The organism is Kribbella ginsengisoli (assembly GCF_039537185.1).
GTDB lineage: Bacteria > Actinomycetota > Actinomycetes > Propionibacteriales > Kribbellaceae > Kribbella > Kribbella koreensis.
Genome location: NZ_BAABAA010000010.1, coordinates 55,550 through 168,304, shown reverse-complemented (window position 1 = coordinate 168,304; position 112,755 = coordinate 55,550). Strand labels below are relative to the sequence as shown.

The window sequence follows — 112,755 nt, the reverse complement described above, 5'->3', positions numbered from 1 at the left end:
CGACAGCTCGTAGCCGGTTTCGAGGCTGTAGGTGAGGCCTAGGTTTTTGAGTTTGCGGACGTCTAGTTTGAAGGACGCGGTGTCTCGGCCCAGGTCCGTGGCGAGGTCGCCGGCTCGGACGGTGGGCTTTTCCTGGATCTTTTGGAGTACTGCGGTGGTCCAGGCGCCGTGGCGGCTCAGGGAGTCGAGCTGGGCCAGGCGGGTGCGGATGTCGTCCAGGTCTTCGGGGGTCAGGTCCGCGGTGGCGGCCAGTTCTTCGCGGGGGTCCGGGCCTTCGACCAGGTGGAACTTGATGAGGAAGGTGGGCCAGTCCTCGTTGCCGCGGAGGCGGCGGCGGACGTCTCGGGCGTTTTGCCGGTCGGCGGCGAAGATGTCGTCGTCGTAGTCGGAGATCAGGTCGGGGTTGACCTGGCGGACGGAGTCGATCTCGATCCGGCCGGCGTTGGTGCGGTAGATCCGGCCCTCGACCACGCGGGGCTCGGCCCAGCGGCGGTAGGCGGCGGTGATCTTGCCGGCTTCCACGCCGTCACGGTCTGATCCTGCGAACAACATGTCAGGCCTCCAGTGCTTTCGCCACGATCGGGGCGAGCTCGCGCAGCGCCTTGCCACGATGGCTGATCGCGTCCTTCTCCTCGATCGACAGCTCGGCCGTCGTCCGGTCGTACCCCTCGGCGGCGAACAGCACGTCGTAGCCGAAGCCGCCGGTGCCGCGCAGCTCGCGGATGACCGAGCCGGGCATCTCGCCGCGGACGACCACGTCCTCGGCGCCTTCCCGCACGAACGCGACGGCCGCCACGAAGGAGGCACCTCGCCGCTCGTCCGGTACGTCTTCCAGCTGGCCGAGCAGCAGGATGTTGTTGGCGTGGTTATCCTTGGCCGGGCCCGACCAGCGCGCGGACAGTACGCCGGGCATGCCGTTCAGCGCGTCGACGCAGATGCCGCTGTCGTCCGCGATCGACGGCAACCCGGTCGCGGCCAGCGCGGCGCGGGCCTTCAGCAGCGCGTTGCCCTCGAAGGTCGGCTCGGTCTCGGCCGGCTCCTCGTACGCCGGTACGTCGCCGAGCCCGAGCACCTCGATGCCGGGGACGATCGGCGCGAGGATGCGCTGGAGCTCGGCGAGCTTCTTCTTGTTGTTCGAGGCGAGGAGCACCTTGGTCACGCCAGCGCCTCCAACTGCAGCTTGGTGAGCTCGGCGCAGCCCGTCGTACCGAGGTCGAGCAGGCTGTTCAGCTCGTCGCGGTCGAAGGGCGCGCCCTCGGCCGTGCCCTGCACCTCGATGAACTTGCCGTCGCCGGTGAGCACCAGGTTCATGTCGGTCTCGGCCCGGACGTCTTCTTCGTAGCAGAGGTCGAGCATCGGGGCGCCGTCGATGATGCCGACCGAGACGGCGGAGACCGAGCCGGTCAGCGGCTCGCCCTTGAGCGCCTTGCGGTCGCGCAGGAAGGAGACGGCGTCGGCCAGGGCGACATAGGCGCCGGTGATGGCGGCCGTACGGGTACCTCCGTCGGCCTGCAGGACGTCGCAGTCGAGCAGGATGGTGTTCTCGCCGAGGGCCTTGTAGTCGATCACGGCGCGCAGCGAGCGGCCGATCAGCCGGGAGATCTCGTGGGTGCGGCCGCCGATCCGGCCCTTCACGGACTCGCGGTCGGAGCGCGTGTTCGTCGAGCGCGGGAGCATCGCGTACTCCGCGCTCACCCAACCGAGGCCGGACCCCTTGCGCCAGCGCGGCACGCCTTCGGTCACGCTGGCCGCGCAGAGCACGCGGGTCCGGCCGAACTCCACCAGCACCGACCCCTCGGCATGGTCGAGCCACTTCCGCGTCAGGGTCACCGGCCGGAGCTGATCAGGAGTACGTCCATCGATACGAGCCATGGACGAAACCCTATGCCCGAACCTGCTGCACCTCCGCATCGAGAGAAGAAGCAGCCGTCGCCGCGCTGCGCGCGGCGACGGCGGAGTGAGAGAAGGCAGCCGCCGAGGCGGGTTCCGGGAAGGCGGGGGTGGTGCTGGGAGGGAACACGGGGGTGGTGCCGGGCGGGAAGGCGGGAGGCATGGGGGTGCGAGGGGGTGGGCGTAGTTGGGTGAGGGCCATGCGGGCGGCCCAGGGGGTGAGGTCGCCGGCTCGGCGGCCTAGCCAGGGGACGCCTTCGCGGAGGAGCCAGAGGGTGTCTGCCCACTTGGAGGGGGTGTCGCCGGCGCAGTCCAGGGCGGGAGGTACTGCGATCGGCAGGCCCTGGCGGTGGAGTTCGTCGGCGAAGGCCCGGGCCAGCCGGCGGTGGCCGCGTTCACCCGGGTGGAGACGGTCGACGCTCCAGAAGTCGCGCCGGTACACCTCGGGGTAGTCGGCCATGTCGATCCGGATCCCACCGAAGCGCAGGTACAACTCGTCGTACACGGAGTTGACCTGCTCGATCCGGTTCCACAGTGGCCGACGCAACCATGCCGGTAGGCCGAACACCTGGCCGTGGTCGTGGAAACGCACGGTCAGCAGCGTCGCGCCGCGCCCGGTCAGCTGCTCCGCGCAGTACTGCAGACACTCGCGGATCTGGCCGACGTCGAAGGTCGACCGCATGGTGTCGTTCACGCCGACGATCAGGGAGGCGAGGTCGATCGGGCCCGAGCCCGTCGACGGGAGTTGGTCGGTCGCGACCTTCGGCGCGGTGGCGCCGCTGGTCGCGAAGTTGGAGAACGTCACACGGTGGGAGCTGCCCAGGGAGTCGGCGAGCAGCGAGGCCCAGCCCCGCCACCCCTCCCCAGGGCGAGCACCGGCACCGGCCAGGTCGGTCGTGCTGCCGTTCATCGGGTCCCCGACACCAACGGTGGTCGAGTCGCCGAGTGCCACATAGTGGAGGGTCACATTCCGTCATGGTGACGGGGCTGTCCGATGTCTGCGCAGACCTGAGATGACCGCTTGGTTGACACCTCGGAATCTCACGGGTGTTGAAGATCGGAACTGTTCAGACATAGGGTTTAGCAATCATCTATGTGCAGGAGTCGCTCGCATGAGTACAGAAGACCTCCGGTTCGGCGTGGTGGGGCTCGGCGCCCGGAGCCGCCTGGCCAAGCATGCCCATTCCCCGGGTGAGGGTTCCCGGATCGTCGCCGTCTGCGATCCCGTCGAGGCGCAGCAGCAGGCCGCGCTCGCGGAGTACCCGGACGCCCAGGCGTACGCCGACCACACCGACCTGCTCGACCTGAAGCTGGACGGCGTGTTCCTGACCACGCCCGACGACCTGCACGAGGACCCGGCGATCGACTTCCTCCGGGCCGGCGTCGCCGTCTTCGTCGAGAAGCCGCTGGCCATCACCACCTCTGGCTGCGACCGGGTGCTGCAAGCGGCGTACGAGACCGGCACCCGGCTGTACGTCGGGCACAACATGCGCCACATGCCCGTCGTCCTGACGATGCGCGAGCTGATCCAGCAGGGCGCGATCGGTGAGGTCAAGGCGATCTGGTGCCGGCACTTCGTCGGCCACGGCGGCGACTTCTACTTCAAGGACTGGCACGCGGACCGCAGGCGCAGTACCAGCCTGCTGCTGCAGAAGGGTGCCCACGACATCGACGTGATGCACTGGCTGGCCGGCGGGTACACCGTCCGGGCCAACGCGCTCGGCGGCCTCACCTTGTACGGCGGGATCGCGGACCGCCAGGACCGTTCCGGGCAACGGTTCTCGGAGTTCGTCTCCGAGGACAACTGGCCGCCGCTGTCGCAGACCGGGATGGCGCCGGTGATGGACGTCGAGGACCTGTCGATGGCGAATCTCCAACTGGACAACGGCGTACTGATGTCCTACGAGCAGTGCCACTACACGCCGGACTACTGGCGCAACTACACCGTGATCGGCACGGCGGGCCGGCTGGAGAACTTCGGCGACGGCCCCGGCGACGTCGTCAAGGTGTGGAACAGCAGGCGTTCCGGCTATCGCGCCGACGCCGACATCGTGGTCGAGATCCCCGATGCGGAAGGCGGTCACGCGGGTGCCGATCCGCGCCTGGTGGCGGAGTTCGTCCGCTTCGTCCGCGAGGGCGGGGCGACGCTGACCTCCCCCGTCGCCGCCCGCGCGGCGGTCGCAGCCGGCTATGCGGCCACCACTTCCCTGCGTACGAACGGCACCCCGATCGACGTCCCGCCGCTGGACCAGGCCCTGATCGAGTACTTCGACCGCGGCCAGACCCGCTAGCTGTCCAGAAACTCCTGCAGTACTTGACGAAGCTCAGCCGGCCGCTCGCGCCACAGCGAGTGGCCGGCCCCTTCGATCAAGCGGAACTCATGGTTCGGGATGTGCTTCGCAAGCGCCTGTACTGCGCTCGCCGGCCGCGGGTCACCCGTGCCGTGAACCAGCCAGACCGGCATCGTCAGCCCGGCCACGCGAGCGGCCAGCTCATCGTCAGGCCAGGAGTTCACCTCGCCGGCGAGTGCCCGATTGGCCGCCCAGTTGATCGGATACGGCACCGCCGCATCTTCCAGCGCCCACTGCCAGGCGCGCTCGCGATCGGCGTGATCGGTGAACCAGGACAACGCCCGGAACTCCGTCTCCTCCGCCGGTGTCCGGCCCGGCCGGAAGGACTCCAGGCGCTCCAGTTGCTCAGCCGTCATCCGCTGGTCGCGCACTTCGAAGTACGGCGTGTGCCAGTCCCCGATGCCGACACCGCTGAAGTGGCCGACCTTGGCCACGTGCTGCGGGTAGGCCGCCGCGTACGTCAGCGCGAGCTTCGCGCCGAACGAGTGGCCGAGGACAACGATCCGCTCGTGTCCCCAGTGCTCACGCAATTCCTCGATGTCGTCCTGAAGCCGTTGCATGGTTTGGTTTTCGGACGGATCCGAGCCACCGCACCCACGCTGGTCGAAACGGTGAACGACGGTCAGGTCGTCGAGCATCGCGGCCACCGGCTCGAGGTAGTCCCACAGGCCGGGGCCGCCATGCAGCAGCACGACGGGCGGTGAGGCAGTCGTCGTGCCGGTGGTCCAGGTGCGCAGACGGGTGCCGTCAGACAGGGTGACGAACTCCATCAGATGTCGAAAATGGCGTTCGGGGTGGCGACCAGGACTTCTCCCGGGTAGGTGCGGCGGGCCCCTATCCCCTGGGTTTCGCGGTCGAACCAGGGCGGGACGTGGGTGATGACGAGGCGTTTGACCCCGGCTTTCTTGGCGTGTTCGCCCGCGTCGGCAGGCGTGAGGTGCAGGTCGGGCGGGTTGTTCGGATCGTCGTCGCGCAGCGCGGCCTCGCTCAGCAGCAGGTCGGCGCCACGGGCCAGCTCGATCAGCGCCTCGTTCGGGCCGGTGTCGCCGGTGTAGACCAGGGACTTGTTGCCGTGCTCAACGCGGATCGCGTACGCCGGTACCGGGTGCACCATCGCTGTGGTGCGGACCGTGAAGGGGCCGATCTGCTGGATCTCCTGCCAGGTATGGAACTCCAGCTCCTCTTCCATCCCCGGATCGAGGGGCAGGTCGTAGGCAAGCGCCATCCGCTCGGACGCGCCGGGCGGGCCGTAGACGGGGATCCTGGGCAGCGGCGAGGACGGCGAGTACTTCGCCGCGACGTACAGGCCGCACAGATCCATGCAATGGTCGGGATGGAGGTGGGACAAGGCGATCGCGCCGATCTCCGGCACGGACAGGTGGCGTTGCAGCGCGCCGAGCGCGCCGCTGCCGAGATCGAGAATGAGGTTGAATCCGTCGGCGGTGACCAGATAGCTCGAAGCAGGCGAGTCCGGCCCGGGGACGGACCCGGAGCAGCCGAGCACAATGAGCTTCATATCTTGAACATTACCGGCGGGTTGCCGACTTCGCAGAGCGACCAGAGCGTCGCCGAGGGCAACCAAATCGCGCGGGCATCGTCAGCGGACCCAGGCGAACTGGTCCACGCCGGAGATCACCGGGCCGAGGAAGCGCGAGCCGATCGCGGCGAACTCGTCCGGGCTGCCGGTGGTGACGAACCGGTGCCGGGGCGCGGGCAGGTCGTCGGCACGCAGCAGTCCTTGCTTGGTCAGTACGCCGTAGACGTCCTTGGCGCACTCCTCCGCACTGCTGACGAGGGACACGTTGTCACCCATCACGTACGAGATGACGCCGGTCAGCAACGGGTAGTGGGTGCAGCCGAGGATGAGCGTGTCGACGCCGGCCTCGACCAGCGGGTCGAGGTATTCGTGGGCGGCCGCGAGCAGCTCCGGCCCGGAGGTGACCCCGGCCTCGACGAACTCGACGAAGCTCGGGCAGGCCTGCGTCATCAGCTGCACCTGCGGCGCGGCCGCGAAAGCGTCCTCGTACGCAAGGGAAGTTGCCGTTGCCTGCGTGCAGATCACGCCCACCCGCTGGCTTCTCGTTGCCGCGACGGCGCGTCTCGCCGCGGGGAGGATCACCTCGACGACCGGTACGTCGTACCGCTCGCGGGCGTCCCTGAGCATCGCGGCGCTGGCCGAGTTGCAGGCGATCACGAGCATCTTCACGCCGGCCTCGACCAGGTGGTCCAGGCATTCCAGCGCGTACTCGCGGACCTCGGCGATCGGCTTCGGGCCGTACGGCTGACGTGCGGTGTCACCCAGGTACAGGATCGGTTCGTGCGGCAACTGATCGAGCACCGACCTGGTCACCGTGAGCCCGCCGAAGCCTGAGTCGAAGATGCCGATCGGTGCGTCTGCCACGTTCCGAACCTTAGCTCGCGCGGGCCGGAATGCCGTTACCGGGCAGAGCTGAAGTAAGCCTTACCTAGCTTCGCAGGACGACACGCCGGAGTTATCCACATCTTTACTCTCAGGAATTGCAAACTGACGTGACCCAGGCCACTCTTAGCGGATGTGTTTCCAACCGCCCCCAGCGATGCCATGAACCTGGTGGTCCAGATCGCGGTGGCTTACACCACCACCGGTGCACCGAATCCGCACCCCAGCAACGCCGCGGTGGCAGGCTCTGCCGCCGGTCCGGCTGTGGAGACGAGCACGTCCAGCACCAGCGCCAGCGCCGACGTGGCGTCGGCGATCGGCCCGACGGGCTTCCTGCTGCTGATCGCGCTCGCCGCCTTCGCCCTGTACCTCGTCTCGCTGTCCCTGCACCCGAACGCGAAATGCAATCGCTGCAAGGGCGCAGGCCGGCACAAGGGGTACTTCTTCAGCTACGCCCAACGTCCCTGCAGCAGCTGCAAGGGTCGCGGCGTCCATCCCCGACTAGGCCGCAAGGTGCTTTTCAAGTCGTCGACGTAGGAACCGGCGCACACCGCCCGCCCGCGGTGAGCCGCTCCGGCCACTAGGCCCAGAGCTGGCCTTCGAGCCGGTCCTCGGCCTCGTCGATGGTGCCTTCGTAGGCGCCGGTCGACAGGTACTTCCAGCCGCCGTCGGCGACGACGAAGGCGATGTCGGCCTTCTCGCCTGCCTGGACGCATTTCGCGGCCTGGCCGAGCGCGGCATGCAGGATGGCGCCGGTGGAGATGCCGGCGAAGATGCCCTCGTTGTCGAGCAGTTCGCGGACCCGGCGGACGGCGTCGCGCGGGCCGACCGAGAAGCGGGCGTCGATCAGCGACGCGTCGTACAGCTCGGGGACGAAGCCCTCGTCGAGGTTTCGCAGGCCGTAGACCAGTTCGCCGTACCGGGGCTCGGCGGCGACGATCCGTACTTCGGGCTTGTGCTCACGGAAGAACCGCCCGGCGCCCATCAGCGTGCCGGTCGTACCGAGCCCGGCGACGAAATGCGTCACCGACGGAAGGTCGGCCAGGATCTCGCGCGCGGTGCCGTCGTAGTGCGCGGCCGCGTTCGACGGGTTGCCGTACTGATAGAGCATCACCCAGTCCGGGTGCTCCTCGGCCACCTGCTTGGCCACGCGGACCGCCTCGTTCGACCCGCCCGCGGCCGGCGAGGAGATGATCTCGACGCCCCACATCCGCAGGATCTGCCGGCGCTCCTCGGAGGTGTTCTCCGGCATCACGCAGACCATCCGGTACCCGCGCAGCTTGGCCGCCATCGCCAGCGAGATGCCGGTGTTGCCCGAGGTCGGCTCGAGGATCGTGTTGCCCGGCCGGAGCCGGCCGTCCTTCTCCGCGTCGAGCAGCATCCGCAGCGCCGCCCGGTCCTTGATCGAGCCGGTCGGGTTGTGGTCCTCCAGCTTGGCCCACAACCGGACGTCACCCGAGGGCGACAGCTTCGGCAGGCCGACCAGCGGCGTACCGCCGACCGAGTCGAGCAGGCTGTCGAAACGCACGATCAGCCGCCGGCGACCGCGGGCAGCACGACGACGACGTCGCCGTCCTTGACACCGGTGGACAGGCCGCCGGTGAAGCGCACGTCCTCGTCGTTCACGTAGACGTTGACGAACCGGCGCAGCTCCTCCGGCTCACCCTCCACGATCCGCTCCTTCAGGCCCGGGTGGGTGCCGTTCACGTTGTCGATGAACTCGGCCAGCGTGCTGCCGTCCCCGTTCACCGCCTTCTCGCCCCCGGTGTAGGTGCGCAGAATGGTCGGGACGCGAAGCTCGATCGCCATCTCAGTTGTCTCCTTGGTTGCTGTAGGCCGCGACGACCTTGACTTCTTCTTCGGTCACCGCGCCGTCGATGATCCGGTACGACCGGAACTCCACCGGCCCGTCGTACGAGGCCTCGTCCGCACCGTCGCGGGTGGAGACGAGCACGTAGTGCGCACCCGGCTCCTGGGCCAGGTTGATGTCCGTCCGGGACGGGTACGCCTCGGTGGCCGTGTGCGAGTGGTAGATCACGACCGGTTCCTCGTCGCGCTCGTCCATCTCCTTGTACAACCGGAACAGATCGCCGGAGTCGAACTCGTAGAACGTCGGCGACATGGCCGCGTTCAGCATCGGGATGAACCGGGCCGGCCGGTCGCTGCCGATCGGTCCGGCGACCACGCCGCACGCCTCGTCCGGGTGGTCGCGACGGGCATGCGCCACGATCTCGTCGTACGTGACCTGGTCGATGGTGAGCACCCCTCCACGATACGGAGCCCACCGACAGCCCCCTGACAACCCGGTTCTCCGTCCACATACTGGATGGTTCGGAGCGTAGTCACCTGCGAATAACGAGCGAGCATGACGGAAGCGGGGAGGATCTTCGCCGGACTCGGGTAGGAAATTGGTCCCGATCAGGGCCAATTTCCTACCCAACCTCCGGCCGGCTGAGGCGGAGCAGCAGGGTGGGTGCTACCAGCGGTCGTGGATCTGGGGGCGGATGAGTTCGTCGTAGACGGTTTGGACGACTTTGAGCTCGCCGGTGCTGAGCGGGGTGAGGGTGGCGGCGCCGATGTTGCCGGCCACCTGCTGGGGGTTGCGGGCGCCGGGGATGACGACCGAGACGCCGGGCTGGTCGAGGATCCAGCGGAGGGCGAACTGGGCCATGGTGGCACCCTCGGGGACGAGCGGGATGAGCCGCTTGACGGCCTCGAGGCCGGTGGCGAAGTCGACTCCGGAGAAGGTCTCGCCGACGTCGAACGCCTCGCCCTTGCGGTTGTAGTTGCGGTGGTCGTCGGCGCCGAAGGTGGTGTTCTCGTCGTACTTCCCCGAGAGCAGCCCGCTGGCGAGCGGCACCCGGGCGATGATCCCGACGCCGGCCCGCTCGGCGGCCGGCAACACCTCGTCGAGCGGCTTGAGCCGGAACGCGTTGAGGATGATCTGCACGGACGCGACATTCGGCCGGGCGATCGCGGTCAGCGCCTCTTCACACGTCTCCACACTCACCCCGTACGCCGAGATCCGCCCCTCCTGGACGAGGGTGTCGAGCGCGTCGAACACCGCGTCGGTCGAGTAGACGGCGGTCGGCGGACAGTGCAGTTGCACCAGGTCGATCGTGTCGACGCCCAGGTTCTCCCGCGACCGGTCGTTCCACGCCCGGAAGGCGTCCAGGTTGTAGTTCTCAGGCTTCTGCTCGACGCGGCGACCCATCTTGCTGGCGACGGTGAGCTCCGGGTGCTCCTTCAGCACCTGCCCCACCAGCCGCTCGCTGCGCCCGTCGCCATACACGTCCGCGGTGTCGATGAAGGTCACTCCACCCTCGACAGCCGCGTTGAGCACGTCGAGCGCGTCGCCCTCCTTCACATCACCCCAGTCGGCCCCCAACTGCCAGGCCCCCAGCCCAACCACACCAACCTGACGACCAGTACGCCCCAAAGTCCGCTTCTCCATAAACCCACCCTATGCGCCGCCGGGCTGCGCAGGCGGTGGGCGGCGGGATCCGCGCAGGTGATGGGGTCAGGCCTTCGTCAGGACGACCGTGAGTTCGTCGCCTTCGGTGATGGCGAGGGTGTCGGCGAGGGTTTCTGACATCAGCGTGTGGCGGTGCTCTTCGATGGCCTCGCGGGTCGGGGGGTCGGCTGTCAGGGTCAGGGTGATGTGGTCGGTGATGTTCAGGCCGGCGTCTCGGCGGGCCTGCTGGATGGTGCGGATGAGGTCTCGGGCCACGCCTTCACGGTGGAGTTCCGGGGTGACTTCCAGGTCGAGGAGGACGAAGCCGCCGTCGGTGAGCAGGCCTGCTGCCTGGTGGGTGGACTCGGCGCCGTCGGCCAGGACGGTTTCGAGGCTGTACTCGGCGGGCTCCAGGGTGATGCCTCCGGCAACTACTTCGCCTGACGGGGCGACCGACCAGTCGCCGGACTTCGACGCCTTGATGACGGCTTGGACGTCGCGGCCGAGGCGGGGGCCGGCGGCGCGGGCGTTGACGGTCAGCTTTTGGGAGACGGGGGCGTCGACCTCGTCCAGCTCGGCCAGGACGACCTGCTGGACGTTGACCTCGGCGCGGAGGATCGGCACCAGGTCCTCGAGGGACTTGGCGTCGGGAGTGGCGACGGTGAGGGTACGGAGGGGTTGGCGGCCCCGGATGCCTTCGGACTTGCGGAGGGCGGAGGCGGCTGAGCAGATCTCGCGGACTCGGTCCATCCGGGTGACGAGGTCGGGGTCGGAGGGGAGGTCGGACGCCAGCGGCCAGTCGGTGAGGTGGACGGAGCGGTCGCCGGTCAGGCCTCGCCAGATTTCTTCGGCGGTTAGTGGGAGGAGAGGGGCTACCACCCGGGTGACTACTTCCAGGGCCGTGTAGAGGGTGTTGAGGGCGTCTTGGAAGGTTGCCCCCTTGTCGTCCCAGAAGCGTTCTCGGGAGCGGCGGATGTACCAGTTGGTGAGGACTTCGAGGTAGCTGACCACCGACTCGCAGGCTGAGGCGATGTCGTAGCGGTCGAGTTGGTCGGTCACGTCGGCTACGAAGACGCGGAGGCGGGCCAGGAGGTACCGGTCGAGTTCGACCTGCGACGACACCGACCAGGTAGCGGTTGCCGAGGCCGCGTTGGCGTACAGACCGAAGAAGTACCAGGCGTTCCAGAGCGGGATCATCACCTGGCGGACGCCGTCGCGGATACCGGCCTCGGTGACGACCAGGTTGCCGCCGCGCAGGATCGGCGAGGACATGAGGAACCAGCGCATCGCGTCCGCGCCGTCGCGATCGAACACCTCCCGCACGTCGGGATAGTTCCGCAGCGACTTGCTCATCTTCTGCCCGTCGCTGCCCAGCACGATCCCGTGCGACAGGCACGACGAGAACGCCGGCCGATCGAAGAGCGCCGTCGCGAGGATGTGCATGGTGTAGAACCAGCCCCGCGTCTGCCCGATGTACTCGACGATGAAGTCGCCCGGGAAGTGGTGCTCGAACCAGTCCGTGTTCTCGAACGGGTAGTGCACCTGCGCGAAGCTCATCGATCCCGAGTCGAACCACACATCCAGGACGTCGGCCACCCGCCGCATGGTCGAGCGGCCGGTCGGGTCGTCCGGATTCGGCCGCGTGAGCTCGTCGACGTACGGGCGGTGCAGGTCCGGTACGGCGACGCCGAAGTCCCGCTCCAGCTCCTCGACCGACCCGTAGACATCGATCCGCGGATACGACGGATCGTCCGAGCGCCACACCGGGATCGGCGAACCCCAGAACCGGTTCCGGCTGATCGACCAGTCGCGCGCGTTCGACAGCCACTTGCCGAACTGCCCGTGCTTGACGTGCTCAGGCACCCAGGTGATCTGCTCGTTCAGCTCGACCATCCGGTCCCGGATCCGGGTCACCTCGACGAACCAGCTCGAGACCGCCTTGTAGATCAGCGGATTGCGGCACCGCCAGCAATGCGGATAGCTGTGCACATAGCTGTCCTCGCGAACCAGCGCGCCGGCCGCCTGCAGATCGCGGATGATCGGCCGGTTCGCATCGAAGACGTGCTGACCCACGTACGGCGGCACCACGGTGGTGAAATGCGCCCCGTCGTCGACGGTCAGCAGCGTCGGGATCCCCACCACATCACAGGCGAGCTGGTCCTCCTCGCCGTACGCCGGCGCCATGTGCACCACGCCGGTGCCGTTCTCCGTCGTCACGTGGTCGGCCGCGATCACCTGGAACGCGTTCCCGGTCCCCCAGCGAGAAACATCGGTGAAGAAGCCGAACAGCGGCGTGTACCGCAGCCCGATCAACTCCGACCCCTTCAACCGCCGCAGCACGTCACCGGACAGGCCGGCGACCCCGCCGTGCTCTTCCGCGTACGCCGGCAAACGCGCCTCAGCCAGGATCGTCGGCCGGCCCGAAGCGTCCTCGACCACCACGTAGTCGATGTCCGGAGCAACCGCCATCGCCAGGTTGCTCGGCAACGTCCACGGCGTCGTCGTCCAGGCCAGCAACCGCTCACCCGTCTCCAGCACCACCGCGACCGTCACCGACGGGTCCTGCCGCGGCTGGTAGACGTCGTCGTCCATCCGCAGCTCATGATTCGACAGCGGCGTTTCGTCGTTCCAGCAGTACGGCAGGACGCGGAGCCCCTCGTACACCAGGCCCTTGTCATACAGCGTCTTGAAGGCCCAGATCACCGACTCCATGTAGTCGCGATTGAGCGTCTTGTAATCGTTCCCGAAGTCCACCCAGCGCGCCTGCCGGGTGACATAGGCCTGCCAGTCATCGGTGTACTTCAGCACCGACGCCCGGCACGCCTCGTTGAACTTCTCGATCCCCAGCTCGAGGATCTCGGCCTTCGTCTTCAGCCCGAGCACCCGCTGAGCCTCCAACTCGGCCGGCAGCCCGTGCGTGTCCCACCCGAACCGCCGCTCGACCCGATGCCCGCGCATCGTCTGGTACCGCGGCACGACATCCTTCACGTACCCGGTCAGCAGATGCCCGTAATGCGGCAACCCGTTCGCAAACGGCGGCCCGTCGTAGAAAACGAACTCGTTCTCCCCGTCGATCCCGGCCGCGCGTTGCTCCACCGACGCAAGGAACGTCCCGTCCGTCTCCCAGTACTCGAGCACGTCACGCTCGAGCTGCGGAAACTCCGGGCTCGCGGTCAGTCGGGTCTTGCCGGCCTTGGGGTAGCTCATCGCCCGATCGTATGCGGGCCGGCCCGCACCGCGCTCGGCCTTTACCCAACGCTGTGGACAACCCTCAGCGGATGTTGTGCAGCAGCGCCGACTGGAGGTAGCCGAGCCAGTCGTAGAGGTCGTAGGTGAGGCGGCGGGGGTCGTCGTCGGGGAGTTTCTCCCAGACGCCGTAGTCGTCCTCTTCCTTGATGTCGAGGCGGGTGCCGATGGCGAGGCGGAGGTCGTTCAGGGCGCGGAGCCAGGCGAGTTGGGTGTCGCCCTCGAGGGTGATGCCGTCCTCGGGGGAGTTCTCCAGAGCGGTCAGCACCTGCTTGGCGTCGGAGACCTTGCTGTCGCGCAGGCCACGCTCGGTGAACCGGCGGAACTCGGCCGACGCCTGGTCGTCGGACTTGTACGCGTCCGGCAGCAGCCGTTGCAGTACGACGTCCTCCGGCGGCGAGGTCGGCCCGTCGTTGTCGAGCAGCGCGGCCAGCGGGTCGCTCGACTCGGCGGCGCGCGGCGGCATCCCGTCGTACAGGAGCTCGACCAGGTTGCGGAGCAGGTTCGCCAGGATGTCCGCCTCGTGGTCGGCGAAACTGACGATCACGGTCTTCTTGCGCTTGCGGAATCTCGTCACGACTTCTCACAGGTGGCCCACAGGCCGTACTGGTGCATGGCCTCGACGTCGCGTTCCATCGCCTCGCGGTTGCCGTTCGACACCACCGACTTGCCCTCTTCGTGGACCTGCATCATCAGCTTCTCCGCCTTGGCCTTGGAGTAGCCGAAATGGGTCTGAAAGACGAACGTGACGTAGTCCATCAGGTTGACCGGATCGTTCCAGACGATGGTCACCCACGGTGGACTCAACTCGATCGCCTCGTCGATCTCGGGGCTCGCGAGTTCACTCGGTGCGGTGGTCACTAGGCCATTCTCTCCATCATCGGTTCTCGCCGCGCAATAGGCTGCTCTTGTGAACGCTACGACAGCGCTGCTGACGGACCACTACGAGCTGACCATGCTGCAGGCCAGCCTGGCCGACGGCACGGCGCACCGCCGCTCGGTTTTCGAGCTGTTCGCCCGCCGCCTGCCCGACGGACGCCGGTACGGCGTGGTAGCGGGCGTGAACCGGCTCCTGGACGCGCTGGAGCGGTTCCGCTTCGACGAGCAGACGATCGCCTTCCTGGCCGACCGCGGCATCGTCGACCAGGCTACCCGGGACTGGCTGGCCGGCTACCGGTTCACCGGCGACATCTCCGGGTACGCCGACGGCGAAATCTTCTTCCCGGGCTCGCCGGTCCTGGTGGTGGAGTCGAGTTTCGCCGAGGCCGTGCTGCTGGAAACCGTCTTCCTGTCGATCCTGAACCACGACTCGGCGGTCGCCTCGGCCGCCTCCCGGATGACCTGGTGGGCCGGCGGCCGGCCCTGCATCGAGATGGGCTCGCGGCGGACCCACGAGGAGGCGGCGGTCGCCTCCGCGCTCGCGGCGTACATCGCGGGCTTCGCCACCACCTCGAATCTGGAGGCAGCCCGCCGCTTCGGCATCCCGAGCGCCGGGACCGCGGCCCACTCGTTCACCCTGCTGCACGACACCGAGCGGGAGGCGTTCGTCTCCCAGGTGGATGCCCTCGGCAAGGGAACGACGCTGCTCATCGACACCTACGACCTGACCGAAGCGGTCAAGACCGCGATCGAGGTGACCGGCACCGAGCTGGGCGCCGTACGGCTGGACTCCGGTGACCTGCCGTCGCTGGCAGGGCAGGTGCGGGAGCAGCTCGACGCGCTCGGCGCCACCAAGACCCGGGTGATCGTCACGAGCGACCTGGACGAGTACCAGATCGCCGCCCTCGCCCCAGCCGCTGTCGACGGGTACGGCGTCGGTACGTCGCTGGTGACCGGCAGCGGCTACCCGACCTGCGGGTTCGTCTACAAGTTGGTCGCCCGCGAGGACGCGGACGGCGCTATGAAGCCGGTGGCGAAGAAGAGCCCCGACAAGATCTCGATCGGCGGCCGCAAGTACGCCCTGCGCCGGAGAAGTGCTGCCGGGGTGGCCGAGGTCGAGCTGATCGGCGTCGGCGAGCCGCCGGTGGACGACGGCGACGACCGCGAGCTGCTCAAGCCGCTGGTCGAGGCGGGCAAGATCGTCGGCCGCACCACGCCGGCCGAGTCGCAGGCGCACCACCTCAAGGTCCGCGACGAGCTCCCCCGCAGCGCCAGCCAGCTCAGCCGCGGCGAGCCCGCCATCCCGACGGAGTACATCGGCGACCTCAAGGCCCGCAACCCGTTCGCTCCCCGGAGCAACATATGAGTACTACGGAAGCCAAGCCCCCACGCTGGGACCCGGAGGCGCCGGCCAGTGGCGGGGACATCCTGATCGCCCTGCGCTTCGCCGACCGCGCCGCCCGGAAGGCGATCGGCGAGGAACTGGCCGGCACTGGCGTCCATACCGGTCAGGAGATCGTGCTGGCCAAGCTGCTCCACCACGGCTCGCTACAGGTGGCTCAACTCGCCAAGGTCCTCGATGTCGAGGTCCCCACCGCCACCCGCACCACCCAGCGCATGGAGGCAGCCGGCCTGGTCCGCCGCCTCAAGAGCGACACGGACGCCCGCAAGGTGAGCATCGAGCTCACCGAGCACGGCACCGAGGTGGCCCACACCGTCGCCCGGCTCCACACCCAGGCAGGCGACCGGGCCCTCCAAGGCATCTCCCCCGAGGACCGCCGCCTCCTCCGCAACCTCCTCTGGACCATCGCCGGCAACATCGAGGACCTCCCGGGCTGAGCCCACCAATGGTGGGCTGGAACACCCAACGGGGACCTTGAACAGGTAATAACTTGTTCAAGGTCGCCGATGGGTGTTCAAGGTCGCCGCAACCGGCCTCAGCGACCGGCTCCCAGAGACTCGGCGTCGCCGGAGAGTTTTTGGGCGAGCCAGACCGGGACGATCGAGATGATGATCATCGCGGCGGCGATCACGTTGACGATCGGCGCCTGATTCGGCCGGAACAGGTTGTTGAAGATCCAGATCGGCAACGTCTGCTGCTGGGCGCCGGCCGTGAAGGTCGTCACGATGATCTCGTCGAAGGACAGCGCGAAGGCAAGCAACGCCCCCGCCAGCAAAGCGGATCGCAGCAACGGGAAGGTGACCAGCCGGAAGGTCGTGAACGCCGAGGCCCCGAGATCCGCCGAGGCCTGCTCCAGCTGTACGCCGGTACGCCGAAGCCGCGCGATCACGTTGTTGAACACGGTCACGATGCAGAACGTCGCATGCGCCACCACGATCGTCGCGAAGCCGAGCTGCCAGCCGAAGATCGTCCGGAACGCATTGTTCAAAGCGATCCCCGTGACGATCCCCGGCAACGCGATCGGCAGGATCACCAGCAACGACACCGCATCCCGCCCATAGAAACTGAACCGCTGCAGGGCAAACGCGATCATCGTGCCGAGCACCAGCGCGATCACGGTCGCGGCCAGACCGACCCGCACACTCACCCAGAGCGCATCCAGCGCACCCTGACTCTCCGCCGCCCGCTTCCACCATTCCAGCGTCAGATCCCGCGGCGGCCACGCAAAGGTCTTGTTCGCGTTGAACGAGTTGACCACCACGAGCATCAACGGCACATAGATGACGGCCAGGATCAGCGCGGTCAAGACCCGCAGCAGGAGCCGAGTAGGCCGGGAGAAGGTCATAGCGACTCCATCGCGCCAGTACGCCGTACAGCCGCCAGATACACCAACATGACCACCACCGGCACCGTCGCCACCGCCGCCGCGAAGGGCAGGTTGTTAGCTGCACCCACATTGTCGTAGACCACATTGCCCAGCAACTGATTCGTCCCACCGACGATCCGCACCGCGATGTAGTCCCCCAGCGTCAGCGAGAACGTGAAGATCGACCCCGCCACCACCGCCGGCACGATCACCGGCAACACGATCCGCCGCAGCGTCGTCGCCGTCTTGCCACCGAGATCAGCCGATGCCTCCAGCAACGAGTTCGGCAGCCGCTCCAACCCCGCGAAGATCGGCAGAATCATGTACGGCAGCCACAGATAAGCCAGCGTCACGATCGTCGCCGTCAACCCGTACCCAGGCGACGACAACCCGACGAGCCCGGCCAGCGACGACACCAGCCCGCCTTCGGAGAACATCCCGCGCCACGCATACGCCTTCACCAGATAGCTGGCCCACAACGGCATCAGCACCGCGACGAGCAGCACCCGCCGCAGTCCCGGCCGTGCCACCTTCGACATGTAGAGCGCGATCGGGAACGCCACCACCGCGTCGATCACGGTCACCAGCACGGCGACCGCGATCGTCCGCAGCGCGATCGTCCGGTACACCTCGACCGTGAACAACGTCCGGAAACTGTCCAGCGACCAGTCCCGCTCGACCAGCCCGGTGAAACTGTTCTGCGACCACAACGCGGTGACGAACAAGGCGGCGAGCGCGCCGAGGTAGGCGACGCCGAGCCACAACATCGGCGGCCCGAGCAACAACCCCAACCGCACCCGCGGGTGGCGGTACAGCACGTTGCCGCGCCGTACCGCCCCACGGGAAGACGCTGCGGTCAGCCCTTGATCTGAGTCCACGCCTGCGTCCACTTGCCGTAGTCGGTGCACTTGACGTCGGTGCGGCCGTCCAGGCACTGCTCGATCGGCGTGGTCCAGTACCAGATCTTCTCCGAGTACGCCGCGTCGCCGGCATGGAACGTCGCGCAGTGCTTCTTGTCCGCGGTCAGATCGCACGCCTTCCCGTTCGACGGCGACTCACCGAAGTACTCGGCGACCGCCGCGTTCGCCTCCGGGCTGATGATGTGATCCATCCACAGGTACCCGCAGTTCTTGTTCTTCGACGTCGCGCTGAGCATCCACGTGTCCGACCACCCGGTGACACCTTCCGAAGGCACCGCCACCTGAACCGGTACCTTCTCCCCGGTCGCCACGTTCGCGATCACCTGCCAGGTGGTACCGATCACCGAGTTGCCACTCGTGAACGCCTGCACCTCCTTCAGGTAGTCCGACCAGTACTCCGAGACCAGCGTCTTCTGCTGCTTGAGCAGATCGACGACCGCCTGCAGCTGCGTGTCGTCCAGCGCGTACGGGTTCTTGATCCCCAGATCCGGCTTCTTCGCCATCAGGTACATCGCGGCGTCGGCGATGTAGATCGGCGAGTCGTACGCCGTCACCTTGCCCTTGTACGGCGAATCGGCCTCGAACACCGCACTCCAGCTGGTCGGCGGCGTCGTCACCTTGTCGGTCCGCCACATCAGCAGGTTCGCGCCGTACCCGTGCGGGATGCCGTACATCTGCCCCTTGACCGAGTTCCACGGCCGGTCCTTCAGGAACGGGTAGACGTCCTTGTAGTTCGGCACCAGATCGGTGTTGACCGGCTCGACCTGACCACCGGCGATCAGCCGCAGCGACGCGTCGCCGGACGCCGACACCACGTCGTACTGGCCGGTCTTCATCAGGCTGACGGCCTCGTCGGAGGTGCCGAACGTCTTGACGGTCACCTGGCAGCCGGTCTTCTTCTCGAACGAGCTGACCCAGTCGACCTTGGGATCGTTCGAGCCGTCCTCCGCGTAGCCGGGCCAGGCGAGCACGCTCAGCTTGCCCTCGCCGGCGCCGAGCTTGTCCAGCTTCGGCAGGTTCGGCGCGGTGAAGCCGGCGTCGCTCTTGGTACCGCCGCCGGAGCTGTCGTCCGACGTACCGCAGGAGGCTGCCACCAACGTGAGGGCGCTGAGCCCCACGAGCAGAGTGAGTTTCTTCATCGAGGCTCCCGGATAGATGTCATCTCACGCACCGCCGATGACGACGGTGTGTTCACGGCGCCAGCTGAGCCGGACGGCAACTCCTCGGCGGCCCAGGCTGTCCCCGGCGGAATCCTGCGTGTTCTGCTCCAGAACGAGCAGCGTTCCGCCCGCGTCGAGGTCGACGACCGACTGCGTCGCCGACCCCAGATAGACGACCTCACGAACCACCCCGGTCGCCGTACAGTCGCCGGCCCCGGCTGAGGCTGAGGCAGGCGACATCCTGATCTTCTCGGGCCGGACGGTATAGGTGCCGACGGCACCGATCACCTCGGCCGCCACCGCACCCTCCAGCAGGTTCGACGTACCGACGAACCCGGCGACGAAGGCCGTCGCGGGGTGTTCGTAGAGCTCGGCCGGTGTGGCGAGCTGTTCGATCCGGCCACCGTTGAAGACGGCGATCCGGTCGCTCATCGTGAGCGCTTCCTCCTGGTCGTGCGTCACGAAGACGAAGGTGATGCCGACGTCGCGCTGCATCGCCTTCAGCTCGATCTGCATCTCCCGGCGCAGCTTCAGGTCGAGCGCGCCGAGCGGCTCGTCCAGCAGCAGCACCTTCGGCCGGTTGACCAGCGCCCGCGCGAGCGCGACTCGTTGCCGCTGGCCACCGGACAGTTGATGCGGACGCCGCTGCGCGAATCCCTGCAGCCGGACGGTTTCCAGCGCCTCGATCGCCCGCTTCCGGCGCTCGCGACGCTCGACCCGCTTCACCCGCAGCCCGTACTCGACGTTCTGCAGCACGCTCATGTGCGGGAACAGCGCATAGTCCTGGAAGACCGTGTTCACATCCCGCGCGTACGGCGGGAGCGCGGTGACGTCGACGCCGCCGAGCAGCACCTGCCCCGACGTCGGCGTCTCGAAGCCGGCCACCATCCGCAGGACCGTCGTCTTGCCGGAGCCGGACGGCCCGAGCATCGAGAAGAACTCCCCCTCGGCCAGCTCCAGGTCGATCCCGTCGACGGCGGTGATGTCGCCGAAGGTCTTGGTCAGGCCGCGCAGGCTGATGGCGGTCCTCGTCTCGGTCAGCGTCATCTCAGATCGCCGACATCACGTGCTTGACCCGGGTGTAGTCCTCCAGGCCGTACATCGACAGGTCCTTGCCATGGCCCGAATGCTTGAACCCACCGTGCGGCATCTCGGCCACCAACGGGATGTGCGTGTTGATCCACACGCAGCCGAAGTCGAGCGCGGCCGACATCCTGAGCGCCCGGCTGTGATCGGTCGTGAAGACGCTCGACGCCAGCCCGTACTGGACCCCGTTGGCCATCCGCAGCGCCTCGGCCTCGTCAGCGAAGGTCTGCACGGTGATCACCGGCCCGAACACCTCGTCCTGGATCATCTCGTCGTCCTGCCGCAACCCGGTGACGATCGTCGCGTCGTGGAAGAACCCGTCGGCCAGCACGCCGGCCGACCGCTCTCCACCCAGTACCACCGACGCGTGGGTGGGCATCCGGGCCAGGAATCCGCGGACCCGTTCGAGCTGCATCGCGTTGTTCAGCGGGCCGAACAGCGCATCCTCGTCATCGGCCAGCCCCGGTTTGGCGTTGTCGCGAGCCCAGCCGATCAGGGCGTCGAGGAAGGCGTCGTACTTGCTCTCCTGCACGAGCACCCGGCAGGCCGCCGTACAGTCCTGGCCGGCGTTGAAGTAGCCGCCGACCCCGATCGCCTCGGCCGCCGCCGCGAAGTCCGCGTCGTCGAAGACGATCGCCGGTGCTTTGCCGCCCAGCTCCAGGTGGGTGCGCTTGAGGTCGAGCGCTGCCGTGCTGGCGACCTGCGTGCCGGCCCGGGTCGAGCCGGTGATGCTGACGAGCTGGGGAGCCGGATGCTCGACCAACGCCTGACCGGTGTCACGGTCGCCGCAGACGACGTTGAGGACACCGGGTGGCAAGACCTCCGCGGCCAGCTCGGCGAGCATCACGGTCGTCACCGGGGTCGTCTCGGCCGGTTTGAGGACGACGGTGTTGCCGGCGGCAAGGGCCGGGGCGAACTTCCAGATCGCCATCATCATCGGGTAGTTCCAGGGCGTGATCTGCCCGACGACGCCGATCGGCTCTCGGCGTACATAGGAGGTATGACCGGCCAGGTACTCGCCGGCCGACTTGCCCTCCAGCATGCGGGCGGCACCGGCGAAGAAGCGCAGCTGGTCGATCAGTACCGCGAGCTCCTCGGTGCGGGTCAGCTCGAGTGGCTTGCCGGTGTTCTGGGACTCGGCGGTGACGAGGTCGTTGCCGCGGGCCTCGATCAGGTCGGCGAGCTTCAGCAGGCCGCGCTGCCGGTCCGACGGCGTCGCCGCGGCCCATCCGGGCGCAGCATCGGCGGCCACGCGGTAGGCCAGGTCGATGTCCTCGGCCCCGGACAGCGGCGCCGTCCCGAACACCTTGCCCGTGGCGGGATCGACCAGCTCACTGGTGGCGCCTGAGAGCGCGTCGTGGGGTGTCCCGTTGATCAGATTCCGAACGATTCGCATGAACGCTCCTCCGACTCAGGGCGCTAAACATATGAAATCAGATGTTAAAGTTCAAGCGATCGGCTTGAATACTCCGGAAACGTGTCGGAGATGTGTGCCAAGTTCCGACTCAGGACGCTAGGAGGTGGGGGCGTGGCGCTGCGGTTCTACGGGAGTGGGGCGGCGGCGGTGTTCGCGCCGTTGGAGTCGCTGAGCCGGTCCGAGCTGGTCGCCCGGCGGCTGACCGACGCGATCGCGCTCGGTCTGCTGCCCGATGCCGAGCAACTGCCCGGCGAGGCCGACCTGGCCGGCATCTTCGGCGTCTCCACCACCACCATCCGCGAAGCCCTGTCCTCCCTCAGACTGCGCGGCCTGATCGACACCCGGCGCGGCCGGGGCGGCGGCAGCTTCGTCCGGGCCCAGGGCAAGATCTCCACCGAGATCGTCCGCGACCGGCTGGACGAGCTGAGCCTCGCCGACCTGCGCGACCTCGGCGACCACTACTCAGCCATCGCCGGTACCGCCGCCCGCCTCGCCGCCGAGCGCGCGACCCCCGAGGACGTCGACCGGCTGACCGGGGTCTGCGACGCGCTGGAGCATGCCGAGGGCGCGGGCGCCAGACGCCGGGCCGACGCACAGTTCCACATCGAGGTCGCTGCGACGGCGCAATCGACCCGGCTCTACCGGGCGGAGGTCAGCCTGCAGGCCGAGGTCGGAACGTTGCTCTGGCTCGCTTTCGGCGACGACGAGAGCCACCGGCTGACCGTCCAGAGCTGCCGCGAAGTGGTCGCCGCGATCGACCGTGGTGACAGCGAGGCCGCCCGGGCCGCGGCCGAAGAGCGGGTGGCGGACTCGACGGCACGGCTGATCGACCTCAGACTGACACTGGACGACTGATCGCGATGGAGGACCGGCCATGAGCGAACAACTGACGCATCCCGGTGCGCTCGCCGAGGATCCGGGTGTCGCGGCGATCCAGCAGCTGGTCGAGACGGTCGCGGGCGAGGCTTTCGGGCTGGCGACGCGGATCGCGGACGAGGTGACAGCGATCTTCGGCCGGCAGGCGGCGGTACTGCGTACCGATCTGGCCGGAGTCGGTGCATTGGTACTGCCGAGCCTGGCCGACCCGGAAGGGCGGATCCAGGGCGCTGGGTATGTCGCGGCGGTGGACGCGCTGGCCGATTCGCGCTGGTGGCTCGAGTGGTTCATGCTGCGCAACGGCTCCCCCGAGCGGCTGGTCGTCGACACCGACCCGCGCGGCGAGAACTTCTACGACTACGAGTCCCTGCCCTGGTACGACGTCCCGCGCACCACCGGCCGACGCCACATCACCGGCCCCTACGTCGACTACCTCTGCACCGACGACTACACCCTCACCTTCACCGTGCCGGTGTTCGTCGACGGCCGGTTCACCGGTGTGGCGGGCGCAGACCTCAAGGTCTTCGCGTTCGAGAAGGCCGTCCTGCCCCGGCTGCGCGCCAGCCATCACACGATGGCGATCGTCAACGCCCAGGGCCGGGTCGTCCTCTCCAACAGCGCCCGCCACGTCAGCGGCACTCTCCTGCGCGGTCCCGGCACCACCTCCTACCCGATCGGCGACCTGCCCCTGGCGCTGGTCGACCTACCGGTCAGGAAAAGCTGACCGAGTAGCTGTTGGTGGTGAAATTCAGCCCACCGCTGGACGAGGTGATCTCGAAGCCGAATTGCACCTCGTTCATCGTCGCGTCGCCGATCCAGCCGCGGTTCCTGATCCAGTTCATCACCGCTTTGATGTCGACACTGCCGGAATTGGTGTTGCCGGACCGCAGGAACGAGAAGACCTGGTTGGACCCGTTGCTGCCTTTGTAGACGTCCCAGCTGTGGCCGCCGACGCTGACACTGGTCTGGTAGCTGCCGATCGGGCCCACCGCGCCCTGCTTGTTCATCCAGAGCATGATCTCGTAGGCGTTCCCGCCGGCCCAGATGTCGTACGCCGAGGTGTAGGCCCCGCTGCCCGGCCGGCTGACGTTGAAGCTGCTGGTCAGGCTGCCGAGCGCGCTGATCTTCTTGCCGACGTTGCGGGCCGAGTGCGGGTAGGCCTTGACCCCGCCGGTGTTCGGGTGATCGGCCCAGACGCCCCAGTTGGAGTAGGAGTTCGCCCAGATGCTCTGGGCGCCGGCGCCGCCGCCCCAGACGTCGTTGCGCACCGTGTAGCCGCCGTTCGACCAGCTGCCGAACTTGTCGCTCGACGACCACGCGGCCGCGTTCGCCGGCAGCGCCGACAGTGCGGTGACCGCGAGCAGCGTCACCAGCGCCACTACCGCCGACCTCATCGATCTACTCATCCTCATCCCTTTCCGAAAGGCAGGGGAACTGATTTCATGATCGCCGGTCGTCGAATTCGAATCGAATTCGACGAATGCACCGAATTACAATTGCAGCGGCGAATGCCAGAACTATCCCAGCGGTTATGGCACAGGTCAACGGTCATTTCGCCCTTGACAAAGCGGGCCCGCCACTCGACCCTGTACCTGAGAAATCGAAGCGCTTCGACCTTGAAGCCCGGACCCCGGAGGCAGCCATCGTCACGATCGCCGACGTCGCGCGGCACGCAGGCGTCGCGGCCAGCACGGTGTCGTACGTCCTCAGCGGCAAGCGGTCGATCTCCAGCGAGACCCGCGACCGGGTCCAGGACAGCGTCCGCGCGCTGGGCTACCGGCCGAACGCCAGTGCCCGCGCACTCGCCTCGAACCGGTCGAATGTACTCGCCCTGGTGATTCCGCTCCGGGCCGGCATGCACGTGCCGGTGCTGATGCAGTTCGCCACCGCCGTCGTCACCACCGCCCGGCGGTACGACCACGACGTCCTGCTGCTGACCGCCGACGAGGGCCGTTCGGGGCTCGAGCGGGTCTCGCAGAGCGCGCTCGTCGATGCCCTGGTGGTGATGGACGTGGAGTTGCACGACGAACGCGTCCCGCTGCTGCGGGAGCTGCCGATGCCGTCCGTGCTGATCGGGATCCCGGCCGACACCGACGGCCTCAGCTGTATCGACCTCGATTTCTTCGCCGCCGCCGAGCAGTGCGTGGACCACCTGACCGATCTCGGTCATCGCAGCATCGCCTTGCTGGGCACGCCTTCGGCCGTCTACGAGCGGCAGACCGGCTTCGCCGCACGGACCCTGGCCGGCTTCCAGGCCGCGACCGCGCGACGGGGAGTCGTCGGGATCGAGACGCCCTGCGAGCCCGCCTTCGACGCCGTGCTCGACACGGTCGAGGACCTGCTCCACGAGCACCCCGGGATCACCGGCCTGGTCGTCCAGAACGAGCCGATCATCGGGCCGCTGCTCGACGTACTGCGCCTGCTCGGCCGCCGGGTGCCCGAGGACATGTCGCTGATGGCGATCTGCGCCGACGACGTGGCCGAGCGGCATGTGCCCAACCTGTCCTCCGTCACGCTGCCCGCCGACGACATCGGCCAGCGCGCGGTCGAGATGCTGATCGCCAAGCTCGAAGGCGGCCAGACCGAGGCGGTGACGCTGGTGCCCGCGCAGCTCGTCGCCCGCGCGAGCACCAGCGCCGCTCCCGGTGTTCATGCCCGCACTACTGCCTGACCTCCGGCAATGAGCCTCAACGGGCTCAGGACCTGGGTGCCGGACAGCAGGTCGTAGCCCTCGACCGGCAGCTCGACCACCACTTCCGAGTGGTTGATCAGAATCGTCCAGGTGCTCTCGCCTGCCCGCCGGCGGACCAGCTCCACTCCTGCGGGCAGCTCTGGTCGTTCGATCCCCGCGTCCTGAACCACCTGCTCCACAAGGGATTCGTAGGCCTCGTCCTCGAGCTGGGTCGACACATACCAGGCCACGCCCTCGCCGTACTCGTTCCTGGTGATCGCCGGCGAACCGTCGAGCACGCCACCGGAGTACCGGTCGACTGCCTCGGCGCCGGCCAGGTCGACCTGCTCGCTCCACACCCGCCCCCGGCCACCCGAACGGAGGCGAACCTCTTCGACCGGGTGGAACTCCTCGACGCTGATACCGAGAACCTCGCTGAACGCACCGGGATAGCCACCGAGCCGGACCTGCGCGTCCTCGTTCACGATGCCGCTGAAATAGGTGACGAGCAGCCGCCCACCGCGCTCGACGTAGCGGGCGATCGACGCAGCAGCCTGATCCGAGACGAGATAAAGACTGGGTACGACCACCAACCGGTACGCCGAGAGGTCGGCGTCCGGGGCGACCACGTCGACGCCGATCCCGGCAGCCCAGAACTGCCGATGCGCGGCTTGCACGGCCGCCAGGTAGTCCAGCTCGGACGACGGCAGGTGAGTCGACTGCATGGCCCACCACGCCTCGGCGTCCCACAGGATCGCGACCTCGGCCTCCACCGCGCTGCCCTCGAGCTCGGCGAGTCGCGGCAACGAAGCGCCGAACCCGGCGACCTCGGCGAACCTGCGTGATTCGGCGCCCGCGTGCGGCACCATCGCGGAATGGAACATCTCCGCCCCGCCTCGCGAAGCGCGCCACTGGAAGAACAATGCGCCACGCGACCCACGGGCGAGATGGGACAGCGAGTGCCGCGCCATCCGGCCCGGCTCCTTCGTGTGCAGCCGGCGGCCGACGTTCAGGCTGCCGGCCGCCTGCTCCATCAACAACCATGAGCGCCCGCCGGCCCACCCGCGGGCGAGGTCCGCCCCGAACGCGGTCTGCTCCTCGGCGCCGAGCCCGGCGCTGCCGGGATAGTGGTCGATCGCGACCAGATCTACCTCGGGCGCCCAGCGCGCGTGGTTGACCGGCACCCAGCCGCCGAAGACGAAGTTGGTGGTGATCGGGGTCTCCGGCGAAAGGGACCGCAAGATCGCCTTCTGCTCCTCGAAGGCGCTGAGCAGCTCGTCCGACCAGAACCGCTTGAAGTCCAGCGCCTGGGTCGGGTTCACCAGGTACTGCGTGGCGCGCGGCGGCTGAATCTGATCCCAGTGGGAGTACCCCTGACTCCAGAAGGCCGTGGTCCAAGCGGCGTTCAGCCGGTCCAGGTCGCCGTACCGCTCCTGCAGCCACAACCGGAACGCGGCCGCCGCATGGTCGCAGTAGCAGGTGGTCCCGTACTCGTTGTGCACATGCCACATCGCCAGCGCCGGGTGCTCGGAATACCGCTCCGCCAGCACCCGGGCGATCCCGGCCGCCGCCTTCCGGTACGCCGGCGCACACGCGCAGTATGTGTCCCTGCTCCCGTGGGTCAGCCGGGTGCCATCGGCCTTCACCGGTAGGGCGTCGGGATGACGCAGGCTGAACCACGGAGGAGGTGAGGCCGTCGGGGTCGCCAGGTCGACCTGGATCCCGCCGTCGTGCAGAAGGTCCAGCACCTGGTCGAGCCAGCCGAACTCGTACCGCCCCGGCTCGGGTTCGAGGCTGGACCAAGCGAAGACGCCGACCGTCACCAGGTTGACCCCGGCGCGCTGCATCAGGGCGACGTCTTCCTTCCAAACCTCCGGTGACCACTGCTCGGGGTTGTAGTCCCCGCCGAAGTAGAACGCTGTCATACCGGTTCTCCGTAAGGGATACCGAGGCCGTTGGTGGACAGATAGACCCGCCCGAACACTCTCGGGTCGCCGGTGATCGCGTCGTTGGTGGACGCGTACTGGTGCCGGTCGTCGTTCACCCGCACCCAGCTGCGCCCGCTGTCGTCGGACCGGAAGATGCCCTGAACACCGTCTACCTTGCCGGAGGTGAAGACGGCCATCTCCGTCCTGCCCCGCGCCGCCTTCCCGAATCCCACCGTCAGGGCCTCCTGGATCGTGGTCAGCCGTTGATAGCTGAGCCCTTGGTCCACCGAGCGATACAGCCCACTCGCGCCCGCCGCCAGCCAGCAGTGCCCGCTCCGGTCCAGCACGGTCTCGAGCTTGCCACCCCCGACCGGCAAACCCGTTGCCGTCGGCAAGAAGGTCGCACCGCCGTCGAGACTCCGGTACGCCGTACCTGTGGCGCTGTCGAAGGCGTAGAACAACCCCGGGCTCACCCGGTCGGCGGCCATCGCCACCTGGTTGGGCAATCCGGTCACCGCGGTCCAGGTTGCGCCCCGGTCGCGCGAGTAGTGCGGCGGCACGTCGCCGGGCACCCAGACGATCGTGCGGGCGTCCGTACCGACGACGATCTTGCCGGGCTGGGTCGAACCGCTGGGCTCCCCCGCGAACGGCTGCCAACTGATCCCGGCATCAGTCGAATACGCGCCGCGTTGCAGGCTGCCGCCGTACGCGACCCTGACGACGAATCCCTCCGCCTTCGCCGCGTAGTCGACACTCGGCGAGGAACCGCTGACCGGATTGGAGGCCTGTCCGTCAGGTGGTACCACGTCGAGCCGGTCGTGCCGGTAGACACCGATGTCGCCCAGTGCGCTGATCAACGGCGGCCCCCAGGGCGGGCTGATCAGGTCGAGTACGGCGGTCTCCTCCAGCCCCTGCGCCCGGACCGACCAGTGCGTGCTGCGACCGGCCTCCGCGTTCGTCACGTCGTCGGTGCCGAAGATGGTGGCGCCGGTGACGTACATGACCTTGCCGGAGTCGAACGGGTCGATCGAGATGTCCCCGATCATCCAGCCCAGCTTGGGTGTCCCGTGGAAGTTCAGGAACGGCGCACCGGAGGTGTCCAGGACGATCTTGGCGCCGATCGAGTGCCAGGTCGCTCCCCCGTCGACCGACCGGAAGATGTCGTCGACCGGGCCCCACCGGCTCATCGTGGACACCATCACGGTGCCGGGCCTTCGCGGATCGATCGCCAGGCCGGCATAGCCGAAGCCCGCTTCACCACCGGTGTTGGGCCGCAGCGGCGTGATGTCGGTCCAGACACCCGTAGCCGTGTCGACCTTGTGGACCCCGCCGTCGTACATCTCGTACGGCCCGGGCAGGTCGCCATAGGTCAGGTAGAGGTTTCCGTCCGGCGCCAGCTCACCGTGATGGGGCAGCAACCCGGTCGGTTGCCCCGGTACCGGCGACCAGCTCGCGCCACCGTCCGTACTGCGCCACAAGGGATTCGCCCGATCGGTCGAGCCTACGTAGATGGTCCGCGTCGGACGGCCGCGCCGGGACGTCCGCGGATCGAAGAGGACGAACCCGAGTCCGATCCCCGCCGTACCGGTCGTCGGGAAGCTTTCGACCCGGGCCCACGTCTCACCACGATCGGTACTGCGCCACAAGCCCTGGTTACGCGTACCGAAGTACAGGACCCGGCCATCGCGAGGGTCGACCGCCAACCGCTCCCCCATCGAGCGGCCGGGCTCGTTGCCGCCCAGCTTGAACGGCAGATCGGTACGCCGGAAGGTGCGGCCCTGGTCCGTCGAGCGAAGGATGGCCCCGTTGATCGGCGACCACTCGTTGGTATAGGTGCCGACGGCAAGGTAGAGCCGCGACGGGTCCTGCGGGTCGAGGGCGAGGCTCTCGACGCCGGTGAGGCTCCAGTCCTCCAGCCCGACCCACTCGAGCAGCTGAACCCAGCGGCGGGTCCGCTGGTCCAGCCGGGCGGCGCCGCCGATGTCGGTCCTGGCGTAGACCAGTCCGCGCCGGCCGGGGTGGTGGATGATGCCGGTGACGAAACCACCCCCGACGATCTCGACGTTCCGCCAGCGGTACCGCCCGGACGATCCCTGTACTGCCGCAGCCGACTGTGGCAACGCGGCGACGGCCACGGCCGCACCGGCGCCCAGCCCAAGGAAGTGCCTGCGCTGAAGCGTCATCTCACTCCTTCTCCTGAACCATGTCAGCCCTTGACCGCGCCGATGATGACGCCCTTGGTGAAGTGCTTCTGGATGAACGGGTAGATCACCAGCACCGGCACGATCGCGATCACGACGATCGCCATCTTGATCGCCAGGCTCGGCGCCGGCGAAAGGCCCAGCCCCGTCGACGAGGTGACCCCGCCGGCTCCGGTCGGCAGCACCTGCGCCTGCACGATGTAGGTCCGCAGCACCATCTGCAGCGGCCACTTGTTGTTGTCGTTGAGGTAGAGCATCGCGTTGAAGAAGGCGTTCCAGTAGCCGACCGCGTAGAACAGCCCGACCACCGCGACCACCGCGCGCGACAGCGGCAGCACGATCCGGGTCAGCACCGCGAACTCACCGGCGCCGTCGATCCGGGCGCTGTCGATCAGCTCGCCGGGGATACCCATGAAGAAGGACCGCATGACGATCAGGTTGAACGCCGACACCGCCGTCGGCAGGATCAGTGAGCCGTAGCTGTCGATCAGCCCCAGCGAGTTGACGACCAGGTAGCTGGGGATGATCCCCGGCCCGAACAGGAAGGTCAGCAAGACGACGAACAGCAACGGCCGGTGCAGCAGCGATCCGGGACGCGACAGCCCGTACGCCGCGAGCACCGTGATCGCCAGGCTGAAGAACGTACCGATCGCTGTGATCCCGGTACTGATCAGCAGCGCCCGGGTGACCACGCCCCCGGACAGCAGTTGTACGTACGCGGCGATCGTGAGCTCCCGCGGCACCACGACCAGGCCACCGGCCCGCGTGACCGCTTCGGTGGTGGACAGGCTCGTCACCACGACGACGTACAGGGGGAAGGCGACCACCAGGACCACGATCCCCAGGACGACCGGCTTGCTCAGCCGTCCGAAGAAGGTCGGCTCCTCCTCCCAGACCGGGCGGCCGGTCTCCTCGTCCGGGCGGCGCCGGGAGAGGCGGCGCGGCAGGGCGACAGGTTGAGTGGTCATGATCGGGAATACACCCCCTGCTCGCCCACCAGGTGAGCGAATCGGTTGGCCAGCAGGACCAGGACGAGTCCGACCAGTCCCTTGAAGAGGCCCGCCGCGGCGCCGTAGCCGAAGTCGCCGACGAGCAGGCCCTGGTAGTACACGTAGGTGTCGAGCACCTCGGCGGCACCTCCACCGACCGCGCTGCGTTGCAGGATGAACTGCTCGAAGCCGACCGTCAGCGCGTCGCCGAGCCGGAGGATGAGCAGCAGCACGATCACCGGGCGCAGCCCCGGCAACGTGATGTGCCAGAGCCTGCGCCAGCGGTTGGCGCCGTCGGCGGCGGCCGCTTCGTACAGCGCGGGGTTGATCGTGCTCAGCGCGGCGAGGAACACGATCATTCCCCAGCCCGCGTCCTTCCAGATGGACTGTGCGGTCACCAGGACGATGAAGCTGTCCGGCTTCGTCATCAGGTCGACGGCGTTGTAACCGTGCGACCGCAGGGTCTGCGCGAGCAGTCCGGCGCCACCGATCATCTGCTGGAACAGCGAGACCACCAGCACCCAGGAGAAGAAGTGCGGCAGGTAGACGATGCCCTGGACGATGGTGCGCAGCCGAACCGACAGCACGCTGTTGAGCAGCAGCGCCAAGAAGATCGGGATCGGGAAGTAGAACACCAGCTGGAAGGCCGTGATCGACAGCGTGTTCACCAGCGCCGACCAGAACGCGGGCTCGGAGAACATCCGGCTGAAGTTGGCGAAGCCGACGAACTCGCTGCCCCGGATCCCGGCGTACGGCGAGTAGTCCTGGAAGGCGATCACGTTGCCCAGCGTCGGGAAGTAGTGGAAGACGCCGAGCAGCACGATCACCGGCGCGACCATCAGCAGCAGCGGCCAGTCCCGGCGTAACCGGTGCCGCCAGCTCGCTCCGCCGGCCTTTCCCGCCTTGCTCATGCGGCGGGCCGCCAGGCGCGGCGGACTACCGACCGTTGTCACTGAGCACCTTGGCGTAGAAGTCGCGGCCCTCGTTGCCACCGTTGGTCTGCCACTCCTTGACCGCGACCTTGAGCTCGCTGACCGGGCGGCGGCCGCGGTAGATGTCCTGCAGCTTGTCGTCGAACGGCTGGTTCAGCGCCGCCATCTTGGTCGGCTGCTCGACCCGGATGCCCTCGAACAGGTTCTTCTCGCGATGCTTGGCCGCGTTGTTCTCCCAGGCGCTGAGCGCCTCGACGTAGCCGGGGTACTCGCTCTGGGTGATCGCGTTCGGCCGGCCGCCGAGGAAGATGTACGTGCTGGCCACCTCCTTCTGGCCCAGCGCGGTCAGCTTGGGCGCCCCGGAGCTCTGCCGGGTGTAGTGCTTGCCCTCGACCCCGTAGTTGTAGAGCTGGTTCTCCTCGGTGCCGAACGGCGCGGCCGTGTAGTTCAGGACCCCGAGCAACTCGGCGATCCGGTCCTTGCCCAGCCCCTTCTTCACGAAGGTGAAGATGCCGGCCGGATCGCCGCTCCAGACGATCGGCGTCCCGCCGTCGTGGGCGAACGGCGCCACCGCCTGCATGTCGAACTTCGGGTTGATCGCCGACTGCCGCTGCAGCGACTCGTTCCAGGCGCCGAGGCCGTCCTGGCGGATGACCAGCTGACCGCCCTCGAACAACGGCTTCTGGTCGGTCGCCGCGTTGCCGACGACCGTCGGGTGCACGTAGCCCGACTGGAAGACCTTGCGGACGAAGGCGACCGCCTCCTCGAACTCCGGTGTCTCCACCTTGTTCACCAGCTTGCCGGTCGAGTCCTTGCGCCAGCCGCCCGGTACCCCGAAGGCGCGCTGGACCTCGTCGGTGATCGAGCCGAACGCCCACCGGTTGGCCTTCGCGTCGGTCAGCTGCTTGCCCAGGGCGAGCAGATCGTCGGCGGTCTTCGGCGGCGCGGCGCCGACCTGGTCGAAGATGTCCTTGCGGTAGAACAGCGCCCACGGGAAGCCGTCGGACGGGAACGGGACCGCCTTCAGCTGGGAGTTCCAGACGCCGTACGCCCAGGCCCTGGTCGGCAGGTTCGCGAGCATCGGGTACGCCGCGGCCTTGTCACCAGCAAGGTAGGGCGTCAGATCCTCGAACAGCTTGTCCACGGCCTGCCCGAACCGGGTCAGGCCGGAGATGTTCCAGCCGGGCACGCAGAGCAGTTCCGGGACGTTGCCGGAGGCCAGCAGCGGGCCGAGCTTGTCGCCGTAGTCGTTGCCGCTCAGGATGTTGAACCGGACCGGCGCCCCGATCCGCTCGTTGTTCGCGTCGAAGTACGAGTTGTTGCCGAGCCCGGGCGGCAACGGCGCCCACAGCGGAGTCATCGCCGACACCTCCTTGCCGCTCTTCACCGCCTTGTCCGGCACCGCGCGCACCAGTTCGGTCGGGTACTTCGTGAACCCGGGCGAGGCGCCGTTCTCGCCGGGCAGGTCGGGCTTGACCGAGTCGTAGGCGACGTACTTCGGCAGTAACCCGCCGAGCTTGTCCTCGGTCTCGGCCCGGCCGCCGGCCGAACCACCCGATCCACCGGACGAGCAGCCGGTCAACGTCACTCCACCGGCCGCGACCGCGGTGCCGGCGCCGAGCAGGGACAGGAAAGTACGGCGGTTGGTCGAGCCGCTGCCGGATCCGATCACGATGAATTCTCCTTGCGACTGGGAACGGGCGGCCGTCCCGGAGTAGAATTAGTTGGGCTAGTAGCCAAACAAATTAGCTCACGACGGATACCGCCACAAGGTGTAGAACTGAGCCAGGGCGGTGCCGCCCCAGCCGAGCCGAACAGGACAGACCTTGACGAATCAGACCGCGGACCACACCGACGTCCGGGCCGCCAACCTGGCTGTGGCGCTCGGATTCCTGCGCGCCAACTCCCCCTGCTCGCGGGCGGCGATCGCGGCCGGGACCGGCCTGAACAAGGCGACCGTGACCAGCATCGTCGGCGACCTGATCGAACGCCGGCTGGTCCGGGAGACGCAGCAGACCCAGAACCACGTCGGCCGGCCGGCCACCCTGCTCGTCCTCGACGGCTCGGCCTACGCGGCGATCGGGATGGAGATCAGCGCCCGCGGCCTGACGGCGATCGCGTACGACTCGGCCGGCGGGCAGTTGCTTCGCTGGCACCGGACCGGCCCGGGAGCCGACGCGGGTCCGGCCAAGGCCGTCGCCGCACTGGCCACCCTGGCCCGGCGGGCGATCGCTGCCGTGCACGCGTCCGGACGCGACGTCCTCGGCGTCACGGTCGGAGTACCCGGCCTGGTCAACCGGGACGGCGTCGTCGTCCTGGCGGCCGGCCTGGGCTGGCGTGATCTCGAGCTGCGCAAAGACCTGGTCGCGACACTCGGCCGGCCTGCCTTCCCCGTGCTGGTCGAGAACGACGCCAACCTCGGCGCCCTGGCCGAGCACCGCTACGGGCCGTACGCGGGCAGCGCCAACCTCATCCTGCTGTCCGGTGAGACCGGGGTGGGCGCGGGAGTGATCTGCGACGGGCGACCACTGCGCGGCAACCTCGGCTACGTCGGCGAGATCGGGCACCTGCGGATCCGGGCCGACGGACCACTGTGCGGTTGCGGCCGGCACGGCTGCCTGGAGGCCGTCGCCGGCATCCCGGCGATCCTGGCCCGGCTCGACGCGAGCGAGGCGCCCGACACCGACCCACAGGCGCGGACAGACGAGCTGGTCAGGCGCGCCGAGGCCGGCGAGACCGCCACCATCGACGTGCTGACCGAGGTGGGCACGCTGCTCGGCCAGAGCGTCTGCGGGCTGGCGAACATCCTCAACCCGGAGTTCGTCATCCTCGGTGGCTCGTACGCCGCCCTCGGCCGCTGGCTGGTACCGGCCGTGGAGAAGGAACTGATCGACGGCACCCTGGCGCCCGAGGCCGGCGGCTGCCAGGTCGTCGCCTCGACCTTCGGCCACGACGCGACGGCGATCGGCGCGGTCGCCCGCTCGCTCGACCAGCTCGACTCGGGCCGGCTACCGGTCGTCCGTCCCGGCTGAGATCTTGACCGTCCGCGTGGAGGGTGCAACCCTCTGTGTCAATCCATCGAAGCGCTTCGATGTCCAGTCGGAGCCGGCCAGGCGTCCGACGCATTGTCGAAGCGCTTCGACACCACTCCCGTCGGCAGACGGCCGAACGCATCCCGGAGCCCGATCCCGATGAGCAATCCGCCGCCACGCTCACCCCTTCCGCCGTTCCGCGATCCGGCCCGGAAGCTGCCGGAGCGGATCGGCGATCTGCTCGGCCGGCTGAGTCCGGCCGAGAAGCTCGGCCTGCTCCACCAGCATCAGGCGGCCGTCCCGCGGCTGGGCCTCGACTCCTTCCGGACCGGCACGGAGGCGCTGCACGGCGTGGCCTGGCTCGGTCCGGCGACGGTCTTCCCGCAGGCCGTCGGTCTGGCCGCCAGCTGGAATCCCGAGCTGGTCCGCGCCGTCGGCTCCGCGGTCGGCGACGAGGTCCGTAGCTTCCACCACGAGGATCCGGCCGGCGTCGGCCTGAACGTCTGGGCGCCCGTGGTGAATCCGTTGCGCGACCCGCGCTGGGGGCGCAACGAGGAGGGCTACTCGGAGGATCCGTGGCTCACCGGCGTACTGGCCGTCGCCTACGGGCGGGGCCTGACCGGTGACGCCGAGGGGACCCTCAAGACCGCGCCGACGCTCAAGCATTTCCTTGCCTACAACAATGAGACGGACCGCTGTACGACCTCCAGCAACCTGCCGCCACGGGTGCTGCACGACTACGAGCTACCGGCCTTCCGGGCGCCGATCGCGGCCGGCGCGGCGGTCGCGATGATGCCGTCGTACAACCTGGTGAACGGCCGTCCGGCCCATCTGAGCCCACTGATCAACGAGCTGGTCCGCACCTGGACCGAGGACGACCTCCTGATCGTCAGCGATGCGGGCGCCCCGGCGAACCTGGTCGAGTTGCAGCAGTACTTCGGTGACAAGCCGACGGCGTACGCCGCGATGCTCCGGGCGGGCGTCGACAGCATCACGCAGGACGACAACGACGCCGGCCCGTCGACCCGGCACCTGACCGACGCACTGGCCCAGGGCAAGCTGAGCGAAGCGGACGTCGACCTGGCGGTCCGGCACGCGCTGGCGATCCGGTTCCGGCTGGGCGAGTTCGATCCGGTCGAGCTGAATCCGTACGGCGCTCCCGCGGCGGACGTCGTCGGCTGCCCGGCACATCGTCAGTTGGCCCAGGACGCGGCCAGGCAGTCGATCGTGCTGCTCAAACACGAATGCCAGGTCCTGCCGCTGAGCACCACGACCACGAAGCGGGTCGCTGTCGTCGGACCGCTGGCGGACACCCTGTTCGAGGACTGGTACTCGGGCACGCTCCCCTACCGGATCACAGCTCGGGCCGGACTGATCGAACGGCTCGGCTCCGAGGCGGTCGACTACTGCGAAGGCGTCGACCGGATCGAACTGCGAACCGACGCCGGCTGCCTCGGCGCCGGCCAGGACAAGTCGGTCGGGATCGGCGATACCGGCGCGTTCGACCTCTTCGACTGGGGCGGTGGGGCCTGGACGCTGCGATCGGTCGAGACCGGCTCCTACGTCACGGTGACCGGCACCGGCTCGCTCGTCGCCGATCACCCCGGGCCCAGCACGTGGGAGGTCAAGGAGACGTTCGACCTGATCGCGACCAGCGAGACCACCTCCGTACTCCGGCATCGCCACAGCGGCCGCTTCGTCGAGCTGACGGACGGCGCGGCGACGGCGACCGCCGAAGAGGTGGCCTCGGCGACCGTGTTCGAGCTCGTCACCCTGATCGACGGCGCCGCCCGGGCCGCTGAGCTGGCGGCCGCCGCGGACGTCGCGATAGTTGTCGTGGGCAACCACCCGCTGGTGAACGGGCGGGAGACCGAGGACCGGGCCGAGCTGGACCTGCCGGCCGCCCAGGACCGGCTGGTCCGTGCCGTGCACGCGGCCAACCCGCGAACGGTGCTGGTGATGTCGAGCAGCTACCCGTTCTCGGTCGAGTGGGCAGATCAGCACCTGCCCGCGCTGCTCTGGTCGGCCCACGGCGGGCAGGAGTACGGCCGGGCGCTCGCGGACGTGCTGTTCGGCGATTCGGACCCGGCCGGCCGGCTACCGCAGACGTGGTACCGATCGGCGGCCGACCTGCCGGATCTCCTCGACTACGACATCGTCGCCACCGACTCGACGTACCTGTACTTCCGCGGCCGCCCGCTCTATCCGTTCGGGCACGGCCTGAGCTACACGACCTTCACGTACTCCGGTTTGCGCTTGAGCTCGGCCTCCGTACCGGCCGACGGTGAACTGCTGGTGAGCCTCACCGTCACGAACTCCGGCACTCGCTCCGGCCGCGAGGTCGTCCAGCTCTACACCCACCAGCAGCGGTCCCGGGCCAAGCAGCCGCTGCGTCAGCTCCGGGATTTCCAGCAGGTCGCGCTGGCCGCCGGTGAGAGTGTCGAGGTGCAGTTCCGGCTCCAAGCCACCGACCTCGGCTTCTGGGACGTCACCCGGAACCGGCGGTGTGTGGAGACGGCCCGGCACAGCGTGCTGATCGGGAGATCCGCCACGGACACCCGGCTCACCGCTTCCTTCGACGTCGCCGGAGAGTCGATCCCAGCGCGGGCGATCTTCACCGCGCCGCTCGCGGCGACGGCCTTCGACGACTACTGCTCGATGACGATGACCGACACCACCCCGGAGTACGGCGATGCCGTGCGTTCGCTGGATGCCGGTGCCTGGCTCGCCTTCGAGGACGTGGATCTGGACGACGGCGCGACCCGCTGCATCGCCCAGGTCGCCGCTGAGCTCGACGGCGGGACGATCGAGCTGCGGCTCGACGATCCACTGCACGGTCTGCTGCTCGGCACCGTGCAGGTTCCGCCGACCGGCGATCGCCACACCTGGGTAGACAGCGGCACCCCGCTCGCTGCCGCGAGCGGGGTGCACACTCTCTATGCGGTCTTCTCCAGCGCCGCCATCGCGCTCGAGAGCCTCACCTTCGAACGGTGACGGTGAACCGCTCGCAAGTCCCCTCGACGACCCGGGCGGTCGCCTCGCCATCGGCAAGAGTCAGCTCGATGACCGCGGCCGTCTCCCCGTTCGGCCCGGGGAGACGGACGCGAGCCGATTGCCCCTCGGTGGGGGTGTACCACCGCAGCTCGACCCCGTCGGCCCAGTCGTAGTCCGGGCGGTCGTCGACGGCGCCGATCGCGATCACGGCGCCTTCACGGACCAGTACCGGCAAGCTGTCGAAGCCGTGAGTCTGGGTGACCCAGCGGCTGCCGGCCAACTGCTCGCCGGTCAGCAGGTGGGTCCAGGTGCCTTCGGGCAGGTAGAACCGGACCTCGCCGTCCTTGCTCATCACCGGCGCGACCAGCAGGTCGGGCCCGAGCATGTACTGACGCTCGAGATAGGCGACGCCGGGATCCGCCGGGAACTCCAGCACCATCGGCCGCATCATCGGCGTACCGTCGGTGTGGGCCTCCTCGGCGACCCTGGCGAGGTAGGGCATCAGCGACATCTTCAGCTTGGTGAAACGACGCAGTACGTCGACCGCCTCCTCGTCGAACGCCCACGGCACCCGGTACGAACCCGAGCCGTGCAGTCTCGAGTGCGACGACAACAGCCCGAACGGCACCCAGCGCTTGAAGACGGCCGCGTCCGGCGTTCCCTCGAAGCCGCCGATGTCGTGGCTCCAGTAGCCGAAGCCGGACGACGCCAGCGACAGGCCGCCCCGCAGCGACTCCGCCATCGCCTCGAAGGTCGACTCGCAGTCGCCACCCCAGTGCACCGGGAACTGCTGTCCGCCGACGGTCGCCGACCGCGCGAACAGTACGGCGTCGCCTTCCCCGCGGTTGTCCTCCAGCAGCCCGAAGACTGCCTTGTTGTAGAGGTACGGGTAGTAGTTGTGCATCCGCTCCGGATCGGAGCCGTCGTGCCAGACGACGTCCTCGACCGGGATGCGCTCGCCGAAGTCGGTCTTGAAGCAGTCGACGCCGAGGTCGATCAGCACCTGCAGCTTGGCCCGGAACCACGCGGTCGCGGCCGGGTTGGTGAAGTCGACGATCGCCATCCCGGCCTGCCACAGGTCCCACTGCCAGACCGAGCCGTCGGGTCGCTTGAGCAGGTAGCCGAGCCGCCGCCCTTCCTCGAACAACACCGACCGCTGCGCGATGTACGGGTTGATCCACAGGCTGATCTTCAGGCCGCGTTCCTTCAGCCGGGCCAGCATGCCCGCCGGATCCGGGAAGGCCACCGGGTCCCAGACGAAGTCGCACCAGTGGAACTGGCGCATCCAGAAGCAGTCGAAGTGGAAGACGCTGAGCGGCAGGTCGCGCGAGGCCATCCCGGCGACGAAGCTGCTCGTCGTCTCCTCGGTGTAGTCGGTGGTGAACGAGGTCGACAGCCACAGCCCCATCGACCAGGCGGGCACCCGGGCGGGACGCCCGGTGAGGGCCGTGTAGCGGCGCAGCACGTCCTTGGGCTCCGGCCCGCCGATGACGTAGTAGCTCAGTTCCTGCCCTTCGACGCTGAACTGGTTCTGCGCCACCACCTCCGAACCGACCTCGAAGGACACCTTCGCCGGGGTGTCCACCAGTACGCCGTACCCGGCGCTGGTCAGGTAGAACGGGACGTTCTTGTACGCCTGCTCGCTCGACGTCCCGCCGTCGGCGTTCCAGATGTCGACGACCTGGCCGTTCTTCACCAGCGGGCCGAACCGCTCGCCGAGGCCGTAGACGGTCTCGCCCACCCCGAGCGCGAGTTGCTCGTGCAGGAAGTGCCGGCCGGCCGAGTCGGTGATCAGGCCGATGCTGCGCGCCGAGGAGCCGGTCAGCACCTTGCCGTCGCGCTCGAAGCGCAGATCCCAGGGCCCGTCCAGCCGGAGTACCGCGGTGAGGTCGCCGCTGGTCAGCCGGGCCACCTCGTCGTCCACCTCGATCTTGACCGGATGCCCGTCCTCGGCCGTCAGCCCGAAGGCCGGCCGCGGTGGTACTCCCCCGCTGTGATGCTGGATCCGGACGCCGATCACACCGGCCGCGGGCGAGCTGACGGTGACGGTGAAGAGGGGCTGGTTCAGCGTGTCCCCGCGGCCGACGATCAGCTTCGCGGGCGCATAGGCGACCAGTGACCGCTCGGTGGTCTCGACGCTCTCGACCGCGGCCGGGCGCAGCCGGGTCAGGCCGGGGCGAAGCTGCCAGTAGCCGTCTGTGAATTTCATCCACTGCCTCTCTACTTGACCGCGCCGACGGTCACGCCGCGGGTCAGGGTGCGCTGGAAGATCAGGAAGAACACGACCGTCGGGAGCAGGCTGATCAGCGCCCCGGCGTTCGTGGTGGTGGCGTCCATCAGCCGGTCGCCCTGCAACGAGGCGAGAGCGAGCGGGACGGTCTGGGTGCTGTTGTCGATCAGCATCACCAGCGGGATGAAGAACTCGTTCCAGGTCCAGATGAAGAAGAAGATCAGCAGTACCGACAGGGTCGGCCGGACGGTCGGTACGACCACTCGCCACAAGGTCGTCCAGCGGCCGGCACCGTCCAGCGCGGCGGCCTCCAGCAGCGCTTTCGGGAAAGTACCGAGCACGGATGCGAGCAGGTACGTCCCGAAGGCGCTCTGGATCACGGTGAAGATGATGATCACGCTGAGCCGGCTGTTGTAGAGGCCAAGGGTCTTCGCCATCGAGTACAGCGGATAGACCAGCGCCTCCTGCGGGATCATGTTCGCCAGCAGGAAGAGCGCGACGATCCACATCCGGCCGCGGACCCGGCCGACGCCCAGCGCGTAGGCGTTCAGCAGCGACAGGACGACGCCGAGCACCGCGACCGAGCCGGAGATGATGATCGAGTTGAGCAGCTTGCCCTCGAAGTGCACCTGCTGCCAGTAGGTCTTCAACCCGTCCAGCTGGAACGACTCCGGCCAGGCCAGCGGCCCGTTGCCCGAGTAGTCGGCGGGCGACTTGAAGGCGTTCATCACCATCACCGCGAACGGCACGAGCACCAGCGCGGCGGTGAGCACGACCAGCGCGAGCACCACCCAGCGCGCCGCGCCTTGCTTGTACCGGTCGGGATCTTTGCGAGACACCCGGGAGCGTGCCAGGGTCAGCGTGGTCATGACTCGGCCCTCCCCTGGACCTTCAGGAATCCGATGCTGACGGCAACGATCACCAGGGTCAGCGCGGTCGCCACGGCAGCGCCGTACCCGACCTGGAGCTTGTTGAAGAAGGCGTTGTAGGCGAAGTACGACGGCACCGTGGTCGCGTTGTTCGGACCGCCGCGGGTGAGCGCCCAGATCGGGCCGAACACCTTCAGCGCGGCGATCGTGCAGGTCAGGGTGACGACGAAGGTCTCCGGCCGGATCTGCGGCAGGGTGATCGCCTGGAACCGGCGGAACCAGCCGGCGCCGTCGATCTCGGCCGCCTCGTACAGGTCGGGATCGACCCGCTGGAGCGCGGCCATGAAGATCACCACCGGATAGCCGATCTGGACCCAGATCATCACCAGCATCACCATCGGCAGCGCCGTCTTCGGATCGCCCAGCCAGTCGTGCTCACCCAGGCCGATCGCCTTGCCGACGGCGTTGACGGCGCCGTCGGGACGCAACAGCCAGCCCCACAGGATGCCGGCCACGACGACCGGCAGCACCTGTGGGAGATAGAAGGTGGCCCGCAGGAAGGACGCCGTCTTCTGCCCGAACCGGCGGCCGATCACGTCGAACAACGTGGCCGACAGCACCAGCCCGATCAGCGTCGGGACCACCACCATCGCGATCACCATCGCCGCGGTGTTGCGAAACGACGTCCAGAAGACGTCGTCGTGCAGCAGCCGGTCGTAGTTGTCCAGCCCGATCCAGCGCGGATCGCCGATCCCCGACCACTTGGTCAGCGACAGGTACAGGTTCGCGCCGAACGGGACCGCGACGACGGCGGTGAAGGCGACGGCCCCGGGCAGCAGGTACCACCAGTAACCTGCCTTGCCCCTGGTCATCCGTTCTTGATTTCTTGGACACCCTGGTCGTAGGCCTTGCCGAGGTCGGCGAGCACCTGGTCAGGGTTCTTGGAGCCGTTGATCAGCGACTGGCCACCGGCCACCAGCACGTCGTAGTACCCGGGGACCGGCCAGTCGGGGTAGAAGGCCAGGCCGTCGGACTTGGTGATCGCGTCGAAGTTCGCGATCAGCTCCTTGTTCTTCGGGTCCGTCACCTGCGCCAGGTCGGCCTTGACCGGGACGCCGCCGTTGTTGGCCATGATGGTCTGGACCTCCGGCCGCATCGTGATGTCGATGAAGTCGTAAGCCAGCTTCTTGTTCTTCGACTGCTCGGGGACCACCCAGAGGTTGCCGGACGAGCCCGCGTTCAGCTTGTTGCCGGGGAACAGGAAGGTGCCCCAGTCGAACTTCTTGATCTCACTGGCGAACCGGCCGTACCACCACGAACCGCTGACGATCATCGGCGTCTTGCCGGCGATGAACGCGGTGCCCATGTCCTCGGCCTTGAGGCTGGCCGACTGCTTGGAGATGTAACCCTTCTGGACCCAGTCGCGGAAGGTGTCGGCGCCGTACTTGAGCGGGTCGGCCTTGAAGTCGACGCTGCCCTTGTACAGCTGGTAGTTGTCGACGAAGGAGCGGTCGGCCTTGGACAGCGCGAGTTCGTAGTACAGCTGACCGGCCGGGTACTCCGCGCCGGCCATTCCCAGCGGCGTGACCTTCTTGGCGACGAAGGTGTCCATCGCGGCGGTCATCTCGTCCAGCGTTTTCGGCACGGCGACGCCGTACTGCTTGAAGAGGGCCTTGTTGTAGTAGACCATCACGTACTCGCCGTAGTTGGGGATGCCGTACCAGTTGCCCGACCCCATCACGCCCTTCTCGTCGTACCGGGCGGTGGTCTGCAGGCTGGGGCTGAGTGCCTTGTCCCAGCCGCGGCTCGCGGCCTCGTCGCTCAGGTCGGTGAGCAGGCCCTTGGAGCTGAGCAGGCCGGCAGTGGCGTTGCCCTTGTTGTACTCCATCAGGTCCGGCGCCTGGTCGGAGGCGAGGATCATCGACGCGTTCTGCTGGATCTGCTCGAACGCCTTGCGCTCGAACTCCACGGTGACGCCGGGGTGCTCGGTCTTGAACACCTCGATGGCCTTGTCCCAGGCCTTGCCCATCGCGCCGTTCGCGCTCTCGTAGTGCCACAGCTTGAGGGTGCCGGTCTCGCTGCCGGCCCCGCTGTCGTCGCCGCTGCTGCAGCCGGCCAGGACGAGGGCGAGCGAGACGATCGCCGCCCCCACTGAGATCATGGTGCGGGGAGACCGCATGGGTGTACTCCTTTGAACGGGTGTCTGTCCGGTGGTTCCTCAGTCCGTCGTCGCGTTGCAGCGCGGCGGCGGACACTCACTACTTCTTCTTGTTCCTTCTGGATTCGGCGGTGGTACCGCGGACCTCCAGCACACAGGGCAACAACTCCTGGTACGTCGACGTGTCGCCGTCGGCGAGCCGCCGGAGCAGGACACGGGTCGCCGCTGCCCCGACCGCAGCGCCCGGCGACGTCATCGCGGTCAGGGCAGGGCTGGCCAGATCGGCGACGGCCGCCGACGTCACCATCGACACCACCGACACGTCCCAGGGCACGTCGAGCGCCGCCTCACGCAACTCGGCCAGGATCCCGAGCGCCGCGTTCTCGTTCATCACCAGTACGCCGGTCAGCCGCGGGCACAGCTCACGGGCGGTACCGATCGCCCGCCTGCCCCCGCTGGCGGTGTCCTCACTCGGCACCATCACGCCGGTGATCCCGTGCCGTTCCAACGCCGCCTCGAACGCCGCGGCCGTCCTCTTCGCCGGCCCGTATCCCCCGGCCAGACTGGCTTCCGAATGGTTGACATAGGCAATGATCCGGTGCCCGAGCCCGACCAGGTGCGCGACCGCGTCGTCGACGGTCTGCTCGAAATCGATGTCCACACAGGCGAGCCCGGCCGGCTCCGCGGTCCGGCCGATCAGCACGAACTGAGCCGCCAACTCGCGCAGAAGCTCCACCCGCCGATCCTCCAGCTGAACCTCCATCACCAGAAACCCGTCCAGCAACCGCTGGGTCGCCAGCGTCTGCAGCTCGTCGGCGTCGTCCGTGCCGACCGAACACAACATCAGGTGGTACCCAGCCTCCCGCGCCGCCTCCGTCGCCCCCGTGACGAACGCCGTCTCGGTGGCCCCCAGCCCACGCCCGGTGAGCGGCAGCAACAACCCGATGATGTTGCTCCGCCGACTGGCCAGCCCCCGCGCCATCGCGTTCGGCTGGTAACCGAGCTCCGCCATCGCCGCATGCACCTTCTCGCGGGTCGCCTCGGAGATCGGCCTGGTCCCGGTGAGCACGTACGACACCGTGCTGACCGACACTCCGGCACGCCGGGCGACATCGGTCATGGTCGCCATCCCAGCCTCCTCGTCGAAACGCTTCGACGAAGCGTTTCGACAAAAGGTAGGTCAGGACAACTGGGCCGTCAACAGCTCAGAACTCAGGCGGGCAGATCGCCCGCCTGTCCTCACCGCTCTTTCGGCAGGTAGGTGTTCAGGTAGTCGTTGCGGAATTTGCCCTCTGGGTCGTACTTGGCGGCCAGGTCGATGAAGTCGGGGACCTTCGGGTAGCAGTCGCGGAGGGTGGTGGCGTCTGCGGTGAAGACCTTGCCCCAGTGGGGACGGGCGCCGAGCGGGAGGAGGGCTTCTTCGAGGGCGGCGACGACCGGGCGGACGGCTGTCTCGTCCTGGATCCAGGTGAAGTGGAGGGCTACGGTGTCGCGGCCTTGGCTTGGGCTGAGCCAGAGGTTGTCGGCGGCGATGGTGCGGATTTCGGAGATCTGGATGACGGGGGCCATGAGGTTGCCCAGGGACTTCAGTTGTTCGAAGGCTTGCGGGGCGGCGGCTCGTGGGACGAAGTACTCGGACTGGAGTTCTTCGCCGTTGCTGGGGGTGAACTCGAGGCGGAAGTGCGGGAGGCGTTCGTTCCAGGGGCCGGCGACGCCGTGTTGCTGGGTGGCGAAATCGGCGGGCATCGCCTTGATCGGGTGGCGGGCACCGTCGGCCAGACGGGCGCCCAGCCAGGACGGTTCGTACGGCGTACCGGCGAGCATCTTGCGCCACACCATCACGTCGGGGTCGACCCAGTCGGTGAAGGCGCTGACGCTGTAGGCGCTCGAGAAGATCTCCTCGAAGTCGGTGCCGAGGCGCTCGACCGGCAGGCCGTCGTACACGACCTGGCTGATCTCGTACGACGGTTGCGTCTCCAGCTCCAGCTCGACGGTCACCCCGAGGGCTCCGAGCGAGACGATCGAGCCGGGGAAATCGGCGTCGTCGCGGGTGAGGGTGACGAGTTCGCCGTCGGCGGCGATGAAGGTGGTGCTGGTGACGGCGGCCGCGAGTGGGCGGTTGGCGTCGCCGGAACCGTGCGTACCGGTCGAGCAGGCCCCCGCGACGGAGATGTGTGGCAGGGAGCCGAGGTTGTGGAGTGCCCGGCCTTCGTCCTGCAGGTACGCGGTCACTTCGCCGTACCGGAGGCCGGCCGCGATCGTGACGGTGTCGTCCGGGTTGAGGGCGGCGATCCGGGGCAGGGCGGCGACCGAGACCAGCGTGCCGTCGGTGTCCGCGATCCGGTTGAACGAGTGCCCGCTGCCGAGCACGCGGACGTGATCGGACAGCCGTACCAGTTCCTGCATCTCCGCCACCGTGCGCGGCGACCGGACCTCCGCCGAGAAGGTGATGTTGCCTGCCCAGTTCTTCGTCATGCGCCTCACGCCCTTCGCTCGTCTGTCCAGCAGCCTTCCACATGGCCTCGGATAGGTTGATCCCCATGCCCTCTGAAGCCGTTGCCCTGTCCCAGGAGCTGTCCGCCACCGCGGCCGAGGCCGCCCGGCTCGTTGCCGACGATCTGCGGACCGCTTTCCGCGGTGGGATGGACGTCGAGTTCAAGCGCGACAAGCACGACCCGGTGACCGTGCACGACCGCCGGGCCGAGGAGGCGATCTCGGAGCTGCTCACCAAGCGCTTCCCCGACAGCACCGTCGTCGGCGAGGAGGACGGCGCCCACGAGGGCTCCGGCGAGGTCACCTGGTACGTCGACCCGATCGACGGTACGGCGAACTTCGCCCGCGGACTCGCCTTCTTCTGTACGTCGATCGGCGCGGTGCTCGACGGCCGGATCGTGGCCGGCGCGATCCTCGACCCGATGGCGGGCAACCTCTTCACCGCCGACCTGTCCGGCGCGTCGCTGAACGGCAACCTGATCCGGTCCTCGGGTCCGGGCGAGGAGGCCGAGGCAACCATCCTCAGCGGCTACCCGAGCGCACGCGACGTCGTGCAGGACGGGCCGGCGGGCCTGGCGGCGTACGGCGGGCTGGTGACGGCGTACGGAACCCTGCGCCGGCCGGGCAGCGCGGCGCTCAGCCTCGCGCACGTCGCGGCCGGCTGGGCCGACGCGGCGGTCGGGTTCTCGGTCAACGCCTGGGACATCTGCGCCGGCCAGCTCCTGGTCCAGCAGGCCGGCGGAACCTATCTCCCGTTCGGCGCGTCTGGATGGAACCAGCCGCACTATGCGGCCTACACCCCGGATCTTGACCCGGCCGGCCTGAAACACTTCCTGGCAGCCTTCCAGAAGTAGTCCACTGAAGTAGTTTTGAAGGGATCCATCTTGCGTTTCACCAAGTTCACCGCCCTCGGACTGGCCGCGGTACTGGCCGGCGGAACCGCCGTCACGGTCGCCCTCAAGGGAGCCGACAGTTCGCAGGCGGCGACCCAGACGACCCAGGCCACTGTGGCCACCACCGCGATCAGCTGCAGCACCACGGTCGGCGGCCGGGACTTCTACGACGGTCCGTCCGCGTCGAAGGTGTACAACGACCGGTTCACGGCCAGCGCCGCCGTGCCGAACCTGAGCACCCACACGCCACAGGGCATCGGCACCTGGTGGAACTGGGACGGCAAGAAGAACCTGCTGCTCGTCACTGCGTACCGGTCGGGCGCGCGCTCGCAGATCATCGGGATCGACCCGGCCACCAACAAGACGGTCGGCGTGGTCGCGATCGACGCGACGCACGGCGGCGGGATCACCACCAGCAACGGCTGGGCCTTCGTGCAGGGCAGCACGAACGGCATCCGGAAGTACAAGCTGTCCACGCTGAAGACCGCGATGAAGGCGGCCGGTACGCCGTACATCAAGCCGGTCGGCGCCGAGCGGAAGGTCTACGGCGCGTCCTTCCTGACCAGCTACGGCGGCTACATCTGGTCGGGCAAGTTCAACGACAAGGGCCGCGACAAGATGTACCAGTACAAGATCAACAGCAACGGCTCGCTGACCACGATCAACAAGGCGTGGGAGGTGCCGACCAAGACCCAGGGCCTGCTCGTCACCGGCAGCCACTTCATCTTCAGCACCTCGTACGGCCGGACCAACCGCAGCAACCTGTACGTCGTCCGCCGCGGCCAGCCCGACCTGGACAAGGCCAAGCTGAAGTGCTTCCGCGCCCCGAGCATGTCCGAGGGCATCACCGAGTACGGCGGCCGCGCCTACCTGGTCTTCGAGTCCGGCTCACACCTGTACGCCGGCGACCCGAAGACCCTGAACGTCATCAAGAACTTGCACAAAGCAACGATCAGCTCGCTCACCAGCCTGGCCTGACACCGCTCCAAATCCCGGGCCGACGGTCGGGCGCATGGTTTGATGACCAGCGCCCGACCTCTCGGTGATCAAGGAGCAACCCGAAGTGATCTCGCCCCGGCGATGGACGGTGAGTGCGGCGTGATCATCTCGTTCGGGATCGCCGGGGTTTGGTTCGTACTGTTCCTCTACACCTGGTTTCGCGATCGGCGGGTGTTGCGCAACGGCGTTTATCTCGTGCTGACGCTGTTCTTCGGTGGGATCGGGACCGTGTTCGCGTTGGAGCAGGTGTCGGATACGGCGGCGCGGTTGCTGGTGATCGCCGTGCTGGTCGCCATCCCGATCACAATCTTCGTGCTGGCGATCTTCCTCACCGTCAACGGGGTGACGATGTGGAAGCGGGAGGGGCATCGGCCGGCGAACCTGCTCTCGCTGGCGGCTGGGCTGGGCATCATCGCGTTCACGATCTTCGGGGTGATCACGCAGCAGTGGTCGTCGCCGTTCCTCGATGTGGTTCGCTCGACGATGTTGCTCGCGCTGACCTATGTCTCGTTCCTGTTCGTCTGCTTTCTGGCGTACTCGTTCGTGTACGCGCGGATCCGGGGATCGCGCAAGGTCGACTTCATCGTCGTCCTCGGCTCCGGCCTCCGCGGCAGCCGGGTCCCACCCTTGCTCGCCAGTCGCCTCGACCGCGCCCACCTCACCTGGCAACGAGCACGCGCCAAGGGCCGCTCGCCGCTCCTCATCACGTCCGGTGGCCAAGGTCCCGGTGAGGACGTCCCCGAGTCGCACGCGATGGCGAAGTACTTGGTCGATCACGGCGTACCGGCCGACCAGATCCTGCTCGAGGACCGCTCCACGTCGACCTTCGAGAACCTGACCTTCAGCCGCACCATCATGGCCGGCCTCGACCCGGAGTACCGGTGCCTGATCGTCACCAACAACTACCACGCCCTCCGCGCCGCCTTCACCGCCCGCAAGGCGAAAGTCAACGGCCAGGTCCTCGGCTCCCCCACCGCCACCTACTTCTGGCCCAGCGCCACCATCCGCGAATTCGCCGCAGTCCTCCTCGACCACAAATGGATCAACGGCCTCATTCTCGGCCTGATCTTCCTCCGCGGCCTGTTCGTTCTGGCCTTCTAGAGCATGGTGACGGCGGCGGTGAGGCCGGCTAGGACTATGAGGGTTCGGAGGAGGGCGGGTGGGAGTAGGCGGCCTAGGTGGGAGCCGGTGTAGCCGCCGATGATGGAGCCGATGGCCAGTAGGCCGGCGACGGTGTAGTTGATGTCGGCGACGAGGACGAAGATGAGGCCGGCGACGAGGTTTCCGGCCAGCAGGGCCAGGGTTTTCAGGGCGTTGACGACGCGGAGGTCCAGGTCGAGGCCGAGGCTCAGGACAGCCATCATCATCACGCCCGCGCCGGCGCCGAAGTACCCGCCGTAGACGCCGGTGAGGGCGGCGAAGACGAGGGTCGCGGGCGACATCACGGTACGCGGTTGGTGCTCTTCGGTGGAACGGGAACGCAGCCACCGGGAGATCCAGGGCTGGGCGCCGACGAGCAGGCAGGTGAAGAGGATCAGCCAGGGCACGATCGCCTCGAAGACACCCGCCGGCAGCGCCAGCAGCAGCACGGCACCGCCGACGGCCCCGATCGCGCACGTCGCGACGACGAGCCGGCTCACCCGTGGCTGCTCGCGCAACTCCCGGCGATAACCGAGCGAACCGCCGAGCCCGCCGGGGATCAGTCCTAAGGTGTTCGACACGTTGGCGACCACTGGTGGGATGCCCAGGGCAATCAGCACCGGGAAGCTCAGCAGCGAGGCGACGCCAACAGTTGAGGTGAGCAGGCCGGCGCCGAGCCCGGCACCGATGATCGCAAGATGCTCCAGCCCCGTCACAACTCCTCACGCAGATCGCCCGACCCGCGCTGCGGCCCCGGAACCTCCTCGCGCAGATCGCCTGACTCGCGGTGTGGGCGGGGGATGTCTTCGCGGAGTAGGGCCACGTCGCTGACGAGCAGGACGTGTTCGTGCATGGCGAGAGCCGCGGTCTGAGGGTCGCGGGCGAGGATTGCGTCGGCTATTCGCTGGTGGCCGGCCAGGGATTCGCGGGGGCGGCCTGGCTGGGAGAGGGATTCGAGGCGGGTTTCCTTGATCAGGTCTTCCAGGGCGCCCATCATCTGGGCGAGCAGCTCGGACCGGGCGGCCCGGGTGACGGCTCCGTGGAAGAGTTCGTCGCCTTCGACTCCGCGTCCGCCGGCGGTGATGTCGCGCTCCATCTCCTCCAGGGCAGCCCGGATGGCGGCGAGATCAGCGTCGGTACGCCGTACAGCCGCCAGCGCGGCAAGCTTCGACTCCAACGCGTCCCGCGCTTCGATGATCTCGGGCAACCGGTCCGCGTGCGCGCGGATCGCGTCGATCACCGCACCCGTCCGGGCCCGATCGGTCAGCACGGTCCCGTCGCCGTGCCGGACCATCACGACCCCGATCACCTCCAGCGCGACCAGCGCCTGGCTCAGCGTCGCCCGGCTCACCCCCAGCCGCACGGCGAGTTCCCGCTCCGGCGGCAACCGGTCACCGGCGCCGAGACCGTTGGACGCGATCCACGCGGTGATCTGCTCCGCGACCTGCTCGTACAGCCGCGTACGCAGTACCGGCCGGGGAAAGTTCTGATCGCCGTGCGGGTCGTCTGCCATGACAGAGAGCTTATTGACAAGTGGGTCATTGAGCTATTGGCTAGGCCAGTGATCCAGCTCAAACGTTAGAAACGTTCTTCCGCCCCGAAGACAAGGACCACCACCATGGGACCAGAGTGGGTAGCGATCCTCGCGCTCGTCGCGCTGTTCGTGCTCGGCACGGTGCTACCGATCAACATGGGCGCGCTCGCGTACGTCGCGGCGTGGCTGGTCGGGATGTACTCGCTGCACCTGAGCGAGAAGGAGATCCTGGCCGGCGTCAGCGGTGATCTCGTCCTGACCCTGATCGGCGTCACGTACCTGTTCGCGATCGCCAAGAACAACGGCACGGTCGACCTGATAGTGAGCAGCGCGGTGAAGGCCGTCGGTGGCCGGGTCGCGCTGATCCCGTGGGTGATGTTCGCCGTCACCGCGTTGCTGACCTCGATCGGCGCCGCCAGTCCGGCCGCCTGCGCGATCATCGGGCCGATCGCGCTCGGGTTCGCCGGGAAGTACAAGATCAATCCGCTGATGATGGGCATGTTCGTCGTGCACGGCGCGCAGGGAGGTGGGTTCTCGCCGATCAGCATCTACGGCACGATCACCAACTCGGTGATGGAGCAGAACAACCTGCCCTCCAGCGAGCTGACCGTCTTCCTGGCCAGCCTCGCCGTCAACCTGGTGATGGCGATGATCCTCTTCGTCCTGTTCGGCGGCCGCCAGCTGATGGCGCAGCGGGTCGATCCGAACGATCCGGACACGCTGGCCGAGGATCTGCATCGCGGCGGTGCGACGGTGCCTGCGCGGGGAACCGGTACTTCGGCACCGACCGGGACCCAGGCGCTCGGCGTACGGCGGGACCAGGTGCTGACGTTGATCGCGTTCGTCGGGGTCGCTGTCGTCGCGCTGGCCTTCGACAAGAACATCGGGTTCGTCTCGATCACGGCGGCGGTCGTCCTCGCGATGCTTGCGCCCAGGGAGCACAAGGACGCGGTGAAGCAGATCGCCTGGCCGACCGTGTTGCTCGTCGCCGGCGTCAGTACGTACGCGGCGATCCTGACCAAGGCGGGCTCGCCTGAGTTCGTCGGGAAGTGGGCTGCCGGGCTGGGGGCCGCGGCGATCGGTGCGTTGATCCTCTGTTACGTCGGCGGGGTGGTGTCGGCGTTCGCGTCGTCGACCGCGTTGCTGCCGGTGATCATCCCGATCGCGGTGCCGTTGATCGCCAACGGCGGGATCCACGCCGGCTTCTTCGTCGCGGCGCTGGCGATCGCGTCGACCATCGTCGATGTCAGCCCGTTCTCCACGAACGGGGCGCTGATGCTCGCGAACCGGCCGGACTCGATCTCTGAACCCGTTTACTACCGGCAGATTCTCCTCTACAGCACGATCGTCGTCGTGGTCGGCCCGTTGCTGGTCTGGGCGGCGCTCGTCCTGCCGGAGTGGTGATGGCCGGGCCGCTCGAGGGAGTGCTGGTGGTGGACCTGTCGCGCGCGCTGGCGGGTCCGCACTCGACGATGATGCTCGGCGATCTCGGTGCGCGGGTGATCAAGGTCGAGGCGCCTGGTACCGGTGACGACACCCGCGGGTGGGGGCCGCCGTTCGTCGATGGCGAGTCGACGTACTTCCTGTCGGCGAATCGCAACAAGGAGTCGATCGCGCTCGACCTCAAGGATGCGGGCGATCGGGACGTGCTGCTGCGGTTGGTGGATCGGGCCGATGTGCTGGTGGAGAACTTCCGGACAGGGGTGCTCGACCGGCTTGGGCTTGGGATCGAGGCGTTGCGGGAGCGGAACCCCCGGCTGGTGGTGCTGTCCATCACTGGGTTCGGGCATGACGGGCCGGAGGGTGGGCGGGCCGGATACGACCAGATCGCGCAGGGCGAGGCCGGGTTGATGTCGCTGACGGGGTCGGGGCCGGACGATCCGCAGCGGGTCGGTACGCCGATCGCTGATCTGCTGGCTGGGATGTACGGGGCGTACGGCGCGGTCGCCGCTCTGCATGAACGCGACCGGACTGGCGTGGGCAGTGTTGTCCGTACCTCGTTGTTGGCGGCGGTTGTCGGGGTGCATGCGTTTCAGGGGACGCGGTTCACCGTTGCGGGCGAGGTGGGGGTTGCTCAGGGCAACCATCATCCGGCGATCGCGCCGTACGGGTTGTTCCGGTGTGCGGATGGGGCGGTGCAGATCGCTGTCGGGAGTGAGGGGTTGTGGCAGCGGTTCTGTGCTGCGTTCGGGATCGCCCGCGAGGGGCTGGAGACGAATGCTGAGCGGGTGGCGCAGCGTGGGCGGGTGACCGAGGTGGTGGAGGCGGTCTTTGCGGAGTGGACTGCGGAGGAACTGCTGGCGCGGCTGCGAGAAGCGGGGATTCCGGCGGGGAAGGTGCGACGGCTGGACGAGGTCTACGAGTGGGACCAGACGGCCAGCCAGGGTTTGCTGATCGACGTCGAGCACGCGACGCTCGGCGCCCTGCGGTTACCTGGTCCACCGTTGAGGTTCTTCCAGGGCTCCGGGGAGACGACACCACGCCAGCACACCGCTCCCCCAACACTGGACCAGCACGGCCCAGCGATCCGGGAGTGGTTGGCATGAGCGCCCGCGAGCTGATCGATGTGGTCCTCGACGAGGGCTCGTTCGAGTCATGGGACCGGGCGATCGAGCAGCCGGACCCGGGCAAGGCGGAACCGGGCGCGGTGGGGCTGGGCGAGCCGGAGGCGGAGGCTGGTCGGCCCGAGGCGGTGTCGTACGGGGAGCAGTTGGCCGCGGCTGCGAGGCGGGCCGGGACTGACGAGGCGGTTGTCACCGGGCGCGGGTTGATGCGAGGGCGCGCGGTTGCGGTTGTAGTCAGTGAGTTCGGGTTCTTGGGTGGGTCGATCGGCCGGGCTGCGGCGGCCAGGATTGCCGAGGCGGTGGTGCGGGCTACGGGTGAGGGATTGCCTGTGTTGGCGTCTACGGCTTCTGGAGGGACGCGGATGCAGGAGGGGGCGCCGGCGTTTGTGGAGATGGTGCGGATCTCTCGGGCGTTGATGGCTCACAAGGCGGCGGGGTTGCCTTATCTGGTGCACCTGCGGCATCCGACGACCGGTGGGGTGTTCGCGTCCTGGGGGTCGCTGGGGCATATCACGGTGGCCGAGCCGGGTGCGCTGGTTGGGTTTCTTGGTCCTAAGGTCTATGAGGCGTTGTACGGCGAGGCGTTTCCGGCTGGAGTGCAGACGGCGGAGAACCTTGCCGCTCATGGGGTGATCGACGGGGTGGTGGAGTCGGCCGAGCTGCCGGTGCTTCTCGATCGGGCGCTGGGGGTGCTGGTCGACCCACCAACTGAGCCGGTGCTGACTCGGCGTACCGGAGAAGCCGGTCCTGCTGACGGTTGGGATTCTGTACTACGTACGCGCCGCCCCGACCGGATCGGCGTGCGCGACCTCCTCCGACACGGCGCCACCAGTACGGTCCGGCTGACCGAACCGGACGCGAGCATCCTCGTCGCTCTCACCCGGCTCGATGGCCGGCCCTGCGTCCTGGTCGGGCAGGATCGCTCGCAAAACAAGGCGATGGGGCCGACCGCGCTCCGGCAGGCGCGTCGCGGAATGCGCCTCGCCGAAGACCTCGGCCTCCCCCTCGTCACCGTCATCGACACCCCTGGCGCAGAGCTCTCCCGCGAGGCCGAGGAAGGCGGGGTGGCCGCCGAGATCGCCCAATGCATCGCCACTCTCGCAACGCTCAAGGTCCCGACGATCTCGGTGCTGTTGGGACAAGGGACCGGCGGTGGAGCGTTGGCGTTGCTCCCGGCAACCACTGTGATCGCCGCCGAACACGCCTGGCTCGCGCCGCTGCCGCCCGAAGGCGCCAGCGCGATCATGTACGGCGACACCACCCACGCCCCCGCGATGGCCTCAACCCAACGCATCACCGCCGCCGATCTCAAAGAAATCGGCACCGTCCACCACGTCATCCCCGAACCGGACGACGACACACCCGAATCCCTGGCGAAGGCGATCGCCGCCGAGTGCGCGGCCCACCTCAGCGGCGATCGGCGCGAACAGCTCGCGGACCTCGGGTGACTGCTGGGTGTACGGTCTGGGGTAACCACCGGGGACCAGGAGTTCCGCGGCGCACCAGGCTCGGTAGAGCTCAGGCAGCCCACGCGACACCCTCACCCGGGAGCACCTCATGGCGAAGAACAAGGGCGGACGCGAAGTCCGCAAACCCAAGCAACCCAAAACCCCGAAGTCGAACGCCTCCGACAGCTCCATCGTGCCCCCGACCAAGCAGGGTCGCCGGTAGTACCTGCGCTCAGGTGCCGTGGGTTCGCATTCGGGCGTAGCGGACGCCTGCCGCGAACCTGGTCTTCACCGCCAGTACTTCCAGCAGGCGGGAGACCTCGTAGCGGACGGTGCGGACGCTGATCGTCAGCAGCTCGGCGATTTCGTCGTCGGTGTGGCCGGCGCTCAGCTGGGCGGCGATGAGGTGCTGGCGTGGGGTCAGTTCGACGGTGCGGTCGCGGAGTTCCCGGGCTCGGACGGCGGTTTGGCGGACAGCTTTCAGGTACTGGCGGGCCGCGTTGACCGCCTCCGGGCCGGTCATCACCATCAGGCTGCGTTCGCCTTCGCCGGTCACCGGGCCCTCGACCAGCACCCGCTCGCCGTCGAACAGCTTCATCTGGATCGGGCCGCAGGCGACGTGGTACGGCATGTCCTCGCCGGCCGCGATGATGAAGTCGGTGACCGCCGACGACCCACCGCTGTTGTCGAAGAAGCTCGTCATCCGCACCCCGCGCCGGACCAGCTCACGGTTCGCCCGATGGCTCGGCGCGAACGTCTCCACCGTCTGATCCCGGATCGACGTGACCGCGATCAGCTCCTCCGCCCCACCGCACTCCGCCCGCAGCCAGTCGCGCAGGCTCAGCAGGTCCCGGCCGAAAAGGTACACCTCGGCCTGCGTCGACCGCCCCGCCGCCCACTCGTCGCAGCGCGCGGCGCGCACCACCTGCAGGCGCAGCGAGGCGTCCAGTACGCCTTGCCGGCCAGGAAAATCCAGCTCCTCGCGACCCATCCCCGACCCCCGTGACCAACCCTGAACACGAACACGACCGTCAGTTCTCACCATCCGGTGGATGCGGCGGCAGACAGTCCGTCGCACCGTCGCGCCACTGGTGGTTGTACCGGCCGGGCACCAACGTCACGAACGCGACGACGGCGTCCTCGTCGAGCGAGTCCAGACGCTCCGAGCGCTGCCAGCCGCTGAGCGCGATGCCGTGACCGAGCTTCGGGTACGGCGCCACGACCACGTCTCGTGGATACTGCCGTCCGATCCGCTCCAGATCGTCCACCACATCAGCCGGTACGTCGGGCGCGTACTGCAGCAACACGTGCCCGTGCTCGAGGACGTGCACCTGCAACTCCTCCGCGACCGGCTTGCGGTAGATGCCCGGCGGTACGACCCGAGGCGAGTGCGGCCCGGACGTCGGCGGCATCGAGCGGTACGGGTCGTGCGGCGCACCGTCGTACGGGATGTGCCGTTTACCCTCGAACGGTTGCGGCGTGCCCGGGACCTGGTCGCAAGCCAGCGCGGGCTTGTCGGTGAACGAGCCGAGCAGCACGCCGAAGGCGAGACCGGACATGGTCAGCACGCTCAGGCCGGTCACGATCACACTGACCAGCAGTCCCCACTTGCGCGCGGACTTCATACCGCCACCGCCACACGCGCGGCCCGGCGGGCGCGGATACGGTTGCGGAGGGCAACGAACAGTGGCGCGGTCAGGTTCACGAAGGCGAAGGTGACCAGCCCGATCCCCTCCCACCAGTAGAAGCTGAAGACCGGCGCGCCGACCATCACCCCGGCGGCCCAGCCGATGGTCACCTTGGCGGCCGGCAGGATGAAGTTCCAGGCGAACCAGCCCATCCAGACGATGCCGGCCAGATACAGCAGCCGGTACCACCGGGCGACCCGCAGATCCTTCGCGTCCGCGTCGCGCAGGATCGTCTGCTCGACCGGCGTGAGCTTGCGGATCAGCCGCTTGAGGCCGAGCCGGGTCACCTGGTGCAGGTTCTTGCAGCCGGTCGCGGTCGCCATCACCAGATACATGTCGGTACGCAGGTACGCCATCGTCTGGAAGGCGAGCTTGCCGACCTGGCTGAGCACGAGCATCGCGAGGAACCGGACCACATGCGGGTTCAGGTCGAGCCAGCCGCGCGAGTAGGCGAACCGCGGCGCGACGGCGGCGAACAGGACGAACGAGTCGAACCCCATCCCGGCCAGGAACGGGCTGTACCGCTTGGCCGGCGGCAATGCCCACAGCCCGGTCAGGTCGGTCTCCAGCACGGTGAAGATGCCGCGTCGTTCGAGCCTGAGCTGCGACTTGACCCCGGCGGCGGCGCCGGCGAAGGCATGCCAGATCTCGTGGACGACGGCCAGACCCATCACCACCACATTGGTGATGACCAGGCTGAGCATGATGTCGGTGACGACGAACGCGTCCTCGTAGCTGGGCAGCAGCGAGTGATCGGCGGCGAACATCACCAGCGTCGCGACCAGGCAGCCGACGTAGAACGTCCAGGCGGCCTTGCCGAACAGCGGTTTGACCACCCACGGCGGGATCTTCGAGACCACCCAGTACTTGACCTTCTTACCCTGCTCGGCCTCCTCGACGCGCGGGGCCGCAGCCTCCCCCGCGGCCTCGCGCTCGTCGAGAAGGCCGGCTTCGACGAGCATCTCGACGAAGTCCAGCACGTCGACGGGCTCGCCGAGCTCGTGTTCCAGGACGTCGGCGACCTCGGCGACGGTGTGCCCGGCGGCCAGCAGCTCGATCAGCCGCGCGCCTGCCTCGGGGACGACGACGAACCGGCCGGTGGCCGGATTGCCGAGCACGAACTCGTCCTCGTCCTCCTGGCGCACCAGCAGATGGGCGACGCTCGGACGGCTGGTCGCGTCCAGGGCGGCGATCGTCATCGACCGATCCAGCCGCAGGTCTCGCACTTCTCCCCGGTCGTCGGCGTGACCACGTAGTGGTAGGTCAGGTCGGTGAGGCTCAGGTGGAACATCCGGCCGGCCGTGCTGGTGGGGATCCCGGCCAGGTGGTAAACCGCGTCCATCGCCGCCATGTGCCCGGTGAGGTTCGCGGTCGGCGCGATCACGGCGTGGCCGTCGAAGGGGAACAGGTCCTCAGGCTCCTGGCCGTACCGCTGGCGGATGAAGTCGGTCATGCTGACCAGGCACTCCTGGCAGCAGGTCTGGCCTGGGATGAAGAGTCCGATGACCGCCATCGGACCGGCGTACTGGGCGAGCATCCACGGGGTGCCGGTACGCAGGGCGGCCTCGTTGGTCCACTGGCGGATCAGCTTCTGCGGCTGGTCGGCGCACAGGACGAGGAGGTCGCGGTCGTGCATCAGCGCGGCCACGTCCTCGGTGTTGAAGACCTGCTTCTCCTCACCGGTGACGACGGCGTGCCGGTTCATCCGGCTGAGTCGCTCGACTGCTACCGGGACCTTGGGCTTGCCGAGGTCGTCCTCGGTGTAGAGAAGCTGGCGGGTGAGGTTGCCCTCCTCGACGGTGTCGAAGTCGACGCAATGCACGCTGCCGACGCCGGCCGCCACGAGGGACGAGGCCACTGCCGAGCCGGTACCACCCAGGCCGAGCACCACGACGCTGCTGTCCTTGAGCCGCGACTGGACGTCGTACCGGCTGGGGCGTGGGGTCAGGTCGACCCAGGAGTAGTACGTCGTCGCCCGGTCGTAGCGGTCGATCTCGGCGGGGCTGAGGTTGGCGGGGGTGGGTCCGGCGGCGTCTTCGACGTACCCGGCGTCGATCAGGCCCTGGATCGAGTCACGGATCTCGACCGGGCAGAGCTCGGGGCGCTCGGCGATCAGCGCGTCGACGATCTCGTCCCGGGTCCGGGTGCCGTCCATCAGGCCCAGCAACAGCCAGCGGTCGCCGTCCTCGTCGTCGATCTCGGCGCCGATGCCCAGCTGCCGGCCGCCGATGTTGATCAGCGTCGGCGTCAGCCGGACGGGTTTGTGGATGCCCTTGATCCGTGGCCGCAACATCGCTACCTCCCGTGAAGAGATCCGCCCGAACAGATCCGCCCGTGAATCGAACGCCCCCGGTGGACCGGGACGCGGTCGCCCGCGCCCCGGCCCTACTGACCGGCTAGCCGCATGTGGCGTCGCGGCACCCGCCGCCGCCACCGCCCGGATCGGTGATGATCAGGGTCGTGTCGAGGTTCTCCAGCTTGCGAACCACGAGCTTCCGCGGCTCGCGGACCTCGGCCTTCTGTTCCATGACGTCCTCCAGATGTCTGGTTGGTCATCGCATTGCGACGGCGCCGCAATGCGATGATTAGAGCACCCTGGACAATTAAAGCCAATGCGCCCGCTAAATGTATTTTGGTGTATTTTTTGGGCATTCTCCGGAACAAGCGCTGAAGCAAGCGATCCATCGCCGTACCGCTCAGGAAGCCTGCCACACAGGGGAAAACAGTCAATGGGTAATCTCTACCCAGATTCCTTGCAGGCGGCCCCCATGAAACACCCGTGGCGGCCGGAAAAAATTCCGGGTAATGCTCGGGCGTACATTTCAAGTCACCGTTTGCGGTAGTTTCGGACATATCTATCGGTGACCAATCGGTTGCGCTGGGTAGTTGACCGGGGCATGCTTCGGTGCCATGAAGAGACTGATCGGATGGATCGTGCTGGGGCTGGTCGCGACCCTGGGGGTGACCGCTCCGGCGGTACCCGTGCCGGTGGAGCTGCCAGGCGGGAAAGCCAACTGGGTCGTGTCGGTCGGCGGACTGAACACCTCAGCGGTCAACAACTACGCGAACTGGACCCGGCTCGGCTGGTACATCTTCGCCGCCGACGGAACCGTCCGGACCAACTACTGGACCTGGAACCAGCGCGACGAGCCCGGCCGGGTCGACAGCATGGTCGCCAGCTGCGGCGGCGACGTGCCGACCTGCGCCGTGCAGACGATGGGGAGCTTCCTCACCGGGCCCACAGGTGAGTTCCAGGGCACCTACAAGACCTCGGCCGGCAAGGTCGACGTCACCTGGACCAAGAACGGAGCCGGTACCGCGCTCCCGAAGCCACTGACCGAGCACTGGTCGCTCGACCCGATCCCGGGCGGGAAGGTCGCGCGGATCAGCAGCGACGGGTACCACGGGCCGAAGGGCGACGTGACCGTGCCGACCACCTTCTCCGACTACTCGGCGACGTTCGGGATCGGGTACGGGAGCAACGCGCCGCTGTCGGCGGGCAACAAGGCGAGCGTCACGGACATCCGGACCGTCTATGGACAGGATGAGTACCTGGGTACGTTCGTCACGGCCAGCGTGGGCGCTGTCCACCGTGAGCCCTCCGGGATGAAGGCGACCGGGTTCGACCAGTGGCGCTCATGCCCGAGCGGCAAGTGCGTCGGCATCCGGGAGAAGAACACCGGCTGCAACTGCACCACGCTGCCGACCCGCAAGGACCGGATCCGGTACATGGCCGATGCTCCGCCGGCCCGGAACAACATCTACACCTACTGGTGTGAGTGCCTGCGCCAGAACGCTGACTGCTACAAGGCCAACAACCACGTGCAGTCGTTGCTGCAGATCATCGACGACGACCGGAAGCTCCAAGGCTGGGTGGGCGTCGAGACCTCGACCCACGTCGATCCGAAGACCCTCGAGCCGGACCAGGACTACGCGCACGCCTACTGGGCGGTGCTCAACATGGTCACCCCGGACCTTCGTGGGCCTCAACCGAGCTGACAGCCAGGACAGACCCGGGCCCGGCGCAGGCGTTGGGGGGCCTGCGCCGGGTGTCTGGGGTCAGCGGCCGCCGAGGAGGCCGCCGAGCATGCCGGCTACGCCACCTTCCTGGCCGGCTTGCTGGCCGCCGCCGGTGCCGCCGATGAAGCCGCCGGGTGGCTCCTCGGAGGGCTGGACGACGACGAAGCCCTGGCCGGTGAAAGCCATCGTGAACGCTTCGCCGGTGGTCCGGCCGAGCAGGGTGCCGAGGCCGAGCGAGTCGGCGCGCTGGTACCCGGTCTGCAGGCTGGTCGACCAGCAGACGGCCGCCTGCGGGTCGGCGAACGTGGGCTGGTCCACGTTCAGTACGACGGGGGTGCCCTTGCAGGTGATCGCGATCCGGCCGGCGCCGGAGAAGTTGCAGTTGAACAGGCCCGAGTTCGACATCATCCCGGCGCCCTGCACCATCTTGATGTCCCAGCTCAGCGTCGGCTCGAAGGCGAGCACGTTGGCGCCGTTGATGCTGAGCCCGTCGTGTGGGCCCTCCAGGTCGATCAGGTAGATGTCGGCGGCGCGGTCGGCGAGGAACACGTCGCCCTGCCCGCGCATCTTCATCAGCGGGATGCCTTCACCGGTGAGCTTCTGCTTCAGGAACTTGCCGATCCCACCCGCCCCCTGCGCCTCGAACTGCACGTTGCCCTGGTAGGCGACCATCGCCCCCTGCCGGGCGAAGACCTCACCGCGCAGCTCGACCTTGAGCAGCTTCGAGTTCTGCAGCCGCAAGCCGGCCTGGGCCGACTCCTGTTCCTGGTTCGTCGCGGCGAACAGTTCGCTCCGCATGCCGAATCCCCCTCCTTGTCGATGATCCCGAGCGTAGGCTCAGACGCACCGAGTCCCCTCCCGGTGCCATACCATCCTGCCCCCGAATCCCCACTTCCTGCCCTTCCGATCAGCTGACCCCGTGCGCACGGGATGCTGTTGCGCGCCGGAACCACCGAACGGGAGCGTCCATGAGTAACAACTGGTACACCGACAACCGCCAGAATCGTGAGCTGGAGGAGCTTCGCGATCAGATGGCGGCGGCTTCGTCCGAGGCTTCCAGTTTGCGGTCCCGGTTGTCGCAGGTGCAGGGGACGATGGAGACGCGGTTGCAGCGGCTCACGACCGCGTTCGATGCGTTCGTGGAGCTGTCCGACATTCGCGAGAGTCTGATCGGGTTCGCGGACGCGGCGGAGGTACGCCGGCACGCGGGCCAGGTGCTGGCGACGCTGGCGGCCGGGGAGAAGCCGACTCGGGTGGGGCGCGACGTACCGGCGTACTGGCTCGCGCCCGCCGTGGAAGCGATTCGCGAGCCAGGTGCTCTGGACGAGGCCGTGCTGGCTGAGGCGATGAAGCGGGATGAGGTGAGGACCAGTACGTTCCTCTGCCTCGCGCTCGCGGCGCTGGGCCGGCGCAATGAGGTGCGGGCGGAGTGGCTCGGGACGGCGTTCGGTGAGTTGGCGGCGGGCAACGTGACGCGGACGCAGCGGGCGCTGTGGACGGCGGCTGCGCGGGGTGGATTCGGGGTCGAGGGTCAGCAGTGGATCGTGGCTCAGCTCAAGGCCGGTACCGCCGGAGAAGGGCACTGGGCCGGGGTGGTGAAGGAGCGCGCGACGGGCCTGTCCGTGAGCGCGGCGCCGCCGTTCAAGGAGTTCACCACTCAGTTCAAGGCCGGTGCCGACCTCGCCCGGCTGCGGGCTGGGGTCGAGGCGATCACCAGTGACACCAGCGTGCTCGAGCCGGATGGCGCCCTCGCCTACGCAGCGGGAGAGAAGCCGGATCCCGACAGCACGTCTGCCCTGCTGCGGCTGCTCATCGCCGAAGGCAGCGAGCCCGAGCGCGAGATGCTCTCCCGCGTCGGCGAGCTCCGCGCCAAGGTCACCAACGGCACCGCGCCCAGCAACGGCTCACTCGGCGACTCGGCCGGTGAGCTCGGCAAGCTGCTCGAGGCGGATCTCGCCAAGACCGACGAGCCGCACCTCGCCGCGACGGCGTTGCGGGTGGTCGCTGACGCCGTACTCGCGGACGCCGAGGAATTGATGAAGACCGCAAGCCTGCCGACGCCGTCGCAGGTCAGCAAGGAAATCGAGTGGCGGCAGGTGACCCTGACCCCGGACGGCGCGGATCGACTCTCGCTCGCCAAGGCCGAGGTGGAGATCGCCGAGACGGTGAAGCCGCTGTCCGCCGCGGATCTGCGCGGTCCGATCGGGTTCGGCGTGGCCGGCGTTATGGTGCTGATCGGCCTCGGGTTCCTGGTGCACCCGTTCTGGATCGTGGTCGGCCTGGTCCTGCTGGGCATCGCGGGCTACGGCTACTGGACCGCCCGGAAGAAGCGCGCCGACGAGCGGGCCGACACCGTCCGGCGGATCGAGCGGCTGCGCGAGCAGGCCAAGACGGCCGGCGCTGAGCTGGCGGCGTACAAGGCAGGCGACACCGCCCGCCTCGCCACGGTCGCCGGCGACCTGGAAGAGGTCAGGAAGCGCCTCACCAGCTGACAGCGCCTTGCGTGGAGTTTAGTTAGTCGGCTAAGTTTATTTCTTAGTCGGCTAACGAGACGACTCTACCGCGAGGAGACGTTTGATGGAGCTGGGATTGCAGGGCAAACGAGTGCTGGTGACCGGCGGATCGTCCGGGATCGGCCGCGAGGCGGCGCTGGCGTTCGCCCGGGAGGGTGCGCGGGTCGCGATCACCTACAACTCACGCAAGGAGGCCGCCGGCGAGGTGGTCGCCTCGCTCGGCGGCGAGGCTTTCGCCGTACCGATGGATCTGGGGACGCCGGAGTCGATCGCGGATGCCGTCAGCCAGACGATCGAGCGGTTCGGCGGGCTCGACGTACTGGTCGGCAATGCGGTCAACTGGGGCAACGCGACTCCGCACGAGCTGCCGCGGAAGATCGAGGACGCCCAGCCGGACCAGTGGCTGCCCGTGATGCGAGACAATCTGACGGGGAACTTCCGCCTCGTCCAGCACGCCGCGGCGGCCCTGCGCGCGTCGGATCAAGGACGGCTGGTACTCCTCTCGACCGATCTGGTCGAGCGCGGAATGGCCGGCGCCTGGGCGTACACGGCCGCGAAGGCCGGTCTGCACGGGCTCGTCGCCAGCCTGCAGCACGATCTGGGCGAGGACGGCGTACTGGTCAACCTCGTCATGCCGGGAGTCACGCTCGAGAACGGCAGCCATCGGGTGATCCCGGACGAGGTGATCGGCGGATTCGCGCAGCAGTTCACCGCTCGCCATCTGCCCGAGGCCGCGGACGTCGCCGCCGCGATCGTCTTCCTCTGCTCGGCCCGGAACACCTCCACCCAGGGCGAGATCCTCCGCGTCAACGGCGGCGCGCTGCGGGCGGCGTAGCCCACGCCACCGCCGCTGCGCCGCCGGACACCATCCTGAAAGCGCAAACCTCAGCGCTGATCACGGTCGAGGCTTGTACGGTGGGGGCAAGGACACATCCAGAAGGAGTGTTGAGATGGCCCGGGCGCTGATCGTGGTCGATGTGCAGAACGACTTCTGCGAAGGCGGGAGTCTGGCGGTCAGCGGCGGCGCGGACGTCGCCTTCCGGATCGGCGAGCTGCTGCACCGCTGGCACGACGCCGAGCCGCGCGACCGGGAGTACGACTACGTGGTCGCCACTCGCGACCACCACATCGACCCGGGCGACCACTTCTCCGAGACGCCCGATTTCGTGAACTCCTGGCCGGTGCACTGCGTGGCCGGCACCGACGGCGTGGGCTTCCACCCCAACCTCGACCCGCAACCCTTCGACGCGATCTTCGACAAGGGCGAGTACGCCGCGGCGTACTCCGGCTTCGAGGGCAAATGCCACGAGAACGGCAAGCCGCTGGCCGACTGGCTCCGCGAGAAGGACATCACCCAGGTCGACGTCTGCGGCATCGCCACCGACTACTGCGTCCGCGCCACCGCCCTCGACGCCAACCGCGAAGGCTTCCGTACGACGGTGCTGACCGGCCTCACCGCAGGGGTGGCGCCGGCCAGCACCGAACAGACACTCGTAGACCTCCGTACGGCGGGCGTCGCCCTTACCTGACCGGCGCGCCGGGGCCGAGCGGGATGCCGAGGGCCCACCAGGCCAGGAAGAGCACGGTCCACGCGACGGTCATCGCGATCGCCAGCGGGACCGTGTACGACGCCAGGGTGCCGACGCCGGCGTCCTTGCGGTAGCGCTGCAAGAAGCCCAGCGCCATCACGAAGTACGGGCTCATCGGTGTGATCGCCGTCGAGCCGGAGTCGGCGATGCGGAACAGCGCCTGGGTGGTTTCGGCGGGGACGCTGAGCAGCAGCATCATCGGGACCAGGATCGGCGCGGTCAGCGACCACATCGCCGAGCCGCTGGTGACGAGGATGTTGATCAGGGTCAGCAGGATCAGGATGCCGAGGAAGATGACGACCTTCGGGGCGCCCAGCTCGCCCAGCCAGCGGGCCGACTCGGCCGACAGCAGGTCGCCGATCCGGCTCCAGCTGAAGTACGCGAGGAACTGGGCGATCGCGAAGAACAGCACCAGGACCGGCGCCATCTGCTTGATCCCCTCGGCCATCAGCTTCGGCACGTCACCGGCCTTCTCGATCACGCCGACCGTGACGCCGTAGGTGATGCCGACCAGCCCGAAGAGCACGGCGACGACCATCGCGATCCCGTCCAGGAACGGCGACTCGACGATGCTGCCGTTCTCGCCCCGCAGCGGGGAGCTGTGCGGGATCAGGACGGCGATGATCGCGATCGCCGCGATCACGAAGACGACCGTTGCCCTGAGCAACCCGGTCCGCTCGCGGTCGGACAGGGTCAGCGCGTCCGGGTCCTCGCCGGGTGCGTCCGGATCCGCGTCGAGGTCGTCGCGCTTGCTCAGCACCAGCCGGGTGACCAGGGTGATGACGAGCGCGAGCAGGATCGACGAGGCGATGTTGAAGAACCAGTTCGACAGCGGCGAGACGGACGCGTTCGGGTCGATCGTCTTCGCGGCCGCTTCGGTGATCCCGGCGAAGATCGCGTCGTTCGGGGTCGGGATCGGGCTGGCGTCGTACCCGGAGGCGATCGCCGTGTACGCGACCACGACGCCCAGGATCGGCGACCGGCCGACCGCGCGGAAGGCGAGCCCGCCGAGCGGGACCAGGATGATGTACGCCGCGGCCGACGCGACGTGCGCCATCGTGCCGGCGAAGGCGACCGCGAAGACCACCATCGAGGTCGGCACCCGGGACACGCTGACCTTCATCAGCGACTGCAGGAACCCGGTCCGCTCGGCCAGCGCGACGCCCATGATCACCACCACGATGGTGGCCATCGGCGGGAACTCGGCGAAGTTCGAGACCGCCGTCGAGACGGCCATCTGCAGACCGTCACCGGACAGCAGGTTCTGCACCGCGACGACCTTGCCGTCCTTCGGCGACAGGACCGACACGTCCAGCGCGGCCAGGATCGCGCTCACCACGGCGAGGATCGCGGACAGGATCCAGAACAGCCAGAACGGATGCGGCAGCGCGTTGCCGGCCCGCTCGATCACGGCCATCCCGCGGACCAGGCGGGGCAGGTCCTTCTTCGGAGGCGTCGCGGTGGTGGTCATCGCTTGTGCGCCTTGAAGAAGTCACCGATGAGCTCATGCGCCTCGAAGGTCTGGCTGACGTACCCCGGACCCGAGGACGCGTCTGATCCCGGCCACGAATGGCCGCCGTCCGTCACCGCAACATGCACGACGTCAGCATCGCAGCCCTTGTACTTGGTGATCAGCACGTCGTCGCCGAGCTGACTGACCTTTGTGTCCTGATCGCAGTGATCGCGGACAGACCAGTCGCGGACCCAGGTCTGCACGTCCGGAAGATCGCGCTGGCCGTCGCCGCCGTACGGGATCGTGGTGTCGCCGGTACCGTGGATGTCGAGCACCGGGACCGGCCGGCTCGGGGCGCAGCGGGTGCCCTCGATGTAGAAGGCGCCGGAGACCGGGGCGATCGCGGCGAACCGGTCGGCCATCCGGCAGGCTAGGATGGCGGTGAAGCCGGCGCCGTTGGACTTGCCGGTCGCGTAGACGGTCCGGGTGTCGACGCAGTACTTGCCCTCGAGCTGGTCGAGCAGGTCGGCGGTGAACTTCACGTCGTCGACGCCCTTCGCCGAGTACGGCGCGCCCTGCCAGGCCTGCTTGTTCTCGTCGCCGATCACACCGTTGGGGTAGGCAACGACCGCGTCGAGCTTCGACAGGTCCGAGAACGCCTCGGTCTGCGCGCCGGTCTTGCCGCGGCCGTGGAAGACGAGAATGAGCGGGTACTGCTTGGACGGCTTGTAGTTGTCCGGGATGTGCAGGCGGTACGTCCTGGTGAGACCGCCGCTCTCGACGGTGTAGTCGCCGGTCGGCGCGGCCTGCTTGCCACATCCGGTAGTACGGCTCGGCTCGGCAGCTGTTGCTGTGGGCAACGTGGTGGCGGCGGTCACCAGGCCGGCCGTCATCAGCAGTGCGGCAAGAATTTTCGGGCGTGCGAGGTTCATCAGGGGTGCCTCCTCGGGCTGGCGACCTGCAGGCGGGCAGGTTCGCATCTGGAGCGCATCCGGCGCGATCCAGTGAAGGGGTACAGCGGGTGAGTCAGGCCGAGAGCAACTCGTCGGCGAAGGCGGCGATACGGTCAGCGGCGGTCTCGACCAGGAGCCGGCCGTCCTCGGCAGTGGCACGTCGGGGATCACCCAGGACGCCACGCTTGTGGTACGCATCGAACCCGACGGACAGGCGCGGACCTTGGGCCTGCCGGGACAGCCGGGCTTTCGGGGGTAGTTCGTCGAGCTGGGTCGCGCCGGGCTCCAGGAGTTCGGCCTGGACGAGTTCGGGCGCGAGGTACAACATCTGGGCGGTCTCGGCCTCACCTGCATGGCCGTGCACCTGACTGACCTCCATGCCTGCGATGAGGTCGGAGACCAAGGGCGTGATGGGTGTCCACGCGAAGGTGAGCCCGGGTTGCAGGAGGTACTCCTGGGCCAGTACCGACAGCGCGGCGTTGTTGCCGCCGTGGCCGGTGATGACGAGGAACTGGCGCCAGCCGTGTTGGTGCAGGCTGGCGACGACGTCACGGAGTACGGACTGGAAGGTTGCCGGGGACAACGTCACCGTGCCGGCGAAAGCCATGTGGTGTGGGGATACGCCGTAGTTGACCGGTGGTGCGATCACCGCGCGACCGTCGAGCCGCCCGGCGACGAGGTCGGCCAGCCCGGTTGCTCGGACGGTGTCGGTCGACATCGCCATCCCGCCGCCGTGCTGCTCCTGGGCGCCGACCGGAATGATCACCAGCGGCGCCAGGCGGACGGCGTCGCGGGCCTGGTCGGTCGTCATCTCCGCAAGCTTGTTGCTCATGGCAACTCCGGGAAGGCGGCCGCCTCGATGGCGGTACGGATGTGGTCGAGGTGCTCCCGGGTCAGCTGCTCGGCCGCGGCGGCGTCACCGCTCTTCACAGCCTCGAAGATCGCCCGGTGCTCCTCGTAGTCCCGCTTCCGGTTGTCGTACAACTGCCGGATCTGCTGCTGCTCCCGAACCCGCACCTTCAGCAGGCTCCCGATCAGCTCCTCCACGACCGGATTCCCACTGGCGGCCGCCAACTCCACATGAAAGTTGAGCGCAAACGCCGGCCCACCCGGAGGCGTCAGCGCATTCGTCACCGCCGCCTCCAGCTTCTCCAACGACCATCCGCCGCTCCCGGCTCCATGGGAGCCCGCCTCGCCTTCGGCTGCTGCTTCTTCTTCCGCCGCGCCCGCGCCGCCAGGCGCGGGCGCGGCGGTTGCCTGCACCCTTGCAGCCTGGGCGGCTACCGCTGGTTCGATCAGCAGGCGAGCGCCTATCAACTCCAACACCGAGTTCTTGGTGATGGGTGGGCGGTGCGGGTTGGCGAGGACGACGTTGTTGATGGTCGGGCCGACGTACGTGCCCGAGCCGTGCCGGAACTCGACGGCTCCGGTCGCCTCCAGTTTGCGGAGGGCCTCGCGGATCGTCGGCGTGGTGAGCTCGAACCGCTTGGCCAGCTCCCGGGCCGACGGAATCGCATCGCCCGGACCCAGATCGGCATCCCGGATGATCCCGAGGATCGCCTCGGTCAACCGGTCCGACAGACTGGGCGCCACACCCACCGTTGAGTTAGTCACAAAGTGACTAAATCACTTGCTCACTTCCCCGGTCAAGACCTCAGGCGTGCTCGAACCCTCAGCCGCGCTCAACCCGTCAGGCGCCGGCTGTCGTCAGGCGAGGCCGGCGTCGTGGATCAGCAGCGCGAGCTTGGTCCGGTTCGGTACCGCGAGCTTCGCCATCACATGCCCGACGTGCACCTTCACCGTCGACTCGCTCACCGACAACCGCTCAGCGATCTCCGCATTGCTCAAGCCCTCCGCGACCGTGATGGCCACCTCCCGCTCCCGAGGCGTCAACGCGTCCAACGCCTCGGCCGCCTCCCCCACCGCCGCGCCGCCTGGTCCGGTACCGGGCGCTGTTCGCGCCGTATACGCGTTGATCAGCCGCCGAGTGATCCGCGGTGACAACATCGCGTCCCCCGTAACCACCGTCTGCACCGCCTCCACCAACGCACGCGGCGCGATGTCCTTCAGCAGAAACCCACTCGCTCCCGCCTGCAACGCCTCATACACATACTCGTCCAGGTCGAACGTCGTCAGCACCACCACCGCCGGCGGATCAGGCAACGCCGTCACCAACCGAGTCACCTCGATCCCGTTCACGTTCGGCATCTGGATGTCGGTCAGCACCACATCCGGCTGGTACTTCGTGACAAGCTCGACCACCTGCGCCCCATCGGTGTCCTCGGCAACCACCTCGGCCCCACCACCCGCCTGCAGAATCAGCCGGATCCCGCTCCGCACCAGTTCCTCGTCATCGAGCAGCACCACCTTGATCATCAGTCAGCCACCTTCATCGGAAGCACCACCCGGACCCGGAACCGCTCCGCGACCCACCCGACCTCCAACACCCCACCCGCCAACGAAACCCGCTCCCGCATCCCCACCAACCCGAACCCCGCCCCAGGAACCTCCGCCTCCACCCCACGCCGACCGCCCGCTGTGTCCCCCACGCCCCGGCCATCCGGTGTCTCGGCGGTGCCTCGGGGATGCGGGTGGTTGGTGCCTGCTCGGGGGTTGGTGATCTCGACCGTCAGGTCGTCGGCGTCGGTGGTGATGACGACGCTGACCGGCTGGCCTGGTGCGTGTTTGGCTGCGTTGGTGAGAGCCTCCTGCACCACCCGGTACGCCGCGCGGCCGGCGGCGGGTGCTGGATCAGGTACCGGGTCTGGCAGTTCGAGGTGCACGTCGAGCCCTGTGGCGCGGGCGTCATCGACCAGCACCGGTACTGCGCTCAGCGCCGGCGCGACATGCCCCGGCTCACCCGGCTGCTCGTCACGGAGTACCTGGAGGATCTCGCGTAGCTCGGTCAGCGCGGTCGTACTGGTCCTGCGAATCACCTCAGCCACCTGCTCGGTGTGCTCATCAGGCGCCGTCATCGTCAACGCGCCCGACTGCAGGGCGATCGCGCTGACCCGATGCGCCACCACGTCATGCATCTCCCGCGCAATCCTCCGTCGCTCGGCGATGACAACACTCTCGGCCCGAAGATCCCGCTCCCGCTCAGCCTGATCAGCCCTGTCACGCAACGCCTGCAGCAATGCGCGGCGCTGGTAGACCCACAGCCCGAGCAACATCGGCGCGCCCACGAACAACACACAAGAAGCAAGCGCCTCAGGCCAGCTATAAGCATCCCGCCGCGGCACCGGCCAAACCACCACAACCACCGAGCAGTACGCGGCCGACACAAGCGCCTGCCACCGAAGCCCCTTCCGGCTGGCGACGGTGTAGGCGGCAACCATGATCTGCAAGCTCGGAAACGCCAACCCCACCGGCGTAACCGCCACAGCAACAAGCGGAAGCCTCCGCCGCACCACAAACCCACCGAACACCACGACGCTGACCAGCACACCGGTCACCTTCACCGCCGGCCCCTTGTCCTCCAGAAACGGAAGGATCGTCAGCCCAGCAGCCACCAAGATGTCAAAGGCAACAACCCACCGCTTCCCCTCCCACCAAGAAAGCCGCATGAACCTACGGTAGAGCCTCGCCCTCCTCCAGCCGGCATCCGCCCACGCACCCTCCCGACGCCGGCTTCCTGCCGGCGGCGCGGCTCTCCACGCATACCAAAGGCCGCCCGCGTGCACCCATCGGAGCGGGACATGGACCTCACGGGGCGAGTTGTGCGTGCGCGGCCGCCCGGAGAACTGGCCTGCGCGAGGTGGTGGAACGCGTCGGCGAGTGCGGCGGAGCGGGCAGTTGGGGCGGCATGGGGGAACTTCTGGGTCGGGGGGCTAGCACTTTGGTAGTACGGAGGTTGCTGTTTTCGGCGGATGTGGGCCGGGTTCTGTGCGCGGCAGTCTGGGCCTATGGCAACTAAGAGGGTGACGCGGTTTGCTGACGGCGACTGTTCTGCTGCTCCCGTTCGGGTTCGCGACAGCCGAGGCGGCGCCGGCTCAGAGGGTGACACGCGGGCCGGCGCCAGGGGCGGGTGATTTGGGGGATCGGTTGTTTCCGGGGCTGGGGAATGGTGGATATGACGCGTTGAGCTATGACGTGAGTCTGGGCTACCAGGTCGGTACCACCAAGATGCCCGGCGCGGTGACCATGCGGGCGGTCGCGACGCAGTCGTTGAGCCGGTTCAGCGTCGACTCGGCCGGACAACGGATCCAGCGAGTGTCGGTCAACGGGCGAGAGGCCAAGTACAAGCTGGCCGGCGAGAAGCTCGCCATCACGCCGACGCGTACGTTGTACAGGCATCTGCCGTTCACCGTCCGCATCGTCTACACCGCCGATCGGGCACAGAATCCCGTGCCACCGGGGCTGGGCCTTCCCCCGGGAGTCGCCAACCCGTTCACGGTCTGGAACGAGACGCCGGACGGGTTCGGTGTGATGGGACAACCGAACCGAAGCCACGTCGTCTTCCCGTCCAACGATCACCCGAGCGACAAGGCGCAGTACACGATCCACATCACCACCCCGAACGACCGCACCGGTGTCGCCGGCGGTCGCCTCGTAGCGGAGTACAAGCACCCGAAGACCACAACCTGGGTCTACCGAACGCAACACCCGATCAAGACCGACGTCGTCGCGATCGCAGTCGGCAAGTTCCGTGAGATCCGGCAGACCGGACCGCACGGCCTGCCCATCCGCAGCTACCTCGGCCTCGCCAAGTTCCAGGGCAAGCGATACACCGACGCGATGCAGGCCAACGCGCTCGAGACCCCACATCAACTCGCCTGGCTGGAGAGGCAGATCGGCAGGCCGTTCCCCTATGAGCAGTACGGCGTCCTCGGACTCACGACGATCTACGACGGCGTCGCGCTCGAAACGGCCGGGCTGTCCACGTTCGGGCTCCCGCTCTCCCTGCCGGCCAAGGACGAAGCAGGCACCCTGGTCCACGAGATGACCCACCAGTACTTCGGCGACGCAGTCTCCCCCAAGAGCTGGGACGACATGTGGATCAGCGAAGGCCATGCCCGGTACTACGAACGCAAGTACGACGCCTCCCGCGGATTCACCGACCTCAACGCCGAGCTCAAGGGCCTGTACGAATCCGACCAGCAGTCCCGCCACGACTTCGGCCCGATGGGCCACCTCAACGGCCAGCTGGCCGTCCTCTTCGACACCGACGTACCAGGTCAGCTGATGCTCACCGGCCTCAACACCATTGTCGGCGAGCAGACGTTCCGGCGGATCGAGCAGACCTTCTACGACCGGTACCGCGACGGAAACGCCAGCACGCAGGACTACATCGACACCGCCAACGAGGTCAGCGGACGCGACCTCACGCAGTACTTCGACAGCTGGATCTACGGCAAGACCACCCCACCGATGCCGGGCCACCCGGACTGGCACAGCACTCCCGCAAAGGCAGCCTGATGAACACGACCCTCGCGATCGCCCATGCCACCAGCAGCACGACCAACGACACCCTCGGGGTGATCGGAGCCGCACTGCTGGTGGGCCTCCTGCTCGCCTACGCCCTGCTGGTACTGGGCGCGCTGGTCAGTTCGCTCGGCGCACCGATGAGCGGGGGGATGAAGCTGGTCTGGATCATCTTCATCTTCATCGCCCCCTTCATCGGCAGCATCTGCTGGTTCCTGATCGGCAAACGCAACGCATACGTGTCGGCGTACCGCTGAGGGCGGTACGTCTCGGCGTACCGCTGATCAGGCGGGGACCACCACGGGTGCGCCGTTGGAGGTCAGCGACCAGTCGGTGGTGTGGAACGTGTTCGGGTTCACCTCACCGGTCGCGGTCACGTAGTCGATCATCAGCTGACGGATCTCGACCTGCCGGTTGTAGACCACCGGCGCGGTCTTGACGTGCGGGAAGTTGCCGCCGCCGGACTGACGATAGTTGTTGACGGCAACGACGAACTGCTGGTCCGCGGCCAGCGGCGCGCCGTCGTAGGTGAGGTCGGTGATCCGGGCGCCGGGGGCCTTGGCGATGTCGATCTTGTACGCCAGCGGCTTGGTCAGCCCGCCCATGATGTCGTAGTTGTAGTCCGGCGTACCGCCCGGAGCGGTCGGCGTCACCGCGTTGGTCACCTGGTCGGCCGGGAAGGGGCCCGGGCCGGAGACCTGCTTGAAGTACTGCGCGGAGAACTCCAGGTAGTCCTTCACCTGGGCGCCGGTCATGGTGACCGCGAGCAGCGTGTTGTCGAAGATGTACAGCCCGGCGACATCGCGGATCGAGACGTCACCCGCGGGGATCGCGGCCGCCCGGTTGAAGGGAGCGGCGATCGCGAGCACCGGCAGCGCGGCTTGCGGCGTACCGGCGAGTGCTTTACTGACGGCGTCGGCCTGGATGAAGTTGACGAAGTCGAGCGCTGCCGTGTCCTCCCAGGGCGCGGTCGCCGCGGACATCGCCTGGGTGCAGGTGCCGATCTTGGAGTTGACGTAGCCGACGACCTTGTCGTGGTCCTCCTGGAGGATCCGGACGACCTCCGGGTCGGACATCACCGTGTTCGCGTTCAGCACCTGGCTGGCCCGGGCGAGGACCTTCCACTTGCCCTTGACCTTCTGCAGGTCGAGGTCGATCAGGGACAGCCGCATGCCCCACTTGAGCGGCTCGGTCAGGACGACCTGTTCGCCGCTGACCTTGTTCGTCACGAGCCGCTGCGGGATTTCGAGGTGGGCGTGCCCGACCAGGACCGCGTCGATGCCGGGGACGGTCTCGGCCATCAGGACGGAGGCGTTCTCGGGTACCGGCAGCGCGTCGCCGTACGAGGAGGACAGGTCCATCCCGGAGTGGGCGGCGACGATCACGACGTCGGCACCGGCCGCGCGGACCTTCGGGACCCATTCCTTGGCGAGCTCGACGATGCCGCCGAACTTGACCTTGTTCTCGACGTTCGCCTTGTCCCAGATCGCGATGCCGGGGTTGGTCAGGCCGAGGATGCCGACCGTGACCGTGCCCTGGCCGTGCACCTGGACCTTCTTCAGCACGTACGGCGGGAAGACCGGCAGGCCCGTCGTCCAGTCCTGGGCGTTGGCGCCGAGCAGCGGGAAGTGCAGCTGGCTCTGGAACTTGCGCAGGATGTCGAGGCCGTAGTTGAACTCGTGGTTGCCGAGCGCGGCGGCGTCGTACTCGATCTCGTTCATCGCCGCGGCCATCGGGTGCCGGTGGCCGCCGGTGATGGGCTGGATCTTGGCGAAGTAGTACGCCAGCGGGGTGCCCTGGATGGTGTCGCCGGCGTCGATCATCAGCGGGTCGGGCGCGTGCCGGGTGGCCTTGACCCGGGCCCGGACGGCCTTCACCAGGGTCGCGACCTTGGCCAGGCCGATGTCGTTGTGGGCCGAGTCGTCGTACTCGGCGTTCTTGAAGTAGTCCCAGTTGAAGACGTTGCCGTGCAGGTCGGTGGTGCCCATGATCGTGAGCCGGACCACTTCTGGGTCCTTGGGCTTGCCGGCGTACGCCGGAGCCGCCTGGAAACCGGCAGCGGCCAGCACCGCGGCGGCCCCACCGATCACCGTTCGCCTGCCCACGTTGTGGTCCACCGCTCCGTCTGCCTGGTTCGCCGGGCCGCCGGCCCCAGTACCGGCAATCGTCTGGTCGCTGTCCGTCATCACTGTCGCCTCACGCGTCGTCGGGTTCTGGCTGAGCTACTGCTGGACCACCCCGCCGGTACCTGTGGGCCCGGCCGGGCCTGCCCCGACACGCACGATACGTGCGAAACGCCGGGGGTGGTGCATGGATGGCCCCTGCGACACGAGAGGATGCCGCAATGACCTTGCCGCCCGGCAAACTCTTCATGATTGCCGCCATCCTGTTCGTCGCTGCCCTCGCCCAGGCCGCCGGCCCTTCCTCCTCGCCGGCCTCTGCCGACCATCTGGTCGCGTCCGGACCGGCCGGGCCCCCGCCGCTGAAGATCTCGACGGTGGCGAAGACGGCCAAGCCGGTGCATCGGGCCGGGCGCAAGAGCCAGCGGACCGGCTCGACCGCGGTCGCGTCCGCGGACGACTGGACGCTGACGAACGACGGCAAGGTGGTGTACCTGACCTTCGACGACGGGCCGCAGGTGACGTACACGCCTCAGGTTCTTCGCGTGCTCGCCCGGCACCACGCGAAGGCGACGTTCTTCGTCCTGGGTCGCGAGGCGGCGGCGCATCCGGAGCTGGTCGAGCTGGCCCGCAGCCAGGGGCACCACATCGGCAACCACAGCTGGGACCACCCGATGCTCACGCATCTGCCGTTGAAGCGGATCCGCGAGGAGATCTTCAGCGGGGTGAAGTCGAAGTGCTTCCGGCCGCCGTACCGCGACACGAACGCGACGGTGGCAGCGGTCGCGGCGGCGAACCACCAGCGGCAGATCCTCTGGGACGTCGACACCAACGACTGGGAGAAGCCCGGCGCGGCGGCGATCGAGCACGAGATCCTGCGCGGCGCCCGCCCCGGCGCGATCATCCTGATGCACGACGGCGGCGGCACCCGCACCCAGACCGTCGCAGCCCTGGACCGGGCCCTCACCAAGCTGACCGCCCGCGGCTACACCTTCCGCGCCCTCCCCTGCTAGCTGGTCACTGAGGCCGTTCCACCCGAGAAGTGTTTCAGGGCCTGGTCGATGACATGGACCGGCTGGTCGAGGGCCTTGACCAGGTACAGGCCGGTCGGCTTGAGCAACGGGCTCGGCTTCACGACCGTACGCACCGCAGGCTGATCAAGTCCTCGTACTCCGGCGGTGGTGGCCCCGATCCCGGGCTGCAACTGCAGCTCGAGGACGAACTGCCCGAAGATCTTCACCTGCTTGAACCCCTTGACCGCCGTCCACGGCAAGATCACCGGGTACGCCGCGCCCTCGCACGCCAACTCCAGCGCCTTGGCCGACATCCGCATCGCCACCGGCGGCAACTCGTTGGCCGCGAACCACCGCTGCCGCTCCTGGTCCAGCTTGAGCGCCAGCAGCGTACTGACCACCAACGGAGCCATTGCCGCGATCAACAACAAGCAGAACGGCCACATCCCCGACCCCTGGAACGCGAACAGCGCGTACAACGCCAACACGATGCCCAACGCACCGATCACCAGGGTCGCCCAGGCCCCCCGCCGCTGCACCTTGCTGACCACAGCCCGCCGCTGCAACACCGCACCCCGATCGATGCCGACCACAAACGTCTGCACCGGAACTTGATCGCTCATCCCCCAACCCTCTCAGCCCCCAGGTCCTCCCGCCCACCGACACGGTCCTCACACCCACCAGGTACTCCCCACGCCGGCCGCAACATCCGCTCCCTCCGCGCTAGCTCCCACCCACCCCGAGCGCGAGCTACCTCGTCGCCCGCTTGAAGCGACCGCCTGGGGTATTACGGTGTCGAGTATGCGTACCTTGCATGTCGGGTTGCGGGTCAATGAGTTGGAGCGGTCACTCGCGTTCTATACGGCCGTCGGCTATGAGGTCGTCGGGACCGTCGAAGGCACGGCGTACGGGACTCTGACGATGCTCCAGCTGCCCGGCGACCACTTCGTGACCATCGAACTGGTCCACGACCCGGCATCCGGCCCGGCCGGGCCCGGTGTCGGGATCAATCATCTGGTGATTCAGGTCGAGTCGCTGGACGCGACCCGCGCGGATCTCGCCGCCAAAGGGATCGCAGCTGGGCCGGTCGAGAACCCCGGCCCGCGGACCTGCTGGATCACCGACCCGGACGGCTATCGCATCGAGCTCGTGCAGTGGCCGGCCGGTCATCCCGACGGCATCACCAAGGGTGACTTCGCCTGATCTGACCTGCCGTCGCAGGCCGGAAGGCAAGGGCGGTCTGTCTAGTTGTCGACCCCGTAGCGGAGAAGTACCAGGCCGTTGCCGAAGGAGGTCGCTTCGAGCACCTTCAGGTTCCGGGTGTCCTCGAAGACACGGGTGCCCTTGGCACGAGAGACCGGACAGACCAGCATCCGTACCTCGTCGACAACGCCGGCGGCCAGCAGGGAGTGCATCAGTTTCAGGCTGCCCCACAGCCAGAGGTCCTTGCCCTCCTGCTCCTTCAGTGCCCGGATGGTGGCGACCGGCTCGCGCGTCACCGTCGCGGCGGGATAGCCGCCCCAGGGAGCCGCATCCAGCGTCGACGAGACGACGTACTTGGTGAGGTTGTTGACCTTCTCGCCCCACTCACCCTGCTCCTCGGCGTACGGCCAGTAGTCCTTGGCCTGCTGATAGGTGTTCGCGCCCAGGATCATCGTGTCGATCGAGTCGCCGAAACCCATCATGCTCGCCTTGAAAGCCGGATCGGTCTTCTCGGAGAACGGCTCCCCCGACACGAAGCTGAGGCCGCCGTCCTCCTCCGCCGCGATGTTGTCCACAGTCACCCACTGCTGCACTACGAGCTTGCGCATGCCACTTCCTCCGCTACCTGGACAAGCGACCAGGCCGGCCGCTCCTACCCCTGGGACGGAGCCACCACGCCGGTCTCGACATCCCACCCGAGATCTTCCCCAGGCATCTGCGCCGATCCCGGGCGTTCGCCCGGACCGGGCTGCCGGCGAATTGTCGGTGACGGCTACTACCTTCGGTCGACATGAGCGCTCCGTGGACCACAGCGTTGGCTTTCGTCGCTGAGCAGCTGAACGGCGACCGCATCGACTGGATGCTGCTCGGCAGCGCGGCAACGGCGCTCCGAGGGGTGGCGATCGTCCCCGGCGACATCGACATCGCCCTGCTCGCGGCGGACGACGTCTCCCGCGCGGCGAGCGTCCTGCCGACGCCGGATCCGCCGACACCAGTCGTCTCCGGCGAATTCGTACCGGCGGACTGGATGAGCACGGCGGCAGAGCCGACGCGTCACTTCGAGCACGCTGGTGAACGGTGGACCTTCGGCCGGTGGTTCGTCGACGGCGTCAAGGTCGAACTAGCCCACATCGATGTGCCCGCCGTTGCCGCCCTGATGGTCGAGGCCCGCTCGCCTCTGGTCTGGCGCGAGCGCGACACGCTCAAGTGTCACGGACAGCCCGTCCCGGCAGTTCCGATCGAGGTGCAACTCGCCACGATGATCTCCCGGCAGCAGCACGACCGCATCGATGCGACCATCGCCGCGATCGACGCGTCTCGGCTCAACGTGCCGCTGCTACGCCGTGCGATCACCGACAAGCAATCAGAGGTCGCGGGCCTGACGGTTCCCGAACAGGTGAGGCGCCTTCTGGCCGAGTAGTGCGGCAGCTACAGGTATTTGCCGCCGCAGGATTCGGCTAGGGAGGGGCCGAAGAGGGCGGCTGGGGTGTGGGCGCCGGGTTTGCCTTCGTTGGCCAGTAGACGGCGGGCTACCTCGGCGGGGACTGCGCCGGTGTAGGCCTGGGCGTCGCCGAGCCGGAGCCAGCCTTCGTGGACGGCGCCGTCGGGCCATTCGATTCGGGCGTGGCCCCAGGAGTGTTCGCGGGGGCGTTCGCGGGCTTTGAGTTTCAGTTGGGCCAGGCGACGGATGGCGAAGCGGCGTACCGGGCCTATCGCCAGCAATGAGGTGGCTAGCGGCATCAGGGCGCGGGCGAGCGGCGAGCTCGGGGCTTCGCTCGAGGCGGCGTCGACCGACGGGGCGCCACTGGCTCGCTGGGCGGCCAGGAGTTCACCGAGGGGCATGCTCGCGGTGGTGACCGTTGAGCCGTCCGGCAGCAGCAGCTTCTGTACGCCGGTACCGAGTCGCGCGGCCACTAGCCGCCCACCCTCGTACCGCCACCCCTGAAAGCGTCCGCCGCCCTCGACGCCGGGGATGCCGTTGAGAATGCCGGCCGCCAGCGCCTCCCCGACGACGCCCGCCTCGACCGCCAGCGACGGGATCATGTCCACCCGGAGGCGCGACGGGGCCGGGCGCCCCTCGCACAGCTTCACGACGACGCTCTCGGTCGCGGTCACCCCGAACCCGGCTCCGGTCACGAAGGTCCGTCCCGCTGCTGCGGCGGCCTCGGTCATCCCGAGCAGGGTGGACACGGCGGCCACGTCGTTGGCGAGGTCGACGTAGTGGCTGGCCGGGAGGCAAGCGTTCGCGATCGGGGCGGCCGTCGTACCGAATGGACCGACCGTGTTGATGACCACCGCCGGCTGCTGGCGCCGGATCTCGGCAGCCATCTCCTCCACGGACCCCGCCACCACCGTCCGCCCGTCGCCGAATCGCTTGGCGGCCGCCGTCAGCCTCGTGGCGTCGCGGCCGACCAGTACCGGCGTGATGCCGCGGTTCACCAGCTCGGCCGCAATCGCAGCGCCACTGCGGCCGGTACCGCCCAGAATCCAGACCTCGGTCCCCATTGCTCAGCTCCAGTCGAACCGTTGCTGCCGTCGTCGTGACGACACGCGATGTCATCACTATACACAAGATGATGACATCGCATGTCATCAACTACACTCGCCCCGTGAGCAGATGGCAGCCGGACGCACGTGAGCGCCTGGAGCGGGCGGCGCTGGAGCTGTTCGCCGAACAGGGCTTCGCCGCGACCACCGTGCCCGAGATCACCGCCCGGGCCGGGCTCACCACCCGCACGTTCTTCCGCCACTTCGCCGACAAGCGCGAGGTCCTCTTCTCCGGCGAGGAGGAGGTACCGGGCCTGGTGACCCAGATGATGGCGGACGCGCCGGCGGCGCTCGACCCGGTGACGCTGATCGTCGAGGGCCTGAAGACGATCGCCGAAACCCGCTTCGAAGGCCGTCGCGAGGAACTCCGCGAGAAGCGCCAGATCGTCCGCACCGACGAAAGCCTCCGCGAACGCAACCTCCGCAAACTCGCGGCTCTCCGAGACGCCATCCACACCGGCTTCGTCGCCCGCGGCGTCGCCCCGCTCCCCGCGACCCTGCTCGCCGAGATCAGCGTGACCCTTCTGAACGTCTCCCTCAACGAGTGGCTGGACCAAACAGCCGACCGCCCACTCTTCGACATCGTCCTCGACACCCTCGAGTCCCTACAGACAACGGTCGCCGACTTCCCTGCACGCCACGCCTGACCAGCTCCAACTGTCGGAGCGCCCTGGCATCCTCCGCCGTATGCCGATCCCAAGAGCAGCCGCCGTAGTAACCGACGGCCGCCGAGCACTGGTCATCAAGCGCTACCTGCGGCAGATGTCAGCTGCCGCCTGCGTCATGTGCGAGGCCAGCGCCCACACCGGCCCGGACTGCCCCGGCCACCACTACGCCGTACTCCCCGGAGGCCACGTCGAGGAAGGCGAAACCGCCGAAGCAGCAGCCCTGCGGGAACTACACGAGGAAACCACCCTCACCGCCCGGATCGACCACCTCTTATGGACCGGCCACCACAACGGCAGACCAGCCTCGTACTACCTGATGACCGAAGTCACCGGCACGCCAGTCCTGTCGGGCGACGAAGCAGAAGCCCACAACCCCGACAACCACTTCGAACTCCTATGGGCAGCCACCGACCAGTTCGACGCCCTAGGCCTATACCCACCCGACATCAGACCGCCGCTGACAGAGCTGCTCGGGACCTAGCGCGCCCGGCCGCCAGGAACATCAGCCCCGCGCGAGCCACTGCGGCGGCCCGGGCGGCCCGGCGATTCGCGTGCACCACGAGATAGGCCCATCAGCCGCCGCTCGCTGGGGCCGTCGCCGTTGGGCCGTGGGCCGATGGGCCGTTGGGCAAAGGAGTACTCCTGGCCAGAGGACTGGCCAGCGCGGCTAGCCACAGGCACTCGGCGACAAGACCGGCCCGCTCGGTGGTCACCCAAGCGGGCGACGAAGTAGCCCGCGCACCGGGGTGGGTGGGAGCCTGGCGCGGAGTGAGCGACAGAGGAGCGAGCGGGCGGCAGGCGTGGGGAGTACCCCTGGCCGGGCGACCAGCCAGGGGCGGTTGGCTTGGGAGTGCCTACAGGCGGCGGCCGGCCCAGGTCCAGGCGTAGACGCCGTCGTCGACTGCTGCGCCGCCCTCGCCTAGTTCCAAGGGGCGGAAGGTGTCGACCATGACTGCCAGCTCCTCGAAGGATTCGGCGCCTAGGGAAGCCTCGATGGCTGACGGCTGGGGGCCGTGGGCGTAGCCGCCGGGGTGGAGGGAGATGGAGCCCAGGGCTATGCCGGAGCCCTTGCGGGCTTCGTAGTCGCCGCCGCAGTAGAACATGACCTCGTCGGAGTCGACGTTCGAGTGGTAGTAGGGCACGGGCACCGACAAGGGGTGGTAGTCGACCTTGCGCGGCACGAAGTTGCAGATGACGAAGTTGTTGGCTTCGAAGACCTGGTGGACGGGTGGCGGCTGGTGGATCCGGCCGGTGATCGGCTCGAAGTCGCTCACGTTGAAGGTGTAGGGGTAGAGGCAACCGTCCCAGCCGACAACATCGAAGGGATGCGTCGCGTACGTCATCCGGCTGCCGACGATGCCGCCGGCCCCGTTGCCCCGATGCTTGACCAGCACCTCGACATCATTGCCCTCGACAACGAACACCGACCCCGGCGCATGCAGATCGCGCTCGCAGTACGGAGCATGCTCGAGGAACTGCCCGAACCGGCTCAGATACCGCTTGGGCGGCGCGATGTGGCTGTTCGCCTCGATGCAATAGGCCTGTACGCCGTCCGCGCCCGGCAGCCAGCGATGCGTGGTGGCCCGAGGGATGATCACGTAGTCGCCCTCGACCGCCGACAGCACTCCGAAGACGGTCTCGACCGTGGCCGAGCCGCGCTCGATGTAGACACACTCGTCGCCGATCGCGTTGCGGTAGTACGGCGAGACCTCCGAAGCGATGACGTACGAGATCCGGACATCACCGTTCCCGAGCACCAACCGGCGATGCTCGACGACATTGTTGCCCGCGCCGGACACGAAGAGGTCGTGCAGCTTGAGATGCCGCGGCGTGAGCGGATGGTTCGCGACCGTCGCCAGATCCGGCAACTCCCAGACGACCGAGTCGACGATCGCCGACGGCACGCCCGCGTGGTACAGCAGCGACGAGTCCGACGAGAACCCCTCCTCGCCCATCAGCTCCTCGTAGTACAGCCCGCCGTCCGGGTTGCGGAACTGCGTGTGCCGCTTCGGCGGAATCTGACCTGCCTGCCGGTAGTACGCCATAACACCCAACCTATCCGATATCCGAACACAAGTGTCCGCTTACCGAAAGCATCCGTTAGGCTCGGAGCCATGTCAACCATCCCTGCCCTGTTCCGGCACCTGGTCGACGACGCGGCGATGTTCCCGCCCGGCGACCTTCCCCTGGTCGAGGCCGTGGCCGCGCACCGGGCCCACCGCCAGGCGCCGTACGCCGAACTCGTCGGCCCGCTGATCTGCACCGACGACAACCTGATGAAGGTCGCCGCCGAAGCAGCGAAGGCCGGCACCAACGGCGCCGCACCCCTCGAGGTCTCCGTCGTGATCACCGGCGGCGCCGGCGGGATCGAGCCGGCCATCCGGTACGGCGACCGCTCGGCCGACGTCACCGTGAAGTCGATCGAGGTGCGGCTGCGCGACGAGGACGACCTGTCCCGCAACGCGCTGCGCGTGGTCCGGGCCTGCGACGACTGCGTGGACGAGGAGAGCGCCTTCGTCGAGATCGGCCTGGACGGCGCCTGGGAGCGCGCGCTCGACGTCGTCGCCGACGCCGGGTACTACGCGAAGCTGCGCACCGGCGGCCTCGACGCCTCCCTCTTCCCGACCGCCGACCAGGTCGCCGCCTTCATCACCTCCTGCCTCGATCGCGAGGTCGCCTTCAAGTGCACGGCCGGCCTGCACAATGCCGTCCGCCACACGGCCGAGGACACCGGCTTCGAGCACCACGGCTTCCTCAACGTCCTGCTCGCCACCCGCGCCTCACTCGACGGCGCCGGCCAGGACGACATCGCAGCAGTACTGGAGAACCGCGACGGTGAAGCCCTTGCCGCCCGAGCCGCGCAACTCACCGAGGAGCAGGCCAAAGGAACCCGGCGCTGGTTCACCAGCTTCGGCTCCTGCAGCATCGACGAACCCCGCCACGACTTGACCGCACTGAAGCTCTTGGAGACCTCGTGACCTGGATCGACATCCCCGCGAACGCAGCGTTCGGACCGGAGACCCTGCCGCTGGGCGTCTTCCGGACCGGCGACGAGGAGCCGAGGGTGGGCGCGGCGATCGGCGACCAGGTGATCGATCTCGCCCCGGTCGCGTCGGCGCAGATGCTCGACGGCGCGCAGGTCTTCACCCAGCCGACGCTGAACGCGTTCCTCGCGCAAGGCCGGCCCGCCTGGCACGCGACCCGCGAGTGGCTGCTCGACCTGGTCCGCAACGAGAACAACCGCGACGCCGTCGAGCCGCATCTGATCCCGCGGTCGCAGGTGACGATGCTGCTCCCGTTCGAGGTCGCCGATTACGTCGACTTCTACGCCTCCGAGCACCACGCGAGCAACGTGGGCAGGCTGTTCCGCCCCGACGCCGAGCCGCTGCTGCCGAACTGGAAGCACCTACCGGTCGGGTACCACGGCCGCGCCGGCACGGTCATCGTCAGCGGCACCGACATCGTCCGCCCGAGCGGTCAGCGCAAGGCGCCGGCCGACGACAACCCGGCGTACGGACCGTCGCAACGGCTCGACATCGAGGTGGAGCTCGGGTACGTCGTCGGCAAGCCGTCCCAGCTCGGCAGTCGCGTCGGGGTCGAGGACTTCAGGTATCACGTGTACGGCGTGGTGCTGCTCAACGACTGGTCCGCACGCGACATCCAGGCGTGGGAGTACGTCCCGCTCGGCCCGTTCCTCGGCAAGTCGTTCGCCACGTCGATCTCCCCGTGGGTCGTCCCGCTGGAGGCGCTCGAATCGGCCGAGGTCGCCCTGCACGAACAAAAGCCGCCCGTACTCCCGTACCTGGCAAGCGATCGCCTCACCAACCTCGACATCACCTTCGAGGTCTACTGGAACGGCGAGCTGGTCAGCAGCCCGCCCTACCGCGAGATGTACTGGTCCGCAGCCCAGATGCTGGCCCACCTCTCGGTCAACGGCGCCTCGGTCCGCACCGGCGACCTGTACGCCTCCGGCACCGTCTCCGGCGCCGACAAGAACCAGCGCGGCTCCTTCCTCGAACTCAGCTGGGGCGGCCGCGAGCCCGTCACCGTCAAGGGCGAAGACCGCACCTTCCTCCAAGACGGCGACGAAGTCACTATCACCGCCACCGCCACCGCATCCGACGGCACCCAGATCCCCCTCGGCGCCGTCACCGGCCGCATCCTTCCGGCCGTCTGAACCACCCGCCCCAACCACCGGCTGAACCGCCCGGCCAAACCACCCGGCCGATCAGCCCGCCCGAGCCACCCACCCGGCTCGACACAAGCGCCACCCCAGCCGCAGACCGGCGCAGCCGGTCTGCGGCTGGCTGTCGTGCACGCTTAATCGTTCACCAATCTTGTTCATTAGTGTTCGTTTCTCTTGACTAATTAGCGGTTATGTACGCAGAATCCGTGACACAGTGACCCGCCCGTCAGGAGTCCTACCGTGTCTCGACCCGTACTTCCGTCCTTAGCGGCAGCCGCGCTGACCGCCGGCCTGCTCGTCGTGGTGCCGCCCTCAGCGGCAACCGCCGGCCCCACCGCCGCGACCGACCGCACGCTCATCTCACCCGAGCTCACCGTCACCGTCGCCACCGATTTCCCCCGCGTCATCCGGTACGCCGACAACACCACCGGCCAGCAACTCGGCGGCCAGCCCGAAGCGATCTCGACCATCACCGTCAACGGAGTCGCCCGCGCGGCCCACCTGACCGAACCGCCGACCGTGACCACCGCCAAAGCGCAGTACAAGCTGGCCTTCGACGCCCTCCCCGGCGTCGAGCTCGACGCCAGCCTCGCGCTGACCGGCCGGGTGACCACCTTCAGCATCGACGCCATCCGCGACACCGCGACCAGCCGGGTGAACACCCTCGACATCCCCAACCAAGACCTGGTCTCCGTAAACAGCACCGACCCGGGCGCGACCACCGCGTTCACCACGCTCGACCCCGACTCCACCCGGACCGCGGACAAGATCACCCCGGTCACCGCCGCGACAGCAGCGGAGCCGACCGCCACCGGAGCGGCGTACGCGTTCGTGAACACGAGCGGCCTCGCCGCCGGCATCGAGTCCAACTCGACCTACGACAAGCCGTCCGGCCAATCCGTCGACGACGGCGCACGGTTCTGGCACCAGGCCCGCAAGGCGGCCGACGGGACCAGCCGGGTCGGCGTGTGGAGTGGTCAGTGGACCTACCGCGCCGACACCTCGCCGTACACCGAGCCGCTGCCCTGGGCCAAGGTCGTGGTGACGCCGGACGCGAACAACGACAAGACCGTCGACTGGCAGGACGGCGCGATCGCGTTCCGCTCGATCATGGTCGAGCCGAAGGGTGGCGACCAGGTCAAGGACCGGGTGATCACCCACATCCCGTTCAACTTCGCCAGCCAGGCGACGCACCCGTTCCTGCGCACGCTGGACGACGTCAAGCGGATCTCCCTCGCGACCGACGGCCTCGGCCAGATGGCGCTGCTCAAGGGCTACGGCTCGGAAGGCCATGACTCGGCACACCCGGACTACGGCGGCAACTACAACCTCCGGGCCGGTGGACTCACCGACCTCAACACGCTGCTGAAGCAGGGCAAGGACTACAACGCCGCGTTCGGCGTCCACGTGAACGCGACCGAGTCGTACCCCGAGGCGAACGCGTTCAGCGAGGACCTGGTCGACAAGACCAGCAAGGGCTGGAACTGGCTGAACCAGAGCTACTACATCAAGCAGCGCCCGGACCTTGCCTCCGGCAACATCGTCAAGCGGTTCCAGCAGTTGCGTGACGAGACGGACAAGAACCTGCAGGAGCTGTACATCGACGTGTACTACCAGTCCGGCTGGCTCGCCGACGGCCTCACCCGGCAGCTGGCCGACCAGGGCTGGCAGATCGCCACCGAATGGGCCGACCGGCACGAGCGCACCTCGCTGTGGTCGCACTGGGCCAACGACCTGGACTACGGCGGTCCCACCAACAAGGGGCTCAACAGCAAGATCATCCGGTTCGTCCGCAACCACGAGAAGGACGTCTGGAACGCCGACCCGATCCTCGGCCAGTCGTCGATCGTCGAGTTCGAGGGCTGGACCGGCGAGACCGACTGGAACAAGTTCTACGCCAACATCTGGCAGAAGAACCTGTCGGCCAAGTTCCTCCAGCAGCAGAAGATCGTCGACTGGAACGCCGACCAGATCATCTTCACCGGCGGGATCAGCGGAGCCGTCGCCAACGGCAAGCGCAGCCTCAGCGTCGGCGACGCGAAGGTGCTCGACGGTGACAAGTACCTGCTGCCCTGGGACGGCAACAAGAAGCTCTACCACTACAACCCGGCCGGCGGCACGACCACCTGGCAGGTCCCGTCGGCCTTCACCACCGACCGCTTCACCGTCTACAAGCTGACCGATACCGGCCGCGTCCGCATCGGTACCGCGCCCGTCCGCAACGGCTCCATCACGCTGACGGCGCAAGCCGGACAGCCGTACGTCCTGTACCCGACCCAGGCCCCGCGCCTCGCCGACCCGCAGTGGGGCCAGGGCAGCCACCTCGAGGACCCTGGCTTCAACGCCGGTGACCTGCGCGCCTGGAAGCCGACCGGCGACGCCTCGATCACCACCCTCGAGAACGGTCAGCACGTCGCCGAACTCGGCGCCGGGGCGACCACGCTCAACCAGCGCATCCGCGACCTCACCCCCGGCCGCACCTACAGCGCCTCCGCCTGGATCGAGGTCGAGCCCGGGAAGTCACGCGCAACAACGCTGGACGTCAACGGCACCTCGGTCGTCGTCAATCGCTCGACCGCGATGAACCGGGTCGCCTCGGACGACAAGCAGGACCTGTACTACCAACGCGCGCGCGTGGTCTTCGAGGCCACCGGCACGACCGCTGAGCTCAGGATCGGAGCCGTCGCCGGTGCGGCCAAGGTCCGGCTGGACGACGTACGAGTGGTGGAGACCAAGCGCCCGGCGGCCGGACTCGTCGACGACTTCGAGAACGTCGACCAGGGCTGGGGACCGTTCGTGAAGGGCGATGCCGGTGGCACGACGGACCCGCGGACCGTACTGGCCAAGAAGCACGCGCCGTACACGCAAGCCGGCTGGAACGGGAAGCTCGTCGACGACGTGCTCGACGGTGACTGGTCACTGAAGTCCCATGAGGAGAACGAGGGCCTCGTCTACCGGACGACCCCGGCGACGGTTCCCTTCACGCCGGGCCACAAGTACAAGGTCAGCTTCGACTACGAGAACGGCGTGGCCGGCCAGTACACCTGGGTGCAGGGGGTGGATCGCCCGGACTCCGTCGAGGTGAAGGCGACTCCGATCGGAGTCCAGCGGACCAAGGCGACGTTCAGCCAGGAGTTCGTGGCCGGTTGCGGCGGCGACTACTGGGTCGGGCTGCGCAAGCTCTCGTCCGGGGGCGACCAGGCCGACTTCGTGATCGACGACTTCGCCGTCACGGATCTCGGTGCCTCGAGCCAAGCAGCAGACTGTACTTCGCTGAGCCTGTCCGGCGCCGGCCTGAACGGCATGGTCTCCGGCGAGGAGAACACCGTCGTCAGCACCTTCACCAACAACGATGTGGTTGCTGTCAGCAACATCACGCTGGCGCTCACCGCACCGGCGGGCTGGACGGTCACCGCGACGACTCCGGCCACCCACGCGACGGTTGCCGCCGGCGCCAGCGTGACCACGAATTGGTCCGTCACTCCGCCGGCCGGTACGCCGGAGGGCAAGTACCCGCTCTCGGCAACGGGCGGCCAGGCCAGCACCTCGGCCGAGGCGACGTTGCTGCCGCCGGGGATCGTGCCGCAGTCGCGGATCACGGTGGCCGACGTCAGCAGCGAGGATGTTGCCACAGGTGGCGCCGCGACGGAGGCCTTGGACGGAAACCCTTCCACCATTTGGCATTCGGCCTGGTCGGAGGTGTCCACGCCGGCCACTTATCCGCATCACATCACGCTGGATCTCGGTACGGCGTACCAGGTGAACGGGTTCAGCTACCTGCCGCGGCAGAGTGGGACGAACGGGATGTTCAAGGGCTACGAGCTCTACGTCAGTACGGACGGGCAGAACTGGGGTACGCCGGTGAAGACCGGCCAGTTCCCCAACTCGACCGCCGTCCAGCGGCTCGACTTCACCCCGAAGGCCGGCCGCTATGTGAAGTTCGTCGGTACGAGCTCCCTGAACGGCGCGGTGTTCGGCTCTGCTGCCGAGCTGAACGTCTACGGCGTCAAGTAGAACAAGAAAAGCGGCGCCGACTCCCCCGAGTTCGGCGCCGCTTTTCCTTGTCTCACTTGGTGATGTTGACCGAGACGGCCGCGGAGGTCGCCTTGGCGGTGACGACGCGGAACTTGTTGACACCGACGCGGCCGCTCTGCACCCAGACCGAGTAGGTCGACTTGCTGGTCACCTTGGTGGTGGCCGGGAAGTTGACCCACTTGCCGGCCTGCAGGCGCTGGACCTGGACGACCGAGCCCTTGGCGATCGCGGTGGTCTTGCCGGTGAAGGAGACCTTCGCCCACGCCTTCGCGGTGGCCTTGTCCGACTTGATCGTGATGGCCGGCTTGGCCGCGACCGTGGTGGAGACGGTGGTGGTCTGGTTCGGTGCCGCGCTGGCCTGCAGGGCGCCGGCGATGCCGACCCCACCGGCGGCCAGAGCGATGCCTGCGACAACGGCGGCGGAGCGACGAACGACCAGAGAGCGAGTGCGCATGATTGGTGATTTCCCCTCGTGTGTATGGGGTTCTGGTGAACCCGACACAGTGGAGACGCCGCCACTTCGCGAAAGGTTGTGTTACGACTCCGTCTCAGGACTATCGGGCAGAACCAGGCGGGCACAGGCCCCGCCGCCGGGCGCGATGCCGAAGGTCAGCTCGGCGCCGAGCACCTTCGCGTGACCGGCCGCGATGGTCAGCCCGAGGCCGTGCCCGACTCCTCGCTCGGCCACCCCGGACCTGAACCGACGGGGGCCCTCGGCAATCAATTCCTCGGGATACCCGTTGCCGTGGTCCACCACTTCGATGGTCCGGCCCTGGACGGTCACCTCGACCGGCGGGCGGCCGTGCCGCAGTCCGTTGACGATCAGGTTCGCCAGGATCCGCTCGATCCGGCGCGAATCGGTGGAGATCGTCTCCTCCCGGCCGAGCCGGTGCACGACGACGCTGTCCGGGGCGAGCGACTGCTGCATCCGCAGGCGCCCGACGGCCGACCCGACGAAGGCGCCGAGCCCGACGTGCTCCAGGTCGGCCTGCTCGACGCCCGAGTCGAACCGGGCGATCTCGAGCAGGTCCTCGACCAGTCGCCGCAGGACCTTGGCGCGGTCACGTACGAGCTCGCTGGGCCGGCCGGGTGGCAACAGTTCGGCGGCGGTCAGCAGGCCGGTGACCGGCGTACGGAGGTCGTGGGCGACGTCGGCGGTGAATCGCCGCTCTGCTTCGAGTTGGCCGCGCAGGGAGCTGGCCATCGTGTCCAGAGCTGTCGCCAGCGCCTGTACTTCGTCCTTGCCTTTGCCGGCCGCGCCGGCCGCCGAGGCGTCGAGATCACCCGCGGCGATGCGGCGCGCAGTACCGGCCACTGCCACGATCCGGCGGGACAGGCTGCCTGCGGCGATGACGCTGCCCAGGGCGACCAGCGCGACCGTGCCGATGCCGCCCAGGATCAGGGCGCGGCGCAGGGCGTTCATCGACGGGTCGTTGACGTCGTAGTCCTGCACGATCGACAGGATGCGGCCGTTCTTGACCCCGACCGCGGCCCACATCTTGGCGTTCGGCGCGGCCGTCTTGAAGGTGGCGCGCTTGCCGTTCATCACCGCGTCGCGCAGCGGCGGCGGCAGATCGGGATCGTCCAGCCGCGCCCCGAACACCGGTACTTCGCTGCGGTCGTAGCTCTCCGCGGCAGCCTGGATCCGCTCGTCGGCGAAGCTGCGCGTGCGGTCCAGCCGGGCCGACTGGGCCTGGGTGTAGACCGCAACGCACAACACCAGAATCGCCAGCGACGACACCAGTACGAAGATCAGGCCGAGCTTGCTCCTGAGCCCCACATCAGGCCCGCAGCTTGTATCCGAATCCGCGAACCGTCTCGATCCGGTCGGCGCCGATCTTGGTCCGGAGCCGCTGCAGGTGGACGTCGACCAGGCGGCCGTCGCCGCCCCACTCGTAGTCCCAGACGCGTTGCAGCAGGGTCGACCTGCTCAGCACGACGCCCGGGTTGTTCGCGAACTCGATCAGCAGCTTCAGCTCGGTCGGGGTGAGCTGGACCGTCGTACCGGCCCTGCGCACCTCCAGTGCCTCGCGATCCAGCTCCAGGTCGCCGAACGACTCCACGGTCGCGCCAGTGGCCGGAGTCGGCCGCTCAGGATCGGCCACCGCCCGCCGCATCACCGCGCGCAGCCGGGCCACCAGTACCTGGGTGTCGAACGGCTTGGTGACGTAGTCGTCCGCGCCGGCCTCCAGCCCGAGCACGACGTCCAGCGCGTCACCGCGGGCGGACACCATCACGATCGGGACCGTGCTGGTCTCCCGGATCCGGCGGCATACGGAGATGCCGTCCAGACCGGGCAGCATGATGTCCAGCATCACCGCGTCCGGATGGATCTTCTCGAAACTCTCGATCGCCTCGAGGCCGTCCTCGGCCGTCGTGACGTCGTAGCCATGGCGTTCCAGGGTCAACTGGGTCGCCTCACGGATCACCGCGTCGTCCTCGACCATGAGAATGCGCGCTGCCGGTTCTTCCGGTACCACTGAAGTTCAGTCTCCCTTTTGATCCGTCGAGCTCACCTTGGTCATCCGACCACCGGCCCAACGGTAGACCTCGACGCGACGTCCGGACGGGCAACAGGGCCTGTCGGTCAGCGCGAATATCTGTGTCTCGACCACCAGGTCGCCCTGCTGGCTGGGACTGATCTTCAACTGATCGGCCTTCAAACTCCAAACCCGGCGCGGTCCCTTCGGCGAGTCGGCCATCAGAACGGCTCCGAAGACGAAGTTGTCGACCGTGTGGACCAGCACCACCAGCTGCGGCGTGCCGCTCTTCATCACGTCGACGGCGACGCCCCGGGTCAGACAGCGCGCGACGATCGAGCAGTTGCCGACGATCTTGGCCATGTACGGGTCGAGGCCCTTGTCGACCTGCAAGCTGTCGCGCACCTGCTCCAGCGTCATCGCCGACTGGGCGATCCGGCCCGTCTTCGGCGACGGCGTCACGGACGGGGCGAAACCGTTGTTGGTGCTCACCGATGGCGTCGCCGAGGTGGTGGCCGGATCGGCGCCCTCGACCCGCAGGCCGGAGCCGTTGGCGCAGCCGGAGGCGACGACGAGGACGGCCAGCGCCAGTGCGGCGGGCAGCAACTGCCGTGCTCGCATAGGTGACCTCCTGCCTCGCCTCACGGTGTTCCCCCCGGTTTCAGACAACTGCCTTCCATAGTGCGGCCGGCACGTCACATTCGACGGCCATGAACGTCCAATGGCCCCGGCAGTTGCGTTGCGGTTCAGTCACAGAAGATGAAAGAACCCTCACGAAACCACCTTGCCCGGATTGAGGACGTTTTTCGGGTCCAGCGCGGCCTTGATCGCGCGGTGCACGGAGACCGCCACCGGGCCGATCTCCTCGACCAGCCAGTCGCGCTTCAGCATCCCGATCCCGTGCTCGCCGGTGATCGTGCCGCCGAGCTCAAGACCGACCTCCATCACCTTGTCGAACGCCGCCTGGGCCCGGGCCGCCTGGTCCGGATCCTCCGCGTCGAACACCACGGTCGGATGCATGTTGCCGTCGCCCGCGTGGCCCAGCACGCCGATGGTGATGTCCAGGTCGAGCGAGATCTGCTCGACCGCGCTGATGAAGTCGGCCAGCCGCGAGCGCGGTACGCAGACGTCGTCGATCATCGTCGTCCCGAGCTGGTCCAGCGCGACCAGAGCCGCCCGCCGGGCCTCCAGCAGGAGCTCGCCCTCGGCCGGGTCGTCCGCCTCGATGCACTCGATCGCGCCGTACTGGCGGCAGAGCTTGGCCACCGTCGCCACATCGGCGGCGCCGGCCTCCCCACCGGCGTCGGACTGGGCGATCAGCATCGCCGCGGCCTCGGTCGGCAGGTCCATCCGCTTGTAGCTGTTGACCGCCATGATCGTGGTCCGGTCCATGATCTCCAGCAGCGACAGCGAGACCCCGCTGCGGATGATCTCGACGATCGCCTCGCCGGCCGTCCGGCCCGAGTCGAACAGCGCGGCCATCGTGCGCGGCCGGGCTGCCTCCGGGCGCAACGCGAGCGTTGCCTCGGTGATGATGCCGAGGGTGCCCTCGCTGCCGACGATCAGCTTGGTGAGGTCGTAGCCCGCGACCCCCTTGACGGTGCGGCGGCCGGTGCGCAGGACCTGGCCGTCGGCCAGTACCACCTCGAGGCCGAGCACGTAGTCGGTCGTCACGCCGTACTTCACGCAGCACAGGCCGCCCGAGTTGGTCGACAGGTTGCCGCCGATCGAGCAGAACTCCCAGCTCGACGGGTCGGGCGGGTAGAACAGGCCCTGCTCGGCGACCGCGCGGGACAGCACGGCGTTGAACACGCCCGGCTGCGTCACGACGTACCGGTCGACGGTCTCGATCTCGAGGATCTTGTCCATCTTCTCGAGCGAGATGACCAGGCAGCCCTCGATCGCGTTGGCCGCGCCGGACAGCCCAGAGCGGGCACCTTGGGGCACGACCGGGACGCCCGCGTCGGCGGCGATCTTCACCGCCGCCACGACGTGGGCCGTCTCCCGCGCGAGCACCACCGCGATCGGCTCACCGGCCGGGCAGAACATCGCCCGGTCGTACCGGTAGCTCTGGATCCGGTCCTGGTCGGTCACCAGCGCCTCCGGCGGCAGTACTTGCCGAAGGCGCTCGACTAGATCGTTCATATCCAGGAGCCTAAGCGGTTTTTTTGTTGTGTGGCAGGTGCTCAGCGGGTCCTGCTGGTCGCGTTCTGCGAGATCTCCTCGTAGCCGCTGCCGTAGTTGTGGAACTCGCGCGCGATCGCGACGAACGTGACGCCGCCGTCGGTGGACTTCACCTTCGGCGTCCGGCAGGTCCGTTGCCCGGCCGTGACAGCGCCGTTGCCACCGCTGCTGTCACACGACAGCGTGCGGCCGGAGTTGTTGCCGCCGTACTGCACCAGGTAGGCGTTGGCCCGCTGGTTCGCGGTGAGTCGCGGATTCATGGTGATCTCGGCCCAGTACTGCGAACAGCTGTCCCGGACGAGCCGGACAGTGCCCCAGGTGGGTGGTCGGTGGTCGCGCAAGATGCTTGCGGACGAGATGGATGTCGCACCGCTGCAGCTCGCGGCAGGCGCCGCCTGAGCTGAGGTGGCCAGGGCGAATACGCCCGCTCCGGCCAGTCCCACGGTGCTGAGCACAATGCCCAGTGTCTTCATCGGAAAACCCTTCCTGAGCACACGCCCCGACGTGCACTCATGGGGCAGAGTAGTCCAACCTCACCTGACCTGACAGTCAATCCGATAGTCGGACACTGAGACACGCCCGCAACGGTGTGTCGCGGGCGTGTCACGGTAGGTAGATCAAACAGAGATCAAACCCTCGCGCTCGCGCTCGATGGCCAGTTCCCCCACCACCCCGAGCGAAGCGAGGGGTGTTTTCTCAGAGGTTGCCGCGACGCTCTTGCTCTCGCTCAATTGCTTCGAACAGCGCCTTGAAGTTGCCCTTGCCGAAGCCGAGCGAGCCGTGGCGCTCGATCAACTCGTAGAAGACGGTCGGGCGGTCGCCGATCGGCTTGGTGAAGATCTGCAGCAGGTAGCCGTCCTCGTCGCGGTCGACCAGGATCTTGCGCTTCTGCAGCTCCTCGATCGGCGCCCGGACGTTGCCGATCCGCTCCCGCAGTTCCGGGTCCTCGTAGTAGGAGTCCGGCGTGTTCAGGAACTCCACCCCGTTGGCCCGCATGATGTCGACGGTGCGCAGGATGTCGTTGGTGGCCAGCGCGATGTGCTGCGCCCCGGCGCCGTCGTAGAACTCCAGGAACTCGTCGATCTGCGACTTCTTCTTCGCGATGGCCGGCTCGTTCAGCGGGAACTTGACCCGGTGGTTGCCGTTGGCCACCACCTTGCTCATCAGCGCGGAGTAGTCGGTGGCGATGTCGTCGCCGATGAACTCCGCCATGTTCACGAAGCCCATCACCTTGTTGTAGAAGGTGACCCACTCGTCCATCAGCCCGAGCTCGACGTTGCCGACGACGTGGTCCACCGCCTGGAACAGCCGCTTCGGGTGCCCCTCCGGCCGGGTCACGGCGGTCTTCGCCTCGACGAAGCCCGGCAGGTACGGGCCGTCGTACTTGCTCCGGTCGATCAGCGAGTGCCGGGTGTCGCCGTACGCCGCGATGGCGGCCCGGCGGACCGTACCGTGCTCGTCGGTGACGTCGTGCGGCTCCTCGAGCACCGTCGCACCCTGGGCGCGGGCGTGCTTGACGCACTTGTCGACGTCCGGCACCTCGAGCGAGATGTCCGCGACGCCGTCGCCGTGCTTGCGGTGGTGCTCGTTCAGCGGGCTGTCGGGGGTGACACCGCCGGTGATGACGAAACGCGCGGAGCCTGCCTTGAGTACGAACGCCTTGTGGTCCTTGTTGCCGTTCTCCGGGCCGGAGTAGGCGACCAGGTCCATCCCGAAGGCAAGCTGGTAGTACTTCGCGGTCTGGGTGGCGTTGCCGACCACGAACACCACGGCGTCCATCGCGGTGACGGGGAACGGGTCGGTGCTCTCGTCGTACGGCACCAGGCCGACCAGCTGCTTCAACTGGTCGAGGTCGAGATCGGCGTCGAGCTCTGCCGGCGTGAGGTCGGTGCTGGTCATCGGGGTCCTCCCGGTCGGTGTCGGCTTGCTGCCGCTGAGCTTCGCCGGGCCAGGACAGGTTGCGCAACAGAACCGTTTTTCACTGAGCACTCTGACCAGTATTCTCAGCCTTCTATTGGACTATTTGGTCACCCTGACCACACCTTGCCCTCACCCTGGAGGATCGCATGGCCGGAGTAGACGCCCTGGACGCCCGCATCCTCGACCTGTTCGCCGCCGAGCCCCGGGTCGGCGTCCTCGAAGCCTCCCGCCGCCTAGGCGTAGCCCGGGGCACAGTCCAGGCCCGCCTCGACCGCCTCTCCCGCGACGGCGTCGTCCGAGGCTGGGGCCCCGACGTAGACACCACCGAAATCGGCTACCCCGTCACCGCCTTCGCCACCCTCCAAATAGAACAGGGCTCCGGCCACACCACAGTCGCCGCGGCGCTGGCGGCCATCCCCGAAGTCCTGGAGGTCTACACAATCACCGGCGCCGAAGACCTCTGGTGCCGAATAGTCGCCCGCTCCAACGCGGACCTCCAACGAGTAATAGACCAGGTAGTCATCGTCAGAGGCATCCAACGAGCCTCCACTGTCATCGCCCTGGCAGAACAAGTCCCCCACCGAGTCCTACCGCTCCTGCACGCCGCCACCCGCCCCTAACCAGCCGGCCGCCAACACCAAGTCGGCCGACTGCACCCCCGGTCCCGAAGCCCGTCAGCCGTTGCACCCCTGACTATGTCCCGATCGACAGGACATAGTCACCGATCCGCCCCCAGCCCACGCTCAGCCGCCGACCCAACACCCACCCCACACCGACTATGTCCTGTCGATCGGGACACATCTCCCAGCCCCGCAGATCCAGCCCGCGAAGCCTCACGAGCAGGTTGTGTGGGTGGGGTCAGGCGAGGCGTTTGGCTACTTCTACCGCGGCTCGGGCTACTCGGGGGCCTACGAAGTCTCGGTCCAGTTTGCCGAGGACGACGACGCCGATGGAGGCTTCTACGCCTGGTACGCCGAGGACCGGCGACGAGACGCCTTGGGCGCCGGCCTGGAGTTCGCCGGCTGTGATGACGAAGGGGCGGCCGGCCGGGTCGGGCTTGCGGCGGCCGGCGAGGATTGCTTTGCCGGCCGCGCCCTGGTCGAGGGCGTGGCGCGACCCCATCCGGTACGAGACGTGGAAGTCGGTCCAGCTCGGTTCGATCACCGCGATCGCGAGCGCCTCGTCCCCGTCGGCGACGGTCAGGTGCGCCGTCGCGCCGGTGTCTTCGGCGAGCGAGCGTAGTACCGGCAAGGCAGCGTCTCGCAGGGTCGGCTGGACGCGACGCGAGTAGTGCAGGACGGCGAGCCCGAGGCGGGCGCGGCCTTCGCTGTCGCGGCGGACCAGCCGGTGCAGTTCGAGCGTGTTGACCAGGCGGTAGACGACCGTCCGGGAGACGTTCAGCGAGGCGGCCAGCTCGGTGATCGACAGGCCGTCCGGGGCGTCCGCCAGCAGCTCGAGGACGGTGAGCCCCCGGTCGAGTGTCTGGGACGTCTCTGCGGGCACAGCCGAAGCGTAACCTTTTTCGGCCCGCGGCCCGATGTCCCCGTATCTTGCTGCCGTGCGAAATTACTGGGCGCTGCTCCCCGCCATCGCCATCTGCGTCGGTCTGATCCTCCTGTACGCCGTGCCGACGCTGGTCAATCCGCAGTGGACGAGCAGCATCCTGGGCCTGTTCAAGCAGCTCCCCGGCGGCGAGGAGACCGAGGAACCGGCCCCGCTCGGCCCGAAGCAGATCCGTTCCCGGCGGATGCTGGCCGGCGCGCTGGTGATCGGCGCGCTCGGGCTGGTCGGGTTCAACGTCGTGCTCAACCGGGAGGCGAACGGCTGCTACCTGGCCGCCAAGGCGTGGGGCGCGACCGACGATCCGAAGCAGGACGGCGACCCGTGCGTCAACAAGATCTTCGGCGCGTTCTTCAGCAACGGCAAAGGCGAGGTGCTGGAGAAGTCGCAGCAGCCGGTCGCCGGGTACCAGGTGGTGAAGGGCAAGCATCCGGCATACCTGAAGTGGATCCAGAACCCGCCGAAGCCGGACGAGGTCGCGATGGTGTTCGGCGTCGGCTTCAACTGCTCGAACGATCTTAAGGTGATCGAGACCGCCGACAAGATCACCGCGGTGATCGACGACACCGAGCCGTGCCCGCCGGACAGCCAGATCGAGGTCGTACCGATCAAGCTCGACAAACCGGTCGGCGACCGCCCCGTCGTCACCGTCGGCGGCCAGCCGATCCCCCGCATCAACCCCGACCTCCCGTCCTGGGGCACAGTCCTCAAGAAACTCGCCACCGGCGGCTGAGTTCAGCGCAGGGCGCGTACCTGGGAGTCGTACCGGCGGAAGGGCCGGTTCGTGGCGAGCAGGATGAGCAGGCCGGTGATGCAGACCGCGGCGCCGCCGAGCAGGGCGATCGTCGGGGTGCTGAGCGAGGCCGCAGTACCGGCCACGAAGTCGCCCAGCCTCGGGCCGCCCGCGACGACCACGATGAAGACCCCCTGGAGCCGGCCGCGCATCGCGTCCGGGGCGGCTGATTGCAGGACGGTGTTCCGGTACGCCGAACTGACCATGTCCGCCGCCCCCGACAACGCGAGCAGCGCGACGCCGAGCCAGATCGTCCGCGACAACCCGAACAGCCCGACCGCCGCCGCATAGACCGTGATCGCCGCGACGATCGCCACCCCTTGCCGCCGGACGCGGCTCACCCAGCCGGAGAACAGCACCCCGACGAGCGCCCCGATCGCCGGCGCGGCCTGCAGCAGCCCGACAGTCCGTACGCCGCCCGCGAAGAACGCGCCCGCCACGGCTGGGAACAGGGCCCGCGGCTGCGCGAACACCATCGCGAAGATGTCCGCGAGGAAGGTCGCCAGCAGGGCCGGGGCGGCTCGGAGGAACGTGAAGCCCTCCAGGACCGAGCGCAGGCCGGCCCGGCGTACCAGACCCGTCGGTGGTACCGGAGGCAGCCGGAACAGCGCGTAGAGGGCGGCGGTGAAGGTGATGACATCCACCAGGTACGCCGCGCCGAACCCCTGCCACGCGATCACCACGGCCCCGAGCAACGGTCCGGCGGTGAAGCCGAGGTTGAACGCGGCCTGGCTCAGCGTGTTGGCCGCCGGGAGAAGCTCAGGCCGGATGAGCCGCGGGATGATCGCGGACCGTGCCGGGTTGTTGACCGCGAAACACGCCGACTGCACCGCGACCACGGCGTACAGGACCCACACCTGATTCCAGTGCAGCTCCGACTGCGCCACCAGCACCATCGACAACAACCAGAGCCCGCCCGACGAGACGAGCGCGAGCGTACGCCGATCGATCGCGTCCGCCATCGCCCCGCCGTACAACCCGAAAACCACCAGCGGCACCAGCGCGAAAAGCCCGACCAGCCCCACCGCGAAGGTCGAATGCGTCAACGCATAGACCTGAATCGAAACCGTCACCGCAGTCATCTGCTGCCCCAACTGCGACACCGTCGACCCGACCCACAACCGCCGGAAATCCGCCGACTCCTTGAGCGGACGCACATCGGTCAACAGTCGAGCCACAGCCCTGAACCTATGTCACAACCTACGGCCCCCGACAGCAGGGCACAGCCCTTTCACTCCTGACACCCTTCACCAGGGCAGCCGGCCGTTCTCGTCGTGGACCTGGCCGGTCGGGCCGTCGGGTCCGAGCGTCGCGAGGCGGACCGCGACGGCCGCGCCCTCGGCCGGCGTACGAGCCGCGTCCCAGCCGCCCATGTCGGTCGCGCAGTTGCCGGGGTCGGCGGCGTTGACCAGGATGCCGGTGCCGCGGAGTTCGTTGGCGAGCATCACGGTGACCATGTTCAGCGCGGCCTTGGACGAGTTGTAGCCGAGTGTCCGGATGGCCGACATCGGCGACTCGGGATCGCCGACCTGGGTGAAGGACGCGAGCGAGGTGGACAGGTTCACGATCCGGGCGGCGGTGGCGTTGCGTAGTACCGGGAGCAACGCGGTGGTGACGTCGACGACGCCGATCACGTTGGTCTCGAAACCGGCGCGGAGCGGACCGGCGGCGACCTCGGTCACGCCCGCGTCACCGTCGGGGATGATCGCGGCGTTGTTGACCAGTACGTCGAGCCGCCCGTGCTCCTGGCCGATCCTGGCCGCCGCGTGCCGGACCGACGCCGGATCGGTGACCTCCAGCTGGACAGCCTCCGCATCGAGGCCGTCGGCAACGAGTTCCCCGGCCGCTGCCTCGCCGCGAGCCAGGTCTCGCGATCCGATCAGGACGAGGTAGCCGGCCTCGCCCAGCTGGCGGGCGATCTCCTTGCCGATTCCCTTGTTGGCTCCGGTGATGAGTGCGAGTTTTTTCATGCCTCCGACCTTTGCCGTGGACGGCGGGTCGCGGCAGAGTGGGCCGAGCCTGGGATCGGCGGTCCCTGGCTGGGTTTCGGCGGGCTTGAGATGCTGGCGGCATGGACACGGCACAGCTGGCGGAGTTCCTCCGGATCCGCCGGGAGCGACTGCGCCCGGACGATGTCGGCCTGCCGGCCGGACTCCGGCGCCGTACTCCGGGCCTGCGGCGCGAGGAGGTCGCTTCGCTCGCCACGATGTCGACGGACTACTACACCCGCCTCGAGCAGGGCCGTGGTCCACGACCGTCCCGGCCGGTACTGACCGGCTTGGCCCGCGCGTTGCGGCTCTCCGACGACGAGCGGGCGCATCTGTTCCGGCTGGCCGGGGAGCAGCCGGGGCCGCCGCCGGGGCCGGCCGTTGAGGTGCGTCCCGGCGTACTGCGGATGCTGGCGAGGCTCGACATCCCGGGGTTGGTGCTGGATGCGAAGTACGACGTACTGGCCTGGAACCCACTGGCCGCGGCGCTGATCGCGGACTTCTCCGCCATCCCAGCCCGCGACCGCAATCTCCTGCGCCTGCGCTTCCTGTCCGGCTCACGCCAGCAAGACCGCTTCGGCGAGTCGCAGACAGTACAGTTCGCCCGCGAAGCAGCCGCGGACCTACGAGCCGCAACCAGCCGCTACCCCGACGACCCGTCGACAGCCCACCTGGTCGAGGACCTGCTGTCAGGCAGCACCGAGTTCGCCCAGCTCTGGTCCCGCCACGAGGTCGCCAGCCAGCAATCCATGTGCCAGACCATCCACCACCCCACCGTCGGCCAGATCGACGTAACCTGCGAAGTCCTCGTCATCCCCGACCGCGACCAGCGAGTAATCCTCTACACCACCGCCCCCGGCTCCCCCTCCGCCCAGGCCATTCGCCTACTGGAAGTAGTAGGCACCCAGTCCCTCACCAGCCGGCCGGCGGGGTAGTCAGGCTCGGCGTTGGGTGGCCCAGTCCCGGATCAGTTCTATCCGGTCTTTCAGCTCTGTGGACGAGGCGTGGGCGGCGGCGGGGCCGCCCAGTTTGCGGCGGAGGTCGTTGTGGATGACGCCGTGGGGCTGGCCGGTGCGGTGGTGCCAGGCGGCGACCAGGCCGTTGAGTTCGCGGCGCAGGAGAGCCACCTGCTCGTGCGTGGCCAGCTCGACCGGGGTCGGCTCGTCGCGGGTGGTGGACTTGCCGCGCCGCTTCTCCTGGGCCAGCGACTTCGCCTGCCGCTTGTTCAGCAGTTCGCGGACCTGGTCTGGCTCGAGCAACCCCGGCAGACCGAGGAAGTCCAGCTCCTCGTCCGAGCCGAGATCGCCACCCATCCCGTAGTCGCCACCGTCGAAGACCACCCGGTCGAAGCTCGCATCCGACCCCAGCGCCTCGAACTTGGCGTCCAGGTCGTCGCTCGCGCCCTCGGCCTCGTTCGCCTTCTTCAGCAGGTCGTCCTCGAGGGCGAAGATGTCGCCGTCCTCGGCGGAGTTCTTCCGGCCGAGCACGTGATCCCGCTCGACCTCCATCTCGGCCGCGAAGCTCAGCAACCGGGTCACCGACGGCACGAACACCGACGCCGTCTCACCCCGCTTGCGCGCCCGTACGAACCGCCCGATCGCCTGCGCGAAGAACAGCGGCGTCGAGGTCGGCGTCGCGTAGACCCCGACCGCCAGCCGCGGCACGTCGACGCCTTCGCTCACCATCCGGACCGCGACCATCCACCGCTGCTCGCCGGCCGAGAAGGTCTGGATCTTCTTGCTCGCCGCCTTCTCGTCGGACAGCACGACGGTCGGCGCCTCGCCGGTCAGCTCGCGCAGCACCTTCGCGTAGGCGCGAGCCGTGTTCTGATCACCAGAGATGACCAGCCCGCCTGCATCCGGCATGTGCCGCCGTACTTCGGTCAGCCGCTTGTCAGCAGCAGCCAGTACTGCGGGCATCCACTCGCCAGTCGGGTCCAGCGCGGTTCGCAATGCCTGCGCGGTCAGATCCTTCGTCAGCGGCTCACCCAGTCGCGCCGCGACCTCGTCACCGGCCTTGGTGCGCCAGCGCATCTCCCCGGAGTACGACATGAAGATGACCGGCCGTACGACGTGGTCGCGCAGCGCGTGACCATAGCCGTAGACGTAGTCCGCCCGACTCCGCGCAGCGCCATCGTGCCCGTGCTCGTACGTGACGAACGGGATCGGGTTGTCGTCGCTGCGGAACGGCGTACCGGTCAACGCCAGCCGACGGGTGGCCGGGTCGAACGCCTCCCGGATGCCCTCACCCCAGCTGAGCGCGTCACCACCGTGGTGCACCTCGTCGAGGATGACCAGGGTGCGGAACTTCTCGGTCCGGACCCGGAAGGCGAGCGGGTTCACCGCGACACCGGCGTACGTGACCGCGACGCCCTGGAAGTCCTTGTTCGTCCGGCCCTTGCCCCCGGCGAACGTCGGGTCGATGGCGATCCCGGCCCGGTCGGCCGCCTCGGCCCACTGGACCTTCAGGTGCTCGGTCGGCGTCACCACCGTGATCCGGTCGATCACCCTGCGCTGCAGCAGCTCGGCGGCGACGGTCAGCGCGAACGTCGTCTTACCGGCGCCCGGCGTCGCGACCGCCAGGAAGTCCTTCGGCTGCTTGTCCAGATAGAGCTGAAGCGCCTCCGCCTGCCAGGCCCGCAGCTTGCTCGCAGTTCCCCACGCGGCGCGGTCCGGATAGGCCGGAGGTAGCACGGCTGGTGCTGCTGGCACGTGCGAATCCACGGACGGCATACTCCCCCGATAGTCGACTGTCGGCCGTACAGGAACGTTACCCGAGATCCCTCACAAGGTCAGATCGGCAGGCACGACACTCACTTCGAACGGCACCGTCAACCGGGCGATCTCGTCCCCGGTGGCCTTCGCCACCTGCGCATATGTCCCGTCCCGCAGCTCCCACGCGATCAGCTCCGGCGTGTCGGGATCCACCACCCAGTACGCCGGGCACCCGGCCGCCTCGAGCCGAGAGAATTTCAGCATCAGGTCGACCCGGCGCGTGCTCGGCGACAGCACCTCGACCGCGAGCAGGGGCGCCGTCGGGAGGTCCCGCTCGGTGAAGTCCTCTCGTCTCGCAACCAGCAGATCTGGCTGCATCACAGTGTCCTGGCTGATCACGACATCGGTCGGCGCCACCAGTACCTTCAGGTCCGACGGACAGGCAGACTTGAGCTTTACCAGCAGGTTGACCACGACATCCTGATGCCGGATCGTAGGCGCCGGCGTCATGATGAGCACGCCATCGATCAGCTCGTAGCGATGCCCGTCATTGGGCATCCGATCGAGATCGTCCCGGGTCAGTGGTCCGGACGAGCGCCAGGGCGGTTGCCACGAAGGCGGGTAGTCCGGACCCGGTTCCGTTTCCATGAGTGCCATGGTGCCTCCTTGTAGTCGTCACATCTACAAAGTGCAGTGATCTGCCCCCGGCCTTACCGGTTGTCCACAGGGCAGTTCAGGAAGTTCGCTGTGGACGAACTGCGGGCGTCGGTCGGCGTGGCGACCTACACTTGCGGCTATGAGTACTCAGTTGAGCCCGGGCGCCGAGACGGTCATCGACGAGCGGACCAAGCCGTCGCTGGACGAGGGTGATCATGAGCGGTTCTCGCACTATGTGCCGAAGGACAAGCTGACCGAGGCGATGGTGATGGGGACGCCGGTGGTCGCGTTGTGCGGCAAGGTGTGGGTGCCGAGTCGCGACCCGCAGAAGTTTCCGGTCTGTCCGGAGTGCAAGGAGATCTGGGAGTCGCTCAACCCGGGCGACGACGACAAGGAGTAGCCACCCAAGGCCCAGAAGGCGCAGTCAGTTCTGGGTCGGGTCGTCGGGGTAGGTGGCCAGGTAGGCCATCTCGTCGTGCTGGCGCCGCAGGACGCGGCGCCACAGACCCTCGGGCTGCAGGCTGAAGACGTCGTCGGGCTCGGACGGTACGACGTACCAGGCGCCCTCCGTGATCTCCCCCTCCAGCTGTCCGCTCGACCAGCCGGCGTACCCGGCGAAGATCCGCATTCGCTGGATGGCGCCCTCCAGCAGCGCCGGCGGTACGTCGAGATCGATCAACCCGATCCGGCCGAAGCACTCCCGCCATCCCGGCGGGTCGGCCGACTCGATCACCTCGGCGACCGCGAGGGCGCTGTCCGTCCCCACCGGCCCGCCCATGAAGAGCACGCCGGGCTCGCTCACCGTCTCCGACCAGTCGGCCAGTACCCGGTCGACCTCGAGGTCCGCGGCCCGGTTCACCACGACGCCCAGCGCACCGTCCTCGTCATGATCCAGCAGCAGGATCACCGACCGCCGAAACGGCGGCTCGTCGAGCAACGGGGTAGCCACCAGCAGCGAGCCGGTCAGGGTCGTGGCCGTCATGCACCCATCATGTCGTGCTCGGCAACTTTTGCGTACGGATGGCGCGGAACCCGAGCCACGCACCCACAGCCAGCCCGCACAGGTCCGCGACCGAGTCGAACGGATCCCCGGACCGGAACGGCAGCCAGTAGTACTGCACGATCTCGCTGATCACCGCGTTGGCGGCAACCACCGGCAACAGATACCGAGCCGGTACGCCGGCCCGCAGCCCGAAGTACGCGACCGACCCGAACAGGAACAGATGCGCGAGCTTGTCCGAATACGGGAAGTCGACGCTGGACGCGGCCTGGTGCGGCGAGTACACCCCGTACAGGTGGATGCCGCAGGCCACCACGAAGGCGACCCGCCACAACCACGTGGTACGGGAGGACGTACGGACCTCAGTTGAAGTAGAGATGGAGTCAATCAAAGCAAATGACTCAAATCAGCGCGCCCGGGGAGTCGTCCGGGAACAGCTCCGCGGCCGGCGCCTTGCCACCGGCCGCGTCGCGGACGGCGTGCGCCACCCGCGTGTGCACCTCCGGGTGGAAGACGCTCGGCACGATGTAGTCGGCGTTCAGCTCGTCGTCGGTGACCACGCTGGCCAGCGCCTTCGCGGCCGCCAGCTCGGTCTGGATCGACACCTTCGACGACTGCGCGTCGAGCAGGCCGCGGAAGACGCCCGGGAAGACCAGCACATTGTTGATCTGGTTCGGGAAGTCGCTGCGCCCGGTCGCGACCACGGCCGCGTGCTCGTGCGCGGCCGCCGGGTCGACCTCGGGGTCGGGGTTGGCCAGCGCGAAGACGATCGAGTCCTTGTTCATCGTGGCGATGTCGGCACCGTTCAGGATGTTCGGCGCCGAGACCCCGATGAACACGTCGGCACCGGCCAGCGCGCCCTTCAGGTCGCCGCTGTACTTCGCGGCGTTGGTGTTCTCCGCGATCCAGCGCAGCTCCGGTGACAGCCCGTCGCGCTCGGTGTGGATGACGCCGGCGATGTCGGCGACGATCGCGTCCTTGACGCCTGCCTCGATCAGCAGCTTGAGGATCGCAGTACCGGCCGCACCCGCGCCCGACAGCACGACCCGGACCTCGCTGATGTCCTTGTTGACCACCCGCAGCGCGTTGAACAGCGCGGCCAGGACGACGACCGCCGTCCCGTGCTGGTCGTCGTGGAAGACCGGGATGTCGAGCTCCTCGCGCAGCCGGGCCTCGATCTCGAAGCAGCGCGGCGCGGAGATGTCCTCCAGGTTGATCCCGGCGAAGCCCGGCGCGATCGCCTTGACCACGGCGATGATCGCCTCGGTGTCCTGGGTGTCCAGGCACAGCGGCCAGGCGTCGATGCCGGCGAAGCGCTTGAACAGCGCGGCCTTGCCCTCCATCACCGGCAGCGCGGCCTCCGGGCCGATGTTGCCCAGGCCGAGGACGGCCGATCCGTCGGTGACGACCGCGACGGTGTTGCGCTTGATGGTCAGCCGGCGGGCGTCCTCGGGGTTGGCCGCGATCGCCAGGCAGACCCGGGCGACACCCGGGGTGTAGATCATCGAGAGGTCGTCGCGGTTGCGGATCGGGTGCTTGGCCTCCATCGAGATCTTGCCGCCGAGGTGCATCAGGAAGGTCCGGTCGGAGACCCGGCCGATCTCGACGCCCGGTACGGCCCGCATCGCCTCGACCAGCCGGCCGGCGTGCTCGGTGTCGGCGGCGGCACACGTCACGTCGATCCGCAGCCGCTCGTGGCCGGAGGCGGTCACGTCGAGGGCGGTGACGAGGCCGCCGGCCTGCTCGACCGCGGTGGTCAGTTTGCTCACCGTGGAGCCACCGGCGGGGACCTCGAGGCGGACGGTGATGGAGTAGGAAACGCTCGGCAAGGCAGTCACGCGGGTGATCCTCTCATGTCACTGGTCAGGTCCGGAGGTTCTGTTCTTAAAGTGCACGGCGAACGGCTGGGTAATCCATTACCCGCCCGCTACGCTGAGCCCTCTGACGCAAGTACGGGAGGGCGCGGATGGCGACGATCAGCGAGGTCGCGGCCAAGGCCGGCGTCTCCACGGCGACCGTCTCGCGCGCCCTGAACGGCAAGTCCACGGTCGATCCCGACCTGGTTCTGCGCGTACGCCGGGCCGCCGAGGAACTCGGTTACCAACCCAACGGCCCGGCCCGGAACCTGCGCCGTCAGGAGGCCGCCGTCGTCGCGCTGATCATCTCCGACGTCGAGAACCCCTTCTTCACCGCGATCGCCCGGGGCGTCGAGGACGTCGCGCACGAGGTCGGCTACTCGGTCGTGCTCTGCAACTCCGACGAGAACGCCGAGAAGGAGAACCGCTACATCGACGTCGCCCTCCAGGAACGGGTGGCCGGCGTCATCCTCTCCCCGTCCGGTCCGACGACCAGCGTCGAGAAGCTCACCAAACGCGGAACCGCCTTCGTGGCGGTCGATCGGCCGTTGCCCGGGCAGTCGAGCGACGTCGTCCTCGTCGACACCCGGCTGGCAGCGCGGGAGGCGACGGCTCACTTGATAGACCAGGGCTATCAACGGATCGGGTGTATCACCGGCCCGGCCGGGGTTCGTACTGCGGATGACCGGCTGGCGGGGTATCGGGACGCGTTGAAGAGCCGGCGGCTTCGCAGTACGACGAAGTTGGTGCGGCGGACGGAGTACAAGGCTGCTGGTGCGCATCGGGCGGCGCAGGAGTTGCTCGACCAGGCCGAGCCGCCGGACGCGTTGCTGGTCGCGAACAGCGCGATGGCGGTCGGTGTACTGCAAGCCCTGCAGGAGCACGGCATCCGACCGGGCAAGCAGGTCGGGATCGTTGCGTTCGACGACGCTCCCTGGGCCGAGCTGGTCGATCCGCCGCTGACGGTTGTCGCGCAACCGGCGTACGAGATCGGTACGGTGGCCGCCCGGCTGTTGCTGGCCAGAATCGGCGACAACACCCGGCCGACCACCACGACCACCCTCGCCGCCCGCCTGATCGAACGCGGCAGCTCCCACCGCGGCTGACCACCCCGCCCCATTTCAGGGGTTGACCACCGAAGTGAGGGGTTGCCCCCCGAGATTCCGGGGTGGCAACCCACAAGGTCGGGGGTCAACCCCCGAAATGGTCAGCCGGTCGGGTTCTCCTCGGCGTAGATGCTCGCCGCGTTGTCCTTGTCGATCAGGCGGGTCTTCAGGGTCTGCGTCTTCTCGATCGTGCCGCAGTCGACGAGGATCTTCTTGGCCGCGGCGATCGCTTCCTTGCCGTTGGTCGGGTAGGTGAAGGTGGCCGAGAGCCGGCCCTCCTCGACCGCCTTGATGCCGCCGGACGGGATCGGCAGCGCGTCGATGCCGATGAACTTCATCTCCTTCTCGCGGTGCACCGCCTTCGCCGCCAGGTAGGCGCCCTCGGCCATCGGGTCGTTGTGGGCGTAGACGAGGTCGATCTTCGGATTGGCCTTCAGCAGCGCGTCCATCTGCGCCTGGCCCTTCTCCCGCAGCCAGTCGCCGCTGGCGTCGGCGACGATCTTGATCTTCGGGTTCGCCTTGATCGCGTCGACGAAGCCCTGGTGGCGTTCGGCCTGTGGGGTCGCGCCGGCCAGGCCCTTGAGCTCGACCAGGTTGCCGCCTTGTGGGAGGAGCTTCTCGGCGACGTACTTGCCGGCCTCGGTGCCGATCTCGACGTTGTCGCCGCCGATGAAGCCGGTGTACGCGTCACCCTCGACCTTGCGGTCCAGGACCAGTACCGGGATGCCCTTGTCGTAGGCCTTCTTCACCACGGCGGTCAGCGGCTTGGCCTCGTTCGGGCTGATGATCAGCAGGTCGATCTGCTGGGTGAGGTAGTTCTCGACGTCCGCGACCTGCTTGGCGTTGTCCTGGGCGGCGTCGGCGAACTTCACGTCGAACTGCGGCACGTCCTTGGCCGCGGCCTTGATGTCGTCGTCCATCCGCTGCCGGTACGGCTCGGCGACGTTGGCCTGGCTCATCCCGATCACATACTTGCCATCAGCCCCTTTGCACTGCTTCGAGGCGCCTGCCTGCGGCTTGTCGGAGGTCCGGTCGTTGGTGGTGCCACAGCCGGCCAGGACGAGGGCGGCGACGGCCGCGGCGGCCAGCGGTGCTTTCAGATTGCGCATGACGAGCCCTTTCACTTGGTGCTTCAGGAGGCGGGACGGAGGCGTTGCAGCGCGGCCGCGGCGACGATCACGAGTCCCTTGATCAGCAGTTGGATGTTGGAGTCGATGTTGTTCAGGGCGAGGATGTTGTTCAGTACTCCGAGCAGCAACGCGCCGGCCACGGTCCCCGCGACCGAGCCGCGCCCACCCGCCAGGCTGGTGCCACCGATCACGACGGCGGCGATCGCATCGAGCTCGTAGCCGATGCCGTCGTTCGGGCTGCCCTGGTTGAGCTGGACGGCGTGCACGATCCCGGCCAGCGAGGCGAGCAGTCCGCAGATCGCGAAGACGGCGATCTTGACCCGGATCACCGGTACGCCGGACAGCCGCGCGGCCTTCTCGTTGCCGCCGACCGCGTACAGATGTCTCGAGAACGCGCTGACCCGCAGGAAAACGACCGCCGCGATCGCGACAACCGCGAAGATCAGCACCGGAATCGGCACCAACCCACCGAAGGTCCTCTCCCCGAGAATCGCGAAAGAATCCGGCGCCTCGTGCGGACCGTTGCCATAGGCAATCGCCACCCCCTGGCCATCGGACCAGATCCGCGCCAATCCACGCGCTATCTGCAGCCCCGCCAGCGTGACGATGAACGACTGGATCCCGATCATCGCCGTCGCCATCCCCTGCAACGCCCCGAACACCAGCCCGATCGCCAGCACCACCACAACAGACGGCAGAAACCCCCAGTCACTCTCCACCATCAGCACCGCCGACCCGACCGCCGCCAGCCCGAGCACGGCCCCCACCGACAGATCGATCCCCCGATCAGAATCACGAACGTCATCCCGACCGCGATGATCCCGATCTCCGAAACAGCCCTGACCACATTGGCCAGATTGTCCGCACTGACAAAGAGAATCTCCCCATCCCGCCTCGGCGAGAAAATGATCGCCGCGACAAACACCGCCAACAATCCAAAGACACTTTGAAAGCGGAACATGGTCGCCACGACGCCACCAGACTTCTCCGCAACCGCCGTCGGCGCCGTTCCGACGCCGACGGCGGTGGAGCTGGAAGCAGCACGGGTAGAAGCGCTGGTCGAGGAGAGGGAAGGCGCAGTGGCCGAAGGCCCGTCCGCCGAACGACCATCCGGCTGCTCCACAGCGGCCTCGGCTGATGCAGCCTCGACCACCGGATACTGAGCGGCGGCACCCGCCGACGCCACCGCGTCTTCCGGCTGCTCCGCACCGGCCTGAGCCGCAGGCACGTCAGCCGCTGTCCGCCCGGCGGCGTCAGCCGACGCCAGTTGGTCGGCCGGCCGCTGCGCGGAGGACGGTGTTGGGGCGTCCTGGGGGTTGGTCATTGGAGGGCTCCTTCTCCCATGGCGGCGGCCAAGAGGTCTCCTTCGGTGGAGTTGGTGGTGGTGAAGGAGGCGACGTCGCGGCCGTCTCGGAGGACTACTACTCGGTCGCAGACTCCTACTAGTTCGGGGAGTTCCGAGGAGGCGAGGAGGACACCGATGCCTTGGGCTGCGAGCTCACCCAGGAGGCGGTAGATCTCGGATTTGGCGTTGATGTCCACCCCTCGGGTCGGCTCGTCCAACAGCAGGAGTTGCGGGTTGGTGAGGAGCATGCGGCCGAAGACGACCTTCTGCTGGTTGCCGCCGGACAGAGTGCCGACCTCGTCCTGCAACCTCCCGTACTTCAACCGCAGCCGGTCGGCCATCCGCACCGACGCGGCCCGCTCCATCCGGCGCGCGATCACCCCCAACCGCCCGTACGCCGGAAGGCTCGAGACCACCGTGTTGGCGAGGATCGAGTGGAACAACACCAACCCCGAAACCCGCCGATCCTCCGGCACGAACCCGATCCCCCGCCGCAACGCAGCGCGCGGACCGGAAGGCCGGATCTCCTTGCCCTGCAACACGATCCGCCCCGACCGCGACCCACCCGGCGCAACGCCGTACAGAGTCTCGAGCAACTCGGTACGACCGGAGCCGAGCAACCCCGCCAGCCCGACGATCTCGCCGGCCCGGACGCTCAGCGAGATCCCCGCCGGATCACGCCGCCCCGGACGCGGCCGCCGCGGGGTCAGTACAAGATCTTCGACTCGGAGCAACTCATCCCCCGTCGCCACGTCCGGCGTCGTGAACATCGTCTGCACCGGCCGCCCGACCATCGCCTCGACCACCTCCGCCGTGGTCAGCGATCGCGGGTCGAAGCTCGCCACGTTCTGCCCGTTGCGCAGCACCGTCGCGCGGTCGGCGACCTGGGCGATCTCCTCCATCCGGTGCGAGATGTAGACGATCCCGACCCCGCTGCGACGGAGTTCGCGGATCACCACGAACAGCCGCTCGACCTCGGACGTCGTCAGCGCGGAGGTCGGCTCGTCCATGATCAGCACCCGCGCGTCGAGCGAGATCGCCTTCGCGATCGTGACGAGTTGCTGCTCGCCGACGCGCAGTTCGCCGACCGGGCGGCGCGGGTCGAGGGCGACTCCGCTGCGGATCAGCAGCGTGCGGGCTTCGCGTTCCATCCGCCGGCGGTCGACCGTGCGGAGCGGAGTACGGAGTTCCCGCCCGAGGAAGATGTTGTCCGCGACGGACAGCCCCGGCACCAGATCGAGTTCTTGGTGGATCATCGCGATCCCGGCGGCCTGCGCGTCGGTCGGGCCGTTGAAGGAGACCGGGGAGCCGTTGATCTCGATCTGCCCGTCGTACCCGGTGACGTCGCCGGACAGGATCTTCATCAGCGTGCTCTTGCCGGCACCGTTCTCCCCGAGCAGCGCGTGCACCTCACCCGCGCCGAGGGTGAAGTCGACCTCACGACAGGCCTGTACGCCGCCGTAGCGCTTCCCGATCCGGGTCATCCGGACCAGGGCCGCGGCCTGTGGCATGGCACCTCCGCGATCGAGCGAGTAATCGATTTCCCGGACGCTAGACCCGCACGCCGCGCACCGTCAACCCTTCACCGACCCTAGGCCCCCATCGGCACCGATTGGCAGCCTTTCCACCCACCCCGAAACCCACCCCGACCGCCCCGCCGCACCCGCCGCACCCGCCGCATCCGGCGTATCCGGCGCACCGACGCACCGACGCACCGACGCACCGACGTTGGCACCTTGAACACCCAACGGCGGGCTTGAACAAGCAATAACGTGTTCAAGCCCACCGCTTGGTGTTCAAGGTCGCCACTCCCTGCGCAAGCCCGCCACATGTGGGTTCGGACACGCAACGGCGACCATGAACAGGCAATAACGTGTTCAAGGTCGCCGCTTCATGTTCAAGGTCGCCGCTTGGTGTTCACGGTCGCCGCTTGAGGTGCGGGCCCGCGTGATGTCGGCTCGCCATCGAAGGGGGGTGGCGCGGTTGGGGAGTGGGAGGCTACTCGTCCAGCCAGGCGCGGACGGACTCGTCGTGCTCGCCGAGGCGAGGTGGCGGCAGGTTGGTCTCGCGCGCGCCGGCGTACGGGTTATCGTCGAAGCGGAGCGGTGGGCCGGGGAGTTGGATGGACCCGAGGGTCGGGTGCTCGACGTCGATCAGCAATCCCTGCGAAATCGTCTGCTCCCACTCGTAGACCTGCTGGAAGTCGCGCACCTTCCCGGCCGGGATCCCCGCCTCAGCCAAACCGCGCAACCACTCATCAGCCGGCGCCGCGCTGAAGGCCGCCTCGATCGCGGCGGTCAACTCATCGCGATGCGCCACCCGCAGTGGATTGGTGGCGAAGCGCTCATCCGAAGCATCCAGCCCGACCAGCGGCGCGAAGGTCCGCCACTGCGACTCACTCCCGACCGCCACCTGCACGATGTCGTCCTTGGTGCGATACATCCCGTACGGCGCGATCTGCGCGTGATGATTGCCGACCCGCTCAGGCAGCTCCCCCGCGACCGTCCACTTCGTCCCGTGGAACGCATGAACCCCAACCACCGACGCCAACAACGAAGTACGAACCACCCGCCCAAGCCCAGTGACATTCCGCTCGTGCAGCGCGGCCAGCACCCCATACGCCCCGTACATCCCCGCCAGCAGATCAGCGATCGGTACGCCGGTCTTGGTCGGCTCCACCTCACCCGTGATGCTCATCAGCCCGCCCTCCCCCTGAGCGATCTGGTCGTACCCGGCCCGCCCACCCTCCGGCCCGTCGTGCCCGAACCCGGTGATCGACAAGATCACCAACCGCGGATTCAACTCATGCAACCGCTCGACCGAGAACCCGAGCCGGTCCAGCACCCCCGGCCGGAAGTTCTCCAGCAACACATCGGCCTTCCGCACCAGCCGGCTCAGGAACTCCTTGCCCTCCGCCGACTTCAGATCCGCGGTCACCGACTCCTTGTTCCGGTTGGCCGACAGGAAGTACGTCGACTCCCCCTCCACGAACGGCGGCCCCCAGCCCCGGCTGTCGTCCCCACCGTCCGGAGTCTCCACCTTGATCACCCGCGCCCCCAGATCCCCCAGCATCATCGCCGCATGGGGACCCGACAACGCACGAGTCAGATCGACGACCACCAGGTCAGACAAGAGGTTCTGCACCTCCTCACCCTAGGCGTAGCCTGCAATGAACCGAGGGGGTTGTGATGGCGTTCACTGGAACGGGGACGAAGGACGATCCGTGGGTGTTGAGTACGCCGCCCGGCGGGTCGCAGTACGAGATGTATCGGGATGACGACGTACTGGTGTGTCAGGTGGGCAGCACCAGGCTCAGTTATCAGGCGCGATGCATCGAGGATCTGCACGAGATGCTGAAGAAGCACGGGGACTGGATGTTGCTGGGCAATGCGGATGAGCAGAAGCCGGCGGCGCCGGGGACGGTGGAGGCTTGGGCTCGCGCGGAGGACAACCCGGTGGGTGGGTGGTACGGGTTGAAGAAGGGCTTCCGTGGGCGGTTCGCGAACTACGTGCCGCCGCTACTGGAGGCGCTCGGGCTTGCGGAGGTCGAGCACAACGCCCGCAACAATCGGATGCGAGCCCTCTAGACCGCGGACCCGGGCCGTTTAAACGCGGACCTTCCGCACCAGCGACGCCAGGCGTTGGGTCACATCGCGCGGCCGTTCCTGCATGAGCATGTGGCCGGCGCCGGGGTACATCCAGAGGCGGGCGGACGGTAACAGTTGCGCCATCCGGTTGGCGTGGCGTGGTCCGATCAGGCGGTCGCGGGTGCCGTGCATGATCTCGACCGGGATCTGGTCGAGCACCTTCAGCGCGTGCCCGCGGTCGTGCCGGACGATCTCCTCGAAGAACCCGCCCAGCGACGGACCAGGCAGCCGCGCCATGTCCGCCAGCAGGATGTCCACCTCGGCCGGATCCACATGCTTCCCGAACGCCAACTGCCGCAACGCAGGCCGACGAGCCGCCGCTGACAGTCCTTGCCGCCAGGGAGCCGGTACTACCGAAGCCCGCCGCTCAACCCGCGCACCCGCCAGGTGTACCGCCCGCGGCGCGAGCAGCGCGGCAGATGCATCGAATCGCGCCGGCAACCCGAAGGCCCGCGAAGCCAGCTGCCCCGACGACGTCCCGACCAGAGCCGCCGCCGCAATCCGCGTCCCGAACAACTCCGGCCGCGTCTCGGCCAGCGCCATCAACGTCATCCCGCCCATCGAGTGCCCGGCATAAACCACCGGCCCATCCCCGACCACCTCGTCGAGCACGAACGCCAGATCCTCAGCCAACTGCGAGATCCGCGCGGTACCGGCCGGCGCAACGTCCGACGCCCCATGCCCGCGATGGTCATAGGCGACCACCCGTACGCCGCCGGCGCCCAGCACCCGAGGCAGCCCACCCAACTGGTGATGCCAACTCCGAGTAGAACAAGTCCACCCATGCGCCAACAGCACCGTCACCGGCGCCGCAGCCGATCCTGTTGTCTCGACGTGCAGGCGCACTCCATCGGGAGTAACCACCTCGGTGGAGACTTCATCAGATCGTTCTGCCTGCATCGTCATATCTTCCCCAGTTTGTCTGTCCACTCGCCCAGCCCGCCCTTGCGGCGCTGCGAATTCGTCCGCCACCGGACCACCCGATCCGCCACCGACGGCAGATGCCGGGCGAACCCGACCGCCAGCCCCGTCGACCTGGTCGACGCCCGGTTGCGCGGCGGACGCGCAGCCCCGGCGACCGAGACGATCGTGCCGACCACCTGCGCGACGGTCTCGGCCGGAAGGAACAACCCGAGGTCGACGCCGCGCGCAAGAGAGGCGTCGTGGATCGGAGTCGGCACATAGCCCGGGTAGATGACGCTCACATCGATCGCCCGGCCGTTCTCGATCCGCAGCGCGTCCGCGTACGTGTCGATCGCCCGCTTGGAGACCAGGTACGACGCCGCCAACGGCAGCGTCACGTACGCCAGCCCGGAGGACACGAAGATCACCCGGCCACGGGCGGCGCGGAGTACCGGCAAAGCCGCCGCGGTGACACCCCAGCCGGCGAAGAGATTGACCTCGATCACCTTGCGGGCAACG

General features: G+C 68.1%; 107 protein-coding genes (2 of these 107 only partly in view). 35 read left to right on the top strand and 72 right to left on the bottom strand.

Annotated features, from left to right (window positions below):
- The 4 genes in view from ABD768_RS31225 to ABD768_RS31210 are tightly spaced (at most 10 nt apart) and all read right to left on the bottom strand, a layout consistent with a single transcriptional unit that may run on beyond the window.
- Positions 1-552, bottom strand: the 5' portion of a protein-coding gene (locus ABD768_RS31225) for a hypothetical protein (protein WP_344846580.1). Its footprint begins 33 nt before the window's first position; 552 of the gene's 585 nt are visible here — the first part of the coding sequence; it begins with the start codon at positions 550-552; its stop codon lies beyond the left edge, outside the window.
- A 1-nt stretch (position 553) separates the two neighbouring features.
- Positions 554-1,159, bottom strand: coding sequence for an RdgB/HAM1 family non-canonical purine NTP pyrophosphatase (gene rdgB, locus ABD768_RS31220; protein ID WP_343980573.1), 606 nt, complete (start codon positions 1,157-1,159; stop codon positions 554-556).
- Positions 1,156-1,872, bottom strand: coding sequence for a ribonuclease PH (gene rph / locus ABD768_RS31215; protein ID WP_343980570.1), 717 nt, complete (start codon positions 1,870-1,872; stop codon positions 1,156-1,158). The genes rdgB and rph overlap by 4 nt, the downstream gene beginning before the upstream one ends.
- Before the next feature lie 10 nt (positions 1,873-1,882).
- Complete coding sequence (locus ABD768_RS31210) at positions 1,883-2,857, bottom strand: SGNH/GDSL hydrolase family protein (RefSeq protein ID WP_344846577.1); 975 nt, start codon at positions 2,855-2,857, stop codon at positions 1,883-1,885.
- A gap of 145 nt (positions 2,858-3,002) precedes the next feature.
- Between ABD768_RS31210 and ABD768_RS31205 the strand changes: the two genes are divergently transcribed.
- Positions 3,003-4,181: a Gfo/Idh/MocA family protein gene (locus ABD768_RS31205; RefSeq protein WP_344846575.1), complete on the top strand. Its 1,179-nt coding sequence runs from the start codon at positions 3,003-3,005 to the stop codon at positions 4,179-4,181.
- Here the strand turns inward: ABD768_RS31205 and ABD768_RS31200 are convergent.
- The 3 genes from ABD768_RS31200 to murI all read right to left on the bottom strand — a co-directional run bounded on the left by ABD768_RS31200 (position 4,178) and on the right by murI (position 6,642).
- Positions 4,178-5,011: an alpha/beta fold hydrolase gene (locus ABD768_RS31200; protein ID WP_344846573.1), complete on the bottom strand. Its 834-nt coding sequence runs from the start codon at positions 5,009-5,011 to the stop codon at positions 4,178-4,180. The genes ABD768_RS31205 and ABD768_RS31200 overlap by 4 nt on opposite strands.
- Positions 5,011-5,757 (bottom strand): MBL fold metallo-hydrolase, encoded by a 747-nt coding sequence (locus ABD768_RS31195; protein ID WP_343980558.1) that lies wholly within the window; start codon positions 5,755-5,757, stop codon positions 5,011-5,013. The genes ABD768_RS31200 and ABD768_RS31195 overlap by 1 nt, the downstream gene beginning before the upstream one ends.
- A gap of 81 nt (positions 5,758-5,838) precedes the next feature.
- The gene (murI, locus tag ABD768_RS31190; protein ID WP_343980555.1) at positions 5,839-6,642 is read right to left on the bottom strand and encodes a glutamate racemase; all 804 of its coding nucleotides are present in this window, start codon (positions 6,640-6,642) and stop codon (positions 5,839-5,841) included.
- 180 nt (positions 6,643-6,822) lie between these two features.
- On the opposite strand from murI, the gene ABD768_RS31185 reads away from it, so the two are divergent.
- Positions 6,823-7,197 carry a hypothetical protein gene (locus ABD768_RS31185; protein ID WP_343980552.1) on the top strand — a complete coding sequence of 125 codons (375 nt, stop codon included), beginning with the start codon at positions 6,823-6,825 and terminating at the stop codon, positions 7,195-7,197.
- A gap of 43 nt (positions 7,198-7,240) precedes the next feature.
- Here ABD768_RS31185 and ABD768_RS31180 read toward each other — a convergent pair whose 3' ends face one another.
- The 7 genes from ABD768_RS31180 to clpS form a co-directional block, all read right to left on the bottom strand.
- A complete protein-coding gene (locus ABD768_RS31180) occupies positions 7,241-8,188 on the bottom strand; it encodes a PLP-dependent cysteine synthase family protein (RefSeq protein WP_425552209.1) in 948 nt (315 codons plus the stop codon).
- Positions 8,189-8,190: 2 nt separating this feature from the next.
- Positions 8,191-8,469 carry a MoaD/ThiS family protein gene (locus ABD768_RS31175; RefSeq protein WP_343980549.1) on the bottom strand — a complete coding sequence of 93 codons (279 nt, stop codon included), beginning with the start codon at positions 8,467-8,469 and terminating at the stop codon, positions 8,191-8,193.
- Between the two features lies 1 nt (position 8,470).
- Entirely contained in the window at positions 8,471-8,923 is a 453-nt protein-coding gene (locus ABD768_RS31170; protein ID WP_344846570.1) for a M67 family metallopeptidase, read from the bottom strand.
- Between the two features lie 213 nt (positions 8,924-9,136).
- The gene (locus tag ABD768_RS31165) at positions 9,137-10,114 is read right to left on the bottom strand and encodes an aldo/keto reductase (RefSeq protein WP_343980543.1); all 978 of its coding nucleotides are present in this window, start codon (positions 10,112-10,114) and stop codon (positions 9,137-9,139) included.
- Positions 10,115-10,180: 66 nt separating this feature from the next.
- On the bottom strand, positions 10,181-13,321 hold the full coding sequence (gene ileS / locus ABD768_RS31160) for an isoleucine--tRNA ligase (RefSeq protein WP_344846568.1): 3,141 nt from the start codon (positions 13,319-13,321) through the stop codon (positions 10,181-10,183).
- A 64-nt stretch (positions 13,322-13,385) separates the two neighbouring features.
- On the bottom strand, positions 13,386-13,937 hold the full coding sequence (locus ABD768_RS31155) for a DUF2017 domain-containing protein (RefSeq protein ID WP_343980537.1): 552 nt from the start codon (positions 13,935-13,937) through the stop codon (positions 13,386-13,388).
- Positions 13,934-14,221: an ATP-dependent Clp protease adapter ClpS gene (gene clpS, locus ABD768_RS31150; RefSeq protein ID WP_343980534.1), complete on the bottom strand. Its 288-nt coding sequence runs from the start codon at positions 14,219-14,221 to the stop codon at positions 13,934-13,936. The genes ABD768_RS31155 and clpS overlap by 4 nt, the downstream gene beginning before the upstream one ends.
- 94 nt (positions 14,222-14,315) lie before the next feature.
- Between clpS and ABD768_RS31145 the strand changes: the two genes are divergently transcribed.
- Together ABD768_RS31145 and ABD768_RS31140 are read left to right on the top strand one after the other, a co-directional pair.
- Complete coding sequence (locus tag ABD768_RS31145; RefSeq protein ID WP_425558463.1) at positions 14,316-15,605, top strand: nicotinate phosphoribosyltransferase; 1,290 nt, start codon at positions 14,316-14,318, stop codon at positions 15,603-15,605.
- Positions 15,602-16,078: a MarR family winged helix-turn-helix transcriptional regulator gene (locus ABD768_RS31140; protein WP_343980528.1), complete on the top strand. Its 477-nt coding sequence runs from the start codon at positions 15,602-15,604 to the stop codon at positions 16,076-16,078. Before ABD768_RS31145 ends, ABD768_RS31140 begins: the two co-directional genes overlap by 4 nt.
- A gap of 98 nt (positions 16,079-16,176) precedes the next feature.
- Here ABD768_RS31140 and ABD768_RS31135 read toward each other — a convergent pair whose 3' ends face one another.
- From ABD768_RS31135 to ABD768_RS31115, 5 genes are read right to left on the bottom strand one after another with little or no spacing between them, the layout of a single operon-like run.
- Entirely contained in the window at positions 16,177-16,986 is an 810-nt protein-coding gene (locus ABD768_RS31135; protein ID WP_344846563.1) for an ABC transporter permease, read from the bottom strand.
- A complete protein-coding gene (locus tag ABD768_RS31130) occupies positions 16,983-17,885 on the bottom strand; it encodes an ABC transporter permease (protein ID WP_343980522.1) in 903 nt (300 codons plus the stop codon). Before ABD768_RS31130 ends, ABD768_RS31135 begins: the two co-directional genes overlap by 4 nt.
- Positions 17,864-19,066: an ABC transporter substrate-binding protein gene (locus ABD768_RS31125; RefSeq protein WP_343980520.1), complete on the bottom strand. Its 1,203-nt coding sequence runs from the start codon at positions 19,064-19,066 to the stop codon at positions 17,864-17,866. The genes ABD768_RS31130 and ABD768_RS31125 overlap by 22 nt, the downstream gene beginning before the upstream one ends.
- Before the next feature lie 24 nt (positions 19,067-19,090).
- Positions 19,091-20,134: an ABC transporter ATP-binding protein gene (locus ABD768_RS31120; protein ID WP_343980517.1), complete on the bottom strand. Its 1,044-nt coding sequence runs from the start codon at positions 20,132-20,134 to the stop codon at positions 19,091-19,093.
- A 1-nt stretch (position 20,135) separates the two neighbouring features.
- Positions 20,136-21,569, bottom strand: coding sequence for an aminobutyraldehyde dehydrogenase (locus ABD768_RS31115; RefSeq protein WP_344846561.1), 1,434 nt, complete (start codon positions 21,567-21,569; stop codon positions 20,136-20,138).
- Positions 21,570-21,701: 132 nt separating this feature from the next.
- Here ABD768_RS31115 and ABD768_RS31110 point away from each other — a divergent pair, with 132 nt between their 5' ends.
- Entirely contained in the window at positions 21,702-22,445 is a 744-nt protein-coding gene (locus ABD768_RS31110) for a FadR/GntR family transcriptional regulator (RefSeq protein WP_343980511.1), read from the top strand.
- Between the two features lie 19 nt (positions 22,446-22,464).
- Entirely contained in the window at positions 22,465-23,190 is a 726-nt protein-coding gene (locus ABD768_RS31105) for a cache domain-containing protein (protein ID WP_344846559.1), read from the top strand.
- Here the strand turns inward: ABD768_RS31105 and ABD768_RS31100 are convergent.
- Positions 23,177-23,860, bottom strand: a complete 684-nt coding sequence (locus ABD768_RS31100; protein WP_343980506.1) for a glycoside hydrolase family 12 protein — start codon at positions 23,858-23,860, stop codon at positions 23,177-23,179. The two genes, ABD768_RS31105 and ABD768_RS31100, sit on opposite strands and share 14 nt — an antisense overlap.
- A gap of 137 nt (positions 23,861-23,997) precedes the next feature.
- Here ABD768_RS31100 and ABD768_RS31095 point away from each other — a divergent pair, with 137 nt between their 5' ends.
- A complete protein-coding gene (locus ABD768_RS31095; RefSeq protein ID WP_344846557.1) occupies positions 23,998-25,137 on the top strand; it encodes a LacI family DNA-binding transcriptional regulator in 1,140 nt (379 codons plus the stop codon).
- Here the strand turns inward: ABD768_RS31095 and ABD768_RS31090 are convergent.
- From ABD768_RS31090 to ABD768_RS31070, 5 genes are read right to left on the bottom strand one after another with little or no spacing between them, the layout of a single operon-like run.
- Positions 25,116-27,062, bottom strand: coding sequence for a beta-galactosidase (locus tag ABD768_RS31090; protein WP_344846555.1), 1,947 nt, complete (start codon positions 27,060-27,062; stop codon positions 25,116-25,118). The two genes, ABD768_RS31095 and ABD768_RS31090, sit on opposite strands and share 22 nt — an antisense overlap.
- Complete coding sequence (locus ABD768_RS31085) at positions 27,059-29,248, bottom strand: carbohydrate-binding protein (RefSeq protein WP_344846553.1); 2,190 nt, start codon at positions 29,246-29,248, stop codon at positions 27,059-27,061. Before ABD768_RS31085 ends, ABD768_RS31090 begins: the two co-directional genes overlap by 4 nt.
- 23 nt (positions 29,249-29,271) lie before the next feature.
- Positions 29,272-30,234, bottom strand: coding sequence for a carbohydrate ABC transporter permease (locus tag ABD768_RS31080; protein ID WP_344846551.1), 963 nt, complete (start codon positions 30,232-30,234; stop codon positions 29,272-29,274).
- Positions 30,231-31,166, bottom strand: a complete 936-nt coding sequence (locus ABD768_RS31075) for an ABC transporter permease (RefSeq protein ID WP_344846549.1) — start codon at positions 31,164-31,166, stop codon at positions 30,231-30,233. Before ABD768_RS31075 ends, ABD768_RS31080 begins: the two co-directional genes overlap by 4 nt.
- Positions 31,167-31,191: 25 nt before the next feature.
- Positions 31,192-32,859: an extracellular solute-binding protein gene (locus ABD768_RS31070; protein WP_344846547.1), complete on the bottom strand. Its 1,668-nt coding sequence runs from the start codon at positions 32,857-32,859 to the stop codon at positions 31,192-31,194.
- A 154-nt stretch (positions 32,860-33,013) separates the two neighbouring features.
- Here ABD768_RS31070 and ABD768_RS31065 point away from each other — a divergent pair, with 154 nt between their 5' ends.
- The gene (locus tag ABD768_RS31065; RefSeq protein ID WP_344846545.1) at positions 33,014-34,219 is read left to right on the top strand and encodes an ROK family transcriptional regulator; all 1,206 of its coding nucleotides are present in this window, start codon (positions 33,014-33,016) and stop codon (positions 34,217-34,219) included.
- Between the two features lie 159 nt (positions 34,220-34,378).
- Positions 34,379-37,213 (top strand): glycoside hydrolase family 3 C-terminal domain-containing protein, encoded by a 2,835-nt coding sequence (locus ABD768_RS31060; protein ID WP_344846543.1) that lies wholly within the window; start codon positions 34,379-34,381, stop codon positions 37,211-37,213.
- Here ABD768_RS31060 and yicI read toward each other — a convergent pair.
- From yicI to ABD768_RS31030, 6 genes are all read right to left on the bottom strand, one after another.
- Positions 37,197-39,422, bottom strand: a complete 2,226-nt coding sequence (gene yicI, locus ABD768_RS31055) for an alpha-xylosidase (protein ID WP_343980479.1) — start codon at positions 39,420-39,422, stop codon at positions 37,197-37,199. The two genes, ABD768_RS31060 and yicI, sit on opposite strands and share 17 nt — an antisense overlap.
- Before the next feature lie 11 nt (positions 39,423-39,433).
- On the bottom strand, positions 39,434-40,312 hold the full coding sequence (locus ABD768_RS31050) for a carbohydrate ABC transporter permease (protein WP_344846541.1): 879 nt from the start codon (positions 40,310-40,312) through the stop codon (positions 39,434-39,436).
- Complete coding sequence (locus ABD768_RS31045) at positions 40,309-41,184, bottom strand: carbohydrate ABC transporter permease (protein WP_344846539.1); 876 nt, start codon at positions 41,182-41,184, stop codon at positions 40,309-40,311. Before ABD768_RS31045 ends, ABD768_RS31050 begins: the two co-directional genes overlap by 4 nt.
- Positions 41,181-42,491 (bottom strand): ABC transporter substrate-binding protein, encoded by a 1,311-nt coding sequence (locus ABD768_RS31040; protein ID WP_344846537.1) that lies wholly within the window; start codon positions 42,489-42,491, stop codon positions 41,181-41,183. The genes ABD768_RS31045 and ABD768_RS31040 overlap by 4 nt, the downstream gene beginning before the upstream one ends.
- A 79-nt stretch (positions 42,492-42,570) precedes the next feature.
- The gene (locus ABD768_RS31035; protein ID WP_343980467.1) at positions 42,571-43,599 is read right to left on the bottom strand and encodes a LacI family DNA-binding transcriptional regulator; all 1,029 of its coding nucleotides are present in this window, start codon (positions 43,597-43,599) and stop codon (positions 42,571-42,573) included.
- Between the two features lie 110 nt (positions 43,600-43,709).
- Positions 43,710-44,945, bottom strand: a complete 1,236-nt coding sequence (locus ABD768_RS31030) for a D-arabinono-1,4-lactone oxidase (RefSeq protein ID WP_344846534.1) — start codon at positions 44,943-44,945, stop codon at positions 43,710-43,712.
- A gap of 65 nt (positions 44,946-45,010) precedes the next feature.
- On the opposite strand from ABD768_RS31030, the gene ABD768_RS31025 reads away from it, so the two are divergent.
- The 3 genes from ABD768_RS31025 to ABD768_RS31015 all read left to right on the top strand — a co-directional run bounded on the left by ABD768_RS31025 (position 45,011) and on the right by ABD768_RS31015 (position 47,956).
- Positions 45,011-45,817 (top strand): inositol monophosphatase family protein, encoded by an 807-nt coding sequence (locus ABD768_RS31025; protein WP_344846532.1) that lies wholly within the window; start codon positions 45,011-45,013, stop codon positions 45,815-45,817.
- A gap of 30 nt (positions 45,818-45,847) precedes the next feature.
- Complete coding sequence (locus ABD768_RS31020) at positions 45,848-46,834, top strand: hypothetical protein (RefSeq protein WP_343980457.1); 987 nt, start codon at positions 45,848-45,850, stop codon at positions 46,832-46,834.
- A 120-nt stretch (positions 46,835-46,954) separates the two neighbouring features.
- A complete protein-coding gene (locus ABD768_RS31015; RefSeq protein WP_344846530.1) occupies positions 46,955-47,956 on the top strand; it encodes a YdcF family protein in 1,002 nt (333 codons plus the stop codon).
- Here the strand turns inward: ABD768_RS31015 and ABD768_RS31010 are convergent.
- Together ABD768_RS31010 and ABD768_RS31005 are read right to left on the bottom strand one after the other, a co-directional pair.
- Entirely contained in the window at positions 47,953-48,711 is a 759-nt protein-coding gene (locus ABD768_RS31010) for a sulfite exporter TauE/SafE family protein (protein WP_343980450.1), read from the bottom strand. The genes ABD768_RS31015 and ABD768_RS31010 overlap by 4 nt on opposite strands.
- Positions 48,708-49,508 (bottom strand): FadR/GntR family transcriptional regulator, encoded by an 801-nt coding sequence (locus ABD768_RS31005; RefSeq protein WP_343980448.1) that lies wholly within the window; start codon positions 49,506-49,508, stop codon positions 48,708-48,710. Before ABD768_RS31005 ends, ABD768_RS31010 begins: the two co-directional genes overlap by 4 nt.
- 105 nt (positions 49,509-49,613) lie before the next feature.
- Here ABD768_RS31005 and ABD768_RS31000 point away from each other — a divergent pair, with 105 nt between their 5' ends.
- From ABD768_RS31000 to ABD768_RS30990, 3 genes are read left to right on the top strand one after another with little or no spacing between them, the layout of a single operon-like run.
- A complete protein-coding gene (locus ABD768_RS31000) occupies positions 49,614-50,933 on the top strand; it encodes an SLC13 family permease (RefSeq protein WP_344846528.1) in 1,320 nt (439 codons plus the stop codon).
- Entirely contained in the window at positions 50,933-52,075 is a 1,143-nt protein-coding gene (locus ABD768_RS30995; protein ID WP_344846526.1) for a CaiB/BaiF CoA transferase family protein, read from the top strand. The genes ABD768_RS31000 and ABD768_RS30995 overlap by 1 nt, the downstream gene beginning before the upstream one ends.
- Complete coding sequence (locus tag ABD768_RS30990; RefSeq protein WP_344846524.1) at positions 52,072-53,541, top strand: carboxyl transferase domain-containing protein; 1,470 nt, start codon at positions 52,072-52,074, stop codon at positions 53,539-53,541. Before ABD768_RS30995 ends, ABD768_RS30990 begins: the two co-directional genes overlap by 4 nt.
- 232 nt (positions 53,542-53,773) lie before the next feature.
- Here the strand turns inward: ABD768_RS30990 and ABD768_RS30985 are convergent, their stop codons facing one another.
- From ABD768_RS30985 to ABD768_RS30965, 5 genes are all read right to left on the bottom strand, one after another.
- Complete coding sequence (locus tag ABD768_RS30985) at positions 53,774-54,532, bottom strand: helix-turn-helix domain-containing protein (RefSeq protein ID WP_343980438.1); 759 nt, start codon at positions 54,530-54,532, stop codon at positions 53,774-53,776.
- A gap of 40 nt (positions 54,533-54,572) precedes the next feature.
- Entirely contained in the window at positions 54,573-55,166 is a 594-nt protein-coding gene (locus tag ABD768_RS30980) for a DUF3105 domain-containing protein (protein WP_343980435.1), read from the bottom strand.
- Positions 55,163-56,428, bottom strand: a complete 1,266-nt coding sequence (locus ABD768_RS30975) for a PqqD family protein (protein ID WP_344846521.1) — start codon at positions 56,426-56,428, stop codon at positions 55,163-55,165. Before ABD768_RS30975 ends, ABD768_RS30980 begins: the two co-directional genes overlap by 4 nt.
- Entirely contained in the window at positions 56,425-57,522 is a 1,098-nt protein-coding gene (locus ABD768_RS30970) for a HesA/MoeB/ThiF family protein (RefSeq protein WP_344846520.1), read from the bottom strand. Before ABD768_RS30970 ends, ABD768_RS30975 begins: the two co-directional genes overlap by 4 nt.
- A gap of 103 nt (positions 57,523-57,625) precedes the next feature.
- Positions 57,626-57,757, bottom strand: a complete 132-nt coding sequence (locus tag ABD768_RS30965; protein ID WP_343980427.1) for a hypothetical protein — start codon at positions 57,755-57,757, stop codon at positions 57,626-57,628.
- Between the two features lie 382 nt (positions 57,758-58,139).
- On the opposite strand from ABD768_RS30965, the gene ABD768_RS30960 reads away from it, so the two are divergent.
- Positions 58,140-59,228 carry a hypothetical protein gene (locus tag ABD768_RS30960; protein ID WP_344846517.1) on the top strand — a complete coding sequence of 363 codons (1,089 nt, stop codon included), beginning with the start codon at positions 58,140-58,142 and terminating at the stop codon, positions 59,226-59,228.
- 60 nt (positions 59,229-59,288) lie between these two features.
- Here the strand turns inward: ABD768_RS30960 and ABD768_RS30955 are convergent, their stop codons facing one another.
- The gene (locus ABD768_RS30955) at positions 59,289-60,047 is read right to left on the bottom strand and encodes an AIM24 family protein (protein ID WP_343980421.1); all 759 of its coding nucleotides are present in this window, start codon (positions 60,045-60,047) and stop codon (positions 59,289-59,291) included.
- Positions 60,048-60,217: 170 nt separating this feature from the next.
- Here ABD768_RS30955 and ABD768_RS30950 point away from each other — a divergent pair, with 170 nt between their 5' ends.
- The 3 genes from ABD768_RS30950 (at position 60,218) to ABD768_RS30940 (ending at position 63,291) form a co-directional block, all read left to right on the top strand.
- Positions 60,218-61,741: a hypothetical protein gene (locus ABD768_RS30950; protein ID WP_344846515.1), complete on the top strand. Its 1,524-nt coding sequence runs from the start codon at positions 60,218-60,220 to the stop codon at positions 61,739-61,741.
- Positions 61,742-61,826: 85 nt separating this feature from the next.
- The gene (locus ABD768_RS30945; RefSeq protein WP_343980415.1) at positions 61,827-62,597 is read left to right on the top strand and encodes an SDR family NAD(P)-dependent oxidoreductase; all 771 of its coding nucleotides are present in this window, start codon (positions 61,827-61,829) and stop codon (positions 62,595-62,597) included.
- A 115-nt stretch (positions 62,598-62,712) separates the two neighbouring features.
- Complete coding sequence (locus ABD768_RS30940; protein WP_343980412.1) at positions 62,713-63,291, top strand: nicotinamidase; 579 nt, start codon at positions 62,713-62,715, stop codon at positions 63,289-63,291.
- Here the strand turns inward: ABD768_RS30940 and ABD768_RS30935 are convergent.
- The 6 genes from ABD768_RS30935 to ABD768_RS30910 form a co-directional block, all read right to left on the bottom strand.
- Positions 63,284-64,822 carry an AbgT family transporter gene (locus tag ABD768_RS30935; RefSeq protein ID WP_344846512.1) on the bottom strand — a complete coding sequence of 513 codons (1,539 nt, stop codon included), beginning with the start codon at positions 64,820-64,822 and terminating at the stop codon, positions 63,284-63,286. The two genes, ABD768_RS30940 and ABD768_RS30935, sit on opposite strands and share 8 nt — an antisense overlap.
- Positions 64,819-65,736: a CE1 family esterase gene (locus ABD768_RS30930; protein ID WP_344846511.1), complete on the bottom strand. Its 918-nt coding sequence runs from the start codon at positions 65,734-65,736 to the stop codon at positions 64,819-64,821. Before ABD768_RS30930 ends, ABD768_RS30935 begins: the two co-directional genes overlap by 4 nt.
- A 94-nt stretch (positions 65,737-65,830) precedes the next feature.
- Positions 65,831-66,589 carry a creatininase family protein gene (locus ABD768_RS30925; protein WP_344846509.1) on the bottom strand — a complete coding sequence of 253 codons (759 nt, stop codon included), beginning with the start codon at positions 66,587-66,589 and terminating at the stop codon, positions 65,831-65,833.
- Complete coding sequence (locus ABD768_RS30920) at positions 66,586-67,371, bottom strand: FadR/GntR family transcriptional regulator (RefSeq protein WP_344846508.1); 786 nt, start codon at positions 67,369-67,371, stop codon at positions 66,586-66,588. The genes ABD768_RS30925 and ABD768_RS30920 overlap by 4 nt, the downstream gene beginning before the upstream one ends.
- A 93-nt stretch (positions 67,372-67,464) precedes the next feature.
- The gene (locus ABD768_RS30915; RefSeq protein ID WP_344846506.1) at positions 67,465-68,133 is read right to left on the bottom strand and encodes a response regulator; all 669 of its coding nucleotides are present in this window, start codon (positions 68,131-68,133) and stop codon (positions 67,465-67,467) included.
- The gene (locus tag ABD768_RS30910) at positions 68,133-69,323 is read right to left on the bottom strand and encodes a sensor histidine kinase (protein WP_344846505.1); all 1,191 of its coding nucleotides are present in this window, start codon (positions 69,321-69,323) and stop codon (positions 68,133-68,135) included. Before ABD768_RS30910 ends, ABD768_RS30915 begins: the two co-directional genes overlap by 1 nt.
- Positions 69,324-69,837: 514 nt before the next feature.
- On the opposite strand from ABD768_RS30910, the gene ABD768_RS30905 reads away from it, so the two are divergent.
- Together ABD768_RS30905 and ABD768_RS30900 are read left to right on the top strand one after the other, a co-directional pair.
- Positions 69,838-71,175 (top strand): M1 family metallopeptidase, encoded by a 1,338-nt coding sequence (locus ABD768_RS30905; protein WP_344846503.1) that lies wholly within the window; start codon positions 69,838-69,840, stop codon positions 71,173-71,175.
- Positions 71,175-71,438, top strand: coding sequence for a PLDc N-terminal domain-containing protein (locus tag ABD768_RS30900; protein ID WP_344846502.1), 264 nt, complete (start codon positions 71,175-71,177; stop codon positions 71,436-71,438). The genes ABD768_RS30905 and ABD768_RS30900 overlap by 1 nt, the downstream gene beginning before the upstream one ends.
- A gap of 27 nt (positions 71,439-71,465) precedes the next feature.
- Here ABD768_RS30900 and ABD768_RS30895 read toward each other — a convergent pair whose 3' ends face one another.
- Positions 71,466-73,367: a bifunctional metallophosphatase/5'-nucleotidase gene (locus tag ABD768_RS30895; protein ID WP_344846500.1), complete on the bottom strand. Its 1,902-nt coding sequence runs from the start codon at positions 73,365-73,367 to the stop codon at positions 71,466-71,468.
- Positions 73,368-73,525: 158 nt separating this feature from the next.
- Between ABD768_RS30895 and ABD768_RS30890 the strand changes: the two genes are divergently transcribed.
- The gene (locus ABD768_RS30890) at positions 73,526-74,314 is read left to right on the top strand and encodes a polysaccharide deacetylase family protein (protein ID WP_343980383.1); all 789 of its coding nucleotides are present in this window, start codon (positions 73,526-73,528) and stop codon (positions 74,312-74,314) included.
- On the opposite strand, the gene ABD768_RS30885 is transcribed toward ABD768_RS30890, so the two are convergent.
- Positions 74,311-74,937, bottom strand: coding sequence for a hypothetical protein (locus ABD768_RS30885; protein ID WP_344846498.1), 627 nt, complete (start codon positions 74,935-74,937; stop codon positions 74,311-74,313). The genes ABD768_RS30890 and ABD768_RS30885 overlap by 4 nt on opposite strands.
- 178 nt (positions 74,938-75,115) lie before the next feature.
- Here ABD768_RS30885 and ABD768_RS30880 point away from each other — a divergent pair, with 178 nt between their 5' ends.
- Positions 75,116-75,517, top strand: coding sequence for a VOC family protein (locus ABD768_RS30880; protein ID WP_344846497.1), 402 nt, complete (start codon positions 75,116-75,118; stop codon positions 75,515-75,517).
- A 41-nt stretch (positions 75,518-75,558) separates the two neighbouring features.
- On the opposite strand, the gene ABD768_RS30875 is transcribed toward ABD768_RS30880, so the two are convergent.
- Positions 75,559-76,125, bottom strand: coding sequence for a dihydrofolate reductase family protein (locus ABD768_RS30875; protein WP_344846495.1), 567 nt, complete (start codon positions 76,123-76,125; stop codon positions 75,559-75,561).
- Positions 76,126-76,307: 182 nt separating this feature from the next.
- Here ABD768_RS30875 and ABD768_RS30870 point away from each other — a divergent pair, with 182 nt between their 5' ends.
- The gene (locus ABD768_RS30870; protein WP_344846493.1) at positions 76,308-76,937 is read left to right on the top strand and encodes a nucleotidyltransferase family protein; all 630 of its coding nucleotides are present in this window, start codon (positions 76,308-76,310) and stop codon (positions 76,935-76,937) included.
- An 8-nt stretch (positions 76,938-76,945) separates the two neighbouring features.
- Here ABD768_RS30870 and ABD768_RS30865 read toward each other — a convergent pair whose 3' ends face one another.
- The gene (locus tag ABD768_RS30865) at positions 76,946-78,022 is read right to left on the bottom strand and encodes a saccharopine dehydrogenase family protein (RefSeq protein WP_344846492.1); all 1,077 of its coding nucleotides are present in this window, start codon (positions 78,020-78,022) and stop codon (positions 76,946-76,948) included.
- A 104-nt stretch (positions 78,023-78,126) separates the two neighbouring features.
- Here ABD768_RS30865 and ABD768_RS30860 point away from each other — a divergent pair, with 104 nt between their 5' ends.
- Together ABD768_RS30860 and ABD768_RS30855 are read left to right on the top strand one after the other, a co-directional pair.
- A complete protein-coding gene (locus tag ABD768_RS30860) occupies positions 78,127-78,711 on the top strand; it encodes a TetR/AcrR family transcriptional regulator (protein WP_344846490.1) in 585 nt (194 codons plus the stop codon).
- Between the two features lie 40 nt (positions 78,712-78,751).
- A complete protein-coding gene (locus ABD768_RS30855) occupies positions 78,752-79,213 on the top strand; it encodes an NUDIX domain-containing protein (RefSeq protein ID WP_344846488.1) in 462 nt (153 codons plus the stop codon).
- Positions 79,214-79,586: 373 nt separating this feature from the next.
- Here ABD768_RS30855 and ABD768_RS30850 read toward each other — a convergent pair whose 3' ends face one another.
- The gene (locus tag ABD768_RS30850) at positions 79,587-80,777 is read right to left on the bottom strand and encodes a homogentisate 1,2-dioxygenase (RefSeq protein WP_344846487.1); all 1,191 of its coding nucleotides are present in this window, start codon (positions 80,775-80,777) and stop codon (positions 79,587-79,589) included.
- A gap of 69 nt (positions 80,778-80,846) precedes the next feature.
- On the opposite strand from ABD768_RS30850, the gene ABD768_RS30845 reads away from it, so the two are divergent.
- The 3 genes from ABD768_RS30845 (at position 80,847) to ABD768_RS30835 (ending at position 86,932) form a co-directional block, all read left to right on the top strand.
- A complete protein-coding gene (locus ABD768_RS30845) occupies positions 80,847-81,710 on the top strand; it encodes a hypothetical protein (RefSeq protein ID WP_344846485.1) in 864 nt (287 codons plus the stop codon).
- Complete coding sequence (gene fahA / locus ABD768_RS30840) at positions 81,707-82,909, top strand: fumarylacetoacetase (RefSeq protein WP_344846484.1); 1,203 nt, start codon at positions 81,707-81,709, stop codon at positions 82,907-82,909. Before ABD768_RS30845 ends, fahA begins: the two co-directional genes overlap by 4 nt.
- 249 nt (positions 82,910-83,158) lie before the next feature.
- Positions 83,159-86,932, top strand: a complete 3,774-nt coding sequence (locus ABD768_RS30835) for an endo-alpha-N-acetylgalactosaminidase family protein (protein WP_344846482.1) — start codon at positions 83,159-83,161, stop codon at positions 86,930-86,932.
- A 52-nt stretch (positions 86,933-86,984) separates the two neighbouring features.
- On the opposite strand, the gene ABD768_RS30830 is transcribed toward ABD768_RS30835, so the two are convergent.
- From ABD768_RS30830 to hppD, 7 genes are all read right to left on the bottom strand, one after another.
- Positions 86,985-87,407, bottom strand: a complete 423-nt coding sequence (locus tag ABD768_RS30830) for a hypothetical protein (protein ID WP_344846481.1) — start codon at positions 87,405-87,407, stop codon at positions 86,985-86,987.
- Positions 87,408-87,488: 81 nt separating this feature from the next.
- The gene (locus ABD768_RS30825) at positions 87,489-88,733 is read right to left on the bottom strand and encodes a HAMP domain-containing sensor histidine kinase (protein WP_343980354.1); all 1,245 of its coding nucleotides are present in this window, start codon (positions 88,731-88,733) and stop codon (positions 87,489-87,491) included.
- 1 nt (position 88,734) lies between these two features.
- Complete coding sequence (gene cseB, locus ABD768_RS30820) at positions 88,735-89,400, bottom strand: two-component system response regulator CseB (RefSeq protein ID WP_343980351.1); 666 nt, start codon at positions 89,398-89,400, stop codon at positions 88,735-88,737.
- Between the two features lie 39 nt (positions 89,401-89,439).
- Entirely contained in the window at positions 89,440-90,054 is a 615-nt protein-coding gene (locus ABD768_RS30815) for a hypothetical protein (RefSeq protein ID WP_343980348.1), read from the bottom strand.
- A 150-nt stretch (positions 90,055-90,204) separates the two neighbouring features.
- Complete coding sequence (locus tag ABD768_RS30810) at positions 90,205-91,578, bottom strand: FAD-binding oxidoreductase (protein ID WP_343980345.1); 1,374 nt, start codon at positions 91,576-91,578, stop codon at positions 90,205-90,207.
- A 41-nt stretch (positions 91,579-91,619) separates the two neighbouring features.
- The gene (locus ABD768_RS30805; RefSeq protein ID WP_343980342.1) at positions 91,620-92,090 is read right to left on the bottom strand and encodes a hypothetical protein; all 471 of its coding nucleotides are present in this window, start codon (positions 92,088-92,090) and stop codon (positions 91,620-91,622) included.
- Between the two features lie 223 nt (positions 92,091-92,313).
- On the bottom strand, positions 92,314-93,516 hold the full coding sequence (gene hppD / locus ABD768_RS30800; protein WP_343980339.1) for a 4-hydroxyphenylpyruvate dioxygenase: 1,203 nt from the start codon (positions 93,514-93,516) through the stop codon (positions 92,314-92,316).
- Between the two features lie 167 nt (positions 93,517-93,683).
- Here hppD and ABD768_RS30795 point away from each other — a divergent pair, with 167 nt between their 5' ends.
- Positions 93,684-94,157 (top strand): Lrp/AsnC family transcriptional regulator, encoded by a 474-nt coding sequence (locus ABD768_RS30795; protein WP_328320444.1) that lies wholly within the window; start codon positions 93,684-93,686, stop codon positions 94,155-94,157.
- Between the two features lie 238 nt (positions 94,158-94,395).
- On the opposite strand, the gene ABD768_RS30790 is transcribed toward ABD768_RS30795, so the two are convergent.
- Positions 94,396-95,040 carry an IclR family transcriptional regulator gene (locus ABD768_RS30790; protein WP_343980335.1) on the bottom strand — a complete coding sequence of 215 codons (645 nt, stop codon included), beginning with the start codon at positions 95,038-95,040 and terminating at the stop codon, positions 94,396-94,398.
- 55 nt (positions 95,041-95,095) lie between these two features.
- On the opposite strand from ABD768_RS30790, the gene ABD768_RS30785 reads away from it, so the two are divergent.
- Entirely contained in the window at positions 95,096-95,830 is a 735-nt protein-coding gene (locus ABD768_RS30785; RefSeq protein WP_344846478.1) for a hypothetical protein, read from the top strand.
- A gap of 2 nt (positions 95,831-95,832) precedes the next feature.
- Here the strand turns inward: ABD768_RS30785 and ABD768_RS30780 are convergent, their stop codons facing one another.
- Both ABD768_RS30780 and ABD768_RS30775 read right to left on the bottom strand, forming a co-directional pair.
- A complete protein-coding gene (locus ABD768_RS30780) occupies positions 95,833-97,068 on the bottom strand; it encodes an MFS transporter (protein WP_343980329.1) in 1,236 nt (411 codons plus the stop codon).
- A 69-nt stretch (positions 97,069-97,137) separates the two neighbouring features.
- The gene (locus tag ABD768_RS30775) at positions 97,138-97,860 is read right to left on the bottom strand and encodes an SDR family oxidoreductase (RefSeq protein WP_343980326.1); all 723 of its coding nucleotides are present in this window, start codon (positions 97,858-97,860) and stop codon (positions 97,138-97,140) included.
- A gap of 101 nt (positions 97,861-97,961) precedes the next feature.
- Between ABD768_RS30775 and ABD768_RS30770 the strand changes: the two genes are divergently transcribed.
- Complete coding sequence (locus tag ABD768_RS30770) at positions 97,962-98,813, top strand: helix-turn-helix transcriptional regulator (RefSeq protein ID WP_344846475.1); 852 nt, start codon at positions 97,962-97,964, stop codon at positions 98,811-98,813.
- Here the strand turns inward: ABD768_RS30770 and ABD768_RS30765 are convergent, their stop codons facing one another.
- A complete protein-coding gene (locus ABD768_RS30765) occupies positions 98,814-100,610 on the bottom strand; it encodes a DEAD/DEAH box helicase (protein WP_343980320.1) in 1,797 nt (598 codons plus the stop codon).
- 51 nt (positions 100,611-100,661) lie between these two features.
- On the bottom strand, positions 100,662-101,249 hold the full coding sequence (locus ABD768_RS30760) for a Uma2 family endonuclease (RefSeq protein WP_344846473.1): 588 nt from the start codon (positions 101,247-101,249) through the stop codon (positions 100,662-100,664).
- Between the two features lie 139 nt (positions 101,250-101,388).
- On the opposite strand from ABD768_RS30760, the gene ABD768_RS30755 reads away from it, so the two are divergent.
- Positions 101,389-101,649: a DUF3039 domain-containing protein gene (locus ABD768_RS30755; protein WP_343980315.1), complete on the top strand. Its 261-nt coding sequence runs from the start codon at positions 101,389-101,391 to the stop codon at positions 101,647-101,649.
- A 24-nt stretch (positions 101,650-101,673) separates the two neighbouring features.
- On the opposite strand, the gene ABD768_RS30750 is transcribed toward ABD768_RS30755, so the two are convergent.
- From ABD768_RS30750 to ABD768_RS30740, 3 genes are read right to left on the bottom strand one after another with little or no spacing between them, the layout of a single operon-like run.
- Positions 101,674-102,231, bottom strand: coding sequence for a YqgE/AlgH family protein (locus tag ABD768_RS30750; RefSeq protein ID WP_343980313.1), 558 nt, complete (start codon positions 102,229-102,231; stop codon positions 101,674-101,676).
- A 7-nt stretch (positions 102,232-102,238) separates the two neighbouring features.
- Positions 102,239-102,640: a VanZ family protein gene (locus tag ABD768_RS30745; protein WP_344846470.1), complete on the bottom strand. Its 402-nt coding sequence runs from the start codon at positions 102,638-102,640 to the stop codon at positions 102,239-102,241.
- A 10-nt stretch (positions 102,641-102,650) separates the two neighbouring features.
- On the bottom strand, positions 102,651-104,087 hold the full coding sequence (locus ABD768_RS30740; RefSeq protein ID WP_343980307.1) for an NAD-dependent malic enzyme: 1,437 nt from the start codon (positions 104,085-104,087) through the stop codon (positions 102,651-102,653).
- Between the two features lie 128 nt (positions 104,088-104,215).
- On the opposite strand from ABD768_RS30740, the gene ABD768_RS30735 reads away from it, so the two are divergent.
- Positions 104,216-105,211 (top strand): LacI family DNA-binding transcriptional regulator, encoded by a 996-nt coding sequence (locus ABD768_RS30735; protein ID WP_343980305.1) that lies wholly within the window; start codon positions 104,216-104,218, stop codon positions 105,209-105,211.
- Between the two features lie 101 nt (positions 105,212-105,312).
- On the opposite strand, the gene ABD768_RS30730 is transcribed toward ABD768_RS30735, so the two are convergent.
- The 5 genes from ABD768_RS30730 to ABD768_RS30710 form a co-directional block, all read right to left on the bottom strand.
- On the bottom strand, positions 105,313-106,320 hold the full coding sequence (locus ABD768_RS30730) for a substrate-binding domain-containing protein (RefSeq protein WP_344846467.1): 1,008 nt from the start codon (positions 106,318-106,320) through the stop codon (positions 105,313-105,315).
- A 23-nt stretch (positions 106,321-106,343) separates the two neighbouring features.
- Positions 106,344-107,108, bottom strand: coding sequence for an ABC transporter permease (locus tag ABD768_RS30725; RefSeq protein WP_344846465.1), 765 nt, complete (start codon positions 107,106-107,108; stop codon positions 106,344-106,346).
- Entirely contained in the window at positions 107,063-107,569 is a 507-nt protein-coding gene (locus ABD768_RS30720) for a hypothetical protein (RefSeq protein WP_344846463.1), read from the bottom strand. Before ABD768_RS30720 ends, ABD768_RS30725 begins: the two co-directional genes overlap by 46 nt.
- A gap of 92 nt (positions 107,570-107,661) precedes the next feature.
- The gene (locus ABD768_RS30715; RefSeq protein ID WP_343980298.1) at positions 107,662-109,197 is read right to left on the bottom strand and encodes a sugar ABC transporter ATP-binding protein; all 1,536 of its coding nucleotides are present in this window, start codon (positions 109,195-109,197) and stop codon (positions 107,662-107,664) included.
- 487 nt (positions 109,198-109,684) lie between these two features.
- A complete protein-coding gene (locus ABD768_RS30710; RefSeq protein WP_344846461.1) occupies positions 109,685-110,830 on the bottom strand; it encodes a CaiB/BaiF CoA transferase family protein in 1,146 nt (381 codons plus the stop codon).
- 44 nt (positions 110,831-110,874) lie between these two features.
- Between ABD768_RS30710 and ABD768_RS30705 the strand changes: the two genes are divergently transcribed.
- Positions 110,875-111,273: a DUF6855 family protein gene (locus ABD768_RS30705; RefSeq protein WP_344846459.1), complete on the top strand. Its 399-nt coding sequence runs from the start codon at positions 110,875-110,877 to the stop codon at positions 111,271-111,273.
- A gap of 18 nt (positions 111,274-111,291) precedes the next feature.
- On the opposite strand, the gene ABD768_RS30700 is transcribed toward ABD768_RS30705, so the two are convergent.
- Both ABD768_RS30700 and ABD768_RS30695 read right to left on the bottom strand, forming a co-directional pair.
- Entirely contained in the window at positions 111,292-112,233 is a 942-nt protein-coding gene (locus ABD768_RS30700; RefSeq protein WP_344846457.1) for an alpha/beta fold hydrolase, read from the bottom strand.
- A gap of 2 nt (positions 112,234-112,235) precedes the next feature.
- Positions 112,236-112,755: the 3' portion of an SDR family NAD(P)-dependent oxidoreductase gene (locus ABD768_RS30695; RefSeq protein ID WP_343980289.1), read on the bottom strand. It continues 299 nt past the right edge of the window; the window shows 520 of its 819 coding nt (coding positions 300-819); the start codon falls outside the window, past its right edge; the stop codon is at positions 112,236-112,238.

Coding starts and splice junctions, on each gene's coding strand:
- ABD768_RS31030 (WP_344846534.1), bottom strand. CDS start 44,945: ATGACGAAGAACTGGGCAGGCAACATCACCTTCTCGGCGGAGGTCCGG.
- ABD768_RS30775 (WP_343980326.1), bottom strand. CDS start 97,860: ATGAAAAAACTCGCACTCATCACCGGAGCCAACAAGGGAATCGGCAAG.
- ABD768_RS30890 (WP_343980383.1), top strand. CDS start 73,526: ATGACCTTGCCGCCCGGCAAACTCTTCATGATTGCCGCCATCCTGTTC.
- ABD768_RS30895 (WP_344846500.1), bottom strand. CDS start 73,367: ATGACGGACAGCGACCAGACGATTGCCGGTACTGGGGCCGGCGGCCCG.
- ABD768_RS30750 (WP_343980313.1), bottom strand. CDS start 102,231: ATGACGGCCACGACCCTGACCGGCTCGCTGCTGGTGGCTACCCCGTTG.
- ABD768_RS30855 (WP_344846488.1), top strand. CDS start 78,752: ATGCCGATCCCAAGAGCAGCCGCCGTAGTAACCGACGGCCGCCGAGCA.
- yicI (WP_343980479.1), bottom strand. CDS start 39,422: ATGAAATTCACAGACGGCTACTGGCAGCTTCGCCCCGGCCTGACCCGG.
- ABD768_RS31165 (WP_343980543.1), bottom strand. CDS start 10,114: ATGGAGAAGCGGACTTTGGGGCGTACTGGTCGTCAGGTTGGTGTGGTT.
- ABD768_RS31125 (WP_343980520.1), bottom strand. CDS start 19,066: ATGAAGAAACTCACTCTGCTCGTGGGGCTCAGCGCCCTCACGTTGGTG.
- ABD768_RS30870 (WP_344846493.1), top strand. CDS start 76,308: ATGAGCGCTCCGTGGACCACAGCGTTGGCTTTCGTCGCTGAGCAGCTG.
- ABD768_RS31060 (WP_344846543.1), top strand. CDS start 34,379: ATGAGCAATCCGCCGCCACGCTCACCCCTTCCGCCGTTCCGCGATCCG.
- ABD768_RS30705 (WP_344846459.1), top strand. CDS start 110,875: ATGGCGTTCACTGGAACGGGGACGAAGGACGATCCGTGGGTGTTGAGT.
- ABD768_RS31175 (WP_343980549.1), bottom strand. CDS start 8,469: ATGGCGATCGAGCTTCGCGTCCCGACCATTCTGCGCACCTACACCGGG.
- ABD768_RS31140 (WP_343980528.1), top strand. CDS start 15,602: ATGAGTACTACGGAAGCCAAGCCCCCACGCTGGGACCCGGAGGCGCCG.
- ABD768_RS30735 (WP_343980305.1), top strand. CDS start 104,216: ATGGCGACGATCAGCGAGGTCGCGGCCAAGGCCGGCGTCTCCACGGCG.
- ABD768_RS30950 (WP_344846515.1), top strand. CDS start 60,218: ATGAGTAACAACTGGTACACCGACAACCGCCAGAATCGTGAGCTGGAG.
- ABD768_RS30975 (WP_344846521.1), bottom strand. CDS start 56,428: ATGACGATCGCCGCCCTGGACGCGACCAGCCGTCCGAGCGTCGCCCAT.
- ABD768_RS31040 (WP_344846537.1), bottom strand. CDS start 42,491: ATGCGGTCTCCCCGCACCATGATCTCAGTGGGGGCGGCGATCGTCTCG.
- ABD768_RS30900 (WP_344846502.1), top strand. CDS start 71,175: ATGAACACGACCCTCGCGATCGCCCATGCCACCAGCAGCACGACCAAC.
- ABD768_RS31080 (WP_344846551.1), bottom strand. CDS start 30,234: ATGACCACTCAACCTGTCGCCCTGCCGCGCCGCCTCTCCCGGCGCCGC.
- ABD768_RS30940 (WP_343980412.1), top strand. CDS start 62,713: ATGGCCCGGGCGCTGATCGTGGTCGATGTGCAGAACGACTTCTGCGAA.
- ABD768_RS30865 (WP_344846492.1), bottom strand. CDS start 78,022: ATGGGGACCGAGGTCTGGATTCTGGGCGGTACCGGCCGCAGTGGCGCT.
- ABD768_RS31135 (WP_344846563.1), bottom strand. CDS start 16,986: ATGACCTTCTCCCGGCCTACTCGGCTCCTGCTGCGGGTCTTGACCGCG.
- ABD768_RS30960 (WP_344846517.1), top strand. CDS start 58,140: ATGAAGAGACTGATCGGATGGATCGTGCTGGGGCTGGTCGCGACCCTG.
- ABD768_RS31105 (WP_344846559.1), top strand. CDS start 22,465: ATGAGCGAACAACTGACGCATCCCGGTGCGCTCGCCGAGGATCCGGGT.
- ABD768_RS30880 (WP_344846497.1), top strand. CDS start 75,116: ATGCGTACCTTGCATGTCGGGTTGCGGGTCAATGAGTTGGAGCGGTCA.
- ABD768_RS30965 (WP_343980427.1), bottom strand. CDS start 57,757: ATGGAACAGAAGGCCGAGGTCCGCGAGCCGCGGAAGCTCGTGGTTCGC.
- ABD768_RS30845 (WP_344846485.1), top strand. CDS start 80,847: ATGTCAACCATCCCTGCCCTGTTCCGGCACCTGGTCGACGACGCGGCG.
- ABD768_RS30915 (WP_344846506.1), bottom strand. CDS start 68,133: ATGATCAAGGTGGTGCTGCTCGATGACGAGGAACTGGTGCGGAGCGGG.
- ABD768_RS30765 (WP_343980320.1), bottom strand. CDS start 100,610: ATGCCGTCCGTGGATTCGCACGTGCCAGCAGCACCAGCCGTGCTACCT.
- ABD768_RS30970 (WP_344846520.1), bottom strand. CDS start 57,522: ATGTTGCGGCCACGGATCAAGGGCATCCACAAACCCGTCCGGCTGACG.
- ABD768_RS31145 (WP_425558463.1), top strand. CDS start 14,316: ATGCTGCAGGCCAGCCTGGCCGACGGCACGGCGCACCGCCGCTCGGTT.
- ABD768_RS30995 (WP_344846526.1), top strand. CDS start 50,933: ATGGCCGGGCCGCTCGAGGGAGTGCTGGTGGTGGACCTGTCGCGCGCG.
- ABD768_RS31005 (WP_343980448.1), bottom strand. CDS start 49,508: ATGGCAGACGACCCGCACGGCGATCAGAACTTTCCCCGGCCGGTACTG.
- ABD768_RS30945 (WP_343980415.1), top strand. CDS start 61,827: ATGGAGCTGGGATTGCAGGGCAAACGAGTGCTGGTGACCGGCGGATCG.
- ABD768_RS30990 (WP_344846524.1), top strand. CDS start 52,072: ATGAGCGCCCGCGAGCTGATCGATGTGGTCCTCGACGAGGGCTCGTTC.
- ABD768_RS30925 (WP_344846509.1), bottom strand. CDS start 66,589: ATGAGCAACAAGCTTGCGGAGATGACGACCGACCAGGCCCGCGACGCC.
- ABD768_RS31085 (WP_344846553.1), bottom strand. CDS start 29,248: ATGACGCTTCAGCGCAGGCACTTCCTTGGGCTGGGCGCCGGTGCGGCC.
- ABD768_RS31035 (WP_343980467.1), bottom strand. CDS start 43,599: ATGGCGACCATGACCGATGTCGCCCGGCGTGCCGGAGTGTCGGTCAGC.
- ABD768_RS30850 (WP_344846487.1), bottom strand. CDS start 80,777: ATGGCGTACTACCGGCAGGCAGGTCAGATTCCGCCGAAGCGGCACACG.
- ABD768_RS30795 (WP_328320444.1), top strand. CDS start 93,684: ATGGCCGGAGTAGACGCCCTGGACGCCCGCATCCTCGACCTGTTCGCC.
- ABD768_RS31050 (WP_344846541.1), bottom strand. CDS start 40,312: ATGACCACGCTGACCCTGGCACGCTCCCGGGTGTCTCGCAAAGATCCC.
- ABD768_RS31095 (WP_344846557.1), top strand. CDS start 23,998: ATGGCACAGGTCAACGGTCATTTCGCCCTTGACAAAGCGGGCCCGCCA.
- ABD768_RS31185 (WP_343980552.1), top strand. CDS start 6,823: ATGAACCTGGTGGTCCAGATCGCGGTGGCTTACACCACCACCGGTGCA.
- ABD768_RS30760 (WP_344846473.1), bottom strand. CDS start 101,249: ATGGCACTCATGGAAACGGAACCGGGTCCGGACTACCCGCCTTCGTGG.
- ABD768_RS31100 (WP_343980506.1), bottom strand. CDS start 23,860: ATGAGGTCGGCGGTAGTGGCGCTGGTGACGCTGCTCGCGGTCACCGCA.
- ABD768_RS30980 (WP_343980435.1), bottom strand. CDS start 55,166: ATGAAGTCCGCGCGCAAGTGGGGACTGCTGGTCAGTGTGATCGTGACC.
- ABD768_RS31045 (WP_344846539.1), bottom strand. CDS start 41,184: ATGACCAGGGGCAAGGCAGGTTACTGGTGGTACCTGCTGCCCGGGGCC.
- ABD768_RS30875 (WP_344846495.1), bottom strand. CDS start 76,125: ATGCGCAAGCTCGTAGTGCAGCAGTGGGTGACTGTGGACAACATCGCG.
- ABD768_RS30805 (WP_343980342.1), bottom strand. CDS start 92,090: ATGAAGACACTGGGCATTGTGCTCAGCACCGTGGGACTGGCCGGAGCG.
- ABD768_RS31120 (WP_343980517.1), bottom strand. CDS start 20,134: ATGACGCTGACCGAGACGAGGACCGCCATCAGCCTGCGCGGCCTGACC.
- ABD768_RS30810 (WP_343980345.1), bottom strand. CDS start 91,578: ATGAACGATCTAGTCGAGCGCCTTCGGCAAGTACTGCCGCCGGAGGCG.
- ABD768_RS31195 (WP_343980558.1), bottom strand. CDS start 5,757: ATGAAGCTCATTGTGCTCGGCTGCTCCGGGTCCGTCCCCGGGCCGGAC.
- ABD768_RS30935 (WP_344846512.1), bottom strand. CDS start 64,822: ATGACCACCACCGCGACGCCTCCGAAGAAGGACCTGCCCCGCCTGGTC.
- ABD768_RS31115 (WP_344846561.1), bottom strand. CDS start 21,569: ATGCGAATCGTTCGGAATCTGATCAACGGGACACCCCACGACGCGCTC.
- ileS (WP_344846568.1), bottom strand. CDS start 13,321: ATGAGCTACCCCAAGGCCGGCAAGACCCGACTGACCGCGAGCCCGGAG.
- ABD768_RS31025 (WP_344846532.1), top strand. CDS start 45,011: ATGCCCTCTGAAGCCGTTGCCCTGTCCCAGGAGCTGTCCGCCACCGCG.
- ABD768_RS30830 (WP_344846481.1), bottom strand. CDS start 87,407: ATGCGCACTCGCTCTCTGGTCGTTCGTCGCTCCGCCGCCGTTGTCGCA.
- ABD768_RS30770 (WP_344846475.1), top strand. CDS start 97,962: ATGGACACGGCACAGCTGGCGGAGTTCCTCCGGATCCGCCGGGAGCGA.
- ABD768_RS30930 (WP_344846511.1), bottom strand. CDS start 65,736: ATGAACCTCGCACGCCCGAAAATTCTTGCCGCACTGCTGATGACGGCC.
- ABD768_RS31000 (WP_344846528.1), top strand. CDS start 49,614: ATGGGACCAGAGTGGGTAGCGATCCTCGCGCTCGTCGCGCTGTTCGTG.
- ABD768_RS31075 (WP_344846549.1), bottom strand. CDS start 31,166: ATGAGCAAGGCGGGAAAGGCCGGCGGAGCGAGCTGGCGGCACCGGTTA.
- ABD768_RS30910 (WP_344846505.1), bottom strand. CDS start 69,323: ATGCGGCTTTCTTGGTGGGAGGGGAAGCGGTGGGTTGTTGCCTTTGAC.
- ABD768_RS31205 (WP_344846575.1), top strand. CDS start 3,003: ATGAGTACAGAAGACCTCCGGTTCGGCGTGGTGGGGCTCGGCGCCCGG.
- ABD768_RS30755 (WP_343980315.1), top strand. CDS start 101,389: ATGAGTACTCAGTTGAGCCCGGGCGCCGAGACGGTCATCGACGAGCGG.
- rph (WP_343980570.1), bottom strand. CDS start 1,872: ATGGCTCGTATCGATGGACGTACTCCTGATCAGCTCCGGCCGGTGACC.
- ABD768_RS31200 (WP_344846573.1), bottom strand. CDS start 5,011: ATGGAGTTCGTCACCCTGTCTGACGGCACCCGTCTGCGCACCTGGACC.
- ABD768_RS30885 (WP_344846498.1), bottom strand. CDS start 74,937: ATGAGCGATCAAGTTCCGGTGCAGACGTTTGTGGTCGGCATCGATCGG.
- ABD768_RS30730 (WP_344846467.1), bottom strand. CDS start 106,320: ATGCGCAATCTGAAAGCACCGCTGGCCGCCGCGGCCGTCGCCGCCCTC.
- ABD768_RS31090 (WP_344846555.1), bottom strand. CDS start 27,062: ATGACAGCGTTCTACTTCGGCGGGGACTACAACCCCGAGCAGTGGTCA.
- hppD (WP_343980339.1), bottom strand. CDS start 93,516: ATGACCAGCACCGACCTCACGCCGGCAGAGCTCGACGCCGATCTCGAC.
- cseB (WP_343980351.1), bottom strand. CDS start 89,400: ATGGTCGAGGACGACGCGGTGATCCGTGAGGCGACCCAGTTGACCCTG.
- ABD768_RS30985 (WP_343980438.1), bottom strand. CDS start 54,532: ATGGGTCGCGAGGAGCTGGATTTTCCTGGCCGGCAAGGCGTACTGGAC.
- ABD768_RS30815 (WP_343980348.1), bottom strand. CDS start 90,054: ATGCGAGCACGGCAGTTGCTGCCCGCCGCACTGGCGCTGGCCGTCCTC.
- ABD768_RS30715 (WP_343980298.1), bottom strand. CDS start 109,197: ATGCCACAGGCCGCGGCCCTGGTCCGGATGACCCGGATCGGGAAGCGC.
- ABD768_RS30700 (WP_344846457.1), bottom strand. CDS start 112,233: ATGCAGGCAGAACGATCTGATGAAGTCTCCACCGAGGTGGTTACTCCC.
- ABD768_RS30955 (WP_343980421.1), bottom strand. CDS start 60,047: ATGCGGAGCGAACTGTTCGCCGCGACGAACCAGGAACAGGAGTCGGCC.